At 46.9% G+C, this 115,343-nt stretch carries 108 protein-coding genes and 1 pseudogene (1 of these 109 running past the window's edge); 83 read left to right on the top strand and 26 right to left on the bottom strand.

Features of this window, described 5'->3' with window-relative positions; all coding sequences use genetic code 11:
• The 3 genes from EKM92_RS05585 to EKM92_RS05575 form a co-directional block, all read left to right on the top strand.
• Window positions 1–722, top strand: partial view of a D-2-hydroxyacid dehydrogenase gene (locus EKM92_RS05585; RefSeq protein WP_125708750.1) — the 3' portion only. The gene continues 268 nt to the left of window position 1, outside the view; 722 of the gene's 990 nt are visible here — the last part of the coding sequence; the start codon falls outside the window, past its left edge; the stop codon is at window positions 720–722.
• A 108-nt stretch (window positions 723–830) separates the two neighbouring features.
• Window positions 831–2,288 carry an NCS2 family permease gene (locus EKM92_RS05580; RefSeq protein ID WP_125708748.1) on the top strand — a complete coding sequence of 486 codons (1,458 nt, stop codon included), beginning with the start codon at window positions 831–833 and terminating at the stop codon, window positions 2,286–2,288.
• A gap of 281 nt (window positions 2,289–2,569) precedes the next feature.
• Window positions 2,570–4,021, top strand: coding sequence for an NCS2 family permease (locus EKM92_RS05575; RefSeq protein ID WP_125708746.1), 1,452 nt, complete (start codon window positions 2,570–2,572; stop codon window positions 4,019–4,021).
• A 55-nt stretch (window positions 4,022–4,076) separates the two neighbouring features.
• Here EKM92_RS05575 and EKM92_RS05570 read toward each other — a convergent pair whose 3' ends face one another.
• Together EKM92_RS05570 and EKM92_RS05565 are read right to left on the bottom strand one after the other, a co-directional pair.
• Complete coding sequence (locus tag EKM92_RS05570; RefSeq protein WP_125708744.1) at window positions 4,077–4,646, bottom strand: N-acetyltransferase; 570 nt, start codon at window positions 4,644–4,646, stop codon at window positions 4,077–4,079.
• A gap of 8 nt (window positions 4,647–4,654) precedes the next feature.
• Entirely contained in the window at window positions 4,655–4,948 is a 294-nt protein-coding gene (locus tag EKM92_RS05565) for a hypothetical protein (protein WP_125708742.1), read from the bottom strand.
• A gap of 269 nt (window positions 4,949–5,217) precedes the next feature.
• Between EKM92_RS05565 and EKM92_RS05560 the strand changes: the two genes are divergently transcribed.
• A complete protein-coding gene (locus tag EKM92_RS05560) occupies window positions 5,218–6,489 on the top strand; it encodes a replication-associated recombination protein A (RefSeq protein WP_125708740.1) in 1,272 nt (423 codons plus the stop codon).
• A 60-nt stretch (window positions 6,490–6,549) separates the two neighbouring features.
• Complete coding sequence (locus EKM92_RS05555) at window positions 6,550–7,737, top strand: acetate/propionate family kinase (protein WP_125708738.1); 1,188 nt, start codon at window positions 6,550–6,552, stop codon at window positions 7,735–7,737.
• 98 nt (window positions 7,738–7,835) lie between these two features.
• Here the strand turns inward: EKM92_RS05555 and EKM92_RS13580 are convergent, their stop codons facing one another.
• Window positions 7,836–8,003, bottom strand: a complete 168-nt coding sequence (locus EKM92_RS13580; RefSeq protein ID WP_164509907.1) for a hypothetical protein — start codon at window positions 8,001–8,003, stop codon at window positions 7,836–7,838.
• Between the two features lie 218 nt (window positions 8,004–8,221).
• On the opposite strand from EKM92_RS13580, the gene EKM92_RS05550 reads away from it, so the two are divergent.
• From EKM92_RS05550 to EKM92_RS05535, 4 genes are all read left to right on the top strand, one after another.
• Window positions 8,222–10,591: a phosphoketolase family protein gene (locus EKM92_RS05550; protein WP_125708736.1), complete on the top strand. Its 2,370-nt coding sequence runs from the start codon at window positions 8,222–8,224 to the stop codon at window positions 10,589–10,591.
• Window positions 10,592–10,749: 158 nt separating this feature from the next.
• Window positions 10,750–11,862, top strand: coding sequence for a baeRF6 domain-containing protein (locus EKM92_RS05545; protein WP_125708734.1), 1,113 nt, complete (start codon window positions 10,750–10,752; stop codon window positions 11,860–11,862).
• 233 nt (window positions 11,863–12,095) lie between these two features.
• Entirely contained in the window at window positions 12,096–13,445 is a 1,350-nt protein-coding gene (locus EKM92_RS05540) for an FAD-dependent oxidoreductase (RefSeq protein ID WP_125708732.1), read from the top strand.
• 44 nt (window positions 13,446–13,489) lie between these two features.
• Window positions 13,490–14,119, top strand: a complete 630-nt coding sequence (locus tag EKM92_RS05535; RefSeq protein ID WP_125708730.1) for an LVIS_2131 family protein — start codon at window positions 13,490–13,492, stop codon at window positions 14,117–14,119.
• A 37-nt stretch (window positions 14,120–14,156) separates the two neighbouring features.
• Here EKM92_RS05535 and EKM92_RS05530 read toward each other — a convergent pair whose 3' ends face one another.
• Both EKM92_RS05530 and EKM92_RS05525 read right to left on the bottom strand, forming a co-directional pair.
• A complete protein-coding gene (locus tag EKM92_RS05530; protein WP_125708728.1) occupies window positions 14,157–14,588 on the bottom strand; it encodes a hypothetical protein in 432 nt (143 codons plus the stop codon).
• 142 nt (window positions 14,589–14,730) lie between these two features.
• Entirely contained in the window at window positions 14,731–14,937 is a 207-nt protein-coding gene (locus EKM92_RS05525) for an LBP_cg2779 family protein (RefSeq protein WP_125708726.1), read from the bottom strand.
• Between the two features lie 138 nt (window positions 14,938–15,075).
• Here EKM92_RS05525 and EKM92_RS05520 point away from each other — a divergent pair, with 138 nt between their 5' ends.
• From EKM92_RS05520 to EKM92_RS05410, 23 genes are all read left to right on the top strand, one after another.
• Window positions 15,076–15,378, top strand: coding sequence for a hypothetical protein (locus tag EKM92_RS05520; RefSeq protein WP_125708724.1), 303 nt, complete (start codon window positions 15,076–15,078; stop codon window positions 15,376–15,378).
• Window positions 15,379–15,620: 242 nt separating this feature from the next.
• Window positions 15,621–16,736, top strand: coding sequence for a lactate oxidase (locus EKM92_RS05515; RefSeq protein WP_125708722.1), 1,116 nt, complete (start codon window positions 15,621–15,623; stop codon window positions 16,734–16,736).
• 44 nt (window positions 16,737–16,780) lie between these two features.
• Entirely contained in the window at window positions 16,781–17,242 is a 462-nt protein-coding gene (locus EKM92_RS05510; RefSeq protein WP_125708720.1) for a flavodoxin domain-containing protein, read from the top strand.
• 27 nt (window positions 17,243–17,269) lie between these two features.
• On the top strand, window positions 17,270–17,491 hold the full coding sequence (locus EKM92_RS05505; RefSeq protein ID WP_054715465.1) for a hypothetical protein: 222 nt from the start codon (window positions 17,270–17,272) through the stop codon (window positions 17,489–17,491).
• A gap of 12 nt (window positions 17,492–17,503) precedes the next feature.
• Complete coding sequence (locus EKM92_RS05500) at window positions 17,504–17,683, top strand: hypothetical protein (protein WP_125708718.1); 180 nt, start codon at window positions 17,504–17,506, stop codon at window positions 17,681–17,683.
• A 52-nt stretch (window positions 17,684–17,735) separates the two neighbouring features.
• Window positions 17,736–18,407, top strand: coding sequence for a type 1 glutamine amidotransferase (locus EKM92_RS05495; RefSeq protein ID WP_125708716.1), 672 nt, complete (start codon window positions 17,736–17,738; stop codon window positions 18,405–18,407).
• Window positions 18,408–18,497: 90 nt separating this feature from the next.
• Complete coding sequence (locus EKM92_RS05490; protein ID WP_125708714.1) at window positions 18,498–19,115, top strand: GyrI-like domain-containing protein; 618 nt, start codon at window positions 18,498–18,500, stop codon at window positions 19,113–19,115.
• Window positions 19,116–19,296: 181 nt separating this feature from the next.
• Window positions 19,297–20,028, top strand: a complete 732-nt coding sequence (gene rsmG / locus EKM92_RS05485; protein WP_125708712.1) for a 16S rRNA (guanine(527)-N(7))-methyltransferase RsmG — start codon at window positions 19,297–19,299, stop codon at window positions 20,026–20,028.
• Window positions 20,029–20,895, top strand: a complete 867-nt coding sequence (noc, locus tag EKM92_RS05480; RefSeq protein ID WP_125708710.1) for a nucleoid occlusion protein — start codon at window positions 20,029–20,031, stop codon at window positions 20,893–20,895. It abuts the gene before it with no gap.
• Window positions 20,895–21,662, top strand: coding sequence for a ParA family protein (locus EKM92_RS05475; RefSeq protein ID WP_125708708.1), 768 nt, complete (start codon window positions 20,895–20,897; stop codon window positions 21,660–21,662). The genes noc and EKM92_RS05475 overlap by 1 nt, the downstream gene beginning before the upstream one ends.
• The gene (locus tag EKM92_RS05470; protein ID WP_125708706.1) at window positions 21,652–22,521 is read left to right on the top strand and encodes a ParB/RepB/Spo0J family partition protein; all 870 of its coding nucleotides are present in this window, start codon (window positions 21,652–21,654) and stop codon (window positions 22,519–22,521) included. The genes EKM92_RS05475 and EKM92_RS05470 overlap by 11 nt, the downstream gene beginning before the upstream one ends.
• Before the next feature lie 26 nt (window positions 22,522–22,547).
• Entirely contained in the window at window positions 22,548–22,742 is a 195-nt protein-coding gene (locus EKM92_RS05465) for a DUF951 domain-containing protein (RefSeq protein WP_125708704.1), read from the top strand.
• A 21-nt stretch (window positions 22,743–22,763) separates the two neighbouring features.
• Window positions 22,764–23,864 (top strand): redox-regulated ATPase YchF, encoded by a 1,101-nt coding sequence (ychF, locus tag EKM92_RS05460; protein WP_125708702.1) that lies wholly within the window; start codon window positions 22,764–22,766, stop codon window positions 23,862–23,864.
• A 25-nt stretch (window positions 23,865–23,889) separates the two neighbouring features.
• A complete protein-coding gene (locus EKM92_RS05455) occupies window positions 23,890–24,573 on the top strand; it encodes a DUF1129 domain-containing protein (RefSeq protein WP_164509906.1) in 684 nt (227 codons plus the stop codon).
• 239 nt (window positions 24,574–24,812) lie between these two features.
• Window positions 24,813–26,300, top strand: a complete 1,488-nt coding sequence (guaB, locus tag EKM92_RS05450) for an IMP dehydrogenase (RefSeq protein WP_125708698.1) — start codon at window positions 24,813–24,815, stop codon at window positions 26,298–26,300.
• 748 nt (window positions 26,301–27,048) lie between these two features.
• Window positions 27,049–27,735 carry a response regulator transcription factor CroR gene (croR, locus tag EKM92_RS05445; protein WP_125708696.1) on the top strand — a complete coding sequence of 229 codons (687 nt, stop codon included), beginning with the start codon at window positions 27,049–27,051 and terminating at the stop codon, window positions 27,733–27,735.
• Between the two features lie 2 nt (window positions 27,736–27,737).
• Window positions 27,738–28,892 (top strand): sensor histidine kinase, encoded by a 1,155-nt coding sequence (locus EKM92_RS05440; protein ID WP_125708694.1) that lies wholly within the window; start codon window positions 27,738–27,740, stop codon window positions 28,890–28,892.
• 16 nt (window positions 28,893–28,908) lie between these two features.
• Window positions 28,909–30,204 (top strand): serine hydrolase, encoded by a 1,296-nt coding sequence (locus EKM92_RS05435; protein WP_125708692.1) that lies wholly within the window; start codon window positions 28,909–28,911, stop codon window positions 30,202–30,204.
• 113 nt (window positions 30,205–30,317) lie between these two features.
• Window positions 30,318–30,788, top strand: coding sequence for a transcription elongation factor GreA (gene greA, locus EKM92_RS05430; RefSeq protein WP_125708690.1), 471 nt, complete (start codon window positions 30,318–30,320; stop codon window positions 30,786–30,788).
• Window positions 30,789–30,871: 83 nt separating this feature from the next.
• Window positions 30,872–32,425 (top strand): UDP-N-acetylmuramoyl-L-alanyl-D-glutamate--2,6-diaminopimelate ligase, encoded by a 1,554-nt coding sequence (locus EKM92_RS05425; protein WP_125708688.1) that lies wholly within the window; start codon window positions 30,872–30,874, stop codon window positions 32,423–32,425.
• Between the two features lie 14 nt (window positions 32,426–32,439).
• Window positions 32,440–33,189: an aspartate/glutamate racemase family protein gene (locus EKM92_RS05420; protein WP_125708686.1), complete on the top strand. Its 750-nt coding sequence runs from the start codon at window positions 32,440–32,442 to the stop codon at window positions 33,187–33,189.
• Between the two features lie 517 nt (window positions 33,190–33,706).
• A complete protein-coding gene (locus EKM92_RS05415) occupies window positions 33,707–34,726 on the top strand; it encodes a Gfo/Idh/MocA family oxidoreductase (protein ID WP_125708684.1) in 1,020 nt (339 codons plus the stop codon).
• 14 nt (window positions 34,727–34,740) lie between these two features.
• Window positions 34,741–35,601 carry an aldo/keto reductase gene (locus EKM92_RS05410; protein WP_125708682.1) on the top strand — a complete coding sequence of 287 codons (861 nt, stop codon included), beginning with the start codon at window positions 34,741–34,743 and terminating at the stop codon, window positions 35,599–35,601.
• Between the two features lie 37 nt (window positions 35,602–35,638).
• Here the strand turns inward: EKM92_RS05410 and EKM92_RS05405 are convergent, their stop codons facing one another.
• Together EKM92_RS05405 and EKM92_RS05400 are read right to left on the bottom strand one after the other, a co-directional pair.
• Window positions 35,639–36,565, bottom strand: coding sequence for a sugar-binding transcriptional regulator (locus EKM92_RS05405; RefSeq protein WP_225420726.1), 927 nt, complete (start codon window positions 36,563–36,565; stop codon window positions 35,639–35,641).
• A gap of 11 nt (window positions 36,566–36,576) precedes the next feature.
• Window positions 36,577–37,341, bottom strand: coding sequence for a DeoR/GlpR family DNA-binding transcription regulator (locus EKM92_RS05400; RefSeq protein ID WP_125708678.1), 765 nt, complete (start codon window positions 37,339–37,341; stop codon window positions 36,577–36,579).
• Window positions 37,342–37,495: 154 nt separating this feature from the next.
• Here EKM92_RS05400 and EKM92_RS05395 point away from each other — a divergent pair, with 154 nt between their 5' ends.
• The 5 genes from EKM92_RS05395 (at window position 37,496) to EKM92_RS05375 (ending at window position 42,767) form a co-directional block, all read left to right on the top strand.
• Complete coding sequence (locus tag EKM92_RS05395; RefSeq protein ID WP_125708676.1) at window positions 37,496–39,826, top strand: formate C-acetyltransferase; 2,331 nt, start codon at window positions 37,496–37,498, stop codon at window positions 39,824–39,826.
• Between the two features lie 11 nt (window positions 39,827–39,837).
• Window positions 39,838–40,620 carry a glycyl-radical enzyme activating protein gene (locus EKM92_RS05390; RefSeq protein ID WP_125708674.1) on the top strand — a complete coding sequence of 261 codons (783 nt, stop codon included), beginning with the start codon at window positions 39,838–39,840 and terminating at the stop codon, window positions 40,618–40,620.
• 243 nt (window positions 40,621–40,863) lie between these two features.
• Window positions 40,864–41,337, top strand: a complete 474-nt coding sequence (locus EKM92_RS05385) for a PTS sugar transporter subunit IIA (protein ID WP_125708672.1) — start codon at window positions 40,864–40,866, stop codon at window positions 41,335–41,337.
• The gene (locus EKM92_RS05380) at window positions 41,334–41,648 is read left to right on the top strand and encodes a fructose PTS transporter subunit IIB (protein ID WP_125708670.1); all 315 of its coding nucleotides are present in this window, start codon (window positions 41,334–41,336) and stop codon (window positions 41,646–41,648) included. The genes EKM92_RS05385 and EKM92_RS05380 overlap by 4 nt, the downstream gene beginning before the upstream one ends.
• Window positions 41,649–41,663: 15 nt before the next feature.
• On the top strand, window positions 41,664–42,767 hold the full coding sequence (locus EKM92_RS05375) for a PTS fructose transporter subunit EIIC (RefSeq protein ID WP_125708668.1): 1,104 nt from the start codon (window positions 41,664–41,666) through the stop codon (window positions 42,765–42,767).
• A gap of 86 nt (window positions 42,768–42,853) precedes the next feature.
• On the opposite strand, the gene EKM92_RS05370 is transcribed toward EKM92_RS05375, so the two are convergent.
• Entirely contained in the window at window positions 42,854–43,690 is an 837-nt protein-coding gene (locus tag EKM92_RS05370; protein ID WP_125708666.1) for a MurR/RpiR family transcriptional regulator, read from the bottom strand.
• Between the two features lie 126 nt (window positions 43,691–43,816).
• Between EKM92_RS05370 and gnd the strand changes: the two genes are divergently transcribed.
• From gnd to EKM92_RS05340, 6 genes are all read left to right on the top strand, one after another.
• A complete protein-coding gene (gene gnd, locus EKM92_RS05365; RefSeq protein WP_125708664.1) occupies window positions 43,817–44,719 on the top strand; it encodes a phosphogluconate dehydrogenase (NAD(+)-dependent, decarboxylating) in 903 nt (300 codons plus the stop codon).
• An 83-nt stretch (window positions 44,720–44,802) separates the two neighbouring features.
• Window positions 44,803–46,278, top strand: coding sequence for a gluconokinase (locus EKM92_RS05360; protein ID WP_125708662.1), 1,476 nt, complete (start codon window positions 44,803–44,805; stop codon window positions 46,276–46,278).
• A 64-nt stretch (window positions 46,279–46,342) separates the two neighbouring features.
• Window positions 46,343–46,684 carry a hypothetical protein gene (locus tag EKM92_RS05355; protein ID WP_125708660.1) on the top strand — a complete coding sequence of 114 codons (342 nt, stop codon included), beginning with the start codon at window positions 46,343–46,345 and terminating at the stop codon, window positions 46,682–46,684.
• Between the two features lie 72 nt (window positions 46,685–46,756).
• Window positions 46,757–47,989, top strand: coding sequence for a hypothetical protein (locus EKM92_RS05350; protein ID WP_125708658.1), 1,233 nt, complete (start codon window positions 46,757–46,759; stop codon window positions 47,987–47,989).
• Window positions 47,990–48,104: 115 nt separating this feature from the next.
• Window positions 48,105–48,803 (top strand): metal ABC transporter ATP-binding protein, encoded by a 699-nt coding sequence (locus tag EKM92_RS05345; protein ID WP_125708656.1) that lies wholly within the window; start codon window positions 48,105–48,107, stop codon window positions 48,801–48,803.
• A complete protein-coding gene (locus EKM92_RS05340) occupies window positions 48,803–49,597 on the top strand; it encodes a metal ABC transporter permease (RefSeq protein WP_125708654.1) in 795 nt (264 codons plus the stop codon). The genes EKM92_RS05345 and EKM92_RS05340 overlap by 1 nt, the downstream gene beginning before the upstream one ends.
• A gap of 40 nt (window positions 49,598–49,637) precedes the next feature.
• On the opposite strand, the gene EKM92_RS05335 is transcribed toward EKM92_RS05340, so the two are convergent.
• The gene (locus EKM92_RS05335; protein WP_125708652.1) at window positions 49,638–50,507 is read right to left on the bottom strand and encodes an NAD(P)-dependent oxidoreductase; all 870 of its coding nucleotides are present in this window, start codon (window positions 50,505–50,507) and stop codon (window positions 49,638–49,640) included.
• 4 nt (window positions 50,508–50,511) lie between these two features.
• A complete protein-coding gene (gene pepF / locus EKM92_RS05330) occupies window positions 50,512–52,311 on the bottom strand; it encodes an oligoendopeptidase F (protein ID WP_125708650.1) in 1,800 nt (599 codons plus the stop codon).
• Between the two features lie 132 nt (window positions 52,312–52,443).
• On the opposite strand from pepF, the pseudogene EKM92_RS05325 reads away from it, so the two are divergent.
• The 11 genes and pseudogenes from EKM92_RS05325 to EKM92_RS05275 form a co-directional block, all read left to right on the top strand.
• Window positions 52,444–53,517 (top strand): annotated as a pseudogene (locus tag EKM92_RS05325) (LCP family protein); the annotation flags it as partial.
• Between the two features lie 473 nt (window positions 53,518–53,990).
• Entirely contained in the window at window positions 53,991–55,205 is a 1,215-nt protein-coding gene (locus tag EKM92_RS05320) for an MFS transporter (RefSeq protein WP_125708646.1), read from the top strand.
• A 223-nt stretch (window positions 55,206–55,428) separates the two neighbouring features.
• Complete coding sequence (locus EKM92_RS05315) at window positions 55,429–56,742, top strand: NCS2 family permease (RefSeq protein ID WP_125708644.1); 1,314 nt, start codon at window positions 55,429–55,431, stop codon at window positions 56,740–56,742.
• Window positions 56,743–56,829: 87 nt separating this feature from the next.
• A complete protein-coding gene (locus tag EKM92_RS05310) occupies window positions 56,830–57,801 on the top strand; it encodes a helix-turn-helix transcriptional regulator (protein WP_125708642.1) in 972 nt (323 codons plus the stop codon).
• A 221-nt stretch (window positions 57,802–58,022) separates the two neighbouring features.
• Window positions 58,023–59,045, top strand: coding sequence for a GIY-YIG nuclease family protein (locus tag EKM92_RS05305; protein ID WP_164509905.1), 1,023 nt, complete (start codon window positions 58,023–58,025; stop codon window positions 59,043–59,045).
• Window positions 59,046–59,065: 20 nt separating this feature from the next.
• Window positions 59,066–59,725: a hypothetical protein gene (locus EKM92_RS05300; protein WP_125708638.1), complete on the top strand. Its 660-nt coding sequence runs from the start codon at window positions 59,066–59,068 to the stop codon at window positions 59,723–59,725.
• Between the two features lie 9 nt (window positions 59,726–59,734).
• A complete protein-coding gene (locus EKM92_RS05295; protein WP_125708636.1) occupies window positions 59,735–60,532 on the top strand; it encodes a right-handed parallel beta-helix repeat-containing protein in 798 nt (265 codons plus the stop codon).
• Window positions 60,532–63,885, top strand: coding sequence for an AAA family ATPase (locus EKM92_RS05290; RefSeq protein ID WP_125708634.1), 3,354 nt, complete (start codon window positions 60,532–60,534; stop codon window positions 63,883–63,885). The genes EKM92_RS05295 and EKM92_RS05290 overlap by 1 nt, the downstream gene beginning before the upstream one ends.
• Window positions 63,885–64,868 (top strand): helix-turn-helix transcriptional regulator, encoded by a 984-nt coding sequence (locus tag EKM92_RS05285; protein WP_125708632.1) that lies wholly within the window; start codon window positions 63,885–63,887, stop codon window positions 64,866–64,868. Before EKM92_RS05290 ends, EKM92_RS05285 begins: the two co-directional genes overlap by 1 nt.
• A gap of 73 nt (window positions 64,869–64,941) precedes the next feature.
• Complete coding sequence (locus EKM92_RS05280; RefSeq protein ID WP_125708630.1) at window positions 64,942–65,583, top strand: hypothetical protein; 642 nt, start codon at window positions 64,942–64,944, stop codon at window positions 65,581–65,583.
• 27 nt (window positions 65,584–65,610) lie between these two features.
• Entirely contained in the window at window positions 65,611–66,378 is a 768-nt protein-coding gene (locus EKM92_RS05275; protein ID WP_125708629.1) for a hypothetical protein, read from the top strand.
• A 91-nt stretch (window positions 66,379–66,469) separates the two neighbouring features.
• Here the strand turns inward: EKM92_RS05275 and EKM92_RS05270 are convergent, their stop codons facing one another.
• Complete coding sequence (locus EKM92_RS05270) at window positions 66,470–67,111, bottom strand: hypothetical protein (protein WP_125708627.1); 642 nt, start codon at window positions 67,109–67,111, stop codon at window positions 66,470–66,472.
• A gap of 129 nt (window positions 67,112–67,240) precedes the next feature.
• Between EKM92_RS05270 and EKM92_RS05265 the strand changes: the two genes are divergently transcribed.
• Window positions 67,241–67,519: a hypothetical protein gene (locus EKM92_RS05265; protein WP_125708625.1), complete on the top strand. Its 279-nt coding sequence runs from the start codon at window positions 67,241–67,243 to the stop codon at window positions 67,517–67,519.
• Between the two features lie 35 nt (window positions 67,520–67,554).
• On the opposite strand, the gene EKM92_RS05260 is transcribed toward EKM92_RS05265, so the two are convergent.
• From EKM92_RS05260 to EKM92_RS05250, 3 genes are all read right to left on the bottom strand, one after another.
• Window positions 67,555–67,983 (bottom strand): VOC family protein, encoded by a 429-nt coding sequence (locus EKM92_RS05260; RefSeq protein ID WP_125708623.1) that lies wholly within the window; start codon window positions 67,981–67,983, stop codon window positions 67,555–67,557.
• Window positions 67,980–68,516 carry a dihydrofolate reductase family protein gene (locus tag EKM92_RS05255; RefSeq protein ID WP_125708621.1) on the bottom strand — a complete coding sequence of 179 codons (537 nt, stop codon included), beginning with the start codon at window positions 68,514–68,516 and terminating at the stop codon, window positions 67,980–67,982. The genes EKM92_RS05260 and EKM92_RS05255 overlap by 4 nt, the downstream gene beginning before the upstream one ends.
• A gap of 62 nt (window positions 68,517–68,578) precedes the next feature.
• Window positions 68,579–69,088 carry a YbhB/YbcL family Raf kinase inhibitor-like protein gene (locus EKM92_RS05250; protein ID WP_125708619.1) on the bottom strand — a complete coding sequence of 170 codons (510 nt, stop codon included), beginning with the start codon at window positions 69,086–69,088 and terminating at the stop codon, window positions 68,579–68,581.
• 56 nt (window positions 69,089–69,144) lie between these two features.
• On the opposite strand from EKM92_RS05250, the gene EKM92_RS05245 reads away from it, so the two are divergent.
• From EKM92_RS05245 to EKM92_RS05220, 6 genes are read left to right on the top strand one after another with little or no spacing between them, the layout of a single operon-like run.
• Window positions 69,145–69,924: a PHP domain-containing protein gene (locus EKM92_RS05245; RefSeq protein ID WP_125708617.1), complete on the top strand. Its 780-nt coding sequence runs from the start codon at window positions 69,145–69,147 to the stop codon at window positions 69,922–69,924.
• A 9-nt stretch (window positions 69,925–69,933) separates the two neighbouring features.
• Entirely contained in the window at window positions 69,934–70,884 is a 951-nt protein-coding gene (locus tag EKM92_RS05240) for a hypothetical protein (protein WP_125708615.1), read from the top strand.
• A 12-nt stretch (window positions 70,885–70,896) separates the two neighbouring features.
• Window positions 70,897–71,589 (top strand): NAD-dependent protein deacylase, encoded by a 693-nt coding sequence (locus EKM92_RS05235; RefSeq protein ID WP_125708613.1) that lies wholly within the window; start codon window positions 70,897–70,899, stop codon window positions 71,587–71,589.
• An 11-nt stretch (window positions 71,590–71,600) separates the two neighbouring features.
• On the top strand, window positions 71,601–72,095 hold the full coding sequence (locus EKM92_RS05230; protein ID WP_125708611.1) for a pyridoxamine 5'-phosphate oxidase family protein: 495 nt from the start codon (window positions 71,601–71,603) through the stop codon (window positions 72,093–72,095).
• Window positions 72,096–72,134: 39 nt separating this feature from the next.
• The gene (locus tag EKM92_RS05225; RefSeq protein ID WP_125708609.1) at window positions 72,135–72,719 is read left to right on the top strand and encodes a TMEM175 family protein; all 585 of its coding nucleotides are present in this window, start codon (window positions 72,135–72,137) and stop codon (window positions 72,717–72,719) included.
• A 12-nt stretch (window positions 72,720–72,731) separates the two neighbouring features.
• On the top strand, window positions 72,732–73,646 hold the full coding sequence (locus EKM92_RS05220) for a lactate/malate family dehydrogenase (RefSeq protein ID WP_125708607.1): 915 nt from the start codon (window positions 72,732–72,734) through the stop codon (window positions 73,644–73,646).
• Between the two features lie 861 nt (window positions 73,647–74,507).
• Here EKM92_RS05220 and EKM92_RS05215 read toward each other — a convergent pair.
• Window positions 74,508–75,656: an ABC transporter ATP-binding protein gene (locus tag EKM92_RS05215; protein ID WP_125708605.1), complete on the bottom strand. Its 1,149-nt coding sequence runs from the start codon at window positions 75,654–75,656 to the stop codon at window positions 74,508–74,510.
• Between the two features lie 173 nt (window positions 75,657–75,829).
• Here EKM92_RS05215 and EKM92_RS05210 point away from each other — a divergent pair, with 173 nt between their 5' ends.
• From EKM92_RS05210 to EKM92_RS05195, 4 genes are read left to right on the top strand one after another with little or no spacing between them, the layout of a single operon-like run.
• Entirely contained in the window at window positions 75,830–76,294 is a 465-nt protein-coding gene (locus tag EKM92_RS05210) for an NUDIX domain-containing protein (protein WP_125708603.1), read from the top strand.
• Window positions 76,287–77,102, top strand: a complete 816-nt coding sequence (locus tag EKM92_RS05205; RefSeq protein ID WP_125708601.1) for a DUF72 domain-containing protein — start codon at window positions 76,287–76,289, stop codon at window positions 77,100–77,102. The genes EKM92_RS05210 and EKM92_RS05205 overlap by 8 nt, the downstream gene beginning before the upstream one ends.
• Before the next feature lie 17 nt (window positions 77,103–77,119).
• On the top strand, window positions 77,120–78,391 hold the full coding sequence (locus tag EKM92_RS05200; RefSeq protein WP_125708599.1) for a C1 family peptidase: 1,272 nt from the start codon (window positions 77,120–77,122) through the stop codon (window positions 78,389–78,391).
• A 13-nt stretch (window positions 78,392–78,404) separates the two neighbouring features.
• Window positions 78,405–79,706, top strand: a complete 1,302-nt coding sequence (locus EKM92_RS05195) for a C1 family peptidase (protein WP_125708597.1) — start codon at window positions 78,405–78,407, stop codon at window positions 79,704–79,706.
• Window positions 79,707–80,031: 325 nt separating this feature from the next.
• Here EKM92_RS05195 and EKM92_RS05190 read toward each other — a convergent pair whose 3' ends face one another.
• Complete coding sequence (locus EKM92_RS05190; protein ID WP_125708595.1) at window positions 80,032–81,669, bottom strand: peptide ABC transporter substrate-binding protein; 1,638 nt, start codon at window positions 81,667–81,669, stop codon at window positions 80,032–80,034.
• Window positions 81,670–82,079: 410 nt separating this feature from the next.
• Here EKM92_RS05190 and pepT point away from each other — a divergent pair, with 410 nt between their 5' ends.
• The 4 genes from pepT to EKM92_RS05170 all read left to right on the top strand — a co-directional run bounded on the left by pepT (window position 82,080) and on the right by EKM92_RS05170 (window position 91,910).
• A complete protein-coding gene (gene pepT / locus EKM92_RS05185) occupies window positions 82,080–83,309 on the top strand; it encodes a peptidase T (protein ID WP_125708593.1) in 1,230 nt (409 codons plus the stop codon).
• A gap of 319 nt (window positions 83,310–83,628) precedes the next feature.
• On the top strand, window positions 83,629–85,605 hold the full coding sequence (gene metG, locus EKM92_RS05180; RefSeq protein WP_125708591.1) for a methionine--tRNA ligase: 1,977 nt from the start codon (window positions 83,629–83,631) through the stop codon (window positions 85,603–85,605).
• Window positions 85,606–85,971: 366 nt separating this feature from the next.
• Complete coding sequence (gene gltB / locus EKM92_RS05175; RefSeq protein WP_125708589.1) at window positions 85,972–90,435, top strand: glutamate synthase large subunit; 4,464 nt, start codon at window positions 85,972–85,974, stop codon at window positions 90,433–90,435.
• Window positions 90,436–90,455: 20 nt separating this feature from the next.
• Window positions 90,456–91,910: a glutamate synthase subunit beta gene (locus tag EKM92_RS05170; protein ID WP_125708587.1), complete on the top strand. Its 1,455-nt coding sequence runs from the start codon at window positions 90,456–90,458 to the stop codon at window positions 91,908–91,910.
• 283 nt (window positions 91,911–92,193) lie between these two features.
• Here the strand turns inward: EKM92_RS05170 and EKM92_RS05165 are convergent, their stop codons facing one another.
• Together EKM92_RS05165 and EKM92_RS05160 are read right to left on the bottom strand one after the other, a co-directional pair.
• The gene (locus EKM92_RS05165) at window positions 92,194–92,292 is read right to left on the bottom strand and encodes a type I toxin-antitoxin system Fst family toxin (RefSeq protein WP_125708585.1); all 99 of its coding nucleotides are present in this window, start codon (window positions 92,290–92,292) and stop codon (window positions 92,194–92,196) included.
• A 100-nt stretch (window positions 92,293–92,392) separates the two neighbouring features.
• Window positions 92,393–93,109 carry a nitroreductase family protein gene (locus EKM92_RS05160; RefSeq protein ID WP_125708583.1) on the bottom strand — a complete coding sequence of 239 codons (717 nt, stop codon included), beginning with the start codon at window positions 93,107–93,109 and terminating at the stop codon, window positions 92,393–92,395.
• Between the two features lie 121 nt (window positions 93,110–93,230).
• On the opposite strand from EKM92_RS05160, the gene EKM92_RS05155 reads away from it, so the two are divergent.
• The 9 genes from EKM92_RS05155 (at window position 93,231) to EKM92_RS05115 (ending at window position 100,434) form a co-directional block, all read left to right on the top strand.
• Window positions 93,231–93,758: a GNAT family N-acetyltransferase gene (locus tag EKM92_RS05155; RefSeq protein ID WP_125708581.1), complete on the top strand. Its 528-nt coding sequence runs from the start codon at window positions 93,231–93,233 to the stop codon at window positions 93,756–93,758.
• Window positions 93,759–93,807: 49 nt separating this feature from the next.
• Window positions 93,808–94,581 carry a TatD family hydrolase gene (locus EKM92_RS05150; protein WP_125708579.1) on the top strand — a complete coding sequence of 258 codons (774 nt, stop codon included), beginning with the start codon at window positions 93,808–93,810 and terminating at the stop codon, window positions 94,579–94,581.
• Entirely contained in the window at window positions 94,582–95,151 is a 570-nt protein-coding gene (gene rnmV / locus EKM92_RS05145) for a ribonuclease M5 (protein ID WP_125708577.1), read from the top strand.
• The gene (rsmA, locus tag EKM92_RS05140) at window positions 95,144–96,016 is read left to right on the top strand and encodes a 16S rRNA (adenine(1518)-N(6)/adenine(1519)-N(6))-dimethyltransferase RsmA (RefSeq protein WP_125708575.1); all 873 of its coding nucleotides are present in this window, start codon (window positions 95,144–95,146) and stop codon (window positions 96,014–96,016) included. The genes rnmV and rsmA overlap by 8 nt, the downstream gene beginning before the upstream one ends.
• Window positions 96,017–96,151: 135 nt before the next feature.
• Window positions 96,152–96,403, top strand: coding sequence for a Veg family protein (locus EKM92_RS05135; RefSeq protein ID WP_054714344.1), 252 nt, complete (start codon window positions 96,152–96,154; stop codon window positions 96,401–96,403).
• 432 nt (window positions 96,404–96,835) lie between these two features.
• Window positions 96,836–97,324, top strand: coding sequence for a GNAT family N-acetyltransferase (locus tag EKM92_RS05130; protein ID WP_125708573.1), 489 nt, complete (start codon window positions 96,836–96,838; stop codon window positions 97,322–97,324).
• Between the two features lie 60 nt (window positions 97,325–97,384).
• Window positions 97,385–98,233 (top strand): 4-(cytidine 5'-diphospho)-2-C-methyl-D-erythritol kinase, encoded by an 849-nt coding sequence (gene ispE / locus EKM92_RS05125; protein WP_125708572.1) that lies wholly within the window; start codon window positions 97,385–97,387, stop codon window positions 98,231–98,233.
• Window positions 98,234–98,283: 50 nt separating this feature from the next.
• Complete coding sequence (locus EKM92_RS05120) at window positions 98,284–99,438, top strand: DUF2075 domain-containing protein (RefSeq protein ID WP_125708570.1); 1,155 nt, start codon at window positions 98,284–98,286, stop codon at window positions 99,436–99,438.
• Window positions 99,439–99,555: 117 nt separating this feature from the next.
• The gene (locus EKM92_RS05115) at window positions 99,556–100,434 is read left to right on the top strand and encodes a cation diffusion facilitator family transporter (RefSeq protein ID WP_125708568.1); all 879 of its coding nucleotides are present in this window, start codon (window positions 99,556–99,558) and stop codon (window positions 100,432–100,434) included.
• A 64-nt stretch (window positions 100,435–100,498) separates the two neighbouring features.
• Here the strand turns inward: EKM92_RS05115 and EKM92_RS05110 are convergent, their stop codons facing one another.
• From EKM92_RS05110 to EKM92_RS05090, 5 genes are all read right to left on the bottom strand, one after another.
• Window positions 100,499–101,089: a hypothetical protein gene (locus EKM92_RS05110; RefSeq protein ID WP_125708566.1), complete on the bottom strand. Its 591-nt coding sequence runs from the start codon at window positions 101,087–101,089 to the stop codon at window positions 100,499–100,501.
• 90 nt (window positions 101,090–101,179) lie between these two features.
• A complete protein-coding gene (locus tag EKM92_RS05105) occupies window positions 101,180–101,761 on the bottom strand; it encodes a hypothetical protein (protein WP_125708564.1) in 582 nt (193 codons plus the stop codon).
• An 18-nt stretch (window positions 101,762–101,779) separates the two neighbouring features.
• The gene (locus EKM92_RS05100; protein WP_125708562.1) at window positions 101,780–102,535 is read right to left on the bottom strand and encodes a CPBP family intramembrane glutamic endopeptidase; all 756 of its coding nucleotides are present in this window, start codon (window positions 102,533–102,535) and stop codon (window positions 101,780–101,782) included.
• A gap of 572 nt (window positions 102,536–103,107) precedes the next feature.
• Window positions 103,108–103,860 carry a LytR/AlgR family response regulator transcription factor gene (locus EKM92_RS05095; protein ID WP_164509904.1) on the bottom strand — a complete coding sequence of 251 codons (753 nt, stop codon included), beginning with the start codon at window positions 103,858–103,860 and terminating at the stop codon, window positions 103,108–103,110.
• Complete coding sequence (locus tag EKM92_RS05090) at window positions 103,853–105,103, bottom strand: hypothetical protein (RefSeq protein WP_125708558.1); 1,251 nt, start codon at window positions 105,101–105,103, stop codon at window positions 103,853–103,855. Before EKM92_RS05090 ends, EKM92_RS05095 begins: the two co-directional genes overlap by 8 nt.
• Before the next feature lie 765 nt (window positions 105,104–105,868).
• Here EKM92_RS05090 and purR point away from each other — a divergent pair.
• From purR to glmU, 3 genes are all read left to right on the top strand, one after another.
• Window positions 105,869–106,717, top strand: a complete 849-nt coding sequence (gene purR / locus EKM92_RS05085; RefSeq protein ID WP_056962383.1) for a pur operon repressor — start codon at window positions 105,869–105,871, stop codon at window positions 106,715–106,717.
• A complete protein-coding gene (locus tag EKM92_RS05080) occupies window positions 106,714–107,859 on the top strand; it encodes a VanZ family protein (RefSeq protein ID WP_125708556.1) in 1,146 nt (381 codons plus the stop codon). The genes purR and EKM92_RS05080 overlap by 4 nt, the downstream gene beginning before the upstream one ends.
• Window positions 107,860–108,241: 382 nt before the next feature.
• Window positions 108,242–109,630, top strand: coding sequence for a bifunctional UDP-N-acetylglucosamine diphosphorylase/glucosamine-1-phosphate N-acetyltransferase GlmU (glmU, locus tag EKM92_RS05075; protein WP_125708554.1), 1,389 nt, complete (start codon window positions 108,242–108,244; stop codon window positions 109,628–109,630).
• A gap of 42 nt (window positions 109,631–109,672) precedes the next feature.
• Here the strand turns inward: glmU and EKM92_RS05070 are convergent, their stop codons facing one another.
• The 3 genes from EKM92_RS05070 to EKM92_RS05060 are packed head-to-tail and all read right to left on the bottom strand — an operon-like array spanning window position 109,673 to window position 112,457.
• Window positions 109,673–110,398: a homoserine O-acetyltransferase/O-succinyltransferase family protein gene (locus EKM92_RS05070; protein WP_125708552.1), complete on the bottom strand. Its 726-nt coding sequence runs from the start codon at window positions 110,396–110,398 to the stop codon at window positions 109,673–109,675.
• Entirely contained in the window at window positions 110,398–111,537 is a 1,140-nt protein-coding gene (locus EKM92_RS05065) for a trans-sulfuration enzyme family protein (RefSeq protein ID WP_125708550.1), read from the bottom strand. The genes EKM92_RS05070 and EKM92_RS05065 overlap by 1 nt, the downstream gene beginning before the upstream one ends.
• Before the next feature lie 11 nt (window positions 111,538–111,548).
• The gene (locus tag EKM92_RS05060) at window positions 111,549–112,457 is read right to left on the bottom strand and encodes a PLP-dependent cysteine synthase family protein (RefSeq protein WP_125708548.1); all 909 of its coding nucleotides are present in this window, start codon (window positions 112,455–112,457) and stop codon (window positions 111,549–111,551) included.
• A gap of 499 nt (window positions 112,458–112,956) precedes the next feature.
• On the opposite strand from EKM92_RS05060, the gene EKM92_RS05055 reads away from it, so the two are divergent.
• Window positions 112,957–113,559 carry an ECF transporter S component gene (locus EKM92_RS05055; RefSeq protein ID WP_125708546.1) on the top strand — a complete coding sequence of 201 codons (603 nt, stop codon included), beginning with the start codon at window positions 112,957–112,959 and terminating at the stop codon, window positions 113,557–113,559.
• Between the two features lie 88 nt (window positions 113,560–113,647).
• Complete coding sequence (locus EKM92_RS05050) at window positions 113,648–114,814, top strand: AbrB/MazE/SpoVT family DNA-binding domain-containing protein (protein WP_225420725.1); 1,167 nt, start codon at window positions 113,648–113,650, stop codon at window positions 114,812–114,814.
• The last annotated feature ends 529 nt before the right edge of the window (window positions 114,815–115,343 follow it).

The raw sequence follows: 115,343 nt of genomic DNA, 5'->3' as shown, positions 1-115,343 counted from the left end.
CTGGTGTGCGCATTGCCAACACCCCAGCTTATTCCCCCAATGCGATCGCAGAATTCTCAGTGACGATGACGTTGAACTTATTGCGGCGCTTAGGAGAAGTTGAAGCTGCCTTAAAAGCGGATGATTACGGCAAGTCCACCACGTTTATCGGTCGTGAACTTGCCCAACAAACAGTTGGTGTGATCGGTGCTGGGCGCATCGGTCAAGCGGCGATCCGTTTGTTCAATGGGTTTGGTGCGAAGGTCTTAGCTTATGATCCACATCCAGTGCATACCGATTTAGAATGCGAATATGTGGATCTGCCAACGCTTTATGCCCAAAGTGATGTGATCGATTTGCATATTCCAGGCATTGCCGCCAATGATCATATCATCGACGCGAATGCCATTGCCCAAATGAAACCTGATGCGGTGATCGTCAACACGGCACGCGGGAACTTGATCGATACCAAAGCGTTGCTGGCGGCTTTAGAAGCAGGCAAACTCGGTGGCGCTGGCATCGATACCTTTGAGAACGAATCGCAAGCGTTGGTGAACTTCGATCAAACTGGTCATTTCCATGATCCGCTGTGGGATGTGTTATTACAACGCGACGATGTGTTATTAGCACCACACATTGCGTATTACACCCAAACTGCGGTGCATAATATGGTGTTTTACTCTTTAGGGTATTTGATCGACTTCTTAACGACTGGGACCACAGATACTGAAGTTTCGTTCTAAACACGAATATTAAATGAATTAATTACGAAAACAAACGGATTTTTCCTTGAACTTTTTTGTGGGATGGGTTAAGCTTTAATCATCCTAAAGGCGAACAAAGGAGCTATCATGGAAAATTTCTTTCAACTACGTGCGAACAATACTAAAGTTGGCACTGAAATTATGGCGGGTTTAACGACATTCTTTGCAATGTCGTATATTTTATTCGTTAACCCACAGATCTTGTCTTTAACTGGGATGCCTTCGCAAGGCGTGTTCTTGGCCACGATCATTGCTTCGGCAGTCGGGACTTTGGTGATGGGGCTGTTTGCCAACGTGCCATATGCTTTGGCACCGGGCATGGGCCTCAACGCCTTCTTCACTTACACCGTGGTGTTTGCGTTAGGGTTTAAGTGGCAACAAGCGTTAGCCTTAGTGTTCATTTGTGGGATGATCAATATTTTGATCACCGTCACGAAAGTTCGGAAAATGATCATCATGGCGATCCCAGAAGTGATGCAACATGCCATCGGCGGTGGGATCGGGATCTTCGTCGGCTACATCGGTTTGAAAAATGCCGGTTTCTTACAATTCACGTCTGATTCTTCTGATATCTTAAGCATCAACAATGCTGCTTATAACGCGGCGACGACTCACTTTAAAGGTGGGGTCACTGGTGTTGTCACTGGCGGCGGCATTGTTCCAGCGTTGGTCAACTTTACCCAATCTGGTGCGATGTTAGCGTTGATCGGGTTGTTGATCATGACGATTTTAGTCGTGAAGAAAGTCCCTGGTGCCGTATTGATCGGGATCGTGGTCACCACCTTGATCGGGATCCCAATGGGTGTGACCAACTTATCGTTCTCTAGTGCCAACAGCTTCTCCAATTCCTTTAGTCAATTAGGGACGACCTTTGGCGCCGCGTTTGGCGCTAACGGGATCGGGAGTTTATTCACGAGCCCAACGCAAAGTGTGATTTCGATCATGACGATTTTTGCCTTTAGTTTCTCCGATACCTTTGATACCTTAGGCACCTTCATTGGCACTGGCCGTCGCACTGGCATCTTCTCAGACGCTGACGAAAAAGCAATGGAAAATGGTCACGGCTTCTCCTCCAAAATGGATAAAGCGTTGTTCGCTGATTCCATTGCCACTTCCATCGGTTCCATCTTTGGGACTTCCAACACCACGACTTATGTTGAATCTGCTGCTGGTATCGGTGCTGGTGGTCGCACTGGCTTAACGGCGGTGACCACTGCGGTATGTTTCTTGATCTCTGCTGTGTTTGCGCCAATTATCTCGGTGGTTCCAACTCAAGCGGTCGCACCAGCGTTGATCTTAGTTGGGGTGATGATGGTTTCCAGTCTTAAAGAAATCGACTGGTCTAACCTTGAAGAAGCCGTGCCTGCATTCATGGCGTCGATCGTCATGGGGTTGATCTACAACATCTCTTATGGGATCGCCGCAGGGTTTATCTTCTATTGCTTAGTCAAGTTGATCACTGGCAAAGCTAAGGAGATTCATCCGATCTTAGCGATCGTGTCCATCGGCTTTATCATTAACTTTATTATCTTAGCCGTTTTGTAAATTGACGGTTGATGAACAGCTTGGCATCTGCCAAGCTGTTTTTTTATGTGAAAAGCGAAAAAACAACAGACGATGAGATCAATTTGTGCTATTACAATTGATATCACAATAATTCCGAACGAAAACGGTTGCAATCTCGCTGAGCTGATCTTTATGGGGAAATAACCGCTTTAAAACCGAACATTAAAAATATTCTAATTGAAAACAACCGCATTTTACCTTGATTATCCACTCAAAGGCGTGTAGGCTAAATCTTAACATTTCAATTTAAGGAGCCTATCATGGACCAGTTTTTCCAACTAGAAGCGAACCATACGACCAAACGTCGCGAAATTATTGCTGGGTTGACTACATTTTTTGCGATGTCTTATATTTTGTTCGTCGCCCCGGATACCTTGTCGTTAACCGGGATGCCGTCGCAAGCAGTGTTCTTGGCCACCATCATTGCCAGTGCCACTGGGACTTTGATCATGGGGCTGTTTGCCAACGTCCCTTATGCGTTGGCACCGGGATTAGGACTCAATGCCTTCTTCACTTACACCGTGGTGTTTGCATTAGGGTTCACTTGGCAAGAAGCCTTGGCTTTAGTGTTTTTATGTGGGATGATCAATATTTTGATCACCGTGACGAAGATTCGGAAATTGATCATTGTGGCGATTCCAGAAGTGATGCAACATGCCATCGGCGGTGGGATCGGGGTATTCGTCGCTTATATCGGGTTGAAGAACTCTGGTTTCTTACAATTCACTTCTGATGCATCCAGTATTTTAAGCGTCAACGGCGGCTCGGCGACTGCGCATACTTTTAAAAACGGGATCGATTCTGTGGTTTCTGGCGGAGGCATTGTCCCAGCGTTAGTGAACTTCACCCAACCAGGGGCGATTGTCGCGTTGATCGGGTTGTTGTTAATGGCAGTGTTGGTCGTTAAAAAAGTCCCAGGCGCAGTGTTGATCGGGATCGTGGCAACGACATTGATCGGGATTCCTTTCGGGGTGACGAATTTACATATTTCTGGTGCCAACACTTTAGGCCATGCCATCGGCCAACTGGGTACGACCTTTGGTGCCGCGTTTTCTAGCAAAGGATTTGGGAGCTTGTTCACCGATACCCATCATATTTTGTTGTCGATCATGACGATTTTTGCCTTTAGCTTCTCGGATATTTTCGATACGTTAGGGACTTTCATTGGGACTGGGCGTCGGACTGGGATCTTCACTAGCGACGATATGAACGCCATGGAACATGGCCACGGTTTCTCAAGCAAAATGGACAAAGCACTGTTTTCTGATGCGATCGCCACAGGTGTTGGGTCGATTTTTGGGACCTCCAACATTACCGTGTTTGTTGAATCTGCTGCCGGAATCGGTGCTGGTGGTCGCACTGGTTTAACTGCAGTTGTGGTTGCCATTTGCTTTGGGATCTCCAGTTTGTTATCCCCAGTGATCGCTATTGTCCCAACGCAAGCAGTCGCACCGGCGTTGATCATGGTTGGGGTGATGATGATGTCGAGCTTCAAAGAAATCGATTGGTCCAATCTTGAAGACGCGATCCCAGCGTTCATGGCTTCTGTGGTCATGGGGTTGATCTACAACATTTCTTACGGCATCGCGGCTGGGTTTATCTTCTATTGCTTGATCAAGTTGATCACTGGCAAAGCCAAAGAAGTGCATCCGGTATTATGGGTCGTGACGCTAGGCTTTATTTTAGATTTCGTCTTTATGGCGTTAATGTAAATCAAAGCCGATCAAAAACACCTTGGAAAATTTTTCCAAGGTGTTTTTATGTGGGTCAGAAGCGATAAGCGGGATCATCGGCGACAGCATCGCGTTGCAAGGTCATCGCTAATAGCGCGACTTTTTGTCCATTGGCGAGCTTGCGAGTGTGCGGATAAGGTTGATTTTGGAAGTGATTCGTTGCTAACCACTGCTTTAATGCCGCATGTTCTGGGACGATCATGGTCAACTGCGATAACCCCAGTTCAAAGAACGAAAAACCGACGACGCGCGGGATGATCTCTTGATATAAGCTTTCAGCAAGTTTGGGATCGGCGACTTCCAAACGCATTTGTGCGCGGGTAAAGTCGGGATCAAATTGCCACAAGCAAATGCTACCGATAAATTTCTTAGTGGCACGATCGGTAATCCCATATAACAAGGCTTGATTTTTCATGACGAGGCGCATGGATTGGTTGATGTAATGCGCCGTCGTGGGAATATCAGGATCGGTTTTGCGACCAGATAACTCTGCTTGTTGCAAGTTAGCGCGAAGTTCATGCACAGCTTTTAAATTCGAGTTGGTCAGCCAGTCCAAGGTGTAATGTGACGATAATAAAGGATGATATTTTTCAAAACTGATCATATAAACTCCTATAACGGATCGTTGAAATTCTTGCGGTAGTAATCGACATCCATCACTTTGTATTTACCATTGGTGAAACGGGCGATGATCTCACCATTTTTAGCACGCAAAGGTGAGGCATCTGGTGTGCGTAAGGTAATCCCAGTCGCACTTTGGCGAACATTGGCGGCATCAGCACCGAAAAATGCCCGCAATACCTCAGGCTCAAGGTTTGGTCGGATCGGTAAAAAGTGTGACATTTTAGCAGTAGAAAAGGCTGAAAATGCACCTTGAGGAAATTCAGACAAAGGAGATTCAGACATACAGATGGCCACCTTTCGTGAAATCGCAACAATCTTTAGGTTCATGGTATCACAGCAACTCGGCTCGGCATAGTGCCGAAAATATGTGAAATGATTTACGAAATTCAAGGCTAGGTCTTTAAAGATAACGTTTTCATGTTATAGTAGACTCATATTCAAATTTTTGATATTTGGATAAGCGCGGACTTTTTGGTCTGTGCAAGGGAATAGAAGGTGGCAGATTGAGTAGTCTTTTTGATACACAGCGGTTTTCGCCGCTGGCCAGCCGCATGCGACCACAGAACCTTGATGAAGTGGTCGGACAGCAGCATCTGCTAGGCAAAGACCGCGTGCTACGGCAGCTGATTTTAGCAGATCACGTGGCGTCGATGATTTTCTGGGGCCCACCTGGTGTTGGTAAAACCACGCTGGCGCGGATCATTGCCAAGCAAACCAAAGCCGAATTCGTGACGTTTTCGGCAGTGACTAGTGGCATCACTGAAATCAAAAAGGTGATGCAAGACGCTGAATCAAATCAAGCGTTAGGTCAACGGACCATCGTGTTCGTTGATGAAATTCATCGGTTTAACAAAGCCCAACAAGACGCGTTTCTTCCATATGTAGAGCGCGGCAGTATCACCTTGATCGGCGCGACGACTGAGAATCCTTCATTCGAAGTCAACGCCGCTTTGTTAAGTCGTTTGCGGGTGTTTGTTTTACATGCACTGACGGCAGATGATTTGGTCACGTTATTAAAACGAGCGTTAAGCGATCCGCGCGGCTACGGATCCTCTCAAGTTGAAATTGATGATGAGGTGTTACACCAAATCGCTGATTTTGCCAATGGGGATGCGCGCGTTGCGCTTAACACGTTGGAAATGGCCGTGACCAATGCCCAAGGCGATGATGATCACATTCACGTGGCAAAAGACGCCGTGGCCCAACTGTTGACTAAAAAGCAGTTGCTTTACGACAAAAACGGTGAAGAACACTATAACTTGATCTCAGCGCTACATAAATCAATGCGCAATTCTGATGTGGATGCCGCACTTTATTGGTTGGCGCGGATGTTAGAAGGCGGCGAAGATCCGCTGTATGTCGCCCGGCGGCTGGTGCGTTTTGCCTCAGAAGATGTCGGTATGGCAGACAGTCGTGCGGTCGAGATCTGTGTATCGGTGTTTCAAGCTTGTCAATTCTTGGGGATGCCAGAATGTGCGGTGCACTTGGCGCATGCGGTGGTGTACTTGAGCTTAGCGCCGAAATCGAATGCGGTATATACCGCATATGAGGCGGCTAAAGCTGATGCGTTGAATGATCGCGATGAGCCAGTGCCGCTACAGATCAGAAACGGCGTTACCGATCTCATGAAAGACTTAGGTTATGGCAAAGATTATCAATATGCGCATGACACCAAAGACAAGCTGACTGACATGCAAACCATGCCAGACAATCTTGTCGGCCACCACTATTACCACCCGGGCACGGCAGGCTCTGAAGCCAAAGTCGCGGCTCGGCTCGCTCAAATTGCTGCGTGGCATGCAGCCCACCATCCCCAAAAATAAAACGCGCTCGCGCGTCAACTTACGCGACTTCAACGAGTCGTGATTCTAGGAGTGAATAAAATGGTTAAAATTTTAGCAGTAAACGCTGGTAGCTCAACTTTAAAGTGGAAATTGTTTGAAATGCCCTCTGAAGACGAACTCGCAGAAGGCTTAGTTGATCGCTTAGGTCAACCTAAAGGCAATATCAAAGTCAAATATGGTGATCATCAAGTTTACCGCGATGATAAGCCAGTGGCCAACTTTGGTGAAGCGGTGGCTTCTGTGATGGAGAACTTAAAGTCTTTAGGCTTAGTCAAAGAACTCCATGAAATCGTTGGGATCGGCCATCGCGTGGTTGCCGGTGGGGAAGAATTTACGGAATCCACAGTGGTTGACGATGACGTGTTGTTGAAGATCCAAAACCTTCGCGATTATGCCCCATTGCATAACCCAGTTGAAGCGCAATACATTGACGTTTTCCGTAAAATGATGCCATGGGCCACTGAAGTTGCGGTGTTTGATACGGCGTTCCATCAAACCATGGATCCAGAAAACTTCTTATATTCGATTCCTTATAAGTACTACAAAGAATATGGCGCCCGCAAATATGGGGCTCACGGGACTTCCGTACGTTACGTCTCCAAGCGCACCGCAGAATTCTTAGGCAAAGACGTCAAAGATTTAAAGACGGTGGTGATGCACTTAGGCTCAGGATCTTCGATCACTGCGGTACAAGGCGGCAAGTCTGTCGACACGTCCATGGGCTTCACCCCATTAGCTGGGATCACCATGAGTACCCGCTCTGGGGATATCGACTTCTCATTAGTTGCTTACTTAATGAAGAAGCTTGATATCGGTTTGGATGAAATGTTGCATATTTTAAACCATAACTCTGGGGTATTAGGTATTTCTGAATTATCTCAAGATCAACGCGACTTAAAAGAAGTTGAATTTGAGAATCCGCAAGCCAAACTTGCATTAAACATTTACGCTAACCGCGCAGCCAAGTATGTTGCTGGCTATGCGTCAGTAATGGATGGCATCGATGTCTTAGTCTTCACTGGTGGTGTTGGTGAGAACTCTGATGAAATGCGTGGCCAAATCATCGACAAGTTGCACTTCTTAGGTGCTGGTATCGATGACGCCGTCAACAAAGCTTCTCATGGCGTTGAAGCAGATCTTTCTTCTAAAGATGCCAAGATCAAGACCTTGTTGATCCCAACGAATGAAGAACTCATGATCGTTCGCGATGTGTTCGAACGGTTGTAAACCTTTAAAGTGCCTGAAAATTCAGGCACTTTTTTAATGCTGAAAGACAAAAAACCAGCGCCTGTTCAAATTTGAACAGGCGCTGGTTTTGTAATCCCTTACAAGATGCGACCAGAGAAATTTCCTAGAGAGTGGTGTAGGGCGACTGCGATCACCATTAAAACGGCAATGACGACGCCTTCAACCACAGCGCCAATAGTAAACAGCGCCACAGCAGCGATGACAGCAAATACGATCAATAACCAATCAAACAAAGCGAGATGCATTTTGCTCAACTCCCCAAATGGTACATGTAATTGTCCTTCTTGTGAATATTGTAACACTTTGGCGAGAAAGTGGGGACAATATATTAGGTGTTTTTGAAAAATCCGCGTATAATTAAGGGGTAATCGCAAGGAAATAAGTTTTTTTAAGCGATAATAAGTGATTATTAAGTAAAACGTGGTATACTGAAGACAATCATTAAAAAGGCAGGTATCTCGACATGGCGACAGATTACGATTCTCAAGCTTATTTCGACAAAATGACCGCATATTGGCGCGCTGCAAATTACCTTTCAGTCGGGCAGCTTTACTTAACCGCCAATCCATTACTCAAACGTCCCTTGGAATCTTCTGATGTGAAGTTCTACCCGATCGGCCACTGGGGCACGATCTCCGGTCAAAACTTCATTTACACCCATTTGAACCGGGTGATCAACAAATACGACTTAAACATGTTCTATCTTGAAGGCCCAGGTCACGGTGGCCAAGTGATGCTCTCCAACGCTTATTTGGATGGCACTTACTCTGAGAAGTACCCGAACATCTCTCAAGATGAAAAAGGCATGCAGATCTTGTTCAAACGCTTCTCCTTCCCAGGTGGTGCGGCAAGTCACGCGAACGCACAAATTCCAGGCTCCATTCACGAAGGCGGCGAACTCGGTTATACCTTAAGCCACGCCACTGGTGCGGTGCTTGATAACCCTGATGTGATCGCAGCGGCAGTCACTGGTGACGGTGAAACTGAAACTGGGCCATTGGCAGCAAGTTGGTTCTCTAACACGTTCATCAACCCAATTTCTGATGGGGCAGTATTGCCGATCGTGCATATGAACGGCTTTAAGATCTCCAACCCAACGATTTTGTCCCGTAAGTCTGATGAAGATTTGACGAAGTACTTTGAAGGCATGGGCTGGGCCCCAATTTTCGTTGAAGGCGACGATCCTGACAAGCTCAACCCGATCATGGCTGCGGCAATGGACAAAGCCATCGAATCCATTAAGGCCATTCAAAAGCATGCTCGCGACACTGGTGACACCACGATGCCGCACTGGCCAGTGCTGATCGTTCGCACGCCAAAAGGCTGGACTGGTCCTAAGACTTGGAACGGCGAACCGATCGAAGGTTCCTTCCGTGCGCACCAAATTCCAATTCCAGTCAAGCGCGACGACATGACGCATAAGGAATCGTTGGAAGACTGGTTGAAGTCTTACAAGCCAGAAGAATTGTTCGACGACAACGGCACCTTGATCCCTGAACTGCAAGCCCTCACCCCTAAAGGTGACAAGCGGATGGCGGCTAACCCGATCACCAACGTCGGCTACCACGCCAAGCCTTTGGTATTGCCAAACTTTGAAGATTACGCTTTGGATAACACCAAGCGCGGTCAAAATGTGCAACAAGATATGATCGTATGGTCTGATTACTTGCGCGATATGATCAAGCTCAACCCTGAAAACTTCCGCGTGTTCGGACCTGATGAAACAATGTCTAACCGTTTGTACGGCTTATTTGAAACGACGAAGCGGCAATGGTTAGAACCGATCGATCAAAAAGGTTGCGACGAAGATATGGCCCCTGCTGGTCGGATCATTGATTCACAATTATCTGAACACCAAGCAGAAGGCTTTGCTGAAGGCTACACCTTGACTGGTCGCCACGGCTTGTTCACTTCTTATGAAGCGTTCTTGCGCGTTGTTGATTCCATGCTCACCCAACACTTCAAGTGGATGCGCGAAGCGGCTAAGGAAGACTGGCACAAGCCTTATCCTTCATTGAACGTCGTATCAACATCAACGAGTTTCCAACAAGACCACAACGGCTACACTCACCAAGATCCTGGGATCTTGACTCACTTGGCAGAAAAGAAAGGCGAATTCATTCGTGAATATCTGCCTGCTGATGCTAACAGCCTTTTGGCCATTTCACCAAAAGTCTTTACCAGCCAAAACACCATCAACTTGTTGATCACTTCTAAGCAACCACGGCCGCAGTTCTACTCCATTGAAGAAGCCAAAGTCTTAGCAGAAAATGGTTTGAAGCGGATCGACTGGGCTTCTAACGACGACGGCGTAGAACCAGATGTTGTGATCGCCGCTGCTGGGACTGAACCAAACATGGAAAGCTTAGCTGCCATCAACTTGTTGCATGACAACTTCCCAGAATTGAAGTTCCGCTTTGTCAACGTGGTGGACTTGTTGAAACTCAAATCGCCTGACCGCGATCCTCGTGGGTTATCTGATGAGACTTTCGATCAATACTTCACCAAAGACAAGCCAGTGTTCTTCCAATTCCATGGCTTTGAAGATCTGATCCGCGACATTTTCTTCGATCGTCACAACCACAACTTGCATGTGCATGGCTATCGTGAAGAAGGGGCGATCACCACACCATTTGATATGCGGGTGTTGAACGAACTTGATCGCTTCCACTTGGCTAAAGACATTATCCAACATGTCCCAGGCTACGCTGAAAAATCCGCTGCCTTTGTGCAAAAAATGGATGACACCTTGCAGTATCATCACGACTATATTCGCGAAACTGGCGAAGACATCCAAGAAGTGTTGGATTGGACTTGGCAAGAAATTAAATAGGACGACTGAAACCAGACTGATGAGGTCTGGTTTTTTTGTTACTCAGTATCGCGAACTGAAACCGACAACATTAGTGTGGTGAAATTCACAAGCGTATGTTTTGCGTGTGAGGCAGGCAAGTTGATATGCTTAAAGTAACGAAAAAGGAGGGCGACGATATGACTGAATTTGCCACATTGCAAGACTTCTTGACGCATACTGATCACGGCCCATACGTGAGCATTTATTTAAGCAAACTGCCACACCAAGCGTTTCCGGCGATCAGCTTAGCGCTGCGCCATCAAATTGAACATGCGCAAAGTGTGATGGCGGAAATTTTTCCTAAAGTGGCCTGGCAACCTTATGCAGATCAACTGGAAACGATTTTCGATGACCCGGCACGATTTAATGGCATCACCAAAGGCATCGGGGTGTTGTGTGATGGCCAACAAGTCGCGTTGTTCTTGATGGCGGAGCCGGTGTCGGATACCGCGATGGTGACCACGCAACCACAGATCTTACCTTTGATCGCTGATCATCAATCACGGTACGATTTTGACTTGTTGGTGTTGCAACGCGATCGTATCGCGTTATTCCACCATGATGGGGATACCTTAGTGGAAGTGATTTTACCTGATGAGGCGCCGCGGACATTAGTGGCGGCGCTAGGGGAAGAACAAGGCGGCCCGCAACTTAATTCGATCCGCCAAGGGTCTGATGCCGTCAGCTATCACGGCCATGGTGATAAATCTGCCGAACAGCTGGCTGATACCAAACGTTATTTCCAACAAGTTGACGCGTATTTGATCGCACATCGCGACTTTCCGCTAGCGTTATGGGGATTGCCACAAAATATAGCGTTATTTAGAAGCTTAAGTCGCAATCTGAACTTAAGCGCTGTGGAGTTAGCGTTGAGTCCTAATGAGTTAAGCTCAACGGTGATGGCCCGCGTGGCGGTGACGTTGACCAGTGATTTTGATTCAGAAGCGCGACATGAGTTATTGGCGCAGATCAATGCGGCCCGTGATCGCAAGTGTTTGCGCGTTGATTTGAACGGGATCGCGCAAGCCGTGGCAGTGCATGCAGTTGATCGCTTGTTGATTCAAACTGGCGCCCGCGTTAAAGGAGAATTGATCCATGGTGAATTTACCACAGCGAGTTTGAAAGCTCAGCATAATAATGTGTTGAACGACTTAGCGATTGCGGTCGTCGCACAAGGCGGCACTGTCAGCTTATTGCCGAAACCGCAGCTAGATGAACCAGTTGTGGCGATCACACGTTATGCATTGTGATCACGCATCAGATCAAGCCTCGCGCTTGGTCTTTTTTTATTAGCTCAAGGGTGAGCCTTTTTTGTAAAATTAAATAACAAAGTCGCCGGCTTTCCGCAACTGAAACGGGTGAATGTGGGGTTGGGCAACATTAACGCATACATTTTGCGAAATCTGACGTTTTGCTTTGCGTGAATTCGTGCGATAATAGACCTAATTATTCGGATAAAATGACACCAAAAAGGGGCATCGTAATGAAAATTGCAGTCGTCGGTTGCACGCATGCAGGCACAGCAGCAGTTCAAGAGATCTTAACCCGCCATCCTGATACGATCGTTGACGTGTTTGAACGTCGTGAAGATATTTCCTTCCTATCTTGCGGGATCGCTTTATATTTGGAAGGCACTGTCGATAAATTATCATCGATGTTTTACGCCGATGCCCAAGGCTTGGAAGCGATGGGGCCAAACATTCACGTCCATTTGCGTCATGATGTGGTGAAAATCGATGCCAAAAAGCATGTGTTGCAAGTCCAAAACATGGCTACTCATAGCAAGTTTACCCAAAGCTATGACAAATTGATCATGACCACCGGGAGTTTTCCAGTGATCCCACCGCTACAAGGGATCAGTTTACCGCGGGTCTTAATGTGCAAAAACGCCGATGACGCAGAAAAAATCAAAGCTTCTGCAGAAACTGCCAAAACCATCGCCATCATTGGCGGGGGCTATATTGGTGTTGAATTAGCCGAAGCTTACAGTCGCATCGGCCGTGATGTGTTGTTCATCAACGGTGTGCACGGCTTGTTGAGTCATTATGTCGATGATGAATTACGGGCGAAAGTGTCTGATGAACTGCGCGCACATGGCGTCAACACCTTCTTTAATGAAACGGCGTTGCGTTTTGATAGCGACGGGACTCATGCGTTTATTCAAACGGATAAAGCCGAACATCAAGCAGATTTAGCTGTGGTATGTGTGGGCTTTCGGGCGATGACGGAATTGCTACAAGGTCAAGTGGACACGATGCCGAATGGTGCGATCCACGTTAACGACTACATGCAAACTAGCGATCCTGATATTTATGCGGCAGGGGATTCTTGTGCGGTGCATTTTAATCCGACGGGTCATGATGCTTATGCACCGCTGGCAACCAACGCGGTGCGCCAAGGTAAACTTGCAGGGCGTAATGTCTTTGGCAACACGATCCGCTACATGGGGACGCAATCCACCAGTGCGATGCGGTTGTATGATCAAACCTTAGCATGTACGGGGATGACGTTGCATCGTGCGCTGCAAGCAGGGATCAATGCCGCCAGTGTGACGGTGACTGATAGCTATCGCCCTGAGTTCATGCCAGATGCCTACCCAATTCATATGGTGTTAGTTTATAATAAAAATAACCGCGAGATCTTAGGGGCGCAATTTTTAAGTCGGCATGAAATCTCAATGTCTGCGAACTTGATCTCAGTGATGATCCAAAACCATAACACCATCGATGACTTAGCATACGTCGATATGTTGTTTAATCCATGGTACGATAAACCTTGGAACTACTTGAACATTCTCGGACAACAAGCCGTGACCCAAGCTGATGCGTTGTAGCTAGCAAGCGGTCACGCAAACTGGCGAACACAAAGGAGAACGCAATGAGTTTATGGAATTTGATCGGCTTGATCGCTTGGCTGTTGATTTTAGCCTATGCGATTTTTATGGCTTGGAATATTCGCAGCCGTCATTTAAAAATGGTAGTGGTATTTCGCAATCAACACGCCGGCCGCACCGTTTTGATCGATATCATTGAAGCGATCGTGTTGGTCGCTGCGTTGTATGGCATGAGTTATGTCACTTGGTTGCGGCCAATAGACTATGCCGATAACACCGCGATCAGCACCAAATATACTTATGATAAATTGATGCTGCAAACCGATTCCGATCGTTCTTACTTTGTCAGTGTGACCTCTGGTAACGGCACGAAGCCGGTGCATTATTACACCTACTGGACAGAAGGCTCGAAATATCAGATCTCTAGTCGCAACGCCGATGTGTCGTTTGCCACTGATGCGTTGACGGTGCGTGCTTCTGCTTATCCTTGGCAAACTAAAAAACTCGCCAAGTTAGAAAAAACTGACGAGAAAGCTTATGTGGCGACTTATATCGGGACTTACAAGCCAACGTTCTTAAACGGCTTGGGGATGCATGTTGGCCATACTGCGCAACGATTCTCGTTGATCCGGATCCCAAATGACACCTTCCAAAAAGTTGAAGCTGCTAAATAAAAATGATCGAGCCTTTGAATTTCAAAGGCTCGATTTTTTAGTTTGCGCGCAACTGCTGAAGGCCTTTGATCACCACCCAAAGGCCAAAGAGCAGCGGTGAAAACAAACTGATGATCAATAACAAAACAATGTACCCACTGAGATTTTGCAGTTCTTCGCTTTTGCCGATATCTTGCGGCTCGGCATAGAATTTGACCGGGTCAAACAAGTAAGGCGATTGGTGGACGGTTTCTCGGAAATGGAAATAGTTGCGTTTGGCCTTTGCTGACAAGAACCAATGATGAGTCAAGTGTTTGAGCTTAGGCATCATGAATGGCCCACTGAAGAAAGTGCTGATCAGCATATAAATGAAAAATGGGGATAAGACGTAAACAATTTTGCCATCAGGGGTGATCGCATAGACGGTGATGATCACAGCAGAAAGGATCATGATCTGGATAGTATTGCCAAGGTATTTGAATATTGACATGTGACATCAGCTCCAATGTAGTGCATCGCGTTTGCATCTAATATAGTCCTTGCCGGTGATTTGACAAGTGGCAACACTAAAAAATTCCGAGTCTCCTCCTAAAAGGAGACTCGGAATTTTTGTTTTGGACGCAAGGCCCAGCTTACTTGCCAGTTGGTTTGTGTTCCATGTAGTCGCGGAGGTTAGCGACAACGGAAGGCTCTGGGTTTTCACGCATGGCCTTGATGTTGTGGATGTGTTCCACTGAGACATGGCTGTTCAATGCCATTTCAGTATCAGTGAGATTGTTTTTACGTTGGAATTCGATGATCTCCCGTGAAAATTGGTTGACTTGATCTTTTTCGCTCATGACAATATCCTCCTGGAATTCTTATCTCCAGTATACCCAACTTTGGCACAAATACTCAAATAAGTTGCATTTTCGAACGAATGTTTGTATAATAAAAGTAAGGGAAGTTGCTTTCGTTTTTCGAAGGGGGTCACGTTTATGGAACCTTATGGCTATCTTCAAGAACTCGCTACCCAACAAACCACGCCAATGCGCGTGCGGGTTTGGGAGAATAAGAATGTGATCATTCGCCGCAACCTCGATAACCGCAATGGGTTGGTGACTCAGGTGTGGGATGCATGGTTGCGCAAAGTTTTACGTCCGTTTGGTGGCTTTGAACCGTTGATCGAAATCGATGTGTTCGGGTCTGATCCAGATATTAAATTTTTCAGTGAGAATCAATTGGCACAAGCCGTACATTTCGTGTTGCATGTCGATCAGCCGTTGTTGCCAAGTGTGTAACCAGAGCAGGAGCCTGTTCTGGTTTTTTGTTTGTCGGCGTTTTATCTAAAAACAAGAGGACACACCGATGGATTTTAAGGACAAAGGCTATAACCAGCCACGAAGCAGAATCCTGTTTCGTGGCTTTGTTGTGCCTTAAATTCAATATTGCGGGTAAACTTACAAAAAAATAGCAAAAGTCATTGACTTACTAAAAGTGAGTGATAAGATAGTCTCGTAATCAAAATTCAGGAGGGTTCATCATGACAGTAATTAATGGCTATGAACAAAGTGATCGCAATGAAAAGCTGGATATTTTGAATTTACCATCGCTTGAAGCACGCGCAAAGAAGATCATTCCTCAAGGCGGCTTCGGCTATATCGTCGGCGGGGCGGAAGATGATTGGACCCTACAACAAAACACCAAAGCCTTTACCCATGCACAAATCGTGCCTAAGGCGTTATCCAATATTGAAAATCCTGATCTGTCCACCAATGTCTTTGGCATCGATTTGAAGACGCCAGTGATGATGGCACCAGCCGCGGCCCAAGGTTTATCCCACAGCCTTGGTGAAAAAGCCACTGCTAAAGGGGTGGCGGCAGTTGGCGCGTTAATGAGTCAAAGCACTTATTCATCAACTTCCATTGCTGACACCCAAGCGGTAGCGCCTGATGCCCCACAATTTTTCCAATTGTATATGTCCAAAGATTGGGACTTTAACAACGCACTTTTAGATGAAGCAATGAAAGCTGGCGTCAAAGGGATCATTTTAACAGTAGATGCGACGGTTGACGGGTATCGTGAACAAGATATCATCAACAACTTCCAATTCCCAATTCCAATGGCGAACTTGGAACGCTTTGCTGAAGGCGACGGCAAAGGCAAAGGGATCGGCGAGATCTATGCCGCTGCGGCGCAAAAGATCTCTGAAGATGATGTCCGTCGGATCGCCGAATACACGAAGCTGCCAGTGATCGTCAAAGGCATTGAGTCTCCAGAAGATGCGTTGCGGGCTATCGGTGCCGGTGCTGCTGGGATCTATGTCTCAAACCACGGTGGCCGGGAATTAAATGGCGGCCCAGCAGCGTTTGATACCTTAAGCGCCATCGCCAAAGCCGTTAACCATCAAGTGCCGATCATTTTTGATTCTGGTGTCCGCCGTGGGAGTCACGTGTTTAAAGCTTTAGCTTCTGGTGCTGATCTCGTCGCTTTTGCACGTCCTGTACTTTATGGGTTGGCTTTAGGTGGTGCCTTAGGCGTCCAAAGCGTCTTTGAACAAATCGATCATGAATTAGAGATCGTGATGCAGCTGGCTGGGACCAAAGATATCGAAGCTGTGAAGCATGCGCCTTTGACACATTTCCACTACGAGAACTAACTTGTAAGCCTCATCATGGTATAATGAACGTGAGGTGAGCGCAGATGAAGGTTTTGATTTTATACGCATCGATCACAGGCAACGCTAAAGGTATGGCGCGTTTCTTGGTGCAATTCTTCGAGCATTATCACGCAGAAGTGACCCTTGGGGAAATGCAACAAACTGATGCCGCCAAATTGCTAGATTACGACGCGGTGATCTTGTCGACTTACACCTGGTCTGGTGGCACGATCCCAGAAGAAACCCAAGATTTCTATGATGATCTCAAAGCGTTGGACTTTTCAAAAAAGCCTTTGGTGTTTGGGATCGCTGGGACTGGCGACAAGTTCTATGGTCAAGATCGCTACAACACCGCGCCTGATCACTTTGCCGCAGTGTTAACTGAACAAGGTGCGATTCAAGGGGCAAGCCCGATCAAAATCGAACAAGGCGCTACGCAAGCAGATATGCCAGCGTTTAATGCGTTCACTCAAGCGGTAATGGCAAAGGTGACGTCTGTACAATAGTAGAGATGTTTCGCGGAGGTGAGTCGAATGGATGAATATGTCTTCTTTAATCCTGGGGATGCGATCGCTAATGACTATGATTATGCAGCTGCTCGGCGGTCAGCTCAGATCTACAAAGCCGAGCATGTTGCCGATCGTGGATTGGTGGTCGCCCAAGACGCACAAGGTCAATTTTCCGTATTTTATGAAGGCGGCGGTGATGAAGCTGATCCTGCAACCAGTAAATATACAATTTTGGCCCACTTATGATGAGGCAGTTGATTGAATAAATGGTGGTATCGCGGCGGGCTGATCGGGCTCGCCGTTTTAATGAGTGGCTTGTTGTGGTGGGTGTTGAACCAAACCATGCCGAATGTGTTTGTCGGCGGATTTGCTGCAGTGGTACTAGGTGCTGTGATCGCGTTGTTGATCGCAAGTTTTTGGCCGCAATCGAAAAACTAGGCGCAACTAGGCAGCTGTGTTATGATACCGTTATTGAAAGGACGGATGCATCTTGGCTGAACCCATTACCATTGCTTATCTCTACGAGGATCTCATGAACACTTATGGGGATTCTGGTGACGTGAAAATCTTGCGCTATTGGCTGAATCAACAAGGCTTTGACGTGCGCGTAGACAATATTTCTTTGGATGCCCCATTTAACGCGGCAGACTATGATTTCGTCTTTTTTGGCGGTGGCCAAGATTATGAGCAGACGGTTGTTGCCCGTGATTTAAAGCGCCACAAGCAGACGTTGACCGACTACATTGAAGCAGGTAAGCCGATGCTTGCGATTTGCGGCGGCTATCAACTGCTTGGCGCATATTATGAAACCAGCAGTGGCACTAGCATTCCCGGCCTGGGGATCTTGCCACTGCACACGGTATTTAAAGCGGATGCGCGCATGATCGGTGACACCGAGTTTGTGACCGACTTCGGTACGGTGAAAGCTTTTGAGAATCACTCTGGACGGACTTATTTTGACGATCCTGAGAAATTGCATCCACTGGGTAAAATGGTGCAAGGCTTCGGCAACAACCCAGAAGATGGCGTCGAAGGCATGCGCTACAAGAACACTTTTGGCAGCTATGCCCATGGTCCAATTTTGAAAAATGCTGGCATCGCCAAAGGGATCGCGGATTTGATCGTCAAAAATCATCAAGCGCGCGTTAATCAACCAGCATAATGTTTTGAAGAAAGTCGCTGAATGGCGGCTTTTTGCGTTTAACGTGAAAATCTGGGATAGTGAAGGAAACGGTTTCTAAGGAGCACTCACATGGGCAACTCATGGCGGCAAACAGATAAACAACTTTATTTTCCCAAAGGGGTGGCGCAGTTGACGCTGCCGGCAACGAATTATATTGCGTTAACTGGCGTCGGTGATCCCAATCAACCGGCATTTAGCGACGATATTCAAACGCTATACCCGCTAGCTTATGCGATCAGGGCGTTATTAAAAAACGCCGATGACCCATATGTCTATTCGGTATATCCCTTAGAAGGGGTGTGGACCACCACTGACGGTTCACGCGGGGCAAATTTGAATAAAGCAGCGTTGGCATATCGCTTGATGATCAAACAACCAGATCAAGTGACACCGGCGATTTTTGCAGAAGCGCAAGCCATTGCGATGGCCAAGAAAGGCTTGCCGAAGTTAAAAGCGGTGACGTTTGAACAATTGCCGAAAGCGGAAGTGGTGCAAGCAATCCATGTCGGGAGTTTTGATACCGAAAGTGAGACGTTTGCGCAAATGGATGCCTATTTAACTGCGCATCAACTGCGTCGGGTGCCGATCATTGCAGACTATTGGCATCGTGAAGTGTATTTGTCAGACTTTCGACGAGTGGCCGCAGCCAAACGCAAGACCTTATTACGTTATCGAATTGAAATATAATCGCAAGGCGCTGTCGCAACGGTGATGGCGCCTTTTGTGCAAGGTGTTTCACATGAAACGCAAGGCCTTGGTGCGGTTGTTGAATATCAGAATTTAAGTTAAACTAGACAGTGACGTGAAACGCACAAACAGTCTTTCAAAATTGCGCGTAAACCGGATACTGTAAAGGAATGGTGTGTAAATGAACCGTGAAACATTCGCCCAGGCGCTTGATGGTCTGGGGTTATCCCATACCGATGCACAACTGGCCCAATATGCGACTTATTTCGAATATTTAGTCAGCGAAAATCAAAAAATGAACCTCACTGGGATCACTGATGAACCTGGGGTGTATTTGAAGCATTTTTACGATTCATTGACGTTGGTTCAAGCGTTGCCACAGCTAAAAACTGAAACTTTGAGTCTGTGTGATGTCGGCGCCGGCGCCGGCTTTCCAAGCTTACCAGTGAAAATCGCCTTGCCTCAGCTTGAGGTGTCGATCGTTGATTCGTTGAATAAGCGGATCGAATTTCTCCAACGGTTAAGCGATCGCCTGAACTTACAAAACGTGCACTTATTCCACGATCGCGCGGAAACTTTCGGCGGGAAGAAATCGCCACAGCGCGAAAGCTTTGATGTGGTCACCGCACGCGCTGTGGCACCATTAAACGTTCTTGCTGAGTTATGTTTGCCACTGGTGAAAGTCGGCGGGGTGTTTGTCGCGATGAAAGCCGCGCAAGCTGAAGACGAATTGCAAGCCGCTAAAATCGCAGTGGCCACGCTTGGTGGGAAAATCGTCAACCAAGTGGAATTGGAACTGCCAGAAAATGGTGGCCATCGCAGCTTAGTGGTGATCCAAAAAACCAAGCAAACGCCGAACAAGTATCCTCGTAAACCTGGGACCCCAAGTAAATTACCATTGGGAGGCAACTAAATGGCCTTTAATCTTTTTGGTAAAAGCAAAGAAAAAGAGCAACCTGCTGGTGTTCAAGTGCAAGACATTGCCTTAGACCAAATCGTGCCTAACCGTTTCCAACCCCGGAAAGTCTTTACCGACTCTGCCATTGAAGAATTAGCGGAAACGATTCATGAACACGGGCTGTTGCAACCGATCGTGTTGCGGGAATATGCGCAGGATCGCTATGAGATCATCGCTGGTGAACGGCGTTTTCGCGCGATGCAACATTTGCATATGGATAAAGCCCCAGCGATCGTTCAGAAAATGAGCGATGAAGAGTCAGCGGCGATGGCGTTGATCGAAAACTTACAACGCGTCGGCTTGTCTGCCATTGAAGAAGCGCAAGCCTACACCGCTTTGATGACGTTAAATCACTTAACGCAAGCGCAATTGGCGACACAAATGGGGAAAAGCCAATCATTTGTTGCTAACAAATTGCGGTTGTTGAAACTCTCTGAACCGGTGCAACAAGCGATCATGAATGGCGAATTATCTGAACGCCATGGCCGCGAACTGTTGCGCGTCGATGATTATCATCAACAGCTGCTAGTCCACCAAGTGCTTAACGATGGCTTGACGGTCAAAGAAACCCAAGCGGCAGTTGAAGCGATTTTGCATCCAGAGCTGGCGCCACAACCAGAACCTGAAACGTCGACCACTACGAAAAAGCCCGCTAAAGCCAAGCGTCGCACTGTGCAAAGTCACGACACCCGAATGGCAGTCAACACCTTGAAGAAATCAGTGCACATGATCAAAGATGCAGGAATGAAAGTCAAAATGACTGAAGCGGAAACCGACGACGCGTATCGTATTGTGATCGAGATCCCAAAGGAGACGAAGTAATGGCACATATCATTGCAGTCGCAAATCAAAAAGGCGGCGTGGGGAAAACCACCACGACCATCAACCTAGGGGCGTGCTTAGCCGATGCCGGCAAACGCGTGTTGATCATTGATGCCGATGCGCAAGGCAATGCCACTAGTGGCGTCGGCATTCAAAAGCCTGACGTGGGCAAAGATATTTATGATGTGTTGGTCAATGAAGATCCGATTTCAGAAGCCTTGCTTAAAACCAATCACAAAAATTTATGGATCGTCCCAGCAACGATTCAACTGGCTGGTGCAGAAATTGAATTAACCAGTCAAATGGCGCGGGAAATGCGGTTGAAGTTAGGGTTAGCCGCAGTTGAAAACGACTATGACTACATTTTGATCGATTGCCCACCTTCTTTAGGGCAGTTGTCGATCAACGCGTTTACCGCCGCACATTCGATTTTGATCCCTGTACAAAGTGAATACTACGCATTGGAAGGGTTGAGTCAATTGCTCAACACGGTGCGTTTGGTCCAAAAACACTTCAATCCGCATTTGGCGATCGAAGGGGTGTTGTTGACGATGTATGATCGTCGGACCAACCTCGGCGCCCAAGTCATTGAAGAAGTGCGGAAATATTTCGGCGATAAAGTGTATGACACGATCATTCCGCGGATCACCCGCTTAGCTGAAGCGCCAAGTTACGGGATGCCGATCGTGGATTACGATCCAAAGTCCAAAGGTACCGAAGTTTATACCCAACTTGCTCAGGAGGTGCTCAAAGCCCATGGTGAATAAAAATAACAAAGGCTTAGGCCGCGGGATCGACGCGATTTTCCAAGATATCGAAGATCCTGATCTCACCGTTAGTGCAGTTGAAGATCTCGCCCTTGATGAGATCCGCCCTAATCCTTACCAGCCGCGGAAGACTTTTGATGAAGCGGCGTTAGCAGACTTGGCTGCCTCGATCAAAACCACTGGGGTATTTCAACCGATCATTGTGCGCAAATCGGTTTTAGGTTATGAGATCATCACCGGTGAACGGCGTTTTCGCGCCTCAAAGCTAGCAGGCAAAACCACGATCCCAGCGATCGTCCGCAGCTTCGATGATCCAGCGATGATGGAAGTGGCGGTGTTGGAAAACCTGCAACGTGAAGACTTAACGCCACTTGATGAAGCCCAAGCTTATGACACCTTGATCAAAAAGCTGAACTTGACCCAAGCAGAAGTTTCCAAGCGTTTAGGGAAGTCGCGGCCATACATCGCCAACTACTTGCGGTTGCTGACGCTACCAGCATCAGTCAAAGCGATGCTTAACGACAATCAATTGTCGATGGGCCAAGCGCGGACCTTGCTCAGTCTCAAAGATAAAAAGCAGATCCCAGCCATGGCCAAGCGTGTGGTCGCGGAAAACATGACGGTGCGGCAATTAGAGAAGTTGATCAACGAACTCAACGCCGGGGCTAAGAAACCAAAGCCGAAAGCCAAGGTGAAATCGCCATATTTGCGTGCCAGTGAAAATCAACTCGGCGATCGCTTTGGCACCAAAGTCAACATCGCTCAAACGCAAAAAGGGAAAGGTAAAATCGAAATTGATTTTGGCGATCCCAATGATTTGAACCGGATCTTGGCGCTACTTGATGTGAATTTAAATTAGCAACGCTGGACTAAGGAGGCGCAAACATGTACGCTTTACACGACCATGTTTTAATGAAAAAGCCCCATGCATGTGGGGTCAATGATTGGGAGATCATCCGCATGGGCATGGATATCAAGATCAAATGCAGTGGTTGCGGACACATTGTGATGTTGTCGCGCCATGATTTTGACCGTAAAATGAAAAAAGTGCTCACCCAAGCAGACCAAACAAATAATTAACTCAGAAAGAGGAACCTATTCATGGCTTTAACAGCAGGTATCGTCGGCTTACCTAACGTCGGCAAGTCAACTTTGTTTAACGCGATCACAAAAGCTGGGGCAGAAATGGCAAACTACCCCTTTGCAACCATCGATCCTAACGTCGGGATGGTGGAAGTCCCAGACAAACGCTTAGCCCGCATCGATGAAATCGAACCCGCTAAAAAAATCATTCACACGACTTTTGAATTTACCGACATCGCCGGGATCGTTAAAGGCGCATCTAAAGGTGAAGGTTTAGGGAACAAATTCTTGGAAAACATTCGTCAAGTCGATGCGATCATTCATGTGGTCCGCGCTTTTGATGATTCTGAGATCACCAGTGTCACCGGGGTTGTGGACCCGATCGATGATATCGAAACCATCAACTTGGAACTCGGGTTAGCGGATCTTGATTCCGTCAACAAACGTTACGCTCGCGTTGAAAAAATCGCCCGCACCAAAGACAAAGAAGCCTTAGCAGAATTTGAAGTGCTGAAGAAGATCAAACCAGTACTTGAAGCTGGTGGCATGGTCCGGTCGATCGATTTTGACAAAGATGAACAAAAAATCGTCAAAGGCTTGTTCTTGTTGACGTCAAAGCCAGTGCTTTACGTCGCCAACATCGCTGAAGACGATATGGCGGATCCTGAAAGCTGCGATTACGTCAAACAAATCGAAGCTTACGCTGAAAAAGAAGGCGCTGAAACCATTGCGGTATCGGCACGGACTGAAGAAGAAATCGCCGAACTTGACGATGATGACAAAGCCGACTTCTTAGAAGCTGAAGGCGTGACTGAGTCTGGTTTGGATAAGTTGATCAAAGCCGCTTATCACTTGTTAGGTTTGGCAACCTTCTTTACCGCTGGTGGCAAAGAAACTCGTGCGTGGACTTTCAAACAAGGCATGAAAGCCCCACAAGTTGCCGGGGTGATCCACTCCGACTTTGAACGTGGGTTTATCCGCGCTGAAACCATGAGCTTTGACGACTTAGACAAGTACGGTTCGGTATCTGCAGTTAAAGAAGCAGGCCGCTTGCGTTCAGAAGGTAAAGAATATGTCGTCCAAGATGGCGACATCATCGAATTCCGCTTCAACGTTTAATTCAAAAAATCAGGGGGATAGTGGCGTGGCAAAAAAGAATGACGAACCACAAACGGCAGTGGAAACAACCGTTGATGTTGACGGGTTGTTAAGTGAACTGACCAAGAAAAATGACGAATATGTCTTCAAATTACGGCGGATTTTAAAAGAGCATCAATATACCGATGCCCAAGAACACAAAGTTTTGGCTGACATTTTACCAGAAATGATCGAAGCACAACGGGCAGGCAAACCAGCGACTCAGATCTTTGGTCCGGTGACAGTGAAAGCTGACAGCTTGATCAATGCGCCAAAGCCAGTTAAGGAAGCTCCTTACTGGTTGACTGGCTTAGATCTCAGCTTGTTCTTCGCCAGCATCTTTGGGTTGATGTACGGGATCATGGCGTTCATCAAGCCGAAGAACATGACTGCAGGCTCTGGGATCGCGTCGATCATCATTATGGCCGGCATGGCAGGGTTTATCTTCTCGTATTACAACATTTGGTCTCGCCGCGACAAAAAGAAGCGCGCCAAGACTTGGTTGATCATGTTAGGTGGCGTGGTCGCGATCATCATTGCGTCGTTAGCATCTAGCTTGTTGGCGGTGATCAAGTCGCCATTGACTAGCCCAACAGTATGGCCAGTTTACGCAGTGGTTGCTGTGGTTTGCTACGGTGCTCACTGGTTCTTGAAGCGTCAATATAAGTTGCCTGGGATCATGGCGGCTTAGTCATTTCCGAATAAAAATCCGAAATCACAGGGATTCAGCCTGATGATTTCGGATTTTTTCGTTAGACAGGCGGTCTAGACAGGATAAATGTTCGTTTCTATTTTGTGAAAAATGAGTTGATTCTCATTTAAAAATCCCGTCACGGCGGGCTTTTTGATTTGCTCAGTAAGTCATCATTGACGAACGCATTTTCCAATGCTATTCTGGTCAACAACAAAAAACGAAAGAAGGCTGTCCACTTGAGTAATTGGGAGACAAAGTTTGCGCGCCGCGGATTTACATTTGATGATGTGTTATTGATACCTGCTGAAAGTCACGTTTTACCACAAGACGCTGATTTATCCGTCCAACTCGCTGACAACTTAAAGCTGAACATTCCAATTCTCTCTGCTGGGATGGACACGGTCACTGAAAGCGACATGGCCATCGCCATGGCTCGCCAAGGTGGCTTAGGTGTCATCCACAAGAACATGAGTATTGAAGCGCAAGCTGATGAAGTCTTGACCGTTAAGCGTTCTGAAAATGGCGTTATTATCAACCCATTCTTCTTAACTGCCAATGATCCGGTTGAAGAAGCCAACAAGTTGATGCAAAAATACCGCATCTCTGGCGTTCCGATCGTTGATTCCAAAGATTCTCGCAAGCTCACTGGCATCATCACCAACCGTGATCTGCGTTATGTCTCCGATCATACCGTTACCATCGGCTCGGTGATGACTGCTGAAAACTTAGTCACTGCCCCTGCTGGCACGAGCCTTGAAGAAGCCGAAAAGATCTTGCAACAACACAAGATCGAAAAGCTGCCTTTAGTGGATGAACAAGGCCGCTTAAGTGGCTTGATCACCATTAAAGATATCGAAAAAGTGGTTGAATTCCCGAATGCCGCTAAAGATGATCATGGTCGTTTGTTAGTGGCTGCAGCCGTTGGGGTCACTTCCGATACTTTCGAACGGGCCCAAGCCTTGCTTGACGCTGGCGCTGATGCGTTAGTTATCGATACGGCGCATGGCCACTCCGCAGGGGTTTTACGGAAGATCAAAGAAATTCGCGAACACTTCCCTAAGGTAACGTTGATCGCTGGGAACGTCGCCACTGCAGAAGGGGCCGCAGCATTATACGATGCCGGTGTTGATGTCGTTAAAGTTGGGATCGGCCCTGGCTCCATTTGCACCACGCGGATCGTCGCTGGTGTCGGCGTTCCTCAATTAACTGCCGTTTACGACGCAGCCACTGAAGCACGCAAACGTGGCAAAACCATCATCGCTGATGGTGGGATCAAGTTCTCTGGCGACATTGTCAAAGCCTTAGCTGCTGGCGGTACTGCAGTGATGCTTGGCTCCATGTTAGCAGGGACTGATGAAGCGCCAGGCTCCTTTGAAATTTATCAAGGTCGCCGCTTCAAGACTTATCGTGGCATGGGTTCCATCGGTGCGATGGCCCAAGGTCATGGTTCTTCAGATCGTTACTTCCAAGCAGGCGTCAACGAATCTAAGAAATTAGTTCCTGAAGGCATCGAAGGCCGCGTCGCTTACAAAGGCTCCTTGGCTGATGTCATTTATCAAATGGATGGCGGCTTGCGTTCCGGTATGGGTTATGTCGGTGCCGCAACCATTCCAGATTTGGCTGACAAAGCGCAATTTGTTCAGATCTCTGGGGCCGGCTTGAAAGAAAGTCACCCACATGATGTCCAAATTACCAAAGAAGCGCCTAACTACTCAGTAGAATAATGTGACTGAAAATCGCTCAAGATAATTTGAGCGATTTTTTTGTGATCGACCATGTATTGTCATCTTAGCGCAGACGTGTTACACTAAAGCCATCAAAAAAGCACAGCGGTTTTCACCCCTGTGCTAGCGGACGATGGTGTCGTCCTCGCACTCCGTCAGTAACGGCGGCTACAACTTAACGACAAAGAATCAATCGCGTGTAACTTCTGGAAAGGCTAACGCGATTTTTTCTTTGTCTTCTTCTTCTGCTGCTTCTTTGTTGAAGTAGTTGACATCGCCCACGGTGGTAGGATCACACCGGTACCTAAACAATCACCGCCGTCAGGAATCGAGTAATCTCATCCAAAGTTGGCCAGTGACTGCAGACGACTATTAGGAGACTGAGGATGCGCCCAACAGACAATAGAGGCTCTCCTTTCCTAGATTTTGTTGTTGCCGATGTCCAAGACATTAGCATCACTCCCTCCAGTACTAGAACCACCGCGTATTCACTTTTCGTGCTGATGTTATTTTATCATGTCAGATGTTGACTTGTCGCGACAATGATAGCGTAAGGAAAGAAATAATTTATCTACAAAAATCGTTATTTAATGGTTCCCCGTGAAGCAGACGAAAGTTGGAAGAGCAATCAATTTTTCTTCAAGTTTGTCGCCAATCTTAATATTTTGCCATCTTTTCTGGCTTTTTTGGCGAGTCACTCAAGCGTTCTGTTACAATTAAGCCAGAATACACATACGGGAGCGTAACTATGAAAATATTAATCGTTGATGATGATAAAGAAATCGTCGAATTACTCAGTATTTACGTGAAAAATGAAGGCTATGAACCGATCTTAGCTTACTCTGGCAAAGAAGCGATCACCAAGTTAGTGACCACACCAGATATTTCGTTGATGATCTTAGATATCATGATGCCAAACATGTCAGGCATCGATGTGGTCAAAGAAGTCCGCAAAGACTCTCAGATCCCGATCATTATCGTGTCTGCCAAAACTGGTGACATGGATAAGATCCAAGGCTTGTTAACTGGCGCAGATGACTATGTCACGAAGCCTTTCAACCCGCTTGAAGTGATGGCGCGGGTCAAAGGCTTATTGCGCCGCGCGCAAAACGAAGTCACAAATCCAGAACCTGATGTCTTAGAAGTCGGCCCATTGACCATCAAAAAAGATTCCCATGAAGTGACGACATTGACTGGCACTAGCATTCAACTGACAGCGCTAGAATTTGGGATCTTGTACTTATTGGCGAGCCATCCTAACCGCGTTTTTTCAGCTGATGAGATCTTCGAACGGGTTTGGCAACAAGAATCGATCGTGTCTGCGAAAACGGTCATGGTCCATGTGTCGCATTTGCGCGATAAAATCGAAGAAGCGACCGGCGGTGAGAAAGTGATCGAAACCGTTTGGGGCGTGGGGTATAAAGTCGAGGCTTAACCATGGAAAAGGTCCACTTAACCGGCAAAGAAAAATCTGAGCTGTGGGGCGAAGGCTTGATCACGGTGATTTTGTTATTGATGCTCAACCTTGCTGTGGTCGTATTAGGCAAGCAAATGATCGCCAGTGACCCGCATTTACAAAATTCCATTTGGGGCATTAAAAATGTGCTGACGTTTGGCCAAAATAATGTCCATTTTTGGAGTTGGCGGAATTTCTTTGTTGGCGTGATGGCAGTGGTTGATGCCATCGTGGTATATTGGCGGTTGATCCGTCGTTATCGACAAATGCAAATGCGGCATGTCATCGCCGAGTTGCATTACATCGCAGAAGGCCATTTAGATCACCGGATCCATTTTGAAGTGAACAGTGATCTGCAAAAAGTGATCTCATCGATCAATGCGTTAGTGGATTCCACAGTGAACTCCATGGAGGAAGAACGCCGCATTGAAAAGTCTAAAGATGAATTGATCACCAATGTTTCCCATGATATTCGCACCCCATTGACATCGATCATCGGCTATTTAGGATTGATCGAAGACAAACAGTATCAAAATCCTGATGAATTGGTGAAATATACCCATACCGCGTATTTGAAAGCCAAGCAAATGAAGGTGTTAGTCGAAGATCTGTTTGAATATACCAAGTCGCGGCAAACCACGACGCCATTGAACACCGTCGAATTTAACATGGTTGCGATGTTAGAACAACTTGCGGCTTCGTATGAACTTGAAGCGGAGAAAAAAGGCATCAGCATTCAAGTCCATGGCGACCCTGACCCATTAATGATGGAAGCTGACACCGAGAAATTGTCGCGAGTGTTCAACAACTTGATCATCAATGCCTTTAAATATGGCAAAGGTGCCAAACATGTCTTCTTAGATGCCCAAAAAGTCGGCAGCGAAGCGGTGATCAAAGTCTCCAACGACGGCGATCCGATCCCGAATGATTCGTTGAGTCAGTTGTTTGATCGCTTTTATCGCGTGGAAGGGTCACGTTCGCAAGAAACCGGGGGCTCTGGGTTAGGATTGGCGATCGCCCAAAGCTTTATCAGTTTGCATGGCGGCTACATTTATGCCGACTCCACCCCAGAACTCACCAGTTTTGTGATCCACTTACCATTGAAACTCGGCACCACATTAAAGAAACCGCAATAAGGAAGGATTTTTACACATGTCGAAATTATGGCGCAGCGTTGTCGTGTTTGCCGCTGCCATTGCGCTTTGGGCAGGATTTTCGCCGGCAGTGACCACGCAAGCTGCTACCAGCAGTGTTGATATTGATGCCTCAGCAGCCTTAGCAATCGAAGCTAAAACCGGTAAAGTGTTATACGCTAAAAACACAAATCAAACTTTGCCAATAGCGTCGATGACTAAAATGCTTGGTATTTACTTGGTGCGCGAAGCCATTCAATCTGGTCAGTTGAAGTGGACGGATACCGTCACGCCAACGGCTAGCATCGCTAAGTTATCACAAAACAGTGATTTATCTAATGTGCCTTTGCAAACTGATGGCAAATATACGATCAAGCAATTGTATGAAGCCAGCTTGATCTACTCAGCTAACGCTGCCATGATGTTGCTTGGCAATGCCGTGTCAGGCAATCAAACCAAGTTCGTTGACGCGATGCGCACCCAATTGAAAACTTGGGGGATCAAAGATGCGACGATCATCAACGCCACTGGCTTAGACAATAACGAAATCGATGCGGCAGATCGTTACCCAAATTCTACCGACACTGATCAAAATCAAATGTCTGCTAAAGATGTGGCAGTGATCGCGCAACATTTGCTCAATGACTATCCTGATGTTTTAGACACGACCAAAGCTAAAGAAATGACATTTAGTGAAGGCAGCGACACCACTAAAATGGGGAACTACAATTTAATGTTGCCAGGGTTGTCTGCAGCTGTCGCTGGCCTCAACGTTGACGGCTTAAAAACTGGGACCACTGATCGCGCAGGCGACTGTTTCACCGGTACCGTTGAGAAAAATGGTATGCGGATCATTACGGTGGTGATGCACGCCAATGGTAGCGGCGATGATAAACGTTTTGTTCAAACTGGGAAGTTGATGAATTGGGTATTTGGCAATTGGAAAGCGATGCAAGTCACGACTAAAGGGGCTGCAGTTACAGGGCATGAGCGCTTAACTGTCGTTCACGGCACCAAAGCATCAGTGCCACTCGCCGCAACGAAAACGTTAACGGTGTATGTGCCAAGCAGTACCACTGCGGATGACCTTGATTTCAAGTACATCGCGCATTTACAAAACAAGCTGGAAGCGCCAGTGCAAAAATCAGCCACTGCCGGCACCTTAACGGTATCAGCAAAAGGCGATGATCTCGGTTATTTAACCGGTCAAGCCAGTGAATCAGTGACCTTGACGACCACTAAAGGCGTGAAGCGCGCCAATCTCTTCGCCTTGATCATCCATGGCGTCAGTGAGTGGTTCAACAGTTTATTTTAATCAGGTGGCCTGGTCGGTTGACCAGGCCTTTGGTTTACCTGATTCTGTTAAGTTCATGAGAGTGTCTGTTGCAATCAGCAACAACGCGGTATGCTTATGGCGGAGGTGTTGACATGCAATATCATCCAATCACAAAAGCTGGGGTGCAAGCCTTTGCTGATGAAATCGAACGTTTAAAAAAAGACCGTCCAACGCGCATCAAGCGGCTAGCAGAAGCGGCAGCCCTTGGGGATCGCTCAGAAAACGCGGAATACTCTGCCGCTAAACGTGATCTGCGGCAGTTGGAAAGTCGCATGCGTTATCTCGACAAATTGATCCGTTATGCAGAAATCGTGCCGACGCCAACTGGTGAAACCGCTGAAATCGGGACGCAAGTGACCATTGAATTTGAACCTGGCGATGACGACGTTTATGCATTAGTAGGACCCAAAGAATCAGGTCAATCAGAAACGAATTTGGCGAGTGATTCACCGTTAGGGTCTGCGATTCTTCATCATCGCGCCGGGGATGTAGTTGCCGTTGTGGCACCGGCAGGGAGCTATCACGTGACGTTAACGAAAATCACTGTCTCAGCAGGTGTGTAACATTTTCGTCTTATTTGTTAATCTGCTATAATAGAGGCTACTACGCGACCGTTAGTCGCACTCGCTCACATAAGGAGATCATCATGGCATTATCGTTGAATGCATGTATTTTATTACTCAAAGAACATCACTTGCTGAAAAGCTCTGCCGTCCAAAATTCCATGGACACGCAAATGTCTGGCATCGCCTATGATTCGCGCAAAGTCTCAGGTCCTAGTTTATTCTTTTGTAAAGGGACGCACTTTCGCCCGATTTATTTATCGATGGCCAAAGACAACGGGGCGATCACTTATGTCGCTGAAAAGCCTTATGTCGAAGGCAACGGCATGAATGCATTGATCGTGGTGAATGTCACCAAAGCGATGGCTATTCTAGCCGCGGCTTTCTACGACTTCCCGCAAGATGATTTATTTGTCATCGCTTATACTGGCACCAAAGGTAAAACCACATCAGCATACTTCACCCGTGGGATCTTAGAACAAGCCCATCCGAAGCGCGTGGCGTTGTTCTCTACGCTTGATCGGATCGTGGGGCCAAACCCCGACCAAAAGTTCAAATCTGACTTAACCACGCCAGAATCGTTGGACTTGTTCCATGACATGCGCCAAGCCGTTGATAACGGGATGACACATTTGGTGATGGAAGTGTCCAGCCAAGCCTACTTGCGCAACCGCGTGTTTGGGTTGACCTATGACGTCGGCTTCTTCTTAAATATCACCCCTGATCATATCGGCCCTAATGAACATCCAAACTTTGCGTCTTACTTGCATTCAAAAATGCAATTAATGGTCAACTCCCGCAAAGTGGTGATCAATGCTGAAACTGATCACTTTGATGAAGTGTATGCCGCAGCCACAACGACGACTTATCCAGATTCAATTTATCTGTTTGCATCAAGTGACTTCAAACCTAAGCGCGATGATCTGCATATCGACTTCCGCTTTGAAAGCCAAACCTTAGATACTACCAAGAGTCGCTTTACGTTAGTGCCAGTCACTGAAAAAGCCGCTGATTTAAACATCGGCGGACCTTATTCATTGAGCTTGATCGGCGATTTTAACGAATCTAACGCCACTGCTGCGTTGATCGGTGGGGGCTTGGCCGGCGTTGATGGCGCCAAAGCTAACCCTGGCATTCAAGCCGTTCAGATCCCTGGTCGCATGGAGCAATATCCAGTCAAAAATCACGGCTTAGTGTATGTCGATTATGCCCATAACTATGGCAGCATGACTGCGTTGATGCATTTTATCAAAGCGGAATACAACGATCCAAAGATCTTAGTGGTGGTCGGGGCGCCTGGTGATAAAGGTGTTTCTCGCCGCCCTGGCTTTGCTAAAGCTTTGTCTGAATATGCGCAAGTTGCTTACTTGACGACTGATGATCCAGGCTTTGAAGATCCTGCAGATATCATCGATGAAATCGATGCAGGCATCGATCATGACAAAGTTACCGTCAATAAAGTCTTAGATCGTCACACAGCAATCGAAGAAGCGATTGCGGCCAGTGTCCCAGGTGACATCGTGATCGTCGCCGGCAAAGGTGCTGACCAATATCAAAAAGTCCGCGGCATCGACACCCCATGGCCATCTGATTCAAAAGTCGTGCAGGAAATTGCCGACGCCTCGCAACAAAATTAGGAAGAAGGCTAAACATGCGACGCTTTTTTACCGTGATCGGCGGGATGGGTACCGCTGCCACCGAAAGCTACGTCCGTTTGCTGAATACGCGCAGCAATGCCAAAAAAGATCAAGACTACATGGATTACATTTTAGTGAACCATGCGTCAGTGCCTGATCGTACCAGCTATATCTTGGATCACACCCAAGAGAACTTCTTTCCCTATCTCAAAGAAGATATCGAGCAACAAAGCTTACTACATCCCGAATTTATGGTGATGGTTTGCAACACCGCGCATTATTTTTATGATGAGCTCAAGCAATTGACGGACATTCCGTTGATCCACATGCCGCACACCGCGATTCAAACCATGGCTAAACAGTATCCGGATGAACACCGTATCGGCTTGATCGCCACCAAAGGCACCTTAGCCGACGGTATCTACGCCAATGAAATTGAAGCCACCGGTCGTGAAGTTGTATTAGGTGACCAACAAATTCAAGATATGGTGATGACCTTGATCTATGACAACATCAAGGAACATAACCGCGTCGATCCTGAGTTATATCACGAGATCTTAAAGCAAATGCATGACCGCTTCGGCGTCAATGTGGTTGTGCTCGGCTGTACGGAGTTATCGCTCGCGCAAGAAAAAGCCCCAGATCATCCTTATCAAGTGATCGATGCCCAAAGCATCATCGTCGACAAAACGCTGGCATTAGGCCGCGCGTTCCGCGAAGATGAAGCCAAAGGTCAGCAGATGCTTGACGAGATCATGAAGTAAGCTGAAGAGGCCTAGACATTTTGTCTGGGCTTTTTTGCTACCGGTGATGTCCGGAATCGTAAGTGTTTCAAGCCGCTATCAGGCGACAGTGGGCTACGAAAAGCATTATTTCTACATTGATATCATGTTTGGTCTTGTGAATGACGTCGTAACATTGACATATGTGATTTGTAAGCCAGCGACAGCAACGTAGAAAATCTGTGAGCGGAGATGATTTGGTAGAACGAAGGTGAATTGGACAATTGTCTGTGGGAGTGAAATCAAGTGAAACGCCGGTTTGTGGCGGTTCGCGCAGATTTCTGCAGACGGCCGCACCGGCAACTTGTCCAATTCACCGCAGTGACGCCAAATCGTCGGAGCCCACAGATTTTCGTGCCGGAGGTAGGTTGGTATGGCTAATTGAAAAGAAAACTCACGCTTACGCTGCTGGACAGCGTTTGTGCAGTAGGCACCTATAAGTGCGTGCTTGTTTCACCGCTTACATTAGTATAAATTAGATACCGAGGGGGAATCGATCATGCAACCATTAACCATCGCCTTTATCGGCAACGGCAAAAGTACCAATCGCTATCACTTACCTTATGTCTTGCAATTACCTGATCAATTTCAGGTGAAGACGATTTATGCACGCCACCTGGATTCACCTTGGCAAGCCATTGATGGGGTGCACTACACCACCGATATCAACGATATTTACGGAGATGACGCGGTAACGTTAGTGGTGATCACCACACCTGCAAGTAGCCACTATCAACTTGCCAAAGATGCCTTGAATCACGGCAAGAATGTCTTGTTAGAAAAACCATTCACCGATACAGTTGAACAAGCTGAGGAATTGTTTGCGTTGGCCAAAGCCAAAGACTTGTTCTTGCAGTGCTACACCAACCGTCGCTTTGATTCTGACTGGTTGACGGTGCAAGCGGTGATCGACTCAGGCAAGCTCGGTGATTTAACTGAATTGGATTCCACGTTTGACTACTTCCGTCCGGAAACCCCGTTGAATTCAACTTATCGTGCCGCAGATAGTTTCTTGTATGGTCATGGCACGCATACGCTGGATCAAGTGGTCGGCCGCTTTGGCAAACCAGATCGCGTACGCTATGATGTGCGGCAGTTGCTTGGCGCTGGTAAAATGAATGACGATTTCACCGTGGATTTGTATTACGGCAATTTGAAAGTCTGCGTGCAATCCAGTTACTTCCGCATCACGCCGCGACCGAGTTTTTCGGTGTATGGAACGCGCGGTAGCTTCATCAAGCAAGATACCGACCGTCAAGAATTTGATTTGAAGCATTTTTATCTGCCTGATCATGATGATTTTGGACTTGATCGACCAGTTGACTTCGGCGTGTTGACTTATATGGATGCTGATAATCAGTATCATCAAGAAAAGGTGCCGACTGTGCGCGGTGATTATGGTCGCGTTTATCAAGGCGTGTATCAAACCATCGTCAATGGCGCGCCAAAAATCACTCAAGATGCGGAAACCTTGCAAGTGATGCGGATGCTTGAAACTGGTGTGAAAGACTTACATTAGGAGGGATTTTTTTAATGGCACATTTAACTAAATTAACTGATACTTATACGTTAGCAAACGGCGTTGAGATCCCGATCGTTGGTTTTGGGACTTGGCAAACTCCAGATGGCGATGTCGCTAAAGCCAGTGTTGAAGCTGCGATCAATGCCGGTTATCGTCATATTGACACTGCGGCAGCTTATGGGAATGAAGAATCTGTTGGCGCTGGGATCAAAGCTTCCGGCATCAAGCGCGATGATTTGTTCTTGACCACTAAGCTGTGGAATGAAGATCATGGCTATGACAACGCCATGAAAGCTATCGACACCAGCTTGACGAAATTAGGCGTTGATTACGTAGATCTGTATTTGATCCACTGGCCAAACCCAGTGAAATATCGCGATAACTGGCAAAGCGTTAATGCTGAAACCTGGCGCGCGATGGAAGATATTCTCAAAGCAGGTAAAGCTCGTGCCATTGGGGTTTCCAACTTCCGCGAACATCACTTAGATGAATTGTACAAGACGGCAACTGTGAAGCCGATGGTCAATCAGATCTTCTTGAACCCATCAGACGCCCAACCTGAATTGGTGGCTTACAACAAAGCTCACGGCATGTTGAATGAAGCATACAGTCCACTTGGTACTGGTAAGATCTTTGCGGTACCAGAATTACAGAAAATGGCCAAGCGCTTCAACAAGTCTGTCGCGCAAATCGTTTTGCGGTGGTCGTTGCAACATGACTTCTTGCCATTACCAAAGTCAGTCCATGCCGATCGCATTCAACAAAACACTGAATTGTTCGACTTTGAATTGTCCCATCAAGATATGCAAGTGATCGATGCCCAAGCCGGTTTAGCTGGGGAATATACTGATCCTGATACTGCAACATTCTAAACTGAAACGAAAACCCAGCCTGCAAAGGCTGGGTTTTTTAGTGCAGTAATTGATTGGCTGTTTCATTATCAGTAATCAAAGTGTTTACCACACCCATTTTTAATAAAGCTTTGATTGCCGGCACCTTTTCCTTTGAGCGTGCAACAGCGATACGAATTGGGGTTCGTTTTAAAGTATCAAGGGAAATTGCAATGGTACGTTTTTGCAGATCAGGCGCCAATAGCTTCCCATTAGCATCGTAAAAGGTGCAACAACAGTCACCAATAGCGCGTTGTTCTTTAAGCATCGCTTGATCTTCTGGGGTCAATAAATCTCGCCAACGGCTAGTGGTTTTATGGTTTAGGGGCCCGCCGATGCCAACTAGCGCAATATCCAAATGTGCCCAGTCCCGCGCTAATTCCTGAAAATATTTAGCGTTCATGATGCCGTCCCGCAAGTAGCGGCTTTCTTGAACTGCAGTCGCATTGATGAAAACACTATTGCCCATAAATTTTTTGGCTAAATCATAAACTATTGTATTGACGTGATATTTGGCATTGGCAGCGCTGGGACCGCCGACCAAGGGGACAAACGTTGCATTGGCAGCTTTGGGGTGATCCAGTTGACCGACCATCAAGGCTAAACTGGCACCCCAAGAAAGGCCGACTAAATTATTAGGCTTGATGATTTGTTTGAGATATTGGGCGGCTTCTTTGGCTAAAGCTAAATCCAAATCTGAATGAGTTGAGTCGATTAAGTCGACATTGCGCAGATGATATTGTGCTTTGAGTTGCGCTTCTAATTCGAGTAGCCCGGCGTCAGCAGTATTGATATTAATGGAGACAATATGTTGTTGACGGGCTTGCGTCAGCAGTCGACTGATAGTTGAACGTCCAATGTTTAAATTCTTGGCAATTTGGCTTTGGGTCAAGTTTTGAATGTAATACTGATAAGCAACTCGGGTGACTAACCGTTCATCATGCATGGTCAAACCTCCTATTGCGCAACGATGACATCAGTTTGCTGACGTAGCGCAGTTAAAGTTTTAGCATCAATTTGCGCGTCGGTGATCAAACAGTCGAATTGCTCAAAAGGGGTAACCGCGATCAAAGAGGTTTGCTCAAATTTCGTGTGGTCGAGCAAGGCAACGGTCATCGTTGATTGATGATGCATCTGCTGTTTGGCTTCAGCGTCGGTAAAGCTAGATGAGCAGGTACCTTGGCGATTTTTCACGCCACTAGAGCCAAAGAAGCTGATGTCTAGTTGCAAGTCGGCCATAGTGTCGCGGTTTTGATTTTGAAAGGCCATATCGTCAGCGTTGTAGTACCCACCTGGTGTGTAAAAGGCGTTATCACCATCTTTTAACGCAATCAGTGATAACAATGATCTTGTGACAATGGTTTTATCATGAAGTTGATTGAGACCTTGCGCGACCAACGCCGTCGTGCTGCCTTGATCTAAGCCAATGGTGTGCATCTGTGGGGTGATCAACGCTAATGCGGCTTTGGCGATTGTTTGTTTGGCTTCAGCTTCCGTGGTGCTACGAGCCGCTACTGGTGGAAGGGCAGCCGCTGGCAATAGTTCCGCTTTGCCGTAGCGCTTGGCGACAATCCCTTGCTTGGCCAAAATGGCTAAGTCGTGGCGAACAGTTTCATCTGACACTTTTAACTGTTGAACTAATGTGCTGACAGCAAGTGGGGATCGTTGCTCTAATAAGGTCAAGATCTGCTCACGCCGTTGTTGAATTTCAATGGCTTTCATGTTGATTACCTCCGCTTGAGGTAAATTTACCACTCAATTCCAAGGAATTCAATGAATTTCGTTGAACATTTGTGCAAGTGTGATGAAATCAAAGAAAAACGTTGAATATAACGGAGAAACCGCTTAAACTTTGAATCAGAAAGGTGGTTATCTTATGATTGCAACGCAAACTTATCTCAATGCTCGGCCGACTTCACAAATTCAAGCAATGAAGGCCCACTTATTTAAAACAAAACGTCAGATTTCCATCGAACGCGCATTGTTGTATACCAAATCGTATCAACAAACCCAAGGCCAGCCTTTGATCTTACGTCGTGCTCAAGCGACGGCGTATATTCTTGACCATGTAAAAATCAGTATTCGAGATGGCGAGCTATTGGTAGGTAACCGCACTGTTCGCCCGCGGAGTGGGATATTATCACCAGAAATGGATCCTTATTGGATCATGGATGAAATTGACACCATCGCCACGCGTCCTCAAGACCAGTTTGAATTTACCGAAACGGACAAAGCCACTTATCGCAAGGTCTTATTGCCATATTGGCAAGGTCGTTCGATGAAGGATTTCATCAATGCTAAGCTGACGCCAGAGGTCAAAGGTGCACTTGATGATCGCGTGATCAAACTCAATCAAACAGATAAAGGCCAAGGTCACATTATTATGGACTTCCCGGCGATTTTATCGCGTGGGGTCGGTGATTACGTGACGACTTTGCAAGCTAAAATTGAACAAGAACCTGATAATGACTTCTTTAAAGCCGCGCTACTCGTATTTGAAGCGATGCAGCGGCACTTTCAACGTTATGCTGATTTGGCACGTGAAATGATCACAACTGCGCCAGCTTATCGCAAAGTTGAGTTAGCAGAAATTGCGTCAATGTGTGAACGTCTGGAAACCAAAGCCCCGACGACGTTTTATGAAGCCTTGCAATTGTTATGGATGACCAGTATTGTTGGGCAGTTCGAGTCTAATGCCTCTTCATTATCATTAGGAAGAATGGATCAGTATTTAGGCGACTTTTATCAAGCAGCGTTGGATGACCCTGAAATCCCAGCAAGCTTTTTGCATGAAGTGCTTGGCGACTTTTATTTGAAAACCAATGATGTGGTGTTGTTGCGGAGTGCCGAGTCAGCCAAATGTTTTGCCGGTTTTCCAACAGGGTACACTGTGTCGCTTGGTGGTTACGATAAATATGGCCAATATTCAGTCAATGCGTTGTCCAATGAAATGCTAGATATTTATCATGAAATTCAGTTGCCACAACCGAATTTGTCAGTCCGAATCAACGAACAGATCCCACGGCGGTTCTTGAATAAAACCTGTGAAACGATTCGCTTAGGTACAGGGATCCCGATGATTTTTAATGACGAAGTTTGCATTCCTGGTTTTTTGAGCAAAGGCGTTTCCCTGGATGATGCACGCGATTACGGTGTCGTCGGTTGTGTGGAAACGACGATCCCAGGGCGAACTTATGGGTTGCATGATATCGCCTTGTTCAATTTGATGCGGGTGATGGAATTAGCCATTGATGATTTGAAAGATGATCCTGAGGTGACCTATGCGAAACTCCGTCAGCATATCCTCGATAAAATCGATCATTACGTTAAAATTGTGACGGCAGGTTCTGACATTGTTGATCTCGGTCATCGCAACTTTGCACCGATTCCGTTTTTGTCGGCATTAGTGGAAGATTGTATCCAAAACGGTAAAGATGTGACCCAAGGCGGCGCACGCTACAACTTCTCTGGAGTCCAAGGTATCGGTGAACCAAACTTAGCCGATTCCCTTTACGTGATCAAACAAGCAGTGTTTGAAAACCATGAATTGACGTTTAAGCACTTAGTTGAAGTGTTGCACTCCAATTATGCTGGTGAAGATGGTGAAGCATTGCGTCAGCATTTGATCCATGATTTTGATAAGTACGGGAACGATAATGCGGAATTGGATATGGAATGTGCAAAAATCTTCCGGCATTTTGCCTTAGAATTAGGAAAATACCATAATATTCGCGGTGGGGAGTTTAACGCCGGTGCTTACACCGTTTCCGCACATATTCCGTTAGGTGAAGATGTTGGCGCCACACCAGATGGTCGCAAAGCGCATGAACAACTAGCTGACGGCGGGTTGTCGCCGATGGTTGGACGCGATCACTTAGGCCCTACTGCTGTCTTGAAGTCAGTCAGCAAAATTGACAACACTTTAGCGGTCAATGGCAGTTTGCTCAATGTGAAGTTCTCGCCGGCAACGTTGAAAGGCGATAACGGCATTAAGAAATTTGCCGACTTCTTGATGGCGTTCACGCAACTGAAGATTCGCCATGTTCAATTTAACGTCCAGTCTCGTGAAACGTTGTTAGATGCACAAAAACACCCAGAAAACTACGCGGGGTTGGTTGTACGTGTTGCCGGCTACTCAGCATTTTTCGTCGATTTGAATAAACACATTCAAGACGATATTATCGCGCGGGCAGAACACTCGTTATAGGAGGCGGTCACATGACACAAGGCTTAGTCTTCAACGTTCAACGTTATTCGATCCATGATGGTCCTGGCATTCGCACCATTGTGTTTTTGCAAGGCTGCCCGTTGCACTGTCCTTGGTGTAGCAATCCCGAATCTCAAGGACCGGTGCGACCGTTGACTTGGGTGAAAAATGGCGTTGAAGAGACGATTACGCACTGGATGACTGTTGATCAAGTATTGGACGAAATCGAAAAAGATGAGGTGTTTTACCGGACATCAGGTGGTGGCGTAACTTTATCTGGTGGGGAGTGCCTCGTGCAAGCAGATTTTTCCGCCGAGTTGTTGAAAGCCGTCCATGCCCTTGGCATTAACACGGCAATCGAAACCACCGGTGCGGTACCGATGCGTTCGGTGCAAAAGGTGCTACCTTATGTTGATCAAGCCCTGTTTGATTTGAAAATCATGGATCCGATCCGAGCGCGTGATGTGATCGGTGACAATGTGGCGATGGTTAAAGCCAGTTTTGAAGCCTTTTTGCAGGCGGACAGCGTGAAAGTGACACCGCGAATTCCCTTGATTCCTGGCTACACCACAGTGCCTGAGAACCTACAGCAAATTGTGGACTATGTTCAGTCCGTTGGCGTACCAGAAGTGCATATCTTGCCGTTTCATCAATATGGCAGTCAGAAATATAAGTATTTGAAGCGTGATTATCAACTTGAAGATACGCCATTGTTAACGACTGAGGAAGTGGACACTATTCATACGTTATTTGAGTCTCAAGGCATTCACGCAGTGGTGAGCGGGTTGGAATAATAATGCGAGGACTGTTCTTTTTATAAAAGAGCAGTCTTTTTTTGATGTTAGGAGCCTATTTTTTTTGGTTTTACACAGTTGTGCAAAATTCTACTCGTTTATTTCTTGGAATCCAGCAAAATCCTTGTAATATAGGCGCTTCCGACTGAAGCGCTTACAAAAAACTGATGGAACAGGTTGTTTAACGTGATGTCAGTCGTTTAATCTAGAGACATCAGCAAATGGTAAGGAGGGATTAAGACCATGACTGAAGTGTTATCTAAAGCAATTATTGATTTAAACGTCGTTGCGAAAACCAAAGAAGATGTGTTTTCTCGGTTGACCACCCTACTTGATCACGATGGGCGATTAAATGATCCGGCCGTATATATGCAAAACGTGGCGGATCGAGAAGCGTTAACCACTACAGGAATTGGTTTTGGCATCGCGATTCCACATGGGAAAACAGATGCGGTTAAATCAGTTTCAGTGGCGATTGCCAAACTTGAACAACCAATTGATTGGGAAGCAATGGATGGCAAGCCAGTGGATATGGTTTTTCAATTAGCGGTACCGGCAGCTAGTCAAGGTGATGCACATTTGAAACTATTAGCGGCATTATCGCGTCAATTAATTCATGCAGATTTTCGCAGTAAGATCAAACAAGCAACAAGTGAAGATGAAGTTATTGCTTTAATTGGTAATACCATTAATCAAACTTTGGAGGTTCCATCATGAAAATTATCGCAGTTACAGCTTGCCCATCAGGCGTTGCGCATACGTATATGGCCGCAGAAAGTTTAAAAGTTGCGGCCGATGAGTCTAAGGCTTGCGAAAGTTGCTTTGTCGAAACACAGGGTCAAATTGGGATTGAAGATGCTTTGAGCCCAGCACAAATTCATGATGCTGATGTTGTGATTTTAACCAATGATATTGGGATCAAAAATGAAGAACGTTTTAAAGGCAAGCCTGTGTTGCGTGTTCATGCGAGTGACTTGATTAAAAAATCACCGATCATTGTCGAAAAACTGGCACAAAAGTTAGCTTAATCAGGAGGGAATACCATGGGCGGACTAAAGGACCTATTAAAAGATACCCGGACGCATTTGATGACCGGTGTTTCTTACATGATTCCGTTTGTTGTTGCTGGTGGGATTTTGTTGGCGTTGAGTGTATTATTATCAGGAAAATCTGCGGTACCTTCTAGTGGTGTCCTAGGAGATCTCTCCCAAATTGGGACGACTGGATTAGGACTGATGGTACCGATCTTGTCAGGCTACATCGCCTATTCAATGGTTGATCGTCCTGGGCTAGCACCAGGTGTCATCGGTGGCTTGCTTTCTGCGAACATCGGTGCCGGATTTATTGGTGGGATTCTTTCAGGTTTGTTAGCCGGGATCGTTGTTTTTTATCTTAAAAAGATCAAAGTAACAAAGAACCTGCAATCAATTATGCCAATTTTAGTTATTCCGTTATTGAGTACTTTAGTGGTTGGCGGCATTATGGTTTGGGGTATCGGTAAACCAATTGCCGGATTGATGACCGTTTTAACAAAATGGTTATCAGGCCTCGGTACTGGGAACACCATTGTTTTAGGTTTGATTCTTGGTGCGATGATCGGTTTTGACATGGGTGGTCCAGTTAATAAAGTTGCGTTTTCGTTTGGATCAGCTTTGGTTGGCATGATTGATAAAGCGACTGGCTTGCCTAGTCACTCTGCAATGTTGATCATGGCCGGAATCGGTGTTGCAATCTGTGTGCCACCGTTGGCGATGGGACTTGCGACGTTAATTGCCCCTAAGAAGTTCACTGCCGAAGAAAAAGATTCAGGGAAGGCTGCATTAGTGATGGGGATGGTCGGTATTACCGAAGGTGCGATTCCATTTGCAGCATCTGATCCATTACGTGTCATTCCAAGTAACATGGTTGGTGCAGCGGTTGGCTCTGCAGTCGCAATGACATTAGGAACTGGTAATCCCGCTCCGTGGGGTGGATGGATCGTTGCGTTCGTCTCACAAAAGCCACTCATTTACTTGTTAGCATCATTGATCGGTGTGGCAGTCACAACGTCAATGGTCATCTTATTAAAGCCGACCATCAAAGAAGCCGCGCCAGTTGAAAGCGAAAGTGATGACGATTTTGATATCGGAGATTTGAAGGTGCTTTAATCCGCTTGGTCAAATCAAGAATAAAGACCAATCAAAACCTGACGTTTTGGTTGGTCTTTTTGTTGATGAATAATGGTTAACATCAATTAAAGTCGAGTTTTTTCGATTGCTTGGCGAATATCTGCTAATACCGCTGTTGAACCTTCATCCATTGAAACAGCGCACAACATAAACAGGGTATCCATCAACGACATTTGAGCGATCAATGCATGTAAGGCTTCAACCCGATACTGCGTTTCTTCAGCAATAGCAACAAATACCACATCTGCAAGCTTAGCAACAGGTGATTTAGCCGCCCCAGTGATGACGATCAATGGGACTTCATGATCATGGGCGACTTGTGCTAACGCCAACGCATCGCGGTCACTACCGGTGTGCGAGATCACAATGGCACAATCTGTCGGTTTCAAGCGGGTGACGGCCATCAGTTGCATGTGAAAGTCACTTGCATATGTCGCGTTGATCGGTGTGCGCAAGAATTTGTGATAGCCATCTAACGCGACTAAATTACTAGCACCTAAGCCAAATAATCCCACAGTCCCGGCGTGCGTCAACAAATCAACGGCTTGCGTCAAGGCGTTAGCATCGAGATTAGCGCTGGTGGCATTTAATGCGTCGACGTTTGCAGCAAAGACTTTATCTGCCATGGTGATCAACGAATCAGTGGGTTGAATTTCTTCAAATAGCTGATGTTTGGCTTGCGGTTGCGCCAGCGCTAAACGCAAGGCTTGGAAGTTAGCATAGCCGAGATTTTTGGCAAAACGTGATACTGTGGCAGTTGAAACACCAGCATTTTGACTTAAAGTTGAAATCGACCAAGTGCTGGCGTCGAGTTGATGTGCCAATAAATAATCTCCTAATGCCTGTTCTTTGGCACTGAGCGCGTGTTGATTGGTTTGGAGTTGTAAGGCGAAATTTTGCATGTCCATATCCTCTGTGGCTAGTATATCATGGTTCAATGAGAAAAAGATTTACGCAATTATAATTTGAATTCTGTAAATAATTTTCATATACTAGAGACAAATAAGTGTCCACAAAGGAGAACTATCTTGAAAATCGGCATGATCGGTTTAGGTAAAATGGGAATGAACTTGGTGCGCAACATGCGCGATCACGATATCGATGTCGTGGCCACTGATTTAAGTGCCCAAGCCCGTGCAGAAGTCCAAACGACTGGCGCGCAAGCAGCTGACAATGTCGTTGAATTAGTGCAAGCATTGCCAACCCCTAAAATTGTTTGGGTGATGGTACCTGCAGGCGACCCAACGCAGGCGTGCATCGATCAATTGGCGAATGTGTTAGAAGCTGGCGACATTGTGATCGACGGCGGGAACTCCTATTATCAAGATTCACTGCGCCACAATGATCAACTGGCAGAACTCGGTATTAAGTTCTTTGATGCTGGGACGTCAGGTGGTATGGAAGGCGCTCGTCACGACGGGAACTTCATGGTCGGCGGCGACGCGAAGACTTGGCCTGTGATCGAACCATTATTCAAAGCTATCGCCCAAGAAGATGGCTACTTGTACACTGGTGCTGCTGGTTCTGGTCACTACTTGAAAATGGTGCACAACGGCATCGAATATGGCATGATGCAAGCCATCGGTGAAGGCTTTGACGTTTTGTCGAAATCTGAATTTGATTATGATAACGAAGCCGTTGCGAAGTTGTGGGATCACGGTTCTGTGATTCGCGGCTGGCTGATGAGCTTAGCCCAATCTGCCTTTAGTGACGATCCTAAGCTTGATGAAATCAAAGGTGTAATGCACTCCAGCGGTGAAGGTGCTTGGACCGTTGAAGAAGGCATTCGCTTGCATGTCCCAACGCCTGTGATCTCCAGTGCGTTGATGATGCGTTACCGTTCTGAAGAAGATGACACGATGACTGGGAAAGTGGTTGCCGCTTTACGCAATCAATTCGGCGGTCATGTGGTCGATAAAGCGACGAAGTAAATTTATGAGAACCGAGCCAATGCTGGCTCGGTTTTTTCGTTGGTGTATCATAGTTAGTGAAAATAATCTTTGGAGGGTCAGTTATGGCAATCGTCATCGGCGTCGACATCGGCACCACCAGCACCAAAGTAGTCGCTTTTGATCAAAACGGCCAAGTCATGGCGTCAGCAAATCATGGTTATCCCTTGATTCAAACACAATCGGACATGGCTGAAGAAGATCCAGATGCCATTTTTGAAGCGGTGTGCGTCGGGATCCATGAAATAGCCAACCAAATTGATGTCAGTGATTTGCGCGGCGTCAGCTTTTCTGCAGCGATGCATAGTGTGATCGTGATGGATGAACATGATCATCCTTTGACAAACGTGTTGACTTGGGCAGATAATCGCGGCGCCAAGTTTGCTGAACGATTACGTGATACGCCACAAGCAAAAGCGATTTTTGCGCATACTGGGGTGCCGATCCATCCGATGAGTCCATTGATCAAGTTGATGTGGTTGAATCACGCCATGCCTGGGATCATGAATCAAGCGGCGCACATCATCGGGATCAAAGATTATGTGTGGTTTCGTTTATTTGGCGAGTATGTGCAAGATTACTCGCTAGCCAATGCCACCGGCCTTTTTGATTTACAAACTCAAGATTGGTTCCCACAATCATTAGCACTAGCAGGAATTTCAACGTCACAATTACCACGGTTGGTGCCACCAACATATCAGCAAACAACTTGGCAAGTCGATTTGGGATTGCCAGTTGAAACGCCGGCGTTTATCGGCGCTTCAGATGGGGTGTTGAGCAACCTTGGTGTCGCTGCGCAAAAACCTGGGACGGTGGCGTTGACCATCGGAACCAGTGCCGCGATTCGCACCGTCGTTAACAAGCCTGTGGTTGAACCTGATGGGTGCTTATTTACTTATTACTTAGCACCTGGTCGTTATGTTGTCGGCGGACCAGTGAATAATGGTGGCGTTGTGTGGCAGTGGGCGCAAAAAACTTTTCTGCCAACAGGCGACTTACCTGCACTTGAACAGTTGATCACACCGATCAAAGCAGGCGCTGACGGATTATTGTTTTTACCTTACCTCGGCGGCGAACGGGCGCCGTTGTGGGATGCCGATGCGCGCGGTAGTTTTATCGGATTGACTAAGCAAACCACGCAAGCGACGATGGCGCGCGCTGTGATTGAAGGCTTGTGTTTCAATTTAAAAGCCGTGCTTGAAATGGTCAGTGCTGTGGCAGGTCAGCCAACAGTGATTCATGCAACAGGTGGATTTGCCCGCAGTGCCTTATGGAAGCAAATGCTTTGTGACATTTTAAATGTGCCGATCACATTGCCTGATAGTTTCGAAAGTTCTGCTTTCGGGGCGGCGGTGATCGCCATGCAAGCGCTAGGGGTGATCGACTCACTAGATGATGTTGAAGCGATGGTGGGGCGGACAACTACCTTGACGCCAGGTCCGAATTCCCCGGTTTATCAACGTTTATGGTCGATTTGGCAACAAATGAATCAACATTTATCTGGGTCTTATCAGGCGTTAGCGGATTTTCAACGTCAGTAAGCATTGCGTCGTTTGCTATCATAGCGTAAAGTAGTTTATAACAAAACGTAAGTAGAGGTAAATCATGTACGAAGCAACGAAACGCCACCATGTCTCCGAAAAAGTCGCTGCAACCTTTCCAACTGAAGTGACGGATCAATTATTTAGCGTTATTAACTTAATGAACAAAGCCGATCAATTGGTCACAGCGCCTGTCGCGATCGCATTTTCTGATGACTACGATGATGATGAAATGTACGCCTTGTTGATCCAAGGTAACTTGGCGCCTGCCCAAGAATTCCCGCTGAGTTATTCTGGTGATAAGTCCGCGTTCTTAGGCCATGGCTACATTTTGATCGTCAAAGACAACCCGAAGGCGATTTACATCGACTTTTCCAAGGCCAACGACTTATCCGATCTTAAATAAACGTCAAAACGATCTGTGAAGGTCGTTTTTTTGTGCCTCGATTTGATAAACTGGTCAAAACGGAGGATCACGATGATTATTTTAATTGTGACTGGGCTTTTAGTGATTGCCGCCGGCGTTTGCTTGGCGATGTTGCAATATCTGCAAGTCCAAATCGTCGACTTACAGCTGACAACACACAAATTAATGTTTCCCGCGCAAATCAAAGCAGCACGGCGCGCATATTTGCGTGGTTTATTGCGTGAAGCGTATCAGCAAAAACTCAAACGGAATTGGGCAATCGGATTGAGTATTTTCGCGGTGATCGTAGCCGTGATCGCCCTTAACTTCCAATTTAATGTCAGTGTCGTTACTACTGGACTGGATCGACCAGCATTTGATCAGTCGATCGTGGCGTTGATGCGTAACCTTGCGATCAGTGTTTCAGGATTAGCCGTGATCACCGCGACGTTGTTGGCTTTATCAGTGGCCAGTTGGCAGATGCAAACACAAAGCCTGGCCAATCAAGATCACGATGAGAATGATTTGTACTTTACCCCGTCAGCCATTTTGTCCAAACAATTGTTGTGGCGACGAGAATTAGGCTTAAGTATCAGTGCGATCGCGGTGTTGTTCATGCTCAGCGGTTGGGCAGGGTGGTTGCCGTCGCCGGTTATTTCAGCAACTATGCGACCGGCAACGCAGTCATCGAGTAGTAGTCAAGCATCTAGTGTCACCGAAGAAACATCTGAAGCGAGTTCGTCAGCAAGTAGTCACACGACAACCAATAGTTCCTCATGGCAACGCACTGACCCTAACACCCAATATCCTATCGATGCCATGAAAGAAGCCAAATATGCGTCTGCAAGCGACGTGAATGCCTTGACGGAATCAGACTTGGCGAGTTTGTATTTCTTGGAGTATTGGGCGTTAAATGGTATTCAAGATAGCGAAGCTGCCGGGTATGCGCAAGCTGGTGGCTACTCTTATCAAGTGGTCAAAGATGACAAAAACGTGTTGACTTCAGGCGATACCATCATGGTATTCAATGAATCGTCAGCGACGAAAGGCCAGATCCATTTATTTTACGCGATCCGTAATGGCGACCAAGTCGAATTTTACAATATGTACAATAGTGGGTTAGTGATCACCAGCTTTGCCAGTCAATTTGGCATCAATACCGTCAACGGTCATGCGGCTGCCGGCACAGCAGGCATTCGCGATTCGCAAGAACCGATTGCACAGCTTGTGACGGCGTTTAAATCAGATGACGCCTTTAAGATGACGAAATCTGGGTTGACGCGTGGGGCGGATTTAACTTATTAACGTAAAAAGTCGCCGCGATTGGCGACTTTTTTGGTGTCAGGGGTGGTCAGCTGGCGAGTTTTCGTGTAAACTTGTTATTCGTAATCGTTACTATTTTCTTTTTAAGGAGATCCAGATGACTGACTTGCTGTCGGTAGATCACCTAAGCTTCGGCTTTCATGACCGCCAACTTTATCAAGATTTGACCTTCAGTTTAAAACAAGGCTCAATGACCAGCTTGATCGGCGCAAACGGCGTTGGTAAAACCACGTTGATCCGCTTGTTGATGGGACAACTGCATCCACAAAGCGGGTCGATCAACTTTATGTCTGACATGAAGTTAGGTTACGTCCCACAATTTCGCAATATTGATCCAGAATACCCGTTATCGATCAAAAGTTTTGTCCAACTCAATCAATTAAGCCATCCATTTCCTTGGCACACTAAAAAAGAGCGTCAGCAAGTGGCCGCGGCATTAGCGAAAACTCACTTAACTGCGCGTCAAGATCAATTGTTGGGACGGGCTTCTGGTGGTGAAAAGCAAAAAGCTTATCTGGCTCAGGCGTTGTTGACGGAGCCGAACTTTTTGATTTTGGATGAAGCCACTGCTAGCCTTGACGTCAACACTAAAGTTGAATTAATGACGTTAGTCCAAGAACTTAATCAAACGTTGAATTTGACGGTATTGTTTGTGACACATGATTTGGCCTTGGCTAAAGAATACACAGATCAGTACTTGTTATTGACGCCAGGTCATTATGAAATGCGAGCGACGCGTGAAATGAATGAAGCAGCGATGCCGAAAGAATTGCAACCAGCACAGGAGGTGGAATAATGTTTACCTACGCCTTTATGCAAAATGCTTGGTTAGCAAGTACCTTTATTGCCATCACCTGTGGTTTGGTCGGCGTTTTTGTCACTGCACGCGGAATGAGCTTTTTGGCGCATACCTTATCAGAAGTCGGCTTTGCTGGCGCTGCGTTTGCGGTGTTTATGGGGATTCGGCCGTTAGATGGGATGCTATTGTTCACGATCATTTCCTCGATCACTGTCGGGAAGTTGTCTGTGCAACAATCGCGGCGAGAAGCGTCGATTTCAGCCGTTTCCAGTTTATTTGTCGGCTTAGGGATCTTGTTTTTGTCGTTATCTAGCGCGTCTGCCAGTTATGCCACGACGATTTTATTTGGGAGTATCATTGGGATCTCTCGCGGAGATGTGTGGCAACTGTTGGCGTTAGCGTTGGCGGTGTTGATCACTATGAGTGTTGGTTATCGCCGTTTGGCTTATGATTCTTTTGATGCCACTGGGGCGATCGCACAAGGTGTCCGCCGGAATTTGATCTCGATTTACTTTTTGTTGATCTTAGCGGTGTCAGTATCCATCGGGGCGCAAATCGTCGGCAGCTTATTGGTGTTCATTTTGTTGACGTTGCCACCAAGTATCGCCAAATACTTAGGCAAAACCCTTCCCCAAATGTTGCTGATCTCAGTCGCAGCGGCATTGATCGGGGTGTGGGCTGGGTTGGCATTAGGTTATTACACCAACTGGCCAGTGACATTTTTCATTGCGGCCATTGAATTTACCTTTTATTTTATCGCGCTAGGCATTCATCGCTGGCGTTTAGACTAAGCAAAAAAGCCATCGCAAAATGCGATGGCTTTTGTCGTGGTTATGACCAACTTGGATAGCTGGTGATCAACCCTTGAGTGCCGAGATCTCCTGAACCGGCATCGACTAACGCTTGATAAAGTTGTTTAGCTTGCTTCGTCGCCGGTAAGTCGATCCCCATGTGATCCGCTTCTGCTAAGGCGATGCGTAAGTCTTTGACAAAATGCTTAATGAAAAATCCTGGAGTATAGTCACCAGCTAAGATCCTAGGACCGTAGTTGCTCATGCTCCAGTTAGCACCAGCGCCGCCACCAACAGTATTGATCACTTGTTGCAGATCCAATCCTGCGGCTTTGGCGTAGACGAGCATTTCCGTCAATCCAGTCATCGTACCGGCGATCATGATTTGGTTGGCCATTTTAGCATGTTGGCCCATGCCTGCAGTCCCGAAATAATTCAGGGATTGGCTGAAGGTCTCAAAAATTGGTCGCAACGCGTCAAACGTGTCGTGATCACCGCCGATCATCACCGTCAAGGTCCCGTTTTTAGCCCCGATATCACCGCCTGATACTGGGGCGTCAAGGGTGTGAACGCCAAGCTTTTCAGCAGTAGCATTGATCTTCACCGCTAAACTCGGGGTGCTTGTGGTCATATCAACAAGGGACAGTCCAGTGTGTGCCCCAGCGAACAAACCGTCTGCATCGAAATAAATTGCTTCAACATCTTGGGGAAAGCCGACCATGGAGAATACGACATCAGTTAGTGTGGCGACGGCTTGAGGGGTGTCCGCCCAAGTCGCACCTAAGTCTAGAACGGTTTGCGCATGCGCTTTGGTGCGATTGAACACAGTGACAGGAAAACCCGCTTTTAACAAGTTGGTAATGATGCCAGTGCCCATCACCCCAGTGCCAACAAAACCGATTTTTTGCATTTGGTTATCCTTTCTGATCCAGTAAAGCTGTTAATTGGGCTAAACGTTGATCAAATACGGCAAAGGCTGATTCCAAGTAATCTGGTTTGGTCATGTCGACACCAGCAGCTTTCATGGTGTCTAGAGGCGTTTGGCTACTACCAGATTTCAAATAATTCAAGTAATGTGTCACTGCATCAGGCTTTTGCACTGTGATTCCTGAAGCGAGCGTCGAGGCGGCAGCGAAGCCAGTGGCATATTGATAAACATAATAATTGTAGTAAAAATGCGGGATCCGCGTCCATTCCAAAGCAATTTGAGGATCTTGCACCACACCTTGATAATAATGGGCGTTGAGTTTGGCGTATTGTTGACTTAACGCATCTGCAGTCAGCGGTTGGGCGGATTGATCTTGTTGATGCAGCCAATGTTCAAATTCCGCAAATTGGGTTTGGCGATACACTGTTCCTTTGAAGCCATCGAGGTAGTAGTTCAACACGTAAGCTTGAACGGCAGGATCTTTTTGAGTACGCAAGAGATAATCTGTCAGTAAATTCTCGTTAGTAGTTGATGCGATCTCCGCGACAAAAATTGAATACTCCCCGTAAACATAAGGCTGGTTGTGACGCGTATACCAAGAATGCACGGAATGGCCAGTTTCATGGACCAAGGTGAACAGTGCATCGATGGAATCTTGCCAATTCAACAAAATAAAGGGATCGGTATCGTAACTCCCACCAGAATAGGCACCGGAACGTTTGTTTTGATTTTCCACCACGTCGATCATACGATGATCAAAAATATCACGAACATGTGAAAGATAGTCTTCACCTAATGGCGCCAAAGCCTCAAGGGCAACCGCTTTGGCTTGATCGATCGTGTAGCTGACTGGTGGCTTCCCATTAAGTGGCGTGTATAAGTCGTACATGTGCAACTCATCAAGGCCTAAACGTTGTTGACGGAAGGCCAAGTAGCGTTGCAAACTTGGTAAATGCGCATTGACGGTATCAACTAAGGTATCATAAACGGTTTCGGGAATTTGGTTTTCCGCCATCGCCGCCGCCCGCGCACTGGCATAATGATGGACCTTCGCATCAAAAGTATGCTTTTTGATTTCACCGGCAAGGGTTTGGGCAAAGGTGTGTTGGAACTTGTTGTAAGTGGCATATAGTGATTCAAAAGCCGCTTGGCGGACAGAGCGTTTGGTGCTTTTGATCAACTCACCATAAGTGCCGTGAGACAATTGAACGGCGTTACCTTGTTCGTCGAGGATCTCACCGAATTTCAAGTCAGCGTTGTTCAACACATTAAAAGTCGCACTTGAGGCATTCAACGCATCGCCGGCTGCGGCAATCAACGCTTCTTGGTCAGCAGATAGCACGTGTTCTCGTTCAGCGACTAAGTTTTCGATGAAGTGTTGGTAAAGCTTCAACTCAGGGGTCTGCAACCATGCGGCTAAGGTATCAGGGGCGATGGCGAGGATCTCTGGTTGCATGAATGCGGTTTGTGATGAAATTTGAGTCCACAAGCTTTGCGCTTGGGCACTGAAGCCAAGGTATTTGGCATTGGCAGTATCTTGATCGCTTTTAAGGCTGGCGTAAACGTATACTTTTTCAATTTGACGATAGGCATTGAGGATCGCCGCTAAGCCTGCTGCTAAATCATTAGCAGAATTTCCCAACTGTCCTTGCCAAGCAGCTGCTTGCGTTCCGGCGTCAGCGGCTTGTTGGTAGGCTTTTTGCCAATCACCATCATTTTTGAAAATGGTGGTCAGATCCCAAGTCAATTCTGGGTCAACATTATTACGATTCGGTAACATAGACATCAAAATCACTTCCGTTTCTCAACTTTTTATTAACATTATTATAACACGTATGATTTTATGCAAATCGCGTGCGTTCGTTACGCTTTGCGAGTAAACTATTGTGAGATGAGTGTAAAAAATAGGAGTTAGCATATGGAAGAAGAAACCCCTCGGCGTACTCGCAAGCATAAGAGTTCTCGCCGCAGCATCGGCCACTATATTGTGATGATCTTGTTGACCTTAGTGGTATTAGTCGCTGGGTACGCAGTTCGCCTTTATAGCCAAACTAAAACTGCAGTAGATAAAACATACGATCCTGTTTCCACAAAAGCAGCGGTGAAGTCTAATATTTCCGGAACCAAACCGATCAGCATTTTGCTGATGGGGACGGACACCGGTGAATTTGGGCGCCAATATACTGGTAATACGGATACGATGATCGTGGTGACGATCAATCCGAAAACCAAGAAAACGACTATGACGTCGATTCCTCGTGACACCTTAGCAGAAATCGTTGATGGCAATGGCGCGCAAGCCCAAAAAATCAACGCTGCCTACAATGCTAATGGGAATGAAGCCGCGATGAAGACAGTGGAGAAGTTGTTGAACATTCCGATCAACTACTACGTCACCGTCAACATGGCTGGCCTTGAAAAAATCGTCGATGCCGTGGGGGGCATTGACGTCAACGTCGCGTTTACTTGGCGCGATGCTTATGTCGGTAATTATACCTTCACCAAAGGCCCAATGCATTTAAACGGCGCGCAAGCCTTGGCCTACGCGCGGATGCGGCATTCTGATCCGCAAGGCGATTATGGTCGGCAACAGCGGCAACGCGAAGTGATCACTCAAATTGTGAAGACTGCGTTGTCTGCGAAGTCCTTAAGTAATTATTCCACGTTGATGGACAGTTTGTCGAATTCTATGCGTACCAGCTTGAAGTTCGATGACATGGTCGCCATCGGTGAAAAATACGCGGCCTGCATCAAAAATGTTTCCCAAACCACAGTTGAAGGTTTAGGGGTTTACATCAACGAGTCTTCTTATCAAGTTCCAACCACTGCAGAATTGCAGAAAGTTTCTGACAATATCCGCACGTCTCTAGGCTTGCAAAAAGAAACTTTGAATAACTACAACACTAAGCAAAATGCTTATAACACCGCCAACGGCTTTAACTGGGATGATGGCAACAACCCAGTTTACACGCTGTATTCAGACAGCGGCACCGCCGCATCGACTAGTACCTATAACGATGATGGCACTACTGTCACGACTGCCGGCGGCGATTCCAATGGATCGACATACGGCAACGGCTATTAATCAAAACAAGGGTTGAGACATCATTCGTCTCAACCTTTTTTGATGATGACGTTCGGCATCAATAGTGTTTCGTGCCGCTATCAGGCGACAGTGAGCTAGCTCCGTTGCGGAACTGAAATCATCTCTCGTGGCCGGCCGACTGCAGAGATCGGCAAAATGCGCCGATGCTCTTTCGTCTAAATTCAAAGCCGAAACCCGCGTCTTTGAATTTGCCTGAAATATAAGCTAAGCCAGAAACCCGCAGTCTTAGCTAATATTTCTGCCACGTTCGATGATTTCAGTTCCTCCACTACGCTAGCCCACTGCCTTGAATCCCTTGAGCGCCCAATCAAAGATTGCGTTATACTTGGCGATAAGTATTTTTTTGGAGGTTGGGTCACTTGCGAGAATTCATGGCACTGGATCGGAACTTGAAACTGCGGACGCTGACGGTGTTTTTGACCGCATTGTTAAACGCAGCGGTGCTACCGAATATGACGATTTACTATTCCCATTATTTCGGAGCGGCAGCAGCTGGGATCTTGTTGATCGTGGTGTCGATCGCCAGCTTCATTGCAGGACTATATGGTGGGCATTTATCAGATGCCCACGGTCGCAAGCCGATCATGTTAGCGGGTAGTGTCTTGTTGATCGTCGGGTATTTGATCGCCGCGTTAGTGAATTCCCCTTTGATGACCAACCCAGTGTTAGCTTTTGTCGGGTTTTTGTTGGCACGAGTTGGTGGGTCGTTATCCGACCCAGCAGAACAAGCGATGATGATCGATGCGTCGACCCCACAAAACCGGCGCTTTGTGTATGCGATGTTGTATTGGGTGATCAATATTTCAGTGATGTTAGGCGCTGCGATCGGCGGGTGGTTCTTCCGCGATTATTTGTTTGAATTGCTGTTAGCAATGGCTATCATTGCGGTGATCAATATCAACATCATTCGCTTTGGGATGCGTGAAACCTTCCAAAGTCAAAAAGCTGTGTCAGGTTCTGTGTGGCAGGCAGTTAAAGTTTATGGGCAAGTGTTTGCGGATAAACGTTATGTGTTGTTTTTAGGTGGGTCGTTGCTGGCAAGTATCGTCACTAACCAACCGAATTTCTATTTAGCAGTGCATTTAGGGCGTGATTTCAACGCGACGCATTTGTTTGGGATCGCGCTATATGGCCAGCGAATGTTGTCGATGGTCACGATTATTAACACGGTGATGATCATTATTTTAATGGCACTGTTCACCCGGTTAACCTCGAAATGGGCTTTAGGGGTCGCTTTTGCTGTTGGGGTAGGGCTACAAACGATCGGCTTTGCGATGAGTTTTGAAGTGAATACCTTTTGGCCATTAGCAATTGCCGCGGTGATTTTAACCATCGGGGAAATGATCTCAGTACCGTCTTCGCAAACTTTGCGGGCAGCTTTGATGGACGAGCAAAAAATTGGGGCGTATTCAGGTGGTTGGGCTGCTGTCAGTCCTTTGGCTTCAACGCTTTCCGGCGTTACCGTGAGTGTTTCACCGCTATTAGGCAATAGCGGGATGGCGGCATTGATGTTGGTGCTTGGGGCTTGCGGGATCGCCTTAGTCGCCAAATCTGCTCGTGGGGTACAAGCGTAAAGCGTTGGTCTGTAAGACTGACGCTTTTTTTCTGCCTTTATATTTCTGAAAACAAGCCGTTAGGTTTTTCCAACAATAATGTTCGGATTTTAATGGTGATAGATTTACCCTTTACCATTTTTGTTAATTAATGTATGATTATAGCCGTTGTTTCAGAAACAAAGTTCGTTTTTTTCTGCCAGCGTTCGGGGTTATGAGCGCTGAGAATCTGGAGGCATAGTTCATGCAAAAGAAGTTACTGGCCTATTTCCAAATTGAGGAATTAAACACGACCGTTCGCCGCGAATTATTGGCAGGGTTCACCACGTTTATTTCCATGGCCTATATTTTATTCGTTAATCCATCCGTACTGGGGGCTTCTGGGATGGATAAAGGGGCAGTGTTTACCGCGACTGCCTTAGCCTCAGCATTAGGGTGCATGTTGATGGGGATCTTAGCCAAGTATCCGATCGCCACGGCACCTGCGTTAGGCATCAACGCTTTCTTCGCTTATTCCGTTTGTATCGGGATGAAAATTCCTTGGCAAACTGCTTTAGCAGGTGTGTTTGTTGCCAGTTTGATCTTTATTGTGATCACCATTTTCAAATTGCGGGAAATGATCATCGATGCGATCCCGTCAGATTTGAAATATGCGATTTCCGGTGGGATCGGGTTGTTCATCGCCTTTCTTGGGTTGCAAGATGGCGGGTTGATCGTCGCTAACAAATCTACGTTAGTCGGCTTAGGTTCATTTTCTGTGGGGACCACGTGGTTGACGATTTTTGGTTTAGTAGTGACTGCGATTTTAATGGTACGCCGCGTCCCTGGTGGCATTTTCATTGGGATGGTGTTGACCACGATCTTAGGGTTGATCACTGGGTTGATCCATGCGCCTAGTGCTATTGTGTCTGCAGCACCGTCTTTGAAGCCAACGTTCTTAGTGGCCTTAAAACATATCGGCGATATCAACTCCGTGCAAATGTGGGTGGTTGTCTTAACCTTCTTGTTAGTGACTTTCTTTGATACTGCCGGCACTTTAGTCGGTTTGGCCACGCAAGCAGGCTTCATGAAAGACAACAAAATGCCGCGAGTCGGCAAAGCATTAGCATCAGATTCTACGGCGATGCTTGCTGGGTCGTTATTGGGGACTTCTCCAGTCGGTGCTTTCGTTGAATCTAGTGCTGGGATCGCAGTTGGCGGCCGTTCAGGGTTAACTGCCGTGACGACTGGTGTGTTCTTCTTGCTTGGGTTGTTCTTCTCCCCATTGTTGGCAGTGGTCACCACTCAAGTGACGGCACCTGCTTTAATCATTGTCGGGGTATTGATGGCTGCCAACTTGCGTAATATCAAGTGGGACGACTTGGCCATCGCCATTCCAAGTTTCTTGATCGTGTTAGGGATGCCACTGACTTACAGTATCTCTGATGGGATCGCGTTAGGCTTCATCATGTATCCGTTGACCATGATCGCCGCTAAGCGCGGTAAGGAAGTCAGTCCGATCATGTATGGGTTGTTCTTCGTGTTTATCGGGTTTATGTACATTTTAAATGTTGGGTGATCCTTACCGATGAAAAGTCAGATCAATTGTGGTCTGGCTTTTTGTTTAGGCATTGATTAAAATTACTATCAAAAGGGGGTGAGGTTCATGAACAGTAACGCACGCGTGACCAAACTGATGGCGGCATTGGTCAATGGCGAAGCCCTTGACACCGAATCAGTATGTATCGAATACGACATTAGCAAACGGACTTTTCAACGTGATTTGATGGTGATCAAAGATGCCCTTGGTGAACGTTTTGAAATCAAAGAACAAAACGGGGTTTGGAAGCTGACGACGATGAGTGGCGATCGCCGAGACATGGTGGTGGCGATTGCCCATATTTTGCTAGGCAGTCGCGGCTTAGCGTCTGTGGAGTTGAATGATTGTGTCAATTGGTTGCTGGCGCAACTTGGTGTCGAAGACTTTGAAGCGGCGCAAAAACAGTTACATTTGGCACGAGTAGATTATTTACCGATGACTGAAGCCAAACCTTTGTTGTCATCATTGCAACAAATTGAAGCCGCTATCGCCCAATCACAGTTGTTGACCTTTGATTACCGTGCGTCAACAGTTAGTCCGGCGACTGATCACGTGGTTCAGGTGCCTCAACGTGATCTGCTTAAAACCATCAAACAAGCGCAACCGGTCGCAGTGTTTTTTGAAGAACATTATTGGTATGCGGCGATGTATGTGCCTGAAGCAGAAGACTTTTGGTTGTATCGGGTCGATCGGATCCAAAGCATATTAGGTCGCGAACCTGGGGTAAATTTTGACTGTGCCCAACGCTTTTCGTTGCAAGATCATCGCCACCGGACTTATCTGTTGAGCTTTGGTGAATTTGGGTCGTTTACTTTTGAATATAGTGAATATCCCCCAACTGCGTTAGACAAATTTCCTCAATCCAAGATTATTCGCCACAATCCTGACGGTACCGTTGTGATCCAAGCCTATGCTTATTTATCAGGGGCAGCAATTTGGTTGATGGGTCAAGGCCCAGGGGTGAAAGTCCTAGAGCCACCGTCATTAGTGGCATTGATCAAACAAAAACATCAAGCAGCACTCGATCGCTATCAATAACGTCAAGTTGTCGGCAACGGCAACTTTTTTCATGCGAACAACCCCCAAAGCAATCATGAAGGCGCAACGACAGCTGAGAAATCGTAAGTCGACAATGACAGACCAAAAAGCACGCAAACATTTTACGAATGTTGAATGCTTTTTTTGTTTGTAACGACATATTGTGTCATTTCGATTCGATACAATGGCCTCAAAATCCTAGATATTTGGAGGCAAAACGTATGATGACCGAATTGTTGATCAAGTCAGGCATCGTGATCGTCGGCTTGTATTTGTTGTGGCTGTTAGCAAGTACCTTTTTGAATCATCCGTTCATCCCTTGGGCTTTGGTTGGCTATTTTGCAGTTAAATGGTTTTGGCATCGCCCTTGGCAGTATCAAGGTCCGATCATTTCCAAATACCCATATTTGATTGCCGCTATTGTTGCCTATTATTTATGGCGTCGTTGGCAACAACGTCGTGCGATCAAAGCAGGACGTCTGGCGTCACGTGAGGCAAGCTTGCAAGATCTCCATTATTTCGTTCCTGAATTTTGGTTTCTGGGTTATTTGAATGAACACCCTGAGGCAAACAATGAACGTGGGCCTTTCGTGTTGCACATCACGACTAATGGGTCCAAAACTGGTGGCGTTGATATGGTTTATAGCGCGCGTCGTTGTCAACAATTAGTCATTCAGTTGGCTGCGGAACGTCAGCGATTAGCCCAAGCGTTGAAATCAGATGCCCGCAAACAACCAGAACTATTGACGAATCGTGATTTGAAGATGGTACCTGGGACGAATGCTGGCAAGTATCCTTTCTATTTAAAAACTATCTTGAAAGATTCAGACGGTAAATCACAAATCGGAATGGCCAATGAATCTGCATTGGATTTTGATACCACGCGCAAGCAGCAGTATTACCGCTATGTGTTGCGTCTAGAAGATGGCATGTTGTATGTCGGGATCACCAATAATCCCACGCGGCGCTTTAAAGAACATTCTGGCGATCATGGGTCGACGATGACGCATGAACATGGGGTGATGGGGTTAGTGTCACTGGAAGCGATCGGTGAAATGACTTATACCGAAGCCGAAAAAGCAGAAGATCTTGAAACGTTAAGATTGATGCGTAAATGGTCACCTTCGTGGGTCAGAGGCGGTCATTGGGCGATGGATAGCTTCACAGCAGTTGCGCATCGACTAGGTGAACAACGCCGCGCCATCAAGCTGATGTATCACTATCGGTTGAATCAATTGCTTTAATGATAAGGGAGGATCATGTGATGTCAGAAAAACCACATTTTGGGGTGCAAAAAAAAGCAACGCCAGTGACACCAGCACCAACCGCACAAAATTCTGAAACACAACCAGCGGGATCAAAGCCTGAAGCTGAGGCGTCACCAAGCTTTGGCGCACATTCAGAGACCTCATCGTCGCCGGTGACACCAGAAACGAATCAAGCTGAGGCGGTGACCACTGATGCCCAAACCACTAGCCAACCAACAGAGTTCATTGTAGGGGCCCAAGACGATCAGCAACCTTTGCCAAATGCCAATTCAAATGCGGTGTTAATGGATATGCTTAAGCAAAAACCGCTAACCTTTTGGACCAAAGCAATCGTCGTTTCAATTTTAGGTTATGTGGTCAGCACTGGACAATTGAGTATCGGACTTAATTCTTCATTTTTAGCGCTATTTAATTTGATCTTGTGGCCATTTGTATCGGTGATCTTAGATGAATTGTCTGATCAGTTGAATCTGGGATCATCAAAGTTGACTTATGTATTATTTGGCACAACCCATCAATTGACTTCAGGTTTGGGAAATATTGCAGTTACCGCCATGTTGTTGGTGGCAAGATTTGTGGCCTTTATGATCGAGTGGTCGATGAGCTTGGTGATCGGCGCCATTGGTTACCTGGTTTTGAAAACGAAAGCAAAGTAGGTGATGACGATGACAGCTACTTATCATATTGGCACTGGGTTGTTTAAAAAATCACTTAACGAAGCACTCGTGCTCGCAACGACCGGGGATCAGTTATTACTTGATCCAGGTCATTATGGTGGGATCGAAAAAATTGATGGTAGTGGGTTGACCATCGTTGGCACTGGCAGCTCGCCACAAGAAACAATTTTACAGTCAGAAGTGTTCCTTAAAAGATCTGGAACGACTGTCACGTTAAAGAATCTGACTTTGGATGTTGATGGTTGCAGCTTAAGTATTGAACACGGCGCTAAAGTCATTGCCGAAAACTGTGTGTTTATGGGGAACAAAGAAAAAGTCGCCGTTTTCTTAAGTGATCAAGCGTTGGGGCAGTTTAGTCAATGCACGGTGAAAGCGCGAGCGCAAGGAATTGGTGGCAATTTCTTGTTGGTCAACAAAAAGGCGGTCGCCGATTTGAAAAATTGCGAGATCGTCGGCATCGCGATCAAACAACAAGCGCAAGTCAAAGTGAGCCGTAGTCGTGTGAGTCAGTACCTTTCGTTGAAAGACCAATCGCTCATGAACGGTAATGCGATTATTTTTGACAATTTTCAATACGTTAATTTCAAAGTGACCTCTGGCAGTCAACTGAAACTAGATGATGTCCGAATCGCCCAAGCTACCTTACGCCTGAAAGTCGAACACGGGTTGTGTGAATTCACCTCAAGTAATTGTTCACCTGACCATCGCATCACTTACACCAAAGATACCCAGTCTACAGTAACCATTGCCAATGCCGTTGAAGAACATGAGAAAGAAGGCGCCTAATGGGACAAACATATATTGTTGGCGCAGGCTTTGGTAAGTACGCCTTATCTGAAGCCTTAGACCAAGCGACTAGCGCTGATACCATTCAGGTTGAAGCTGGGGAGTATGAATTACCTAAAGCCAAAACGCTAAAAGCCCAACGGTTGATCGGTGCTGGCGCAGATCAAGTCACGATTCGTGGTCGCATCGATGTTGAAGTGAATAGTCAGTTGTCACAATTCACTTTGATCGCACCGGCGGATACGGTTGGGCTTGCGATTCTCAAACAAGTCACAGTGACTGTTGAAAACTGTGTGACCGTGATGGCAGATGACGCACAATATCCTGCTGTCTGGTTAAAACGGTCAACAGTGTCATTCATCAGTTGTGAACTGCGGAGTAATATTCATGGTAAAGATGAGGATCAGCAGCTCAGCATTACGTGTGATCATTGCACAGTTACGTTTGAAGCTTGTATCGTCATGGGCTTTCGCGGCGATGATCACACGCAGGTGACAATCAAGCAAAGCCAATTAACGTTACGGATTCATTTGGAAGATCAAAGTGTTGGGACTGCTGACACGTTGTATCTTGATCAGCCACTGTGGAATTGGCCTTTTGTGATTTATTCAGGCAGTCAACTGAAGATCCAGACGCTAGATTTAGTGAAGTTACCAGAGGATATCTGTGATATTATTGTCCACCACGGTTTATTACAGGTGCAATCATTAAGTGGCGTCACTGATCAAGAATTAAGCGTTGATATGGATCAGCAATCAACAGTTGACGTCCCTAATGCCGTTCAGTATCAACAATCAGAAACTGAAGAAGCAGCCACTGCTGGAGAAGCAGGCGAACAATCAGCGGAACAGTCTGAAGCGTCAGGGGATGTTGCACAAGCAACAACAGACGCTGAGGAAGCTGAAACATCTGACTCGCTTTCTGCTTTAGCACAATTACAAGCACTCACCGGATTAGATAAAGTCAAAGAACAAGTGTCGGCCATGATCAAGTTTCAACAATATGATCAAAAGCGTCGCGCCAAAGGCCTAGCCCCGTTAGGCCAAGCCTTGCATTCGGTTTACCTCGGTAATCCAGGTACTGGCAAAACGACAGTGGCGCGATTAGTTGGGAAGATCATGTTTGAAGAAGGCGTTTTGCCTAGTGACAAGTATGTTGAAGTCGCCCGTCAAGATCTGGTCTCAGAGTATATCGGCAAAACCGCCAAACAAACCTTGAAAATATTGGAATCTGCTGACGGCGGGGTGTTGTTTATTGATGAAGCCTACACCCTTTATAAAGACGATAATCAAGATACTGGTCAAGAAGCTGTCGATACCATTTTGAAATATATGGAAGATCATCGAGATTCCATGATGATTATTTTTGCCGGCTATACCAAACAAATGCAAGATTTCTTGGACATGAATCCTGGGCTGCGGTCTCGTATCCCCAATACCTTGGATTTTGCTGATTACACCTCTGATCAAATTGCTGATATGGGATTGGCGATCCTTCATGATCATGATTTTGAAGTTGACGAAGAAGCATATCGGTCGACAGTCAATCGTGCATATGAACAAAGCACAGAACACAGCAATGGTCGCTGGGTCCGCAATTTCAATGAAGAACTTGAAAAAATTGCGGCAACGCGAGTCATCAGCACTGGCGCCGAAGAAATTAACTTGATCATCCCTGACGATCTCAATACGTTGGCAGGCGGGGATGTGAAATCTAAAGCTGAAAATGTTGAAAAACTCCTCGCTGAGCTAGATCATATGATCGGTTTAACCAGTGTGAAAAAGTACGTTCGTGATTTGATCGATCAAATCAATGCTGAAAAGCGTTTGGCAGGTGATATTGCCACCAGCCATCCGACGTATCATATGGTTTTCGCTGGGCCTCCAGGTACTGGTAAAACAACCGTTGCGCGGATCATTGCAAAGTTGTTTTATAATTTAGGAATTTTACCTAAAGCCACGGTTTTAGAAACGAACCGTTCAGAGTTGGTAGGTTCATATATTGGTCATACTGAAGCAAACACCACTAAAGTATTGAAACAAGCGTTAGGCGGCGTTTTATTTGTTGACGAAGCCTATCAATTAAGTGCTGGGTATGAGAATGATTTCGGTCACCAAGCAATTGAAACCATGTTGCCAGTCTTAGATAACGAACGAGACCATTTTGTCGCGATTTTCGCTGGCTATACGGATAAGATGACGGAGTTTCTACAAGCAAATCCAGGTTTAGCTTCACGAATTCCGATCACCTTAGACTTTGAAGCTTATACCCCAGAAGAAGTCGGTGCCATTGTTGTCGCCTCAATGAAACGTGATTGGCAATTTGACGAAGCAACATTAGCCAAAGTCGCTGCGGATCAATATCGGAATTTGGCCAAAGCAGATCAAGGCAATGGCCGTTGGGCGAGAAATTTTGTTGATGAGTTGATCAAACAGCATAAAGTTTGGCTCAGTCAACACGTCGATGCAGAAAATCCGACTGAGATCCGCATGGAGGAACTCACCGCATTAATGACGACCGGTGAAGCAGATAAGGCAGCAGGTGTGAAAGCAACCTTGCAAGAATTGGATCACATGGTGGGGTTGGCAGAAGTGAAAACTTATGTTCATCAATTAGTTGATCGCGTCGCCGTTGATAAACGTTTGGCTGGTCAATTAGGTGAAGCCAAACGTCCCGCTTATCATATGATTTTTGCTGGGCCTCCAGGTACTGGGAAGACGACAGTGGCACGTTTGATCGCCAAGCTGTTTTATCAACTTGATATTTTGCCTAAACAAACCGTATCAGAAGTGTCGCGTCCTGATTTAGTCGGTCGATATATTGGTGAAACCGAATCGAAAACCTCACAAGCCCTTGAGAATGCAATGGGTGGGGTATTTTTCTTAGATGAGGCTTACCAATTGTGGCATGCTGATGATCCAAGAGACTTTGGCAATGAAGCGATCCAAACCTTGGTAACGACTTTGGAAAACCGCCGGACTGAATTTATTGCGATTTTTGCTGGGTATACAAAACCGATGGCACAATTTCTAAATGCGAATGAAGGTTTGCAATCACGGATCCCGATCACCTTGAACTTTGCGGCTTATACAGCTGACGAAGTGGCGACTATCGTTGACAATATCTTATCGCCTGATTGGCAGTACGATCATGAGTTGCTGAAACAAATGGTGGCGCAAACCTATGCGAACTTACCGTCGTCGCAACAAGGTAATGGTCGTTGGGCGCGGACTTGTGCTGAAACAGTTGGCAATCAACAACGTTTGTGGTTAGGGGAACACCCAGAAGTTGAAGATTTGAAGCAAATCACCCCAACAACGTTAATGAATGCTGTGATGTCAAAGAAAGCGTGATGTCAGTGACACAATTGGACAACAAAAGCGCTCGCCGAGTATTAGCAGTTTATTCTGAGTTGTTATCAGGGAAGATCGTCACCCATGACTGGTGGGCAACGTTAGAAGCCACGTTGTCTGGAAAATCTGGTAAAAACGATCGCGCTTTTGCCCGTGATATCGCCATTATCCGACAAACACTCCTTGCCAACGAAAGTGCCTATCAAGTTGTGCATGTGCCAACTGGCTATTTGTTGCAAGCATCTGCACAAGCTGCCGTCGATCAAAAGGCGCGGATCATTGCTGAAATTTTGTTAGCGTCGCGATTTTTTGACCGTGGTGATTTGGATCAACTCCTAGCGCAAGTCGCCGAAAGCCTACCTGTCAGCATGCGCAAGCAGTGGTATCAACAATTAAAGCCGGCATTAGGCAGTTATGTCCCGATCACCCAAACGCAAAACAACTTGCAACAATTGGAAATGCTGATCGCGGCGATCACTGATCAACGTGAAGTGACCTTCCATTATCGCAAAAGCTCGGCAACAGAACCAAAAGACTATATTGGACAGCCACAAACGTTATATTTTGAAACCAACTATTTTTACGTGGTGATGCAGTTGCATGGCCATTTGACGATGTTTCGCATCGATCGAATGACCAGTATTGATTATCAAGCTGATGGCCATGCGCCACTTCAAGAAACTTTTTCGATTCGCGACCATCGCGAAACTGCGGCAACGTTAGCCATGGGGGACAAAGTATGGTTTACTTTTGATACCAGCTTGCCACTGGATATGATCCGCGATCGTTTTCCGACGGCGAAAGTGACCAAACAAACTGGTAATATTGCGCGTATTGAAGCGTTCGCTTATGAAAAAGGTGCCTTGTTGTGGCTTCGCAGTCAAGGCGATGACGTTAAAGTGACGTACCCGCAACAAATGGCGAATGATTTAAGAAAATCAGCGCTAAAAGTGGCGGCATTGTATGGCAGTAAATCAGTTTGAAATTGCCATAATGTGTCATCGGTCAAGCACATAATAACCTTGTTGCGATGATGTGAATGAGGGAGGAAAAAATATGACTTTATATCGTGCTTGGCTACAAACTTATGATGACAAACAACGTCGCTATTTAACAAACTACAATTACAATGATTTTGAATTCGGTGGCGCGTTGATTGATGACCAAGAGGCTGCCCTTTCGATCGTTTGTGAACGCGATGATGCCCAAGCCATGCAATTGTTGTTTCAAGCCTTGCTACGCCATCCAGCGGCAAATGCCGATTTATTACCTTACCAAGAAATTCCGGCTGCTTATGATTCTGTGCGCCGCCACTTTCAAGTGATTTATCGCCCGTTACCTGATTTGCATACCTTGCTGCCAAACACCACTTATGCCGTTGAGGATGTATGCGTTGATTACGATCGCTTTGGCGCATCGCATCAAATCTCTCGCGACAATAATCGTGAAATTGGTCCGGAGCAAGTTGATACCATGTTTCGCGTTTTTGATGCTGATTACTTTATTGATGGCGACACTGGGACTCGGTATCCGGGAATCGTGACGGATAGTGATGCAGGCCCGCTGTTTTGGAGTGTGCCTGATGAACTGGCACCAGTGATCGACAATATGATGACACGCAATACCTTTCCTTATACCGTTCAATTTGCCTTAACTGAAGATCATCAGTTGGCGACAATGATCAAAAGTGACCTTTAAGCGGCTTCATTTAGGAGGAGAACAATTATGAGTCCAGAAACTTTTCGACAATTCAATCAACTTGACTATGCCAGTTACCAACGGGTATGCGACACCTATCCACATATCGCAAGTTTTGCTTATTGGCAACCAGGTTTTCATGGCAATGCCATGGCGCCTGAGGCCTTGCAGGCATCCAGTGCTGAAGAATATCAAACGAAGCTGGCCCCATATTTACAAAAAGGGGTCGTCGCTTTGGGATTGAACTTCGGCGTACGCAAAAGTTTGACGATCATTGATCATGCGCAAGCGGAAACTTACACAGTAGCTGAACGCTTAGCGCATGCCAAACAAGGCCGTATGTTAGGCAATCAATATGGCGGTGGCGATGCGCATCGCGCCATGTATCCTGAATTTGTGACCCACAATGGGCAACAGTCGCTGTTGTGTGGTGCTTATATGACTGACTTATTCAAGTTTAGCCCTGATGAACATCGTCAGTGGCTAGCCAGTGGGATCGCTACTAAAGACGGCAATCAATTAGCGCCGTTTTTGAAGGCAAATCCTGAATTAGTCACTGAAAATATTGAAGGACTGCAACATGAACTCAACGAAGTACTGGGTGTTTCTGATCAGTTCATCATGGTTTTGCTTGGGAAAAAAGTTCAAGAATTTAAACCGCAATTGCAAGCTGCCTTTCCTCATGCCGTATTGATGGACTTCCCACATTATGGTGCGCATTTGTCTCATGACGAATTTGTTGCTTACGGTCGTCAATTAAATGAGGCAGTCGCTGACACGATCGCTAAGTGGTAACATCAAAAAAACACGATCTCGCCTTCGATTTCGAAAACGAGGTTGTGTTTTTGAGTTGTGGCCGCATTGCTCAGTTAAATTGTGTTTTGCATTAATCGATGTGGTAGTCGATGTAATCCAGTTTCACAGTTGGTAATCCTGCTTGCCAATCGGGTAAGTCATAAGGTAAAGCCAGGCCTGCAACATGCAATACCCCGCTGCGTTGTGGGGCTAAAACGTCATCTGGCATGAACCAGTAAGGCTGATGATTGGTCTTCAAGACTGCTAGTACGGACAACAACGGCCACTCTTCTTCAGTGGGGATCTCGAAATTGTCTGAAGCGGCCATTGCCGGCAATCCTGGACCGAAGATCTCATCGCATAACGTTTGTGCGGTTGTGTGAAGCGCCTGGGCAAATTCTTGCCAATCAACTTGATTTTCCTCACTGGCGTATTCTTCGTCAGTCATTGGCGAATCTTCGTACCAGCCGTACTCAAGTGGCACTTCACGCAGCCATTCACTAAAGTCAGCTAAGGACTTGGTGACTGCAGGGGTTGGCTCGTTGAGGACTGCTTCTCGTTCATCAGGGAGAAATAACGCGGCGAGACTGAATTGTGAATCTGTGGGGAAAGTTGTCGGCAAAGGCCATTCGGTAGCTTGCATCTTAGCCAGCAGTGCCCATTGGCAATCGGTGGCATCAGCGACTTGGGGGTAATGCGCTTTAAGCGACTGGTAATCGTCGAAGTTTGACATGATAGCGACCTCCTTAATTTACTTTCATTATTGCATTGTCTGTTGTCATAACTTGTCGTCATCAGAAAAAAGTTTATTGGGATTAGAAACTTGTCAGCGAGAAAAAAATCCAGTATCAGGAGGCACAATATGAAATCTTGGATGATCCTCAAAGTCTATCCGACTGCCACCATGTCACTTGAAGCAATGATCAAGGCGGTTCAAAAATGGTATCCAAATGATGCAGAGGTGGTGCAGGGCCTCATCAGTGTTACCGAACCGGCAACGGCAAATGAACCGCCATACTTGATCTTAACGGTGGTGGCAACAGACATGTCTGATATCGACGTCGATTTGTATAACTTGCTGGAACAATACCCGATCGATTACAAGGTGTTGGCTGAGCGCGAGTATCCCGACGAAGACTAAAAAAAGCTTCAGGCCGCGGCCTGAAGCTTTTTAAGTTATGCTGGTGCTTGTTGCAAACGCCATACGACGCCGAATTTATCAGTGACTTGCCCCATTTTGTCGCCCCAAAACTGCAAGGCATAAGGCATATCGACAGTCACTTCACCAGAATCAACGAGCTGTTGATAAAAAGCATCACCGAGTTCTGCATCAGCAGGATCGATCATCAACATTAAACTGATCTGCGAAGCAGGCTTGGCGTCATGGCCAAAGGCGTCGCTGCACATCAGCTTCGTCCCTAAAACCGTAAACTCTGCGTGCATGGTCAATTCACTTAAGTCTGCATCTGCCGCCAACCCAAACATCCCCGCTTGTTGTGGCGTGGGGCTTAAACGTGTGATCACCTCAGCATGAAAAACGCGTTGGTAATAAGCCAACGCCTTTTTTGCGCTTGGATAAGCGATGTATGGGATCAATTGGGTCATGCTTTGGACCCGCAAACATCGTAATGCAAAGCAGTGAGTTGATCGAGTTTCTCAACTTTGGACAAATGCAAGTTGACGTTTTGAATGCCGCTAGCCACCAGTGAGATCCCATCGCCGAGCAGGACAGGCGCCACCGTGATGATCAATTCATCAACTAAGTTCGCTTCCAGCAACTCAGTGAAAATATCTGCCCCGCCGACTAACCAAATATCTTTGCCTTTTTGTTCTTTGAGTTTGCGAACAAAGGCAGGGACATTACCGGCAACGACTGTGGTTGGATCGTCTGTATCATGTAAATTTGTGGAGAACACATAACTTTCTTTATCACTATAAGGGTAGCTCCCAGCTAGACGCAGCGCCCGTTGGTAGGTTTTGCGGCCCATTAAGACGCAATCGATGCCAGCGTAGAAGCGTTGGTACGCGTCATCTGCAGCACTAGAACCTAACGCGCCAAGCCAAGCGGTACTGCCGTCTGGTTCAGCGATGAAGCCATCAAGGCTCTGTGCCAAATAAAGAATCACTTTTCGTGCCATAATGCCCACCTCGTTATCTTTGATGTGTTCATTATATCACAAAATGTAACCGTTATCACGTCTTATACACGCGACCATAAATCTAAACTAGTTTCCGCTAAAATGTGCCCGCTCATGGCGTGGCGTGCTTCATTCAACCAAAAACCTGGTTGTAAATCAAGTTCCGTGTCCAACGCAAATACCGTCAATGTATAAGCGTGATCGCCATTCGGTGGTTGCGGGCCGACATATCCTTCATAAATCTCAGGGTCAGTGGCATTTACAAAATGTCCGGCATTGGCGTTACGACCGCGCGTCATCGAAAGGGCGCGGGTACGTTCGACGTCTTCAGGAATTTCGGTGGTGTCGCTAGGAATATTAGCCACATTCCAGTGGATCCAAGGAAAACCTGACACTGGTACGGCGTCGTAATCGATCAGCCACACCGCAAAGCTTTGGGTATCTGCTGGCGCGTCAGCGATGGTGATCGGAAAACTCCGCTTAGGGTAGCCTGCATGCGTGTCAGCAGGCTCGGCATGTTTACCAAAGCGATCAGGTAAGAAGCCTTTTTCTAAAGGAACTGAAATTTTCATGTGATAACGCCTCCTTGTAAGTTAAACTAAGGGTATCACAATCGGAGGTGCCGCGGATGCCGTATTACGATCAACATGTTCACACTTACTTCTCGTTTGACTCTGATGCCCAGTTTGAAGCTTATTTAGCGCAAACTGATCATCCTTTTGTCACCACAGAACATTTGGAAATGTTCAATCCTGATGACGAACACCACGATAACAAACCAGATTATCGCGCTTATGTCCAAAAACTTGAGGCCTTACATCAAAAATATCCTAACCAATTTCTGCGTGGGATCGAAGTCGGGTACTATGAACCTAAACTCAATGACATTTACGCATATTTAGATGCCAATCGCTATGATTTGGTATTGCTGAGCTTTCATCATAACGGCGAATACGATTTTCAAGATGATCATTTTAAAACGATCGACAAAAAAACCTTGGTCCAAGATTATTATGCGCGGATGTTAGCAGGCGTCCGCCGCTTTGATGGGGCTGATGTGTTAGCGCACTTTGAATATGGACTGCGGGTGGTCGATGTGACGCCAGCAGAGCTTGCGGCATGGGCGCGGCCGATGATCCAAGGGATTTTTAGTGAGATCATTGCCAAACACATGGCATTAGAGCTCAACACCAAGTCGATGTATTTGTGGCATGATGTGGCATTATATGATTTGGTGATCCCGTGGTATCAAGCACTTGGCGGGAAGTTGTTCACCTTAGGGTCTGATGCCCATGTGCCAGATGCGTTTGAAATGGAATTTGCGCAAGCCAAAGCGTTGCTACACCGCCACCACATTGAACAACTGGCGGTATATCAAGATCATCAACCAACTTTGGTCACGTATTAAGGAGTTACTATGGTAGAAATTCAAAATCCTGTACTCAATGATTTATTTAAACAAATTCAACCAGGCTACACGATGCCAGTGAAATTCGAGATCTCAGGCACGCCTGCAGATAAACTGGTGCACAGTCAATCGCAAGAAGTGTTGCAGCCAAATGGCGACTTGGTCGTGCAGATCAAAGATTCCCCTGATGTGGATTACACCTTGAGTCACGAATTGATGCATATGTATTTGGCAACGACTGGTTATCCGCAAGTGCAATATCACTTGTTGACTGGGACACCGGAACTAGACAAACAACATTATGCGACAGCAACGGCCTTGACCACTGCGGCGCTGCATTTAGTCGTTGCTGATTGGCAACGCGAACACGGCTTTTTAGGTGAAAGCCAACTGGCACTTTTAGCAAAAGGCTTTGCCTCAGCGTTGTCAAAAGAGCCTGTCGGCGGCGATAACTTGTTGATCTACCGCAGCCTGTCACTGTTTGATCATATGACCTTGTTTGTTGACGGCGGCACCGATGATCAAAAAGCCCAGTGGCAAGCAGACTTCCCTCAAGCTTATCCATTGGCTCAAGATTTGTATGCCACTTTGACACAGAAAAAATTAGATTCACCATTTGCTTACCGTCGCGCGGTGGTGAACTTGCTGGCGCGCTTTAATGTGCTGGTGCAAGCCTCAGGGTTTCAACCGCTAGATAACGATGAATTTGCCACCTTGCCGCCAGTGCTATCACAGCGTCAATTGCGGTTGAGTTTGAATCAAGTGTTTACCTTAAAACACTCAGCTTATCGCGATCGCGCCACCAAGCAATTGGCTTATGTCGCTTTAGGCAAAGGCGACCGCCAAAATGCCTTTGTTTTACCATTAAAAGATACAACGCCGGCTGCCATGCAAAGTTTATATCAACAGCCTTTAGGGGAGATTTTAGATCAGTATCAATTGGACTATAGCGTACGCTAGGAGGTCTTTGCGATGTTTGACTTACAACAAGCCATCACTGACGCTGACAATATTTGCTTTTTGACTGGGGCTGGGGTATCGACAGCTTCTGGTATTCCTGATTACCGCAGCAAAGGCGGGTTGTACGCCGATTCAGAGAAACCAGAATACGCCTTATCTGATGACAACTTAGCGCGCCATCATGAGAATTTTCATCAATGGGTGCTGGCCAACATGTTTCATCCAGAAGCCCAACCGAATGTGATCCACCAAAAGATGGCAGCAATCACTAACGCCAAAGGCACCATTGTCACTCAAAACGTCGACGGTCTCGACCGCGCCGCTGGGGCCGATCATGTGATCGAATTTCACGGCAATTTGTATCGCCTGTATTGTCAAACCTGTCATCAGACGTTCACTTATGATCAGTATCGTGAATCTGATATTCATCAAGCAGATGGCGGGATCATTCGACCAGACATTGTGTTATACGGCGAGCCGATCAATCAAAATGTTGCTGAAGCGGCAGTTGATGCGGTGAGTTCTGCCGACTTGTTAATTGTTGTTGGCACTAGCTTGGTGGTGTATCCTTTTGCTGGATTATTGCGTTATGCGCCGATGGGAGCGACGTTGGTGGCAGTCAATAAAGAAGTGTTGGAACTGCCGCCGCGCGCCCATATGGTGCAAGGGGATGCCGTTTCGGTATTTGAATCGTTACATTTGTAGGAGATGAGTCAATGCGCCGAAAAGAACGTCAAATTGAATTACCTGAAATTAAAACAATAATTGAATCGTGCAAAGTGATGCACATGGCGATGAATGATCAGCCGTTTCCTTATGTGGTGCCAACAAATTATGGCTACGAATGGGAAGGCGACACGTTGATTTTGTATAGTCATGGGGCACGCCAAGGTAAGAAACGGACACTGATCGCCAACGACCCGCATGTGTGTGTGGAAATTGATGGTGGCGCCACGTTAATGACTGCTGGACAAAATGCCCCGCATTACTCGGCAGCTTATCAAAGTGTGATCGGCTACGGGATCGCTGAGTTAGTCGATGACGTCGGCGTCAAACGCCATGCGTTAGATCTGTTGATGCAACATGAAACTGGTCGCCAGCTGGACACCTTTGACGCGCTGCCTGAACATAAGATCAAAGGGGTCGGCGTGATCAAGATCACAATTGCTGAATTCACTGGGAAGGCGCATCACTTGCCGACACCAGAATAAAGTATTGGGGGATTTTTTGGTGAGAGATGGAGGACCAAGATGTCAAAACATCGCGTTGAAGCATTCACCGATGGCGTGATCGCCATCATCATCACCATTATGGTGTTGGAACTGCAGGCACCAGCAGGCGGAAATTTCGCTGATTTGTGGGCGTTGCGCTATCGATTTTTGATTTATTTCGTCAGTTTCTTGACCATGGCAGTGTATTGGAATAATCACCACCATTTGTTTCAAGTGGTCAGTCATGTCGATGGTTTGGTGTTGTGGAGCAATACCGGATTTTTATTTGCGACGTCATTGTTTCCTTTTGCCACTGCTTGGGTCGGGGCACATCATTTGACTAGTATCGCGCCTGAAATGTTTTATGGCGGGGTGGTGTTACTGGCAGATCTGGCTTATTACGCGCTGGTGCAATGTTTGTTGCGGGTCAACACCAAAAGCAACGCCGTGCAAAAAGTTCTCGGCCAAGGGTATTACAAACCATTGATCGCCGTCAGTGGCAATGTGGTGGCGTTAGTCCTTGGGTTGTGGTGGGCGCCTTTGACCATTATTTTAGATACGTTGTTGTTATTGCTGTGGGTGATCCCGGAAAAGCGGATCGAGCGGCATATGCAAAATCAGTAAAGGAGAATTGCGATGCGAACAGTTGGGATCATTGGCTTAGGACATGTTGGGGTGACCACGGCTTACACGATGGTGACTAAAGGGCTGGCAGACACCTTGATTTTGATCGATCAAGACGCTGAACGCGCTGCGGCAGAACGTTTAGACTTGGCGGATGCCCAAGGTGGCCTTGGCACTTACACCAAGTTGTTGGTCAATGACTATGCGGCGTTGAAAACTGCTGACGTGGTGATTTTTGCTGCTGGGGATATTTCACAAGTTGGCGCTGGCGGCAATCGCAACGGCGAAACGGTATCCACGAAAAAAGCGATCGATGACGTGGCGCCGAAGCTACAAGCAAGCGGCTTTGCCGGGGTGTTGATCGATATTTCCAATCCTTGTGACGTTGCCGTCAACTATTGGCAATTAAAACTCGGCTGGGCAAAACATCGCATTTTAGGGACTGGTACCGGCCTTGATACTTATCGTATGCGGCGGGCAGTGGCAGAAACCTTAAACGTCAATGTTGCGGATGTGCGCGGTTATAACTTAGGGGAACATGGTGCGTCGCAATTTACTGCGTGGTCGACAGTTTATGTGAACAGCACACCGATTTCTGAGTTTGCTAGCATCGATTACGACCAATTAGCCGAAACGTCACGTGAAGGTGGGTTTGCGATTTTCAAAAGCAAACATTACACCAATTATGGGATCGCGACGATCGCTTGTGACATGGCCAGTGCCGTGTTAAGCGATGCGCGGCGGGTGTTCCCATGTGCATGTTGGGATGAAGCCCAACAAATCAGTATCGGCCATTTGGCAACAGTCGGCGCCACTGGCATCATTGATAACCCAACGCTGGTGTTACCTGATGATGAACAAGCAAAATATCAAGCCTCTGCTGATACCATTAAACATAATTTAGCAACGATGCAATCATTTGATTAAAGTAAAACGCTGAACCTTCGTCATGAGGTTCAGCGTTTTTTGAATGCTCGGGAAAATGGCGCATAAAATCCACGAAACAGGATTCTGCTTCGTGGATCCGTGGCTTCTAGCCGATACAATTACGTCAGTGCAGTGATCTACGTATCAAGTACGTTTCTGGGCAGCCTTGGGGGATTGGCCCAAAACCACTTTGACCACTACTAAGCTCTGCATTGCCTTTCGTGTCCAGACGTCGACTTGCTTCCCATGTCGCCATGAGGAACTCGGTCCGGTGTAATCATTCGAGGCCCATAGACCCCTTCAGTGCCGGCACTTCTAGATGCTAGAGATCCAATGGCTACCAACAAAAAGCTGGGCCACTGCGGACCTGTCTCACTGGGTTTGCGGGGCACTTCCCCCCGTTGCGAAGAGTTACCATGCAACGTGCGCTAAGTTGCAATCTCCACCTTGTTAACGCGTCCAGTGTAACACCTTCAATTACCCGTGACAAGACTAAAGGCTATAAACGTTTTTCATAATATTTGTGCGGGATCACTTGAAGTGAGCGTCGCGTCTTTTAAAGCAACGCACCTGCAAATAACGACCCTTCGAAACCGAACCAAAGCCCAGATTCGATTCCGAAGGGCGCGTTATTCTTGGTGCTAAACCCGATTTAATCGGCGCTGGATATAAAAACGCCACCTCAAGGCAAAGGTGACGTTCATTAAGGGGTATATGGTATTGACCCTGCCAGATGCGGCATCACCTGGCAAGTCATCGAGTTCCGTGGTGCAACAGCACCTTGCGGTTGTGATCAAGACCATCACAGCCGCAAGGTGACTTAGTCTCAGCCTTAAGAACGCACCACTGCACTCTGGATTATTAAGCTTTGGCTTGTTCGGCGTTCATCGCCTCTTCAGCTTCTTTGGTGACGATCGCGTTAGTGGTTTCTTTATCAAAGAAGTGTGCTTTGTTCACGTCAAAGCCCATCGGTACCTTTTCACCAGGGTTGTGGAAGTCACGGGCATCAACTGTGGCAACGAAGTCCGTGCCATCAACGGTAGCGTACAATTGAGAAGTAGCGCCCATTAATTCAGAAACCGTGACGACAGAGTCAACTGTTTGATCTGGCCAAGTATCCAAGAAGGCTTGTTCAGTGTGAATGTCTTCTGGACGAATGCCTAAGGTGACATCTTTGTCATTGTAGCCGCGATCGTTCAAAATGTTGGCGCGGCCTTCTGGAATGGCGATATCCAACCCTTTGCCATCGTTGATGCGGCCATCTTTGTAATGCACAGACATGAAGTTCATCGCCGGTGAGCCCATGAACCCAGCAACGAATTGGTTGCGAGGGTTGTCATACACTTCTGCAGGGGTGCCGATTTGTTGCACTTTGCCGACAGACATGACGACCACCCGATCAGCCATCGTCATCGCTTCGGTTTGATCATGGGTGACATAAATGGTGGTGGTGTTTAAACGACGGTGCAATTTCGCGATTTCAGCACGCATGGAAACCCGCAACTTGGCATCCAAGTTAGACAAAGGTTCATCCATCAAGAAGATCGGCGCATCACGGACGATCGCACGGCCTAAAGCAACACGCTGGCGTTGACCACCAGATAAGTCGGCAGGCTTGCGGCTTAAGAATTCCGTTAACCCCAAGATCTCAGCGGCTTCATCAACGCGCTTTTTAATGTCGTCTTTGCCGTATTTACGTAACTTCAACCCAAAGGCCATGTTATCAAAAACCGTCATATGTGGATACAAAGCGTAGTTTTGGAAGACCATGGCGATATCGCGGTCTTTAGGGGCAACATCGTTCATCACTTTGTCACCGATTTTCAATTCGCCTTTGGTAATGTCTTCAAGCCCAGCGATCATCCGCAACGTCGTGGACTTCCCACAACCTGAAGGGCCGACGAAAACGATGAATTCTTTGTCTTTAACGTGTAAGTTGAAGTCCATCACGGAATCGTGATCGGCGTGAGGATACTTTTTATAAATGTGATCGAGATTGATTTGAACCATAATGTTCACTCCTTAAAGGGGAATTCATGGGACTTCCCTGATTTACAATTTTAAGTATAGTTGGAAGCGCTTTATGTTTCATTAGCCAACTTGCACAAAAAAATGCGTGAGTTTTTGCACAGTTTGCCCAAAAAGCGGGTAAACTGGTGGTTATACGAAACGGAGGCGACGACATGCCCAAACAATATACTGTGGTGTTGGTGACGACCCCTGCAGGCATCGTGTTGATCAATCGCAAAAAAGTCCCTTACATCGGCTTGTGGAATGGCCTCGGCGGCAAGTTCGAAGCAGGTGAAGACGCCATTGCCTGTGCCAAGCGCGAAGTCTTTGAAGAAAGTGGCTTACAGATTCAAAATGCTGTCGTGTGCGGCGTGGTGCATTGGTATGTTGACGAGCAATTGCGCGGCGACTTGCATTTGGTGCGAGCAGTTGCCGATAGTTTACAACCAGCTGCGCAAATGACCCGTGAAGGGGTGATCACTGCTTGGTCAAGTGAATGGCTCCATGATCCTGAAAACCTCGGCTTAGTGCCAGACCTTGCCGCGATGTTGCCGATATTCAATAATGTTGGCGATCATGAGTATGTCTCTAAGTTTCACGGCGACACCTTTATCAGTTTGGAGCCTGCCAATGATTGAAGTGGGATTAACTGCAGTCGCTGATCATCCAACGCTGGCAGCGAATGGTAAAACGAGCAGTTTAAAAGATTTGGCGCAATATTTTCCGATCATGGAAATGGATACTGGCTTTTATCATATTCCAAGCCTCCAAACGATTCGCAACTGGCAAGCGCAAGTTCCCAGCAAGATGCACTTCATCATTAAAGCCAGTCAGTGGATGACATTGCATAAAGAATCGCCAGACATCGATGTCACGGATCAATTCGAGCAGTTGCGTGAAGCGGTGATGCCGTTAGTGCAAAGCCAACAATTAGTGGCGTTGATGTTTCAAATGCCGCCTTGGTTTGCGGTGACACCGACTCATGTTCGCTACTTTCAACGCGTTAAACGATTGTACCCAGACCTGCCTGTTGCCGTTGAATTTCGGCATGACAGTTGGTATTTACCAGAATATCGGCAATCGACATTCGATTTGTTGAAGCAACTCAACTTCATTCATATCGCTGTCGACGAACCACAAACCCCTGCAGGCAGTGTGCCACTAGTGCCGGTGGCGACAAATGCTGAATGGTCGATTTTACGATTGCACGGCCGCAATTATGCAGGGTGGCAAGCCAATCAAATGCCTGGGCGCACCAGTTATCGGTACTTAGATTCAGAGTTACTTGAGTTAGCAGATGTTGCCAAGCAATTTGAGAGTCGTCATACCGCAGTGATCTTCAATAACAACGGCCAAGGTGATGCCGCAGACAACGCCTTGCGCTTTATTCAACAACAACGTCTTCAATATCGCGGGTTAGCCCCGCAACAAACCACACTTTTTTAAAAAATCAGGTGACTCATATGGAAGCAATCGATCCGCAAAAATTTCAATCTATCCCTTTAAATCAAGCCAAAGCCCGCGCCGTCCAAAACGTTGGGTTATACGCGGCGAGTCATTTACCTTTTGAATCAGTGAAGCCGACATATTCAGTTGAACTGGATACAGATGGTGTCACCGAACAAAAACACTCAGGTCGCTGCTGGCTATTTGCCCAGCTCAATGTGTTGCGGCATGTCGCCGGCGCGCGGTTAAAGTTCAAAAATCTAGAATTCTCTGAAAGCTATTTAGCATTTTACGATCGTTTGGAAAAAGCCAATCACTTTTTAACCCAAATGATCGCCATGGCGGATCGATCACTAGATGATCGGGAACTCGCCTTTATTCTCAGTCGCCCAGATAACGATGGCGGGCAATTCGACAATGCCGTGGCACTGATTCAAAAATATGGCTTGGTGCCAAAGTCGGCGATGCCAGAGACTTTTACTTCCAGCAATACTGCCGATTTCAATCGTGTGCTGAATCGCAAGCTGCGACAATTAGCCGTGCAACTGCGTGCCGCTGATTCCACGCAACGTGAAACCATCAAACAAGCAGGAATGAGTGATGTGTATCGCCTGTTGAGTTATGCGTATGGCACCGTGCCGACCACGTTTGATTTTGAATATTGCGATGACGACAACCACTATCATCGCTTAGCGGATTTGACGCCACAAAGTTTCTATCAACAAGTGGTCAACATCGAACTTGAACAACAAGTCACCTTGTTATCCCGTCAAGATCTGAAATATTGGCAAACTTACCGCTTGCCAGCAGAAGATAATGTGGAAGCTGGGCATCAAGTGTTGCTGGTGAATGTGCCATTTGACGTGATGAGTCAATTGGCGATCACCCAATTGCAAGCTGGCCAGCCGGTGTTGTTTGGCAATGACGTCTTACAAGACCTTGATCGTGCGACTGGTACGCTAAAAGGGGAGTTGTATCAACTCAGCGACTTGCTTGAATGTGACTGTACCTTAGATCAAGGCGCACGTTTTGAAACCAAAGCCGCGAATTTATCACATGCCATGACTTTAGTCGGTGTGGATCTTGTTGATGATGCACCGCGCCGTTGGAAAGTGGAAAATTCATGGGGTTCGCAAGTCGGACACCTTGGTTATTTCAATGCAGATGCCCAGTGGATGCAACAATATGCATACGAAATGGTGATTTTGAAGGAATTCTTACCGGAAAAAATTCAACAAGCATTAATGACGACCCCAATCGCGTTAAAAGCATGGGATCCGTTAGGGTAAATAGGAGGCACAAATGACAAAATCGATCAGTTTTAAGCAAATCGCACAATATGAGCAAGACTTACACAACACCCCAGCATCACAAGCCCTTGCTAAAATCGTCCAAAATGTGGGACCAAATGCTGCTAGTCACGGACCACTCGAAGACAAAACGGTGAAGCCGGCATTTTCGATCGAATTGGATACTGATGCCGTGACCAATCAATTGCATTCCGGTCGCTGCTGGTTGTTTGCCCAGCTCAACACCATGCGCCACTACGCCGCCAAGCAAGCGAACTTGCCGGATTTAGAATTCTCACAAAGCTATCTCGCCTTTTTCGACCGGTTAGAAAAAAGTAATCATTTCCTGAATCAAATGATCGCTTTAGCAGATAAACCGTTGACTGATCGGGAAGTCAGCTTCTTGTTGGCGGCGCCTAACGGGGATGGTGGCCAATATGACAACGCGGCTGCGCTAGTTGAAAAATATGGCCTCGTCCCAAAGTCAGTGATGCCAGAAACTTTCACCTCCAGCAACACCGCCGATTTCAACAAGTTGTTGAACAAGAAACTACGACAAACCGCCCATGATTTGCGCCATGTGGATGCGTCAAAGCGCGAAGCCTTGAAGCAAGCAACATTATCTGATATTTATCGGATGTTGAGTTACGCCTATGGTAGTGTGCCGACGACCTTTGATTTTGAATACCGCGATAAAGACAAGCAATATCATCGCGACGCTGACCTCACGCCACAAAGCTTCTATCAAAAGTACGTCGGCTGGGCACTTGACGATTACGTCACCATTGCCAGCACCACTGAAAAGCCTTATTGGCAAAGTTACGCGCTGCCGGCGCAAGATTACGTTGAAAATGGTCGCCCGATTCATTTTGTCAATGTGCCGCAAGCAACTATGGAAGAACTCGCCATCGCCCAACTCAAAGCAGGGGAAGCGGTGTGGTTTGGCAATGATGTGTTAGCAGACATGGATCGTGATTCAGGGACACTGCGCGGTGGCTTGTACGGTTTATCTGATTTGTTTGATGTGGATCTGTATATGGATCAAGCCGACCGCTTTGCCACTGGTGAAGCGGTGGTATCACACGCGATGACTTTAACTGGCGTTGATCTCGTTGATGATCAACCGCGCACATGGAAAGTGGAAAATTCATGGGGCAAAGACCGCGGTCATAATGGTTATTTTGTTGCTGATGAAGCGTGGTTTAAAGCTTATAGCTATGAATGTGTGATCCGTCGCGACTTGTTGCCACAAGCAGTCTTAGACGCTGATGCCACCGAACCCGTGGTGTTGCCTGCATGGGATAGCTTGCGTTAGGAGAATATTCAAGTGCTTGAAGCTGTGGACGTGACCCTGTCCATAGCTTTTTTATATGCGGTCGTGCGTAACGCGTGATTTGAAATCGGGACGGAGGCCGGCCGGTGGTACGTGGTGAGATTTCCGTTAGCGACTTGTCGCTTACGGAAAGCCGCAGAGAAAGATCCGGCGAGTGGGGAGCGTAGCGATACATCTCGGCTAGCTTTCCCGAGGACCCTCACCACGTAACGCCGAGCCGGCTGGAGTCCCGATTTCAAATCACCACCCTAGCAAACAAAAAGGCGTCACCGAATTTTCGGTGACGCCTTTCTTCTATATAAAATGATTAGTTGAGGTAAGCGTCTTTAAAGTCGTAAGGCACACCTGATGGGTTGAAGTTGATGCCTTTGACGTTAGACTTGACCAATTGCAACGTGTTGGCTTGATACAACGGGATCGTGGCTTGATCATTCATCAAGATCTTTTCAGCCTTTTGTAAAGCAGACCAGCGAGCGGCGACGTTGTTCCCATCTTTGTTTTCGGATTCGTCGAGGAGTTGATCGAATTCAGCGTTCTTCCAACCAGAGTTGTTGTAAGAAGAGTTAGACAACCACACATCCAAGAAGTTGTATGGATCAGCGAAAACAGATTGCCAAGCGTTAACGACCAAGTCATAGTCGCCAGAGTTTTGCTTTTGCAAACGTTGCGCCTTAGGGATCGCGGTGATGGTGACTTTAACACCAGGAAGCTTTTCCAGAGAACCTTGAATATATTCAGCAACAGCTTTGGAGTTGTCGGTGTCATCAGCTAACAAGTTGACGTTTAAGCTGGTGATACCAGCGGCTTTGGCACCTTGCGCATAAAGCTTTTTGGCTTTGGCCAAGTCGTAGGCGACAGCGGATTTTACTTGGGTAGTTTTGGCGAAGTCTTTGCCGGTGTCAGCGTTAGTGCCCAGGCCCACAGGAATGAAGCCCAGCGCTGCTTTAGAGCCATCTTTTAACACGTTGTTGACTAAGGCGTTGCGGTCGATGGTCAATGAGAAAGCTTTGCGGATATCAGCGTTTTTGAAAGCAGCGACTTTGTTTTGATTCAAGTCGATGCGAGAAATGTTGGAGCTTAAGCGATCGACCCGTTCTTTGTTCTTAGTTTGTTGGGTGGCGATAGTCCCTGACAACGCAACTTCAGATAATTTGTTGGTGTTGTATAAGTTCAAACCAGTGCTTGGATCTTTGATCACACGTTCTTTAACGGCGGCCAATTTCACGTTCTTCTTGTCCCAGTATTGGTCGTTTTTCTTCAACGTCCAAGTATCAGAGGAGCCGTTCCAGCCAGTCAACTTGTAAGGACCGGAGTAAACGGACTTTTCAGAAGTCGTGGCGTAAGCTTTGCCGTATTTTTCGACGACTTTTTGATTCAATGGGTAAAATAGTGGCCAGGCTAGCAGTTGTTTGAAATAAGCAGTTGGTTGCGCCAAAGTGATGGTGAAGTGATGTTTGTCAGTGGCTTTGATCCCTAAAGCAGAAGGGGCTTTTTTGCCAGCGATGATCTCATTGGCGTTAGCAACTGGTGCAAAGTAAAAGGCATCTTGTGATTTCGTCTTGGGATCAACGGTGCGTTGCCATGAATACACGAAGTCTTGGGCAGTGATCGGATCGCCGTTGCTCCACTTGGCGTCACGCAACGTCACGTTGTAAGTTTTGCCGTCTTTGGAAATATCGACTTTCTTGGCGAGGGCTAATTCTGTTTTCTTCCCAGAATCTGCTAAGCGATAAACGCCTTCTTGGGTGTTCATCAAGGTTTGAAATGATACAGTATCAGTGGCTTGAGAAACATCTGACGTGGTGATGGCAGAGGCTTCAGACCAAGTAATGGTTTGTTGTTTCTTGCTTGATGCGGTATCTGCTTTGTTGTTGCCGCAACCGGCAGCGATCAAAGCTAAAGCAGTTAATGATATGGTGCCTGCGATCAAATGTGTTTTTTTCATGTTGTTCTCCTCCAAATTTCCAAAAAAAATACCCGTCCCCAGCTGTTTCCAGCCAAGGGCGAGCACTCGCGTTACCACCTTGGGTTCATCAGCGCCTCACAGCGTTGATCTTTGCAGGTACGAGGCCAATGCCTGATACCCAAACTCGTTAACGGGAGTGCCCGTCATCGATTCGCGAACTCATCGATGAAGACTTATGCAAAAGACCATATTCACAACGTTCACCAGTTCTCCTTGCACCAAACGGAGACTCTCTGAGCAGGTGTCGGCTGTTACTCATCTTTGCGATGTCAGCTATTGGTTATCAGATTAAAGCCATATGAGAAGATTGTCAACAACTTTTCGTCGATTTGACAAAAATCGCCTTGGCGTCCACACTAAGCCACAAGAAAATTCCTCGGAGGCGCCTTATGTCAAAACCCATCGATGCCGCGACTTTGCAGCAAGATTTTATCAATTATTGTCAAATCAACACGCGCTCAGATGCTGCCAGCACCACTTATCCTTCGACAGCTGGACAAACGGTATTAGCAAAACAATTGGTCACGCAACTCACTGAACTCGGCTTAGCAGACGTGGCGTTACATGATGACGGCTTCGTCCATGCGACGTTACCTGCCAATGGTTCTGATGCTGAAGCAATCGGTTTTATCGCCCATTTGGATACTGCAGATTACCCCGCTGAAAACGTCAAACCGCAGCTTCATCCTAACTATGATGGCAGCCCGATCGTTTTTGACAATGGGTTGAAGCTCACTGTTGATGAATTTCCTAAACTCAAACAGTATTTTGGGGAAACCTTGATCACCAGTGACGGCACCACGCTCCTTGGCGTCGACGATAAAGCGGGGATCGCTGCGGCAGTAGCAGCGGCGCGTTATTTATTAGCCCATCCAGAAATCAAACATGGTGAAATTCGCTTTGGCTTTGGTCCTGATGAAGAAATCGGTCGCGGTGGCAAACACCTCGACACCAAAGCCTTTGCGACGAAGTTTGCGTACACGCTAGACAATGGTGCCCTTGGTCAAATGGAATTTGAAACTTTCAACGGTGCTGAAGCGAAAATCGAAATCACTGGAACCTCAGTGCACCCAGGTGAAGCAAAAGGCTTGATGGTCAATGCGTTGACTCTCGCAGAAAAGCTTGATGCCAGCTTACCGCAGTTCGAACGTCCAGAATTCACAGCAGACCATGAAGGCTTCTTTGCGTTATTGCATTTGTCTGGCTCCGTTGATCACGCCAGTTTGTATTACATTATTCGCGACCATGATCATGATTTATTTGAAGGCCGCAAAGCCACCTTGCAAAAAGCGATCGCTGAACTCAACGCCACCCTTGATCGCCCGCGGATCCAACTGACGTTAAACGATCAGTATTACAATATCAACGACGTGTTGAAGAAAGATCCGACCCCTTATGATTTGGCCACCAAAGCAATCAAAGCAGTAGGGCTGACACCAGAAGCCGTCCCTTTCCGCGGCGGCACAGATGGCACCTTCATCACTTACAACGGCATTCCCACACCGAACTTATTCAACGGCGGCATCAACTTCCATGGCCCATATGAATGTGTCTCAACTGAAGCAATGGTGAAAGTCGCTGAAACGATTGTGAAAGTCATTGAGCTAGCGGCAGAATAGCTGACGAATTCGTCAAGCTAGTGATCATGATTTTCAGAGCGGCTTGCGTCGGTTAAGCGATTTGGAATTGGGGCGGAGGCTGGCCGTCGATACATAGTGAGAACGCAGTTGGCGGTTTACCGCCTACTGCGTTCCGCAAGTCGAGATCCACTTTGCTCATGAGCGTAGCGAATGAACAAAGTTAGCTCGGCTGAGGACCCTCACTATGTAGCGACGAGCCAGCCGGAGTCCCAATCCCAAATCACTTTTTCACCAGCGCTAACCTATGCTATACTTAATGGCATCTAGACACTTGTTTGCTGCAGGAGGCACAATATTCATGGCAAAACCAACGTTCTACGTGACAACCCCGATTTATTACCCAAGTGGTAAATTACATATCGGTAATGCATATTCCACCATCGCCGCTGACGTGATCGCACGTTACAAGCGTTTGATGGGTTACGACGTGTTCTTTTTGACTGGGACTGACGAGCACGGTTTAAAAATCGAGCAAAAAGCCGACGCCTTAGGGATCACGCCACAAGCATACGTGGACGGGATGGTTGCCCAAATCAAATCCCTGTGGAAAATGCTTGAAATCACCAACGACAAGTTCATTCGCACCACCGATGAAGAACACGTCAAAGCCGTCCAAGCGATCGTTGAACGGTTGATCAAACAAGGTGACGTGTACCTTGGTGAATACACTGGCTGGTATTCTGTCGAAGACGAAGAATACTTCACCGAACCACAACTGGCAGAAGTTTACCGCGATAAAGACGGCAAAGTCATCGGCGGTAAAGCCCCATCAGGTCATGAAGTGCAACTGGTCAAAGAAGAATCTTATTTCTTCAAAATGAGCAAGTACTCTGATCGTTTGTTGAAGTACTACGACGAACATCCTGACTTCATCCAACCAGAATCCCGCAAAAAAGAAATGATCAACAACTTCATCAAGCCTGGTTTGGAAGACTTGGCGATGTCTCGCACCAGCTTCAACTGGGGCGTGCCAGTGCCTGAAAACCCGAAGCACGTGGTTTACGTGTGGGTAGATGCCTTGTTGAACTACATCACCGCACTTGGTTACGGTTCTGAAAATCACGACTTATTTGACAAATACTGGCCAGCAAATATTCAACTGATCGGCAAAGAAATCGTGCGTTTCCACACGATCTACTGGCCAATTATGTTGATGGCCTTAGGCTTGCCAATTCCTAAGAAGATTTATGGTCATGGCTGGTTAGTCATGAAAGATGGTAAAATGTCTAAGTCTAAAGGCAATGCCATTTACCCAGAAATGTTAGTCGAACGCTACGGTTTGGATGCCTTGCGTTATTACTTGATGCGCGCTATTCCATTTGGCAGCGACGGCATTTTCACCCCTGAAGATTTCATCGACCGCATCAACTTTGACTTGGCCAATGACCTTGGGAACTTGTTGAACCGGACCATTGCCATGATCAACAAATATTGCGGCGGCGTGTTACCAGAATTGCAACATGATGCCACACCTTTTGATGCTAGCCTTGAAGCCACTGCTGCAGATGTCATCGGCCAATACAACGGCTTGATGGACAACTTGCAGTTCAACGACGCCATGGATGCCACTTGGAAGCTGATCGCTCGCGCAAACAAGTACATCGATGAAACCGAACCTTGGAACCTGGCCAAAGATCCTGAAAAGCAAGCCACTTTAGATTCTGTCATGGCGCATTTAGCTGAAAGCTTACGGATCATCGCCTTGTTGATCCAACCAGTGATGACGCATGCACCAAAGCAGATCTTCGGACAACTCGGCTTTGACGATCAAGACGAAGGCCAAGAAACTTTGGAATGGGGCCATTTGCCATCAGGTGCGCAAGTCGTTGCCAAAGGCACACCGATCTTCCCACGCCTTGATGCAGAAGCAGAAGTCAACTGGATCAAAGCCCAAATGACGCCACCAAAGGCGAAAGCCGTGGTCAAAGACGAAGACCGTAAAGATGAAATCGACTTTGACACTTTTGATAAATCTGAAATTCGCGTGGCTGAGATCTTAAGCGTCGAAAAAGTCAAAGGCGCTGACAAGTTGCTCAAGTTCACCTTGGATGCCGGCGATGAAGGCACCCGCCAAATCATCAGTGGTATCGCCAAATACTACCCACACTTTGAAGAACTCAAAGGCAAAAAGGTGATGGCAGTCGTCAACTTGAAGCCACGCAAACTCCGTGGTGAAATGTCTGAAGGCATGCTGTTATCGTCAGAAGATTCTAAAGGCAAGATCGCCTTGGCAATTTTGCCAGACAACACCGAAAACGGTGCCTTGATCGGCTAACCTTCAAAAACACGTTTGCGAATTTTCGCAAACGTGTTTTTTTGTCGCTGAAATGTAAATTTTTAAATTTGTGTCAGCTAATCGCACACGCTGCGCCAATCTCATTAAAATGTGTCAGCAAATCTGTCGCCTCTCAGCGAGAATCAAAATCTGTGTAAGGAATCATCACATTTGATTTTCTTGTGACAGCATTTCTCACCTATATCACATAATTACGCCTAACGAATACTGTAAAAATATCGCAATTGTTGGTCATTTCAGCTTAATGTGCCGAATTTTCACTTATGAAAACTTGCATTATAAGAATTCGATGAGTAAACTTAACCGTAAACTCACTGTTTGAAATTTAGTTAGAGGTGAACGGGAATGCGGCACAATCAAAAAACAATGTACGACCCAACGTTTGAACACGCCGCTTGTGGCATGGGCTTTATTACTCAGATCCACGGGTTGGCGACGCATGCGTTAGTGGAACGGGCATTGGTGATGTTAGCACGGATGAATCACCGTGGCGGTACCGGATCAGAACCTGATACTGGTGACGGCGCTGGGATCTTAATGGCAATGCCAGATAGCTTTTTCCGAAATTTTGCAGCAGAACAAGACTTTGATCTGCCTGAAGCAGGAAATTATGCAGTTGGGAACTTCTTTTTACCTCAAGATGATGAAGGCAAAACAGCGACCCAACAAGCTGTCACTGAACAAGTGCAACAACATGGCTTCCGCGTGTTAGCATGGCGGGCAGTGCCTTATGTGTATGAAGCTTGCGGCCCCACCGCTCAACAAGTGATGCCAAGCTTTATGCAATTGATCGTGGCGCGCCCTGACGCTGTTGACGCTGGGCGTGAATTTGAAGACGCTTTGTTTAAACTTCGTCGTCAACTTGAAGGCTTGTTTAACGCTGAGGACTTTACGATCGTCAGCTTGTCATCGCAAACGATTTGCTACAAAGGGATGCTCCATGCTTATCAAGTGGGGCAATTCTATCCTGATTTACATGACGAAACCATGCAATCGTCCATTTGCTTGATCCATTCACGTTTTTCCACCAACACTTTCCCAAGCTGGGATCGCGCTCAACCATTCCGCTACTTAGCGCATAACGGTGAAATCAACACGTTAAAAGGCGCCGAAAACTGGATGGCGTCTAACAATATTCCAGTTTATAACGAAGATGACTCAGACTCTGCGAAACTGGAAAACTGCATGGAATACCTTTACCATCATGGTCGCGATATCCCACAAGCACTTTTGATGATGATGCCAGAAGCTTGGGGCGAAGGCACGGGTATTTCTGAACAACAGCGCGCTTTTGATGAATACAATGCTAGCTTCATGGCGCCTTGGGATGGGCCAGCGGCGATTTGCTTTACTGATGGTGTGCAAGTCGGAGCGGCCCTTGATCGCAATGGCTTGCGGCCAAGTCGTTATTTGGTGACCAAAGATGACATTATGGTGGTCGCTTCTGAATCTGGGGTTTATGATGTGGCGCCAGAAGACTTAGTCGACAAAGGGATCTTAGGCCCTGCCGAAATGGTATTAGTGGATACAAACGTTGGCAAAATTTATCACACCCAAGATATCAAAGATAAATATTCGGCGGCGCATCCTTATCAACAATGGTTGGATGACAATGAATTGACCCTTGATCAAGTGCCTGCCGCAGACATTCAAAGCGACTTAACGGATGATTCACTGGAAACCTTGTGGCGCCGGCATGGTTACACTGTGGATATTATTCAAGATGCGATCATTCCCATGGCGAAAAAAGGTGAAGAGCCGATCATTTCAATGGGCTTTGATACCCCACTAGCCGTTTTGTCTAAAAAACCGCAAAGCTTGTTCACTTATTTCAAACAACAATTTGCCCAAGTCACCAACCCACCGATCGATGCGATCCGCGAACAATTGGTGATCGGCACGGAAGTTTTCATCGGCCCTGACGCCAACGTCGCTGCAGATGATCCGAAGAATGCCCGCAAAATCAAACTCAGCTCGCCAATGTTGACGACGCCTGAATTTGAAAAACTTCGCCACCTTGATACTGACGGTTTCCACACCCAAGAATTGTCGATTTGCTATGCCAAGTCTGATCGGCAACATCGCTTGCAACAAGCTTTAGATGACTTGTTCCGCGCCGCTGAAAGTGCTGTCGATGCTGGGAAGAACTTGTTGATCTTAACGGATCGCGATGCTGGCAAAGAACAACTGGTAATGCCGATTTTACTGGCGGTGTCTGGGTTGAACAATTATTTGGTTCGCAAAGGCAAGCGCGGTCGTGCGTCGATTTTAGTTGATACTGGCGAAGCCTGTGAAGTGCATCATTACGCGGCGTTGATGGGTTATGGTGCTTCGGCCATCCATCCATACGGCGTTTACGCGACGTTGAAAGCTTATGGCATGGGGGATGCGTTAGAAACTTATCGCCATGCCGCTGAAAAAGGGATCATCAAGATCATGTCTCGGATGGGGATCTCGACGATCACTGGTTACCAAGGCGCGCAACTGTTTGAAGCAGTCGGGTTAGCGACTGACGTGGTCGACGAATACTTCACTGGGACGCAAAGTCGCTTAGGCGGCATCGGCCTTGATCAAATCGAAGCCGAATATATGGCGCGCTACGATCGGGCTTTTGGTCCAAAAGCAAACCGCGACTTACCATCTGGTGGCTCTTTCAAATATCGCGCTGAAGGCGAACACCATTTGTATAACCCGCGGACGATTTACAAATTCCAACGGGCGGTACGTTTAGGCGATTACAAACTGTATCAAGACTACGCCAAAGAAATGCACGAAGAAGAATTATCTGATCCGACGACGTTGCGTTCCCAGTGGCATATCCACTCAGATCGTCCCAGTGTGCCGTTATCAGAAGTTGAACCAGTGTCGTCGATCGTCAAACGCTTTAAGTCTGGCGCGATGAGTTATGGCTCGATTTCTGAAGAAGCGCACACCACCATTGCCGAAGCGATGAACCGTTTAGGCGGCAAGTCCAACTGTGGTGAAGGTGGCGAACCACGCTGGCGGTTTAAGACTCGCGGTCAGAAAAAAGACGTTAACTCGAAGATCAAACAAGTGGCATCGGCACGTTTTGGTGTGAATACCGAATATTTGATGTCTGCTGAAGAAATTCAAATCAAAGTCGCTCAAGGGGCCAAACCTGGTGAAGGTGGGCAACTGCCTGGCACCAAAAACTTCCCATGGGTCGCAGAAGTCCGCGGCTCTGTGCCTGGTGTGCGGTTGATTTCCCCGCCACCGCATCATGATATTTACTCCATCGAAGATCTCAAACAATTGATCTATGATTTGAAGCAAGTCAATCCTGATGCTGCCGTCACTGTGAAGTTAGTGTCTTCAACTGGGGTTGGGACCATTGCCACTGGTGTTGTTAAAGCAGGTGCCGATAAAGTCGTGATCTCAGGTTACGACGGCGGCACCGGTGCTGCGCCACGGAATTCTGTTCGTGATGCCGGCTTACCATGGGAAATGGGCTTATCAGAAGCGCATCAGACTTTGGCCATGAACCGTCTGCGTCAACGGGCGATTTTGGAAACTGACGGGAAGTTGATGGATGGCCGCGATGTGGCGGTTGCCATTATGCTGGGTGCTGAAGAATTCTCTTTTGCGTCACTCGTTTTAGTATCTGTCGGTTGCATCATGATGCGGGTATGCTCGCTGAACACTTGCCCAACTGGGATCGCCACTCAAAACCCTGCGTTGCGGAAGTTCTTCATCGGCACGCCAGAAAATGTCATCAACTGCATGCAATTTATCGCCGAAGACTTACGTGAACAAATGGCCAAGCTCGGCTATCGTACGGTTGATGAAATGGTCGGCCATGTTGAACACTTAGTCCCACGCTTCACCGCCACTGGTAAAGCGAAGACTTTGGACTTCTCTCGGATGTTGAGCAAGACTTACGGCATTGAACGCAAAATTGAAGATCCTTTCAAGCCTGCAGATGAACGCCCTGAACTCAACGCTTTTGCAGAACAAGCGGTGAAGTCTGATGAACAAACTGTCATCAAAAAAACGATCAACAACATTGACCGTTCTGCTGGGGCTAGGATCTCTGGTTGGTTAGCCAAGCGCTTCTCTGATGATCATTTGCCAGATGATCGCTTGACCTATGAATACACTGGCGTCGCTGGTCAAAGCTTTGGGGCTTTTGCTGCTGAAGGCTTGACCTTACGTTTGATCGGTGAAGCCAATGACTATGTTGGCAAGAGCTTATCTGGTGGTCGCTTGATCGTCCAAGCACCAAAAGAAGCAGCTGCACTTTACGCGAATGCACCGATCGTCGGCAACGTTGCTTGCTTTGGTGCTACTAGCGGTGAAGCTTTCTTCAATGGTCGCGCTGGCGAACGATTTGCGGTCCGGAACTCTGGCGCTAACGTTGTGGTTGAAGGCATCGGCGATCATGGTTGTGAATACATGACTGGTGGGACTGCCGTGATCTTAGGATCGACCGGCCGCAACTTTGGTGCTGGGATGTCTGGCGGGGTCGCTTATGTGTATGATCCTGACCATCAGCTCGAAGCCCATGCCAACTTGGACATGATCGAATTCTTCAAGATCGGCGAAACTGCTGGCGATGAAATTTTACATGACTTGATCGTCAAACATGCGCGCTATACCAACTCGGCGAAAGCCTTGGAATTGCTCGCTAGCTGGGATCAAGTCCAAAAAGATTTCGTCAAAGTTTATCCAAAAGAATTCCATCGCATGAATGATTTGATGGCTGACTTAAAGCAACAGGGCATTGCCGCTAAAGATCTTGAACAAGCCGCCTTTGATCAAGTCATGGGCCCACAGCCGACGGTTAAATAAGCGCGTAGGAGGAAAATAACATGTCAGATCCCTTTGGCTTTATGAAATATACGCGCAAGGATAACCCTTGGCGCGACCCCAAGACTCGGATCTTGGATTTTGATGAAATGGAATTGACGCTGTCTGAAGCAGATCGTCGCCAACAAGCGTTGCGTTGCATGAACTGTGGTGTGCCGCATTGCCATGTCGGCTATGCTTATGCAGGTGGCAAAGCCGTATCTGGTTGTCCCAATGACAATTTGATCCCTGAATGGCAAGATTTTGTCGGCCGCAATGAAGATAAACGCGCTTTTCAACGGTTGACGTTGACTAACCCGTTGCCTGATTTCACTGGGCATGTCTGTCCGGCACCTTGTGAAGTGTCTTGTAACGAAGCGCTGCACAACAAAGGCATCACCATTCGCAACAACGAACGCTTCATTATCGATCAAGCCTTTAAATATGGCTGGGTCGAAGAAGCGGGTCGTCCAGTGTCCCGCAACGGCATCAAAGTTGCCATTGTCGGCTCTGGCCCTGCAGGTTTGACCGCTGCTTGGCGGTTGAACCAACTCGGCTATGACGTCACGGTGTATGAAGCCGCTGATCGTCCTGGTGGGTTAGTGATGTACGGCATTCCGAACATGAAGCTCCCTAAAGAAGACGTCGCTCGTCGCGTGGCGGTGATGGAAAAAGTTGGCGTGAAGTTCATCTGCAACACGCGTGTTGGCGTCGATATCTCAGGTGACGACTTGCAAACGCAATACGCTCGTGTGTTGCTTGCAATCGGAGCACGGATGCCTCGGGAACTCAACGCCCCTGGCCGCCAACTTAAAGGCGTCAAGCAAGCCTTAGACTTCTTATCTGATGCGACGCATGCCGTGTTAAAAGAAGGCACTAAGGCCAACACCAAGCTTGCTGGGAAGAAAATCGTTGTCGTTGGTGGCGGCGATACTGGTAACGACTGCATTGCCACAGCTTTGCGTTTAGGGGCACGGGACATTTTGCAATTAGAAATCGTCCCTGCTGCACCAAAACAGCGGCCTGACAACAATCCTTGGCCTGAATGGCCACGGACGCAACGCATTGGCTATGGTCAAAGCGAATATGCAGAATTGTCTGACAAGCCATTGACGCGCTTCGCTCACACCATTACTGCTTTTCACGGCGACGATGGTCATGTGCAAAGCATTACCATCAATGAGGCCGATCACTTCCAACCAGTTGCTGGGACTGAAGTGACTGAAGACGCCGACCTCGTGTTGTTGGCCATGGGCTTTACCGGTGCAGATTCTTCAGTATTTGATAACTGCGGCGTCCATAAAGTTTATGACGATTACAAAACTGACAACGAACAAGTTTACGTTGCTGGGGATGCGAAGCGTGGACCATCGCTTGTGATCTGGGGCATTCGCGAAGGGCGCATGGCGGCTGAAGCAATCCACAAATCACTACAATCTGCGAGTGAATTAGTACCTGCTGGTGCGAAGCGCGCGTAATTGAAAAATCTCTGTCGAAAATTTTCGGCAGAGATTTTTTTGTTTAGGGGGTGACAATATCGGCCGTGGCGCTTAATGTCAATCTGCAATCACGTTGCGCAACCGATCAGCGCAACTTCCTCGGTTATACCGAAGTGTGAAGGTTGCGCGAACTGTCGGGTCATGGTATGATGAACTTGTGAATAGATCGATTCAACAAGACAACACAAATCCCCACTTCGGCCAATGAAGTGGGGATTTTTTTGCACCTTATTTCAGGCGTGTGGGTCTGGTCGGCAACTGGCTAATCGTCATCTAAAGCGTCCAGCCAACGCTTGATCAACTCAATGATGACCCCGACCACCACAGGGCCGACAACGACTGTCAATAGATCCTTCAACAAAACAACACCCCCTTTGGAGGCAGTTGCCTAAAGATAATTGTCGCATGGCATTTGACAAGACACAAATTAAGATTAAAAGATGAATCTATTTATTATCCCGTTATTTCAGACATAGCCCTTGCTGATGAAGGGCCTCAAGTAATTCACTGCGCTTTTGCGGTGTGCGCGCCGCGCCGTTAGCTAACAAGTGAGAGAAAGTTTCCTCGCGTTGATTAGTATCGCGCGTCGCATAGTAATGATGGATCACGTGATCGTAATCCGAAAGTTGTGTTTGCCAGTCGTCAGGTAAGTGATAAGTATTGTCGAAACTCATTAAAGATTGCGGCATCCGCGGTTTAAATTGCGGCTTTTGATCAGGATAGCCGACAATCACGCCGCAAATTGGGAAGGTGAGCTCAGGAAGTTGTAATAATGAGATCAATTGCTTGGGATCATTGAGGATGCTCCCTAAGATCACGGTACCAAGTCCTTGATTTTCTGCGGCATCAACGAGGTTTTCAGCAGCAAGTAAAGTATCTGAAGCCGCTTGAATAAACTTGTCTGTTGAATTCAGCTGGTTGGGGTGGTCAGCGCATAAGTCTGCACGGTGTTGATCAGCGATGAAAATCAACAATTCCCCGTTGCCATCGACATAAGTTTGATGGCTGATGGCGGCGATTTGCGAACGTAGCGCAGGATCTGTGATATGAATGATGCTAAATGACTGTAAAAAATGCGACGTTGCAGTGTGTTGGGCCACGGTAATTAAACGGTGTAAGCACTGCGGATCAACGGGTTGGGTGGAAAATTTGCGAATCGTGCGATGATCTAAAAACATGTAATCGCATCCAAATTAATTATAGCTGAAGTTGTCGCCGATGTAAGAGAAAGAATTGGCGGTATTGCAATGCCGTCGTCATCAAGGTAAGCTCAAGGCAAATTCAAGGAGGCTCAGTGCTATGCCGATCACGATCGTTCGCGTCACTAAAGCAACTGCTCAAGACTTATTATTACCTAACCAACCGTTTCAACGCTTCGGCCATGTGCAAGTGACTCGCGATGAGAATGGGTGGCATCATCAGGAAACGTTGGATCCCACAATCACCACCCAAACTTTTCCCGAAGAAAATTATCAACTTGAGGAAATCGATCGTCTAGGCTTTGCGTTAGCGGCACATGTCGATGACAAATGTGTCGGGTTAGCAACGTTTGAATATCAATTCAACAAGCTGGTGTATTTGGCAGTCCTCAAAGTTAACGCAGAGGTCAGACATCAAGGCATTGCCAGCGCGTTGCTTGATGCCGCTAAGCCGATCGCGCAACAACACGGCTGTGCCGGGATGTGCACCATTGCGCAAGGCAGCAATCTCGCGGCAAATCGTTTTTACCTGCACTATGGGTTTGAAATCGGGGGGCTGGAAACTTTTCGCTATGAATTCACCCAAGCGGCAGGCGAAGTGGATATTCACTACTGGTTGAGCTTTTAGATGTGTATAATAAAAGAGATTATGCCCTTGTCGATAAAAGGAGTCCACAATGCAGATCTTTGATTCACATACCCACTTAAATGACACGCCATACGCAGGCCATGAAGCAGAATTCGTGCAACAAGCCGCCGACCTCGACGTGAAAAAAATGGCCATCGTCGGTTCAGACACCAACTTAAATGCTGGTGCCATGCGCTTGGCGGCAGAATTTCCTAATTTGTACGCCATCGTCGGTTGGCATCCGGAATCGTCTAAAGATTACACACCAGAAGCTGAAAAGTTGTTGATCGAGCAACTCGCTGATCCTAAAACAGTCGCTTTAGGGGAAATCGGATTGGATTATCACTGGGATACCAGCCCTCGTGAAATTCAACGCCGCGTGTTCAAACGGCAACTTGAAATTGCTCGTGACTTGCATATTCCGGTGTCGATCCACTCCCGCGACGCCTTTGAAGATAGCTACGATATTTTGAAAGTTTCGCATTTAGAAGACTTCGGTGGGATCATGCACAGTTTCACTGGCGACGCCGAGTGGGCGAAGAAGTTCATAGATCTGGGGATGTATGTCTCTTATTCTGGCATTGTGTCGTTTAAGAATGCCCCAGAAGAACATGAATCGGTCCAAGTGGTACCAGCAGATCGGCTGTTAGTGGAAACTGACGCGCCTTATTTGACCCCAACGCCACATCGCGGGGAACAAAATCAACCAGGCTTCACCCATTTTGTGGTGGATGCTGTGGCGAAGTACCGCGAAGATTCACCAGAACACATTGCGGCGATCACTTGGGAAAACGCCCATCGTATTTTTAATATTGGAGAATAAATGAGTAAGTTTAAACAAATTATCGTCGTGGAAGGCCGCGACGACACCAAGCGGCTACATGAAGCCTTCGGGGATGTCGATACCATCGAAACGCGCGGCTCTGCGATTTCTGAGAAAACCTTAGCCTTGATCAAAAAGGCGCAAGCAACGCGCGGCGTTATCGTGTTGACGGATCCTGATTTTCCTGGTGAAAAGATCCGCAAAACCATTTCTGCCGCAGTGCCTGGGGTGACGCATGCGTTTTTGCCGCGAGAAGATGCTAAGCCAGATCACGCACATCAATCACTCGGCGTCGAACACGCCACACCAGCATCGTTGAGAGAAGCGCTCGGGCATTTGACTACAGAAGTCCCTGATGCCCCAGAGCAGATCTCACAAGAAGATCTGTTTACCGCAGAACTCATCGGCTCGCCTCGTGCTGCCAAGCGCCGCGCAGCCTTAGGTGATATCTTGCACATCGGCTACACCAACGGCAAACAATTGCAAAAGCGGCTGCGCCAATTCGAAATTACCCCGCAACAATTCGCTGACGCGTTGACGAAGTTGAACCAGGAGGAAGACCATGCCTGAACATATTGCCAATCCAAGCCGCACTGCCGCGATTTTAAAGCGCCATGGGTTCACCTTCAAGAAATCCCTCGGTCAAAACTTCTTAACCAATCCTACGATTTTACAAAATATTGTCGATGCTGCAGAGCTCACCAAAGCTGACGATGTGATCGAAGTGGGACCTGGGATCGGTGCGCTGACCCAATTCATCGCTGAAAATTCAAATCATGTCTTAGCCTTAGAAGTCGATGGTCGCTTGTTGCCAGTACTAGCCGAGACCCTTGACGGTTATCTCAATGTTGAAGTGGTGTTAGAAGATGTGCTTAAAGCTGATTTGCCGAAGTTAGTGGCAGAACATTTTGACGGCAAACACAACTTGAAAGTCGTGGCGAACTTACCTTATTACATCACCACGCCGATTTTGACGCATTTGATGAATTCGCAGCTGCCATTCACCAGCTTGACCGTCATGATGCAAAAAGAAGTCGCTGATCGCTTGACTGCAAAGCCTAACTCTAAAGATTACGGCAGCTTGACCATCGCTATTCAACAACAAATGGACGTGCAAGTTTCCTTTGAAGTAAAACGCACCAACTTTGTGCCGGCACCGAATGTTGACTCTGCGATCGTGACGTTGACTCGCCGCGCTGAACCATTGATCACGGTGAACAACCAAGTCAGCTTTGATAAGTTGACTCGCGGGGCATTTGCGGCACGCCGAAAAACCTTATGGAACAACTTGGTCAACTTGTATGGCAAAGCCAACCGCGATGCGTTGAAGGTTGCATTGGAAACTGCAGGGATTGACGCCAAGGTTCGCGCCGAAGATTTAAGTATTGCCGAATTCGGTCGTTTAAGCGATGCATTGGATGCGGCGGGTTTTTAAGCACGACATAGAACCTAAAAATTTGGTGAAAACGTTGGTATGATGCACATTTAATGGTTGTCAGATTTAAGATGTAATGGTATAATTGCAAACTTATTGACTTTGTGGTATGATAGCTAACAAGAGGTGAAATGCATGCCAATGACATTAGCTAGCATCAAGCAACAACTCGACGGCAAGATCGGCGAGAATCTCACAGTCGTCGCCCAAGCGGGCCGCAAGAAGGTCACCCGGCGCAAAGGGACGTTGAAAGAAACCTACCCAGCGATTTTCGTGGTGGATCTCGATCAAGATACCAATTCATTCGAACGCGTATCCTACAGCTACGCAGACCTCCTCACCAAATCGATCCAAATCACATTTGATGACGAAGAAAAAGTTTCCTAAAATCAACCATGTTGCTTTGTTGCGCATGGTTTTTTTGTTGGCTTCGAATGAGGAGTACTTGGAAATCGGAACTCCAGCCGGTCGGCGCGGCGAAGTGAGGGTCGACGGGTTAGCTAACTTGGACGGACTCGCTACGCTCACCGCCAAGTGGATCTTTCCCTGCGGCTTTCCGTAAGCGACCAGTCGCTAACGGAAATCTCACCACGCCGCGCCGACCGGCTTCCGTCCCGATTTCCAAGGGCTGACGCATAGTAATCGCTACAAAGACTCTGGGCATCGCATGAAGTAACGACTTGCTCAAATATAGTTAATATACTTGATATAGTAAATATATTTGACACTCCGCGAACCAATCACTGACGACTTTTATTTCACGTGAAACTGTGCCATGATTCAACTAGCAAATATTCCGGTTTACGAAAGGAAAATTCCATGTTCACATTCGATCCGATCACGACTTCTGCCACGCGCCTTCAAGCGTTGAAAATTTATCAAGCCAATCACGAGTATTATGACGTTATCGGTGATGATCAACCGACGTTAGTCACTGTCTTAAATGACGCCAAAGAAGTGCCACTTGGTAAAACCAAAACTTCAAAGCATTTTCGCTTGATCAAACAAGATGATCAAGTGATCGGGGTGTGTGACTGGATCACTGGCTATCCTGATGAACATGACGTTTATTTAGGGTTGTTGATGATCGCCGATCAACACCAAGGACTGGGACATCAAGTGATGGCGCAATTGTTTGATCAATGGCGAAAAGAACGCTACACCAAAGTAGAACTTGGCGTGGTGGCCACGAACACCAAGGCGTTGAATTTTTGGCCGCAACTTGGGTTTAAAGAGATTCGCAAATCACCGTTTCAATTTCAAAATGGGCATGTTGCAGAAGTCATTGTGATGGAGCGCACACTTTGAGTTTCGCGCTTTTTCCTGTGGTATACTAGGAAACAAAAGCTAACGAGACTGGTGGTTAAGATGGAACTCATCGAAAAAGCCCCGGCCAAGATCAACCTGAGTCTAGATGCGCTGTATCGCCATCACGACGGCGAACATGAGTGGCGGATGGTAATGACGTCTGTCGACCTCGCCGATTACGTGCATATTCAGCCATCTGAGGCGATCCGCGTGACGACGGATAGTGGGTTTCTGCCGGAGGATCCGCGCAACCTTGCCTACAAAGCGGCAATTTTGTTGCAACAAGTCGCTGGCATCACCAAAGGCGCCAGCATTCACATCGAAAAACATATTCCTGTTTCTGCAGGCCTTGGTGGCGGCTCCAGCGATGCTGCTGCGGTATTGCGCGGCCTCAACCAACTGTGGAATCTGGGGTATTCGCGCGCAGAACTCGCAAAGATCGGCTTAAAAGTCGACTCCGACGTGCCGTATTGCGTCTATTCGCAAACGTCAAAAGTTACTGGTCGCGGAGAGATTGTTGAACCGCTTGGGGCGTTACCAAACTTTTGGGTGGTGCTGGCGAAACCTAGTGCTTCCGTATCGACGCCAAGCATTTTAAACGCCGTCGATTACTCCAAACCGCTGCCACGACCCGATACAGATCTTGTGCTCGCAGGGATCAAAGCCCATGACTTTGCCCAAATGACTAGCGGCATGGCGAATTCATTAGAACAACTCACCGCCAGTCGCTATCCTGAAATCACTGCTTTGCGGGAACGCTTCTTGCGCTACGGTGCACAAATTGCGCAAATGTCAGGCTCTGGGCCCACCGTATTTGCGCTTTGTGAAAAACGTAGCCGCGCGATGCGGGTGTACAATTCGATGAAAGGCTTTTGTCCAGAAGTGTATCTGGTGCGGCCATTAGCATAAGCGATTTAACCGGCAAATAAGCCGGTTTTTTATTTTGAAGGAGTTTTTTAATGCCATTAAGTGATACGACGTTTTTATTAAGTGAACAAGCGCAACTGACGCCGACACAACAAGCGTTGACTGCACGGATCAAAAGCTTCATCACTGCTCATCAAGAAGACGATGATGCCGCAGTGTTTGTCTTGCACGGGGATGCCGGATCAGGAAAAAGTGTCGTGTTAAACGCTGTGTTCACCGCAGTGCGGGAGCCGGGGATGCATTTGTTGGTCAATCACAACGAAATGTTGAAAGTCTACAAAGAAGTCGCTGGTATGACGCCTGGTGTATTGAAAAAAGACTACGAAAAGCCGACGCCATTCATTAACCGCATGCAAAAGTCAGGTCAAAAAGCCAAAGCTGTCTTCGTTGACGAAGCGCACTTATTGTTGAGTCAAGCCGATCCTTTCAATGCTTATCACGGCCACAACCAGTTGGCAGATTTATTGCAATTGACCCAGGTGTTAGTGATCGTTGAAGATTTTGATCAAGTGGTGAAGCTCAAATCACATTGGGATCAGCAATTACTCAAACAAACTTTAGCGGGGCATATTGTCGAGTCCGCCGAATTGTCGCAACAATTTCGGATGCAAGATGCCAGTGTATCTGAGTGGATCAATGCTTTTGTCCAAAAGCGCAAGTTGTTGCCGCTACCGCAGCCCGAAGACTTCACGTTTAAAGTCTTCGCCGATGGTCAACCGCTATATGATTGGATCCGAGCCCAAGATGCCAAGCTTGGACTTGCGCGAATGATCGCGACGACAGATTTTCCTTTTCGCGTCTTCGGCGACAAAACTTGGTGGGTGGATGCCGGGACCTTGCATCTTCCTTGGGATAAAATCAATTTCACCGATCGCCCATGGGCCAGTCGTCCAGAGACCTTGCATGAAGTCGGGTCGATCTACACGATTCAAGGCTTTGACCTCAATGTCGCTGGCGTGATCTTAGGACCAAGCATTGATTATGATCCGCAAACTGATCGCATCGTGATCGACACCAGCAAGTTCGAAGATCAAGAAGCCTTTCGTAAACGCGCAGGCCTTGGCGAAGCAGAAAAGCAAGCGTTGATCTTGCATGTCGCAAACATCTTAATGAAACGCGGCCGGATGGGTCTAGGCCTTTACGCCGTGAATAAAAATTTGCGTGAGCGGCTATTAGCTTTGCAATAAGGCGATGAGGTCAACGCTTTGCGCCTTGTCCGGAATGGTTACGCTAACTTTCTAGCTTTGACAACTGTTGTGATTCTCGCGATGATGGGGGTATCAACAGTGAGGAGGAGAGCGCACATGACGAATCCGAAACCAGATAAAGCATTTTTCTGGGGCATTTTATTAAATGCGATTTACATCGTCGCAGAAGTCGGCTTTGGCGCGGCTATCGGATCCATTGCCTTAGTCGCAGACGCCTTACATAATCTTTCTGATGTGTTAGGCCTTGCGATCGCGTGGTTTGCTGCGTGGTTATCTTGCCGCAAGCCGACTGCGATGCGGACATACGGTTATAAAAGTTCATCAATTCTTGCGGCGTTGATCAATGCCGTGTTCTTATTAGTCGCCATGGGTGCCATTATTGTCGAAGCCGCTGGACGCTTCGCCCATCCTGAACCGATGCAAGGCGGCATCGTGATGATCGTCGCTGGCGTTGGGATCGTCGTTAACGGCGCGACGGCGTTATTGTTCCATCATGGCAAAGATCATGACCTCAACATCAAAGGTGCGTTCATGCATATGGCCGCAGACGCAGGCGTCAGCTTAGGCGTCGTGTTAGCTGGGGGCTTGTACTTGTTGACCGGGTGGCAATGGCTTGATCCCACAGTGTCGATCTTAGTCGCATTAGTGGTGTTAGTCAGCACTTGGGGGTTATTGAAAGATGCCGTGAACCTCGCGATGGCTGCCGTACCAAAAGCCGTCGATCCAGCGAAAGTTTCCGCTTGCATCACCCAGTTTCCGACAGTGATCTCATGTCACGATCTGCACATTTGGGCGTTAAGTACGACTGATGTGGCGCTAACAGTACACGTGATGCGTGATACCAGCGAAAACAACGACTGGTTCATCGAAAAACTCGGTCAAAAACTTCGCGATCAATATGACATCGCCCATGTGACGATCCAAGTTGAATATGGGGATTATCAACCGCTGAAGATGAAGGACAATCCGTATTAACGACTCGATTAATCAAACAACCACCAGATCTTGTTACATGATCTGGTGGTTGTTTTGTTGTAGATTAATGTGACGTTACCGATGCCAATCTGTAGCCATTGGCAATATTATCGGTATTCAAGAAAGCGACGGGAGTGTCTTCGACAAGTTTCGAATAGCCGTAAGCATTGATTGCTTCGGCCAAATCTATTTCGGAGTGTCCAGTCTCGATATTCTTGAGCCCTAGAATATCATGAACGGGTAATTGTTGAGGATGATCGATAAGGTATTTACCTGCTCGTCCGCCAGATACACGAATGTAAAAGTCGAAATCCTTGCCTATCATATGCAAAAAAGTGAGATAGGATGGTGACGTTTGCCACGAGCTATATTCGTTTGCTTTGATTTGAGCTAAAAACACATCAATCCTTGTTGGCGTGAACGTGAATTGTTTTTTTCTAGGAGCATCAAGCATTACTTGGTCGCCAACTACGGTTACCGTAATACCGTCAGAAAATGCACCGATAAGATGTTTGAAACTACCTCGAGCAGGCAAGCTCACTTTACCTATCACCAGTTGCGTGGTAAATAGGACACGTCCTGTCAACGCAGATAAGCCATTGTCTGAAAGAAACCGAATCGCAGGTTTAGCGAGCGCTTCATATGCGTCGTTCATAATGATCATCTTCCTTAATCTAATTTTCAAACCTTGTCATGAGAAGAATATTTAACTGTTTGGTTATCAACACGGCATTGTCCGTGAATGCTAGTGTGGGGTCACTGATGCAAATTTGATGATGTTATCGTCGTCAAGAAAAGCAACCTCGGATCCTTCGATAAGTTTTGTATATCCGTATGAATTTATGGCATCGACAAGATCCATTTCAGTTTGACCTGTCTCAATATGCTTGAGCCCTAAGATATCGTGAACAGGTAGTTGCTGAGGATGATCGATCAAATATTTACCTGCCCGTCCTCCAGAAACTCGAATATAGAAGTCAAAGTCATCACCTACCATATGTAAAAAGGTGATATATACTGGGGCGGCTTGTCGCAAATTGAACTGGTTTGCATTGGTTCGAGCCAAGAAAATATCAACTGAGGTGGGAATGATTGTGATCTGTTTGTTTTCATGCCCGTCTAGCGTGACTTGGTTTTTCGTTACTGTGACGGTGACACCTGTAGAAAACGTATTAATAAGGTGGGCGAAAGTGCCGCGAGAAGGGAAAGTATGATCGCCATTGACCAATTGTATGGTGAATAGCGTTCGTCCTGATAGAGCGGTTAATCCGTCTTTTGGAAGCCCCCGAAAAGCGGGTTTTGTAAGTGCCTCTTTGACATTTTTCATGTAAACAACTCCCTTGCTTTAAACTTTTTGAGTTGAAGTTATTTGTTTGAGTAAATATGCGCCAACTGCAAGTTGCGTGCAGACCATCAATGCGAGTAATACCCAATCAAGCCAGTTATCGCCTGCGTAGGAGGTGCTATTACCTGCAAAGTAATAACTCACGCAGTCAGAGATACCATGTAAAAGAACCGAAAATCCGAGGTTATGGGTAAAGAGATAAAGTGCTGCAGCACCAAACCCCAGTGCAGTAGCATAGCCAACCTGAATCAAAGTTTGGACAAGATCTTGATTAGCGCTAAGATTCTGTAAGTGCATGCAACCAAAGAATAATGCCGTAACAATGGCAGTCCACCAGTATGGTGACAGGTTTTTCGGCGTATGCTTAAAAACTAAGAAGAGCAATGGTCCGCGTACGAGCGCTTCTTCAAAAATACCCGCCGCAGCCCCGTGCAACAATGCCAACATGAGGAGCTTATTTGAGAATTCGGGAAGTGCACCAAAATCAGTAAAACAAACAATTAGCATCACGAGCATCGCCACTGTGCCTTGTTTCCAATTGATCACTTTGCCAAAGAGCGGTAATTTGAGCCAAACTTGAGACAAGATCATGATGGTTAAGCCAAGTAATATCTCTGCTACTAATGGCATTACGATGAAACCAAGGTTTAAATAGTCCAGAAAATAAATATAAACAATCGTCAATACGGCTGAGATGATAAACATCCCAAGCAACTTAAGCCCGAAATGCTTTGTCTTTGGAATAAAGAAACTCATCTTAACCCCTCCTAAAGGTCTGACAGGTATAAAAAGGCCGGACCATCTGCCCGACCTTTCGCTACTACACTAACTTTCAAGGTACTCAGTAACTTTGTTGAACAGTGCTCCCCATTTACCCAACTTGCAGTGGCTTTGCGTTTGTCACCTTGAACTGTTACTAAATTGGCGTCATCAAACTATTTGAAAGAAGCATCAACCTTGTCGAAGCTATTCATTATTATTGCACCTTTTTCCTATGATCAATTGTCCTGATCAGGTACAGTTTGTATTATGATCGGAAAAACATTGTCTGGCTCATGTATTGGCTAAACGCATCAAAAGTTGAATTAATCGTTCAATTTCACAAGACATTGTCAATGACAGAACTTCAGAACAGTCTAATTCCGAAAAATTGAAGGATTAGTTGTTGGCTCATCGTGACTATCGTGGGCTTACAATAAAGATACGAACATCTTAGTACTCATACAGAGCCCTCTATTGATTCTATCAATGACACTGAGAATCGGGTTATTGATATGTATTAAAGTTCTACGCCAGTAGTCAAGCCTGTTGTGATAGACTCAAGATCCTTATCTATTTTCTTCAAGTAGCTTTCTAAGTTTGGAAAGTTTACGTAATCCAATATCAGCGTGGGATCCGTTTGACATCGTGAGTAATCGTTTGTGAGGATCAAACCAGCGAACGGCATTGGGATTGATGATGAAGCTTTTGTGACAACGAAACAAAGACGAATATTTACTTTCGATGTCAGATAGACTTCCGCGATATGATAGTGTCGTGTGCTGAGCAAAAACCTCAAGAATTCCCGGTGCCGTCTTAGAACTCTGAATCATGATTATTTCTTCTATTGGTATGGATACCAAGCCAGCCCCTTGATGTGCGATGAAATTGAATTCTGTATTTTGATTGCGTGCTACGACTTGATCGGAACTTTTTAATATATCGTTACGAATTTGTGTTGCCAGTGAGATTCCGTCTAGGCCTTTCTGGATGAAGTTCATTGGTTTAATTTCGCTTGTAACAAGCTTTAACAATGCTTCATCGTGTCCAGAAATAAAGACGATTTCTGCAGTTATGGAACGAGCGCGAATCATCTTTGCGATATCGAGGCCGGTTTGTTTATGGCGTTTTAAATCATAGTCGAGAAAAAATAACGTGTCATCAAGTGACTCTTGTCCAATTGCTTCCAAGAAATCATCGGTGTTCGACGTGGCAAGTATTAATGACGCCTCTGGCTGAAAATTAAATAGCGTTTGAACGACAATCTCTTCTAGGTAACTCAACTCACGAAAATTGTCCTCAAGCATATAGATTCTAAGCATCATTAACCTCCGCGATTAGTAATGTTTGTTCAATAGTGCTGTTGTTACTTGTTTCAAGATAGTTAACATTTTCAGTAATTATCAAACTGCCTATCGTGCTAACTAAATTATTAGAACGATGTTGATCGGATTCGTGAATCAGCGTAATTTTGACTGCGTGAGTCTGCTCCGCAATTCTTATTTTGATAGTTCTTGAAGCGGAGAGCATTGCTTCAGCAATTGCCACTCTAGAAATCTTCTTTAGATCTGCAATTGTGTTAGAGAGTGTCATCTTGTCAAGAATTCGAATATCTCCAATAACTAGAATATTACAAGTTAGTTCATGTTCAGTCGCTTGTGTCCAAATTGAATAAATTATATTACGTAGTGAAATGGTGTGTATCTGAGTTAAGACGCTTTGGCTAGGTTGATTTTGTGATAGTCGATGGCGCCCTTGTCGAATTAAACTTGCAACGTTTGACTTGTCGCGTTCCGTCTTCGGAAGATTTGCTTCAATTGCCATAAATATGTTTTGCATGTCGTGCAAGAGATTAGCAGTGTTAACTTGTTGCCGCGTAAGTACTTCGTTGTATTTAGTCTCCGCTGCTTCTGAGGCAAGATAGATTTGATTTGTCAGCATAGCATCAGTTAATTTAAGGACATAGTAGAAGATAATATAGTTAGCAACGATGAGCGTTGCTGACACAGAGAACAAGAACCACTCAACCTTTGTTGAAGTAAGATAATCAGCAACTGTATTGATCAGAGAGAAGAATAAGCAGGTCAATAGCGGATAGGCGAGCAGAATAGGATGATTTCGGCAGACCGTCGATAGTGTTGAAGGAAAATGAAAAGGTTTCTTATGGCGAATGGCGTACGTGCCTAGCAATACCAAGAGTATCAACGCGGATGCTATGGGAATGAACCAGACAATTAAACTTGCTTGACTAGGGAAAGCCCTAGTCATCAGTAATACACCTGCTAAGATGAGGTGTTGAACAATATCATAGCCTTCCCACAAAAGGACGAAGCATAAACTCTCGATATAATGGTGAAGGTGTATCATCCCAAAAAAGCAACAGATGATAACTGCAGATTCGCCAAAATTAGTGAATAGAGTTGAGGCTAAGGTAGTGAGTAGTGTTAGGATAATAACTTTATATGTATGGATGTGACCTGTCGTTAAATATGAATGTGCTGTGTATAGGGTAGTGAACAAGATAACTGAAATGATGATGTAGTCTGCTAACGGGATGGTGTACATGTACGCTCCTCCTTATAACTACTTTACTGAATAAAAGTATAAAGCTCCTATTGAATAACAGCAACTTGTGAAATACGGTGTTATTCAGTAGGGGCTGATACTATTTTATTAACTGGAACGTTAATGAGACACCGTAGCATTCGTGTTGTTGTGAACATTTCATGTCAACCTTCACTGCTTTATTAAGTAGTGAAGCTTTTAGATAATAGCGTAGTAGAGAGAAGTTTCCTCCTATTGTCTATGGAAACATTGCGATTAACAACACATGCTGACGATAGATAGCTTCGTAAAGTTAATTCGCTCGTGAAAGTTTTGAATTTGGGACGGAAGCTGGCCGCCGGTGCGTGGTGAGATTCTCATGCCTTCAGCGAGCATCGCTTACGAGAAGCCGCAGGTCGAGATCCACTTGGCGGTGAGCGTAGCGAAACGTCCAAGTTAGCTCGGCCGAGGACCCTCTCCACGCACCGGCGAGCCAGCTGGAGTCCCAAATTTAAAACCCTCTGCCGCACACAACGCGAAATTTGTCCGATAATCCTTGACAAGTCGGGGGAATTCCGGCAAAATATTAAACTGTTTGTGTTTTGATTAAATTAAAAATTGACGAACGTTCGGATGAAATTTTCTAAAAATTCTTGGAATTTCACGGATAATCGCCTATAATTAAGCAGATCGAAACGACATATATCGTGATAATCCAAATATTCGGAATCCGTCCAGGCAACACCAGCAAAATGATGCTGCCGAATCAATTAAGGAGATATACTTATGAAAGTTCGCCGCAGTGATCGGCTGATCGACATGACGCGCTATTTATTAGAGCGGCCACACACCTTGGTGCCATTGACCTTCTTTTCCAAACGCTACGAATCGGCCAAGTCTTCGATTTCTGAAGACCTTGCCATTGTTCGCCGCACGTTTGCTCAACGCCAAACTGGGATTTTAGAAACAGTTCCCGGTGCTGCTGGTGGGGTGCGTTACATTCCGATCATGGGTAAAGCCGAAGCGACGGACTTCATCGGCGCCATGGCCAATCGCTTAAGCGAAACTGATCGCTTGTTGCCAGGTGGGTATGTTTACTTATCTGATCTGCTCGGCACGCCTGACGTGTTGCGACAAATCGGTCGTTTGATCGCTACGCAATACCTCGATCAAAAAGTTGATGCCGTGATGACGGTGGCTACTAAAGGAATCCCGATCGCACAATCAGTTTCGCAATTTTTGAATGTGCCATTTGTGATCGTCCGTCGCGACTCCAAGATCACTGAAGGCTCCACGGTTTCCGTGAACTATGTTTCCGCAAGCTCCGCCCGCATCGAAAAAATGGAATTATCCAAGCGTTCACTAGCTGCCGGCTCTGGCGTCTTGATCGTTGATGACTTCATGAAAGGCGGCGGCACCGTCAACGGGATGCGTTCATTGATCGCAGAATTTGACGCTAAGCTGGTCGGGATCTCCGTATTTGCAGAAGGTAACTTCTCAGGCGATCGCATGGTTTCTGATTACACGAGCTTGATCCGCGTCGATGAAGTCGACACCAAAGCCAACACCTTACATGCGGTGGCAGGTAATTATATGGATAAAAACATGGCCAAGCTGGAGGAACTTTCTAAGTGAGCGTCTACCTTTATCCGGTAAAAATGGCAGTGGTGACCTTCCCGTTTTTGGCGTTGGTGTTGGCACTGCCTTTTTTGATCGGTCAATATCGTAAATATGGCAGCTTTTTAAAATGGCGCGCTGTGGTGATCTACAGTTTCGTGTTTTACTTGTTAGCGGCGTATTTTTTGATCATTTTGCCGCTACCAAGTCGCGAAGCTGTTGCCCAACTCACCACGCAGCGTTATAACTTAGTGCCATTCATGGCATTGCGAGAATTTATCAATACCACAGTATTTTCACCGCTGCATCCAAGCACGTGGCTGGCGGCGATGAAGCAACCAGGGTTCATTCAACCAGTGTTTAACATTGTGTTGACGATTCCTTTTGGCGTGTATTTGCGCTATTACTTCAAGCGACCTTGGTGGCAAGCTTGGGCGATGAGCTTAGGGTTGTCGCTGTTCTTTGAACTGACGCAACTGTCTGGATTGTATGGTTACTATCCGCGCCCTTATCGCTTGTTTGACGTTGATGATTTGATCTTAAACTCCACTGGCGGTTTGATCGGGGCGTTGATCGCGCCAACGTTGATGCGTGTGTTCCCGACGCGAGAAGCGATGGATCAACAAAGCTTACAAGCAGGGACTCACGTCAGCTTGATGCGGCGCTTTGTGGCCTTTTTCCTTGATAATGTAGTCGTCGTCGGCATTGCTGCAGCAGTATTAGGGTTGATCTCCAATTTATTGGGCATGGAAAAACTGTTGCCAGGCGTGTTGTTGACTTGGGTACTCCCAGTGTTCTTCGCTCATGTGTTGGTGCCTTGGGTCAATCACGGTACCACTTGGGGTAAAAAATTGGTCAAGATCCAAGTGGTCGATGCCAATGAACATCCTGCCGGTTTTGGCACGTTGTTGCTGCGGGCGTTCTTGTTATATGGCGTCGTCTTGCAAAGCTTGCGCGGATTCTTCTTGATGTTTGAAGAGATCTTCTCCAAATTCCACCGCACTGATCTGAACTTTGCGCTGTTATTGCTATTTGGCCTTTTGCTCGCATACTTCGTGGTGAACTTCATTTGGGCATTGTTCCACAAACCAGTGCGTTTCTTCTATGAAGTTTGGAGCAAGACCCATCAAATCAGTACCATTAAATCTGAATCGAAATAATGAAGTGAAGTCGAATGTCGTGAAGATGTTCGACTTTTTTGTTTGACTACCGATGACTGCATCAATTACATGGATCATGTAAGCAACAGCGTAGGTGAACGGGGCTTGGGACGGAAGCTGGCCGTCGCGGCATAGTAAGAACGCAGTTGCCGATTTATCGGCTACTGCGTTCCGCAGGTCGAGATCCACTTGAGGAAAGCGCGAAGCGATTGACTCAAGTTAGCTCGGCCGAGGGCCCTTACTATGCCGTGGCGGCCAGCTGGAGTCCCAAGCCCCGTTCACCGACCACCCACGCGCAATTGGTATACCCCAATGCTTTTCTTGTCAGCGGCGCTCGCATTGGCTATGATGGAGCTATACACGAAATTTAAAGGAGCACATCATGTCTGCTAAATTCACGATCATTCTTGCGGCTGGTAAAGGCACGCGGATGAAGTCTTCATTGTATAAGGTGTTACACAAAGTTTGCGGCAAGCCGATGGTCGATCACGTGTTGACCCAAGTGGAACAAACCCATCAAGATCAAGTGGTCACTGTTGTTGGCCACGGCGCCCAAGACGTTGAAAAAGCCTTAGGCGACCGCACCCAATTCGTTTTACAAGCCGAACAACTCGGCACCGGCCACGCGGTATTGCAAGCAGAACCATTACTTGGCGACAAAGCAGGCATCACGTTGATCGCTAGTGGCGATACCCCATTGTTTACTGCAGACACTTTTGAAAAACTGTTTGCTTATCATGAACAAGCAGGCGTATTGGCAACCGTTTTGACTGCCAACGCCCCAGAACCTTTCGGCTACGGCCGCGTGATCCGCAACGCTGACGGCAACGTTGAAAAAATCGTGGAACAAAAAGACGCCACTCCTGAAGAAGCAGCGGTGCATGAAATCAACACCGGCGTTTACGTTTTCGACAACCAAACCTTGTTCAAAACATTGCATCAAGTCGGCAACGACAACGCGCAAGGTGAATACTACTTGCCAGATGTGATCGGTATCTTGAAAGCCCAAGGCGAAGCGATCGGCGCCTACACCATGGATGATTTTTCCGAATCGATGGGCGTTAACGATCGGGTCGCTTTGGCCGCGGCTACCAAAGTGATGCAACAACGCATCAACGTCGCCCACATGAAAAATGGCGTCACCATGATCGATCCTGACACCACTTATATCGACGCTGATGTCACCATCGGCAATGACACGATCATTGAACCTGGCGTTTATTTGAAAGGCCACACCACCATCGGTTCTAACTGTGTGGTCGGCACCCATTCTGAATTGATCAACGCGACGATCGAAGACAATGTCACCATCACCAGCTCCACCATTGAAGATTCGATCATGCACAAAGGCTCAAACATCGGTCCGAACTCCCACTTGCGGCCACAATCTGATATTGGCGAAGACGTTCATATCGGGAACTTCTGTGAAGTCAAGAAAGCCACCCTTGGTGCACGCACCAAGCTCGGTCACTTAAGTTATGTCGGGGATGCAACGTTAGGTTCAGACATCAACATCGGCTGCGGCGTCGTCTTCGTCAACTACGATGGCGTGCAAAAGTTCCACTCCAATGTCGGCGACAAGTCGTTTATCGGTTCGAACTCAAATATTGTGGCACCAGTTAATTTAGCAGACCACTCTTTTGTCGCTGCTGGTTCGACCATCACCAAAGATGTGCCATTCCACGCCATGGGCATCGCCCGCAGTCGTCAAACCAACAAGGAGAACTTCTGGGATCGCTTGCCGATCGCTGATGATCCTGATTGGAACTAATTAAAAATCACGCTCACAGAAAGATTCTGTGAGCGTGATTTTTTATTGTGCGAGCTTCAATTGTTGTTTGACAGATTGTTGCCAGTTGTCGAAAAAGACTTGGCGGGTATTTTCCCAGGCCCAATGATGCAGCGGATCATCATTAAACGCTAAGTCGCTATGCGAACGCTGCGCTTCTTGCCACAAGCCGAAGCGCTGATATTCGAGATGCGCGAACAAAAAGGTTTGTTGACCAGCAGTCGCTAAAAAGGGATGCCCGTTAGTGGTAGTGGCAATTAAATCAAGTTCGCGATCAATTGCTTCTATTGAAATATCCGCAAACCGTGCATGCGGTGCGAGGAAATGTTCTGGCAAGCCGTTGAGCAAAGGTGACGCTAGGCGTTGATGTTGAGGATACACGCCGAACAACTTTTGTGGCAGGAGATGTTTAGCGATGCCGAATTCATGATGCAATGCCGCCATGGCGCCCCAGCATGAGTATAGTTGTGGGATCGCGGCAGATTGCAACGCGTCGATCAATTGCGCGACTTCGGCGTAATACCACACGTCTTTGAAATCAAGGCGATCGATCGGCGCGCCAGTCACAATGAAGACATCCATTTGTAGTGCCTGCTTTAAGTCCAGGGCCTGCATCACGCCAGCATGTGCAGGAACATGGCTTTTGGGATAAAAGGCGTGGAGTTGAACTTGTGGACCTAAAGCATTTTGCCAATCATTGATTGCTTGGACTTTATCATGCATCAACACCAATAACCCGACGGCCAACATTATTTCAACGCGGCAAAGCCTGCCGTTAGATCTGCTTTCAAGTCGTCGACGGCTTCCACGCCGACAGATAAGCGGATCAATTCATCTTGAATGCCGTTAGCTAAGCGAATGTCGCGAGGCACTGAGCTGTGGGTCATTAAACTTGGAATTTCGATCAATGATTCCAAGGCGCCAAGGGATTCTGCTAAGGTGATCACATGCAAGTTTTCCACGAACTTTTGCGGGTCTAAGCCTGGTTGTAATTCAAAACTCAACATGGCACCGAAGCCATGCATTTGCTTTTTGGCAATGGCATAATCAGGGTTGTCAGGGTCGCCTGGGTAATAGATCTTGGCGACTTCTGGCTGCGCTTTGAGAAATTCGAACAAGGTTGCGGTGTTAGCGAGGTGCGCTTGCATCCGCAAGGCTAATGTTTTGATCCCACGTTGCAACAACCAAGCTTCTTGCGGGGCTAAAATCGCGCCGATCGCATTTTGCAAAAAGCCGATTTGTTCTGCGAGGTCAGGATCTTTGACCACGACGACGCCAGCGATCACATCAGAGTGGCCGCCTAAGTACTTGGAAGCAGAGTGCAAGACAATGTCGACGCCCAACGTTAAGGGTTGTTGAACGATCGGGCTAGCGAAGGTGTTATCGATGATCGCCAAAATGTTGTGCGCATGGGCCAACTTTGCTAAGGCCTCAATGTCTGACACGTGTAACAATGGATTCGTCGGGGTTTCCAAGTAAATGGCTTTAGTGTCTTTGGTGATGGCGTGTTCGACGGCGTCTAAGTCGCGAGTGTCCACCGCTGTAAAGGTGAGGCCTAAACGTTTGAACACTTGGTTGAGCAACCGGAACGTCCCGCCATAGACATCGTTGCCGACGACAATGTGATCGCCAGCGTTAAACATGGAAAATACCGTCGTGATCGCCGCAGACCCTGACGCAAAAGCAAAGCCTGCGGTGCCTTGTTCAATATCTGCGACTAAGGCTTCAACGGCTTGTCGCGTCGGGTTTGAAGTGCGGGAGTATTCGTATTTCGCTTGACCGATATGGGTTTGATGGAAAGTCGAGGCCATGTAGATCGGCATCGATACCGCACCAGTTTGCTTATCTTCTGAGATGCCGCCGTGAATCAATTGGGTTTGTAATTTCATGAGTGTTCTCCTTAGTCGTAAATGTTTTCGCTTAAGTAACGTTCTGCGCTGTCTGGGAAAATGGTGACGATGTTTGAACCAGCAGGCAACGATTCTGCAAGTTGTAAGCTGGCTGCTAACGCGGCACCACTGGAACTGCCGATGAACAACCCTGCAGTTTGCGCCATGTTTTTGACTTGCGCAAAGGCATCATCATCAGCGATCGTCAAGGTTTTGTCGATTTGTAGATGTTTGAAAAATGGGGGAATGAATTCCACACCGATACCTTCAGTGCGGTGAGGATGAGGCTTGCCACCGTTTAAAATCGAGCCTTCAGGTTCTACCGCGATCACTTTAGTATGGGGATCTTCAGCTTTTAAGTACGCCGCTACTCCTGCAAAGGTGCCACCAGAGCCGGCGCCAGCAACAAAGGCGGCGATCGGTGCATGCAAGTCTTGCGTGATCTCAGGGCCTAGGGTGTGGTAGTAGGTGCCAGGATTAGCAGGATTTTTGAATTGCATTGGCACGAAGCTATCAGGAATGCTTGCAGCCAGTGCTTCAGCTTTGTTGATCGCACCGACAATGCCTTGATCACTTGGCGTATTGATCAACTTTGCACCGAGGGCTTTCATCAAGGTTTGCTTTTCTGCTGAAAAATGTTTCGGTACCACCAAAATCACTGGCAAGTGCCGCGCTTGTGCGGCAAGGGCAACGCCGATGCCAGTGTTGCCGGCAGTGGGTTCGATGATCGTGGTGTTTGCGGTGAGTAAGCCGCGACGTTCAGCATCTTGCAACATGTATTCGCCGAGGCGATCTTTGATGCTGCCGCCAGGGTTGAACATTTCGAGCTTGGCGAAAATGTGGACATTGTTTGGGGTTTGGATCGGGAGTTCGAATAATGGGGTGTGGCCGATCGTTTCTTGAATATGTTTGATTAACATGTGTTTCTCCATTTTTCGAAAGGGCTATGTGACGTTGCGAAACAAAGCGCGACGTCGAGTTTTACCAAGCAACGCTGACACAGCTAGCTACGCATCAGCACTCGAGCCAAAGCCCAGGCTCAAGCACTGACGCTAGGCTACCTGGTCAGCTAAAAGCGCTTGGTAAAACTCTGGACAAAAAAAGGCGCGTCAACCAAAAATTGGTTAGCGCGCCGAAACCAGTCCCCACCTGGGCACTGGACTCATTTTAAGACAATGAGTCAATGCAAACAGGCCAGACATCGCTTCAAGCGCGCTGTCTGACAGCAACAATTCATGTTGTAAGTTGGCATTAACATCATCATTGTCCTCCCGAATTAAGAATAGGGTCACTTTAACCCATGACTTACAACCTTGTCAACATTATTTTTTTGGCGACCCCCTTAACAATTAATCGTGCAAAATCAGAAAAGTTGTGCCATAATAGCCGCACAATTGTTATTTTCTGGAGGAGAAGTTCATGAATAAACGCTCCAAAGCATCGCGCATCACCTTGCGTGCGTTGCTCACGGCTTTGATCATTTTACAAACGATGGTCCCAATGCTTGGGTTCATTCCCTTAGGTTTCACCAGCTTAACGATCATTCATATCACGGTGATCGTTGCGGCGATCGTGTTAGGCCCATGGGATGGCATGTTCATCGGGTTGATGTGGGGACTTTTCACGATCGTGCGGGCATTGACAGCACCGACGTCACCCCTTGATCCGATCGTGTTCACCAATCCGATCATTTCGGTGGTGCCGCGGGTGTTAGTCGGCTTAGTGGCAGGCGTGGTGTTTACCGCGTTATATCATCGTTTTCACAATCAAACAGTGGCCAGTGTCATCGCCGCAGCGCTTGGAACGTTGACCAACACCGTGTTAGTGGTTGCGTTGATGGGTTGGTTATATACTGGTCCTGTCGCCAAAGCTTATGGCGTCACCTCTAGCGGCTTGCTCAAAGTGTTGATGGGCGTGGTCGGTGCTAACGGGGTACCTGAAGTGCTCGGGGCGATGATTTTGACCCCGTTGATCGTTGGGGCGTTATTTTCTGTGAAACGGTTAGGCCTTAAACGGGCATAATTTTTCAAGGTTTCGTCTTGGCGACGAGGCCTTTTTCATTGTCTGGTGAATTTTGTTAGAATGGTCAATGGAAATGGGGGAACACACCTTGAAAAAATCTGACACGGCGCTGGCTTTGCACTTGCCAAAAGCTGTTTGTGAACAATTGGGGATCACCAAAGACACACCAATGGAAATGAGCGTGAAAAATGGTCGCTTAGTCTTACAACCAAAGCTTGCCGCTCGGGTGTCTGCCAATCGCTTTATGTGGTTGTTGCCGCTAGTGGTGTCATTGGTATTGTCCATTGGCGTTTATTTATATTGGATCACCCAAAATATTCAAAGCTTGCCGCTGTCTGGTGGGATCTCGCTAGGGAGTTTTGTGATCGGCGTCGGCGTGGTGGCAGGTGTGATCATTTTTGCCGGCTTTTTCATTCAAGCGCAACGGGCAAAAACAGTACCGCGGATCTATTGGCGCAACTTTCCAGTGATCACCGGGGCGTTAGCGATCATGTTAGGGTTAGCGTTAGTCGGCGGCTTTTGGTTGCTTGATCAACTGTTTCCTGGTGCTACCTTTGATCGACTGACCGCGATTTTGATTTTTTGGTTGTTTTTATTAGTGGTCGCGGCGTTTATGATGCAAGCGGCAGTGACCATCGACACCACGATGTTATCAAATTTGTTGCTGGTGGTGATCGTGTCAGGGATGGTGATCGCCATGGCCACCAACAACACGCGACGGTGGTGGCAACACAATTTGAGTTTCTTAGGGACGAACATGGCCAGTCAAGCCTGGCAATTTAACGTGACGTTGATCATTTCTGCGTTATTGTTTGTCGCGTTAGTGGATACCTTGTTTGTCGCCTTGGAAGAACGTTACCCGCGTTCTTGGAAATTGTGGACGATGCGGATCATGTTGACGTTGATCGGTGCTGATCTTGCTTGTATCGGGTTGTTTCCTAACAACGCGGCATCGCATTTATTACATGATCAAGCGGCGGGGATGTTAGTGTTCTTAGTTGCCGGTTTGATCGTTGGCTGCAAGTGGTTATTGCCTGGGGTCACACAAGAATTTCTGTGGTCGTCTTATGCCGTAGCCGTCGCGTTGTTGGCGTTGAACTTCGGGTTTCGGTGGTTTGGGTGGCCGAGTTTAACGAGCTTTGAAATTCAAGCGTTTGTCTTAGCCTTTGGCTGGGTGTTGGTATTATTTGGGCGGTTAGAAACGCTGATCAATCAAGGCAGTCAAACTTGGGATGTGCACGTCCTCGACGACTGAAAACATTTACATGGCATTTACAAAAATCACTTGAATAAAATAAGTTTAAGCAGTATCCTTTTCACGAATTCAAGGAGGAAGGGGCGGCTTAGCGCAGGTCGTCAGTAATACTTCGCAACGAGGGGCAGTTCCTCGCAAACTGAGTGAGACTGATCCGCAGCGACGATTTGTCGTTGGATCTCTAGCTTCAAAGTGCCGGCACAGTGAAGGGCTCAGTCGGGCTCAATCTAGATCACACCGGATCGATTTCCTCATGGTGACATGGGATGCTTGTGGCGTCTGTGGACGAAAGGCAATGCAGAGTTGAGTAAGCCTTAAAGTGGTTTTGGGCCAATCCCCCAAAGTTACGCAGAACCGTCACTTGGTAACATGTTTGGTCACTGCACTGACGTAATTGGATATTGTTGGCATAAAAGCCTGAAGTCCACGAAATAGGAGACTGTTTCGTGGACTTTTCTACCACTAGTCAAGAGAAAGTTGCTGTATCAAGCTTTCTCTTTTTGGTTTGGCTAGTTTTTTCGTTATCATC

Origin of the sequence: Lacticaseibacillus porcinae (assembly GCF_003946305.1) — a bacterium.
GTDB lineage: Bacteria > Bacillota > Bacilli > Lactobacillales > Lactobacillaceae > Lacticaseibacillus > Lacticaseibacillus porcinae.
This window is presented reverse-complemented; position numbering and strand designations above follow the sequence as displayed.

Bases quoted from the DNA above. Each gene is read 5' to 3' on its own strand.
- EKM92_RS05580 (WP_125708748.1), top strand. From the start codon at position 831: ATGGAAAATTTCTTTCAACTACGTGCGAACAATACTAAAGTTGGCACT.
- EKM92_RS05575 (WP_125708746.1), top strand. From the start codon at position 2,570: ATGGACCAGTTTTTCCAACTAGAAGCGAACCATACGACCAAACGTCGC.
- EKM92_RS05570 (WP_125708744.1), bottom strand. From the start codon at position 4,646: ATGATCAGTTTTGAAAAATATCATCCTTTATTATCGTCACATTACACC.
- EKM92_RS05565 (WP_125708742.1), bottom strand. From the start codon at position 4,948: ATGTCTGAATCTCCTTTGTCTGAATTTCCTCAAGGTGCATTTTCAGCC.
- EKM92_RS05560 (WP_125708740.1), top strand. From the start codon at position 5,218: ATGCGACCACAGAACCTTGATGAAGTGGTCGGACAGCAGCATCTGCTA.
- EKM92_RS05555 (WP_125708738.1), top strand. From the start codon at position 6,550: ATGGTTAAAATTTTAGCAGTAAACGCTGGTAGCTCAACTTTAAAGTGG.
- EKM92_RS13580 (WP_164509907.1), bottom strand. From the start codon at position 8,003: ATGCATCTCGCTTTGTTTGATTGGTTATTGATCGTATTTGCTGTCATC.
- EKM92_RS05550 (WP_125708736.1), top strand. From the start codon at position 8,222: ATGGCGACAGATTACGATTCTCAAGCTTATTTCGACAAAATGACCGCA.
- EKM92_RS05545 (WP_125708734.1), top strand. From the start codon at position 10,750: ATGACTGAATTTGCCACATTGCAAGACTTCTTGACGCATACTGATCAC.
- EKM92_RS05540 (WP_125708732.1), top strand. From the start codon at position 12,096: ATGAAAATTGCAGTCGTCGGTTGCACGCATGCAGGCACAGCAGCAGTT.
- EKM92_RS05535 (WP_125708730.1), top strand. From the start codon at position 13,490: ATGAGTTTATGGAATTTGATCGGCTTGATCGCTTGGCTGTTGATTTTA.
- EKM92_RS05530 (WP_125708728.1), bottom strand. From the start codon at position 14,588: ATGTCAATATTCAAATACCTTGGCAATACTATCCAGATCATGATCCTT.
- EKM92_RS05525 (WP_125708726.1), bottom strand. From the start codon at position 14,937: ATGAGCGAAAAAGATCAAGTCAACCAATTTTCACGGGAGATCATCGAA.
- EKM92_RS05520 (WP_125708724.1), top strand. From the start codon at position 15,076: ATGGAACCTTATGGCTATCTTCAAGAACTCGCTACCCAACAAACCACG.
- EKM92_RS05515 (WP_125708722.1), top strand. From the start codon at position 15,621: ATGACAGTAATTAATGGCTATGAACAAAGTGATCGCAATGAAAAGCTG.
- EKM92_RS05510 (WP_125708720.1), top strand. From the start codon at position 16,781: ATGAAGGTTTTGATTTTATACGCATCGATCACAGGCAACGCTAAAGGT.
- EKM92_RS05505 (WP_054715465.1), top strand. From the start codon at position 17,270: ATGGATGAATATGTCTTCTTTAATCCTGGGGATGCGATCGCTAATGAC.
- EKM92_RS05490 (WP_125708714.1), top strand. From the start codon at position 18,498: ATGGGCAACTCATGGCGGCAAACAGATAAACAACTTTATTTTCCCAAA.
- rsmG (WP_125708712.1), top strand. From the start codon at position 19,297: ATGAACCGTGAAACATTCGCCCAGGCGCTTGATGGTCTGGGGTTATCC.
- noc (WP_125708710.1), top strand. From the start codon at position 20,029: ATGGCCTTTAATCTTTTTGGTAAAAGCAAAGAAAAAGAGCAACCTGCT.
- EKM92_RS05475 (WP_125708708.1), top strand. From the start codon at position 20,895: ATGGCACATATCATTGCAGTCGCAAATCAAAAAGGCGGCGTGGGGAAA.
- EKM92_RS05470 (WP_125708706.1), top strand. From the start codon at position 21,652: ATGGTGAATAAAAATAACAAAGGCTTAGGCCGCGGGATCGACGCGATT.
- EKM92_RS05465 (WP_125708704.1), top strand. From the start codon at position 22,548: ATGTACGCTTTACACGACCATGTTTTAATGAAAAAGCCCCATGCATGT.
- ychF (WP_125708702.1), top strand. From the start codon at position 22,764: ATGGCTTTAACAGCAGGTATCGTCGGCTTACCTAACGTCGGCAAGTCA.
- croR (WP_125708696.1), top strand. From the start codon at position 27,049: ATGAAAATATTAATCGTTGATGATGATAAAGAAATCGTCGAATTACTC.
- EKM92_RS05440 (WP_125708694.1), top strand. From the start codon at position 27,738: ATGGAAAAGGTCCACTTAACCGGCAAAGAAAAATCTGAGCTGTGGGGC.
- EKM92_RS05435 (WP_125708692.1), top strand. From the start codon at position 28,909: ATGTCGAAATTATGGCGCAGCGTTGTCGTGTTTGCCGCTGCCATTGCG.
- greA (WP_125708690.1), top strand. From the start codon at position 30,318: ATGCAATATCATCCAATCACAAAAGCTGGGGTGCAAGCCTTTGCTGAT.
- EKM92_RS05425 (WP_125708688.1), top strand. From the start codon at position 30,872: ATGGCATTATCGTTGAATGCATGTATTTTATTACTCAAAGAACATCAC.
- EKM92_RS05420 (WP_125708686.1), top strand. From the start codon at position 32,440: ATGCGACGCTTTTTTACCGTGATCGGCGGGATGGGTACCGCTGCCACC.
- EKM92_RS05415 (WP_125708684.1), top strand. From the start codon at position 33,707: ATGCAACCATTAACCATCGCCTTTATCGGCAACGGCAAAAGTACCAAT.
- EKM92_RS05410 (WP_125708682.1), top strand. From the start codon at position 34,741: ATGGCACATTTAACTAAATTAACTGATACTTATACGTTAGCAAACGGC.
- EKM92_RS05405 (WP_225420726.1), bottom strand. From the start codon at position 36,565: ATGCATGATGAACGGTTAGTCACCCGAGTTGCTTATCAGTATTACATT.
- EKM92_RS05400 (WP_125708678.1), bottom strand. From the start codon at position 37,341: ATGAAAGCCATTGAAATTCAACAACGGCGTGAGCAGATCTTGACCTTA.
- EKM92_RS05395 (WP_125708676.1), top strand. From the start codon at position 37,496: ATGATTGCAACGCAAACTTATCTCAATGCTCGGCCGACTTCACAAATT.
- EKM92_RS05390 (WP_125708674.1), top strand. From the start codon at position 39,838: ATGACACAAGGCTTAGTCTTCAACGTTCAACGTTATTCGATCCATGAT.
- EKM92_RS05385 (WP_125708672.1), top strand. From the start codon at position 40,864: ATGACTGAAGTGTTATCTAAAGCAATTATTGATTTAAACGTCGTTGCG.
- EKM92_RS05380 (WP_125708670.1), top strand. From the start codon at position 41,334: ATGAAAATTATCGCAGTTACAGCTTGCCCATCAGGCGTTGCGCATACG.
- EKM92_RS05375 (WP_125708668.1), top strand. From the start codon at position 41,664: ATGGGCGGACTAAAGGACCTATTAAAAGATACCCGGACGCATTTGATG.
- EKM92_RS05370 (WP_125708666.1), bottom strand. From the start codon at position 43,690: ATGCAAAATTTCGCCTTACAACTCCAAACCAATCAACACGCGCTCAGT.
- EKM92_RS05360 (WP_125708662.1), top strand. From the start codon at position 44,803: ATGGCAATCGTCATCGGCGTCGACATCGGCACCACCAGCACCAAAGTA.
- EKM92_RS05355 (WP_125708660.1), top strand. From the start codon at position 46,343: ATGTACGAAGCAACGAAACGCCACCATGTCTCCGAAAAAGTCGCTGCA.
- EKM92_RS05350 (WP_125708658.1), top strand. From the start codon at position 46,757: ATGATTATTTTAATTGTGACTGGGCTTTTAGTGATTGCCGCCGGCGTT.
- EKM92_RS05345 (WP_125708656.1), top strand. From the start codon at position 48,105: ATGACTGACTTGCTGTCGGTAGATCACCTAAGCTTCGGCTTTCATGAC.
- EKM92_RS05340 (WP_125708654.1), top strand. From the start codon at position 48,803: ATGTTTACCTACGCCTTTATGCAAAATGCTTGGTTAGCAAGTACCTTT.
- EKM92_RS05335 (WP_125708652.1), bottom strand. From the start codon at position 50,507: ATGCAAAAAATCGGTTTTGTTGGCACTGGGGTGATGGGCACTGGCATC.
- pepF (WP_125708650.1), bottom strand. From the start codon at position 52,311: ATGTCTATGTTACCGAATCGTAATAATGTTGACCCAGAATTGACTTGG.
- EKM92_RS05315 (WP_125708644.1), top strand. From the start codon at position 55,429: ATGCAAAAGAAGTTACTGGCCTATTTCCAAATTGAGGAATTAAACACG.
- EKM92_RS05310 (WP_125708642.1), top strand. From the start codon at position 56,830: ATGAACAGTAACGCACGCGTGACCAAACTGATGGCGGCATTGGTCAAT.
- EKM92_RS05305 (WP_164509905.1), top strand. From the start codon at position 58,023: ATGATGACCGAATTGTTGATCAAGTCAGGCATCGTGATCGTCGGCTTG.
- EKM92_RS05300 (WP_125708638.1), top strand. From the start codon at position 59,066: ATGTCAGAAAAACCACATTTTGGGGTGCAAAAAAAAGCAACGCCAGTG.
- EKM92_RS05295 (WP_125708636.1), top strand. From the start codon at position 59,735: ATGACAGCTACTTATCATATTGGCACTGGGTTGTTTAAAAAATCACTT.
- EKM92_RS05290 (WP_125708634.1), top strand. From the start codon at position 60,532: ATGGGACAAACATATATTGTTGGCGCAGGCTTTGGTAAGTACGCCTTA.
- EKM92_RS05285 (WP_125708632.1), top strand. From the start codon at position 63,885: ATGTCAGTGACACAATTGGACAACAAAAGCGCTCGCCGAGTATTAGCA.
- EKM92_RS05280 (WP_125708630.1), top strand. From the start codon at position 64,942: ATGACTTTATATCGTGCTTGGCTACAAACTTATGATGACAAACAACGT.
- EKM92_RS05275 (WP_125708629.1), top strand. From the start codon at position 65,611: ATGAGTCCAGAAACTTTTCGACAATTCAATCAACTTGACTATGCCAGT.
- EKM92_RS05270 (WP_125708627.1), bottom strand. From the start codon at position 67,111: ATGTCAAACTTCGACGATTACCAGTCGCTTAAAGCGCATTACCCCCAA.
- EKM92_RS05265 (WP_125708625.1), top strand. From the start codon at position 67,241: ATGAAATCTTGGATGATCCTCAAAGTCTATCCGACTGCCACCATGTCA.
- EKM92_RS05260 (WP_125708623.1), bottom strand. From the start codon at position 67,983: ATGACCCAATTGATCCCATACATCGCTTATCCAAGCGCAAAAAAGGCG.
- EKM92_RS05255 (WP_125708621.1), bottom strand. From the start codon at position 68,516: ATGGCACGAAAAGTGATTCTTTATTTGGCACAGAGCCTTGATGGCTTC.
- EKM92_RS05250 (WP_125708619.1), bottom strand. From the start codon at position 69,088: ATGAAAATTTCAGTTCCTTTAGAAAAAGGCTTCTTACCTGATCGCTTT.
- EKM92_RS05245 (WP_125708617.1), top strand. From the start codon at position 69,145: ATGCCGTATTACGATCAACATGTTCACACTTACTTCTCGTTTGACTCT.
- EKM92_RS05240 (WP_125708615.1), top strand. From the start codon at position 69,934: ATGGTAGAAATTCAAAATCCTGTACTCAATGATTTATTTAAACAAATT.
- EKM92_RS05235 (WP_125708613.1), top strand. From the start codon at position 70,897: ATGTTTGACTTACAACAAGCCATCACTGACGCTGACAATATTTGCTTT.
- EKM92_RS05230 (WP_125708611.1), top strand. From the start codon at position 71,601: ATGCGCCGAAAAGAACGTCAAATTGAATTACCTGAAATTAAAACAATA.
- EKM92_RS05225 (WP_125708609.1), top strand. From the start codon at position 72,135: ATGTCAAAACATCGCGTTGAAGCATTCACCGATGGCGTGATCGCCATC.
- EKM92_RS05220 (WP_125708607.1), top strand. From the start codon at position 72,732: ATGCGAACAGTTGGGATCATTGGCTTAGGACATGTTGGGGTGACCACG.
- EKM92_RS05215 (WP_125708605.1), bottom strand. From the start codon at position 75,656: ATGGTTCAAATCAATCTCGATCACATTTATAAAAAGTATCCTCACGCC.
- EKM92_RS05210 (WP_125708603.1), top strand. From the start codon at position 75,830: ATGCCCAAACAATATACTGTGGTGTTGGTGACGACCCCTGCAGGCATC.
- EKM92_RS05205 (WP_125708601.1), top strand. From the start codon at position 76,287: ATGATTGAAGTGGGATTAACTGCAGTCGCTGATCATCCAACGCTGGCA.
- EKM92_RS05200 (WP_125708599.1), top strand. From the start codon at position 77,120: ATGGAAGCAATCGATCCGCAAAAATTTCAATCTATCCCTTTAAATCAA.
- EKM92_RS05195 (WP_125708597.1), top strand. From the start codon at position 78,405: ATGACAAAATCGATCAGTTTTAAGCAAATCGCACAATATGAGCAAGAC.
- EKM92_RS05190 (WP_125708595.1), bottom strand. From the start codon at position 81,669: ATGAAAAAAACACATTTGATCGCAGGCACCATATCATTAACTGCTTTA.
- pepT (WP_125708593.1), top strand. From the start codon at position 82,080: ATGTCAAAACCCATCGATGCCGCGACTTTGCAGCAAGATTTTATCAAT.
- metG (WP_125708591.1), top strand. From the start codon at position 83,629: ATGGCAAAACCAACGTTCTACGTGACAACCCCGATTTATTACCCAAGT.
- gltB (WP_125708589.1), top strand. From the start codon at position 85,972: ATGCGGCACAATCAAAAAACAATGTACGACCCAACGTTTGAACACGCC.
- EKM92_RS05170 (WP_125708587.1), top strand. From the start codon at position 90,456: ATGTCAGATCCCTTTGGCTTTATGAAATATACGCGCAAGGATAACCCT.
- EKM92_RS05160 (WP_125708583.1), bottom strand. From the start codon at position 93,109: ATGTTTTTAGATCATCGCACGATTCGCAAATTTTCCACCCAACCCGTT.
- EKM92_RS05155 (WP_125708581.1), top strand. From the start codon at position 93,231: ATGCCGATCACGATCGTTCGCGTCACTAAAGCAACTGCTCAAGACTTA.
- EKM92_RS05150 (WP_125708579.1), top strand. From the start codon at position 93,808: ATGCAGATCTTTGATTCACATACCCACTTAAATGACACGCCATACGCA.
- rnmV (WP_125708577.1), top strand. From the start codon at position 94,582: ATGAGTAAGTTTAAACAAATTATCGTCGTGGAAGGCCGCGACGACACC.
- rsmA (WP_125708575.1), top strand. From the start codon at position 95,144: ATGCCTGAACATATTGCCAATCCAAGCCGCACTGCCGCGATTTTAAAG.
- EKM92_RS05135 (WP_054714344.1), top strand. From the start codon at position 96,152: ATGCCAATGACATTAGCTAGCATCAAGCAACAACTCGACGGCAAGATC.
- EKM92_RS05130 (WP_125708573.1), top strand. From the start codon at position 96,836: ATGTTCACATTCGATCCGATCACGACTTCTGCCACGCGCCTTCAAGCG.
- ispE (WP_125708572.1), top strand. From the start codon at position 97,385: ATGGAACTCATCGAAAAAGCCCCGGCCAAGATCAACCTGAGTCTAGAT.
- EKM92_RS05120 (WP_125708570.1), top strand. From the start codon at position 98,284: ATGCCATTAAGTGATACGACGTTTTTATTAAGTGAACAAGCGCAACTG.
- EKM92_RS05115 (WP_125708568.1), top strand. From the start codon at position 99,556: ATGACGAATCCGAAACCAGATAAAGCATTTTTCTGGGGCATTTTATTA.
- EKM92_RS05110 (WP_125708566.1), bottom strand. From the start codon at position 101,089: ATGAACGACGCATATGAAGCGCTCGCTAAACCTGCGATTCGGTTTCTT.
- EKM92_RS05105 (WP_125708564.1), bottom strand. From the start codon at position 101,761: ATGAAAAATGTCAAAGAGGCACTTACAAAACCCGCTTTTCGGGGGCTT.
- EKM92_RS05100 (WP_125708562.1), bottom strand. From the start codon at position 102,535: ATGAGTTTCTTTATTCCAAAGACAAAGCATTTCGGGCTTAAGTTGCTT.
- EKM92_RS05095 (WP_164509904.1), bottom strand. From the start codon at position 103,860: ATGCTTAGAATCTATATGCTTGAGGACAATTTTCGTGAGTTGAGTTAC.
- EKM92_RS05090 (WP_125708558.1), bottom strand. From the start codon at position 105,103: ATGTACACCATCCCGTTAGCAGACTACATCATCATTTCAGTTATCTTG.
- purR (WP_056962383.1), top strand. From the start codon at position 105,869: ATGAAAGTTCGCCGCAGTGATCGGCTGATCGACATGACGCGCTATTTA.
- glmU (WP_125708554.1), top strand. From the start codon at position 108,242: ATGTCTGCTAAATTCACGATCATTCTTGCGGCTGGTAAAGGCACGCGG.
- EKM92_RS05070 (WP_125708552.1), bottom strand. From the start codon at position 110,398: ATGTTGGCCGTCGGGTTATTGGTGTTGATGCATGATAAAGTCCAAGCA.
- EKM92_RS05065 (WP_125708550.1), bottom strand. From the start codon at position 111,537: ATGAAATTACAAACCCAATTGATTCACGGCGGCATCTCAGAAGATAAG.
- EKM92_RS05060 (WP_125708548.1), bottom strand. From the start codon at position 112,457: ATGTTAATCAAACATATTCAAGAAACGATCGGCCACACCCCATTATTC.
- EKM92_RS05055 (WP_125708546.1), top strand. From the start codon at position 112,957: ATGAATAAACGCTCCAAAGCATCGCGCATCACCTTGCGTGCGTTGCTC.